The sequence below is a fragment of the Streptomyces sp. BK79 genome (assembly GCF_044142145.1).
GTDB lineage: Bacteria > Actinomycetota > Actinomycetes > Streptomycetales > Streptomycetaceae > Streptomyces.
The window spans coordinates 1-114450 of sequence record NZ_JBHVOC010000013.1 but is presented as its reverse complement, the minus strand read 5'-3'; the positions used below and the strand labels follow the sequence as shown (position 1 = coordinate 114450).

105 protein-coding genes and 2 riboswitches (1 of these 107 only partly in view) are annotated in these 114450 nt (G+C 72.7%); of the genes, 67 read left to right on the top strand and 38 right to left on the bottom strand.

The genetic code is table 11. From position 1 onward, the window contains the following. The 3 genes from ACFIF2_RS17985 to ACFIF2_RS17975 all read left to right on the top strand — a co-directional run. On the top strand, nt 1-600 hold the 3' end of the coding sequence (locus ACFIF2_RS17985) for a cytochrome bc complex cytochrome b subunit (protein ID WP_395573696.1). Its footprint begins 1038 nt before the window's first position; only the last 600 of its 1638 coding nucleotides appear in the window; the start codon falls outside the window, past its left edge; its stop codon occupies nt 598-600. A gap of 131 nt (nt 601-731) precedes the next feature. Beyond that, a complete protein-coding gene (gene trpD, locus ACFIF2_RS17980; protein WP_395573694.1) occupies nt 732-1796 on the top strand; it encodes an anthranilate phosphoribosyltransferase in 1065 nt (354 codons plus the stop codon). Between the two features lie 80 nt (nt 1797-1876). Continuing rightward, a riboswitch (SAM riboswitch) is annotated at nt 1877-1993 on the top strand. 146 nt (nt 1994-2139) lie between these two features. Beyond that, nucleotides 2140-3537 (top strand): aminotransferase class V-fold PLP-dependent enzyme, encoded by a 1398-nt coding sequence (locus ACFIF2_RS17975; RefSeq protein WP_395573692.1) that lies wholly within the window; start codon nt 2140-2142, stop codon nt 3535-3537. On the opposite strand, the gene ACFIF2_RS17970 is transcribed toward ACFIF2_RS17975, so the two are convergent. The 7 genes from ACFIF2_RS17970 to ACFIF2_RS17940 all read right to left on the bottom strand — a co-directional run bounded on the left by ACFIF2_RS17970 (nt 3447) and on the right by ACFIF2_RS17940 (nt 9823). Beyond that, nucleotides 3447-4727: a glycerate kinase gene (locus tag ACFIF2_RS17970; RefSeq protein ID WP_395573690.1), complete on the bottom strand. Its 1281-nt coding sequence runs from the start codon at nt 4725-4727 to the stop codon at nt 3447-3449. The genes ACFIF2_RS17975 and ACFIF2_RS17970 overlap by 91 nt on opposite strands. Beyond that, nucleotides 4724-6139, bottom strand: coding sequence for an SLC13 family permease (locus ACFIF2_RS17965; protein ID WP_395573688.1), 1416 nt, complete (start codon nt 6137-6139; stop codon nt 4724-4726). The genes ACFIF2_RS17970 and ACFIF2_RS17965 overlap by 4 nt, the downstream gene beginning before the upstream one ends. Nucleotides 6140-6227: 88 nt before the next feature. Further along, nucleotides 6228-6890 carry a response regulator transcription factor gene (locus ACFIF2_RS17960; protein WP_395573686.1) on the bottom strand — a complete coding sequence of 221 codons (663 nt, stop codon included), beginning with the start codon at nt 6888-6890 and terminating at the stop codon, nt 6228-6230. A gap of 20 nt (nt 6891-6910) precedes the next feature. After that, the gene (locus ACFIF2_RS17955) at nt 6911-8401 is read right to left on the bottom strand and encodes an ATP-binding protein (protein ID WP_395573684.1); all 1491 of its coding nucleotides are present in this window, start codon (nt 8399-8401) and stop codon (nt 6911-6913) included. After that, nucleotides 8322-8636 (bottom strand): small secreted hydrophilic protein, encoded by a 315-nt coding sequence (locus ACFIF2_RS17950; protein ID WP_395573682.1) that lies wholly within the window; start codon nt 8634-8636, stop codon nt 8322-8324. Before ACFIF2_RS17950 ends, ACFIF2_RS17955 begins: the two co-directional genes overlap by 80 nt. 147 nt (nt 8637-8783) lie before the next feature. Then, nucleotides 8784-9065: an Lrp/AsnC family transcriptional regulator gene (locus ACFIF2_RS17945; protein ID WP_395573680.1), complete on the bottom strand. Its 282-nt coding sequence runs from the start codon at nt 9063-9065 to the stop codon at nt 8784-8786. After that, nucleotides 9062-9823, bottom strand: coding sequence for a rhomboid family intramembrane serine protease (locus tag ACFIF2_RS17940; protein WP_395573678.1), 762 nt, complete (start codon nt 9821-9823; stop codon nt 9062-9064). The genes ACFIF2_RS17945 and ACFIF2_RS17940 overlap by 4 nt, the downstream gene beginning before the upstream one ends. Nucleotides 9824-9980: 157 nt before the next feature. On the opposite strand from ACFIF2_RS17940, the gene ACFIF2_RS17935 reads away from it, so the two are divergent. The 5 genes from ACFIF2_RS17935 (at nt 9981) to ACFIF2_RS17915 (ending at nt 15388) form a co-directional block, all read left to right on the top strand. Next, nucleotides 9981-10220: a hypothetical protein gene (locus ACFIF2_RS17935; RefSeq protein ID WP_395573676.1), complete on the top strand. Its 240-nt coding sequence runs from the start codon at nt 9981-9983 to the stop codon at nt 10218-10220. A 62-nt stretch (nt 10221-10282) separates the two neighbouring features. Then, entirely contained in the window at nt 10283-11626 is a 1344-nt protein-coding gene (locus ACFIF2_RS17930) for an NYN domain-containing protein (protein WP_395573674.1), read from the top strand. 232 nt (nt 11627-11858) lie between these two features. After that, the gene (locus ACFIF2_RS17925; RefSeq protein ID WP_395573922.1) at nt 11859-12911 is read left to right on the top strand and encodes an NlpC/P60 family protein; all 1053 of its coding nucleotides are present in this window, start codon (nt 11859-11861) and stop codon (nt 12909-12911) included. A 211-nt stretch (nt 12912-13122) separates the two neighbouring features. Next, nucleotides 13123-14136: an NlpC/P60 family protein gene (locus tag ACFIF2_RS17920; RefSeq protein WP_395573672.1), complete on the top strand. Its 1014-nt coding sequence runs from the start codon at nt 13123-13125 to the stop codon at nt 14134-14136. Between the two features lie 58 nt (nt 14137-14194). Then, complete coding sequence (locus ACFIF2_RS17915) at nt 14195-15388, top strand: hypothetical protein (protein ID WP_395573670.1); 1194 nt, start codon at nt 14195-14197, stop codon at nt 15386-15388. Here the strand turns inward: ACFIF2_RS17915 and ACFIF2_RS17910 are convergent. Beyond that, complete coding sequence (locus tag ACFIF2_RS17910; protein ID WP_395573668.1) at nt 15345-16586, bottom strand: glycosyltransferase 87 family protein; 1242 nt, start codon at nt 16584-16586, stop codon at nt 15345-15347. The genes ACFIF2_RS17915 and ACFIF2_RS17910 overlap by 44 nt on opposite strands. Nucleotides 16587-16743: 157 nt before the next feature. Here ACFIF2_RS17910 and ACFIF2_RS17905 point away from each other — a divergent pair, with 157 nt between their 5' ends. Beyond that, nucleotides 16744-17886 (top strand): glycosyltransferase family 4 protein, encoded by a 1143-nt coding sequence (locus ACFIF2_RS17905; RefSeq protein ID WP_395573666.1) that lies wholly within the window; start codon nt 16744-16746, stop codon nt 17884-17886. Between the two features lie 120 nt (nt 17887-18006). Here ACFIF2_RS17905 and ACFIF2_RS17900 read toward each other — a convergent pair whose 3' ends face one another. Beyond that, a complete protein-coding gene (locus tag ACFIF2_RS17900; protein WP_395573664.1) occupies nt 18007-19803 on the bottom strand; it encodes an AMP-dependent synthetase/ligase in 1797 nt (598 codons plus the stop codon). 322 nt (nt 19804-20125) lie between these two features. Here ACFIF2_RS17900 and ACFIF2_RS17895 point away from each other — a divergent pair, with 322 nt between their 5' ends. The 6 genes from ACFIF2_RS17895 (at nt 20126) to ACFIF2_RS17870 (ending at nt 25407) form a co-directional block, all read left to right on the top strand. After that, nucleotides 20126-20923 (top strand): metallophosphoesterase, encoded by a 798-nt coding sequence (locus ACFIF2_RS17895; RefSeq protein ID WP_395573662.1) that lies wholly within the window; start codon nt 20126-20128, stop codon nt 20921-20923. 152 nt (nt 20924-21075) lie between these two features. Beyond that, entirely contained in the window at nt 21076-21516 is a 441-nt protein-coding gene (locus ACFIF2_RS17890; RefSeq protein ID WP_395573660.1) for an SRPBCC family protein, read from the top strand. Nucleotides 21517-21655: 139 nt separating this feature from the next. After that, complete coding sequence (locus ACFIF2_RS17885) at nt 21656-22828, top strand: ArsA family ATPase (RefSeq protein WP_395573658.1); 1173 nt, start codon at nt 21656-21658, stop codon at nt 22826-22828. Between the two features lie 57 nt (nt 22829-22885). Beyond that, entirely contained in the window at nt 22886-23422 is a 537-nt protein-coding gene (locus ACFIF2_RS17880; RefSeq protein ID WP_395573656.1) for a DUF5304 domain-containing protein, read from the top strand. A 54-nt stretch (nt 23423-23476) separates the two neighbouring features. After that, nucleotides 23477-24430, top strand: coding sequence for an ROK family glucokinase (locus ACFIF2_RS17875; RefSeq protein WP_395573654.1), 954 nt, complete (start codon nt 23477-23479; stop codon nt 24428-24430). A 212-nt stretch (nt 24431-24642) separates the two neighbouring features. Then, on the top strand, nt 24643-25407 hold the full coding sequence (locus tag ACFIF2_RS17870; protein WP_395573652.1) for an endonuclease/exonuclease/phosphatase family protein: 765 nt from the start codon (nt 24643-24645) through the stop codon (nt 25405-25407). Between the two features lie 22 nt (nt 25408-25429). Here the strand turns inward: ACFIF2_RS17870 and ACFIF2_RS17865 are convergent, their stop codons facing one another. Then, a complete protein-coding gene (locus tag ACFIF2_RS17865) occupies nt 25430-26143 on the bottom strand; it encodes a hypothetical protein (protein ID WP_395573650.1) in 714 nt (237 codons plus the stop codon). Then, complete coding sequence (locus ACFIF2_RS17860; protein ID WP_395573648.1) at nt 26136-26939, bottom strand: alpha/beta hydrolase; 804 nt, start codon at nt 26937-26939, stop codon at nt 26136-26138. Before ACFIF2_RS17860 ends, ACFIF2_RS17865 begins: the two co-directional genes overlap by 8 nt. A 222-nt stretch (nt 26940-27161) precedes the next feature. Here ACFIF2_RS17860 and ACFIF2_RS17855 point away from each other — a divergent pair, with 222 nt between their 5' ends. From ACFIF2_RS17855 to ACFIF2_RS17835, 5 genes are all read left to right on the top strand, one after another. Next, nucleotides 27162-27965 (top strand): lysophospholipid acyltransferase family protein, encoded by an 804-nt coding sequence (locus ACFIF2_RS17855; protein WP_395573920.1) that lies wholly within the window; start codon nt 27162-27164, stop codon nt 27963-27965. A 52-nt stretch (nt 27966-28017) separates the two neighbouring features. After that, the gene (macS, locus tag ACFIF2_RS17850; RefSeq protein ID WP_395573646.1) at nt 28018-29262 is read left to right on the top strand and encodes a MacS family sensor histidine kinase; all 1245 of its coding nucleotides are present in this window, start codon (nt 28018-28020) and stop codon (nt 29260-29262) included. Between the two features lie 26 nt (nt 29263-29288). Further along, nucleotides 29289-29936: a response regulator gene (locus ACFIF2_RS17845; RefSeq protein ID WP_395573918.1), complete on the top strand. Its 648-nt coding sequence runs from the start codon at nt 29289-29291 to the stop codon at nt 29934-29936. A 58-nt stretch (nt 29937-29994) separates the two neighbouring features. Then, nucleotides 29995-31023 (top strand): 6-phosphofructokinase, encoded by a 1029-nt coding sequence (locus ACFIF2_RS17840; RefSeq protein WP_395573644.1) that lies wholly within the window; start codon nt 29995-29997, stop codon nt 31021-31023. A gap of 84 nt (nt 31024-31107) precedes the next feature. Then, entirely contained in the window at nt 31108-32103 is a 996-nt protein-coding gene (locus ACFIF2_RS17835) for a 2-hydroxyacid dehydrogenase (RefSeq protein WP_395573643.1), read from the top strand. On the opposite strand, the gene ACFIF2_RS17830 is transcribed toward ACFIF2_RS17835, so the two are convergent. Next, on the bottom strand, nt 32055-33950 hold the full coding sequence (locus ACFIF2_RS17830; RefSeq protein WP_395573642.1) for an anthranilate synthase family protein: 1896 nt from the start codon (nt 33948-33950) through the stop codon (nt 32055-32057). The genes ACFIF2_RS17835 and ACFIF2_RS17830 overlap by 49 nt on opposite strands. 103 nt (nt 33951-34053) lie before the next feature. Then, nucleotides 34054-34110: a trp operon leader peptide gene (locus ACFIF2_RS17825; RefSeq protein ID WP_076973970.1), complete on the bottom strand. Its 57-nt coding sequence runs from the start codon at nt 34108-34110 to the stop codon at nt 34054-34056. Between the two features lie 231 nt (nt 34111-34341). On the opposite strand from ACFIF2_RS17825, the gene ACFIF2_RS17820 reads away from it, so the two are divergent. After that, nucleotides 34342-35697, top strand: a complete 1356-nt coding sequence (locus ACFIF2_RS17820) for a class II 3-deoxy-7-phosphoheptulonate synthase (RefSeq protein WP_395573641.1) — start codon at nt 34342-34344, stop codon at nt 35695-35697. 166 nt (nt 35698-35863) lie between these two features. Then, on the top strand, nt 35864-36097 hold the full coding sequence (locus ACFIF2_RS17815) for a bacterioferritin-associated ferredoxin (RefSeq protein ID WP_395573640.1): 234 nt from the start codon (nt 35864-35866) through the stop codon (nt 36095-36097). Here the strand turns inward: ACFIF2_RS17815 and bfr are convergent, their stop codons facing one another. After that, nucleotides 36098-36601, bottom strand: coding sequence for a bacterioferritin (gene bfr, locus ACFIF2_RS17810; protein WP_395573638.1), 504 nt, complete (start codon nt 36599-36601; stop codon nt 36098-36100). It abuts the gene before it with no gap. Between the two features lie 190 nt (nt 36602-36791). Here bfr and ACFIF2_RS17805 point away from each other — a divergent pair, with 190 nt between their 5' ends. Continuing rightward, nucleotides 36792-37439, top strand: a complete 648-nt coding sequence (locus ACFIF2_RS17805) for a sulfite oxidase-like oxidoreductase (RefSeq protein ID WP_395573637.1) — start codon at nt 36792-36794, stop codon at nt 37437-37439. 19 nt (nt 37440-37458) lie between these two features. Here ACFIF2_RS17805 and ACFIF2_RS17800 read toward each other — a convergent pair whose 3' ends face one another. From ACFIF2_RS17800 to thiO, 5 genes are all read right to left on the bottom strand, one after another. Further along, on the bottom strand, nt 37459-38349 hold the full coding sequence (locus ACFIF2_RS17800) for a deoxyribonuclease IV (protein WP_395573636.1): 891 nt from the start codon (nt 38347-38349) through the stop codon (nt 37459-37461). A gap of 47 nt (nt 38350-38396) precedes the next feature. Further along, a complete protein-coding gene (gene pknB, locus ACFIF2_RS17795; protein ID WP_395573635.1) occupies nt 38397-40343 on the bottom strand; it encodes a Stk1 family PASTA domain-containing Ser/Thr kinase in 1947 nt (648 codons plus the stop codon). A gap of 244 nt (nt 40344-40587) precedes the next feature. Then, on the bottom strand, nt 40588-41385 hold the full coding sequence (locus tag ACFIF2_RS17790; RefSeq protein ID WP_395573634.1) for a thiazole synthase: 798 nt from the start codon (nt 41383-41385) through the stop codon (nt 40588-40590). Nucleotides 41386-41387: 2 nt separating this feature from the next. Continuing rightward, nucleotides 41388-41588, bottom strand: a complete 201-nt coding sequence (gene thiS, locus ACFIF2_RS17785; RefSeq protein ID WP_395573633.1) for a sulfur carrier protein ThiS — start codon at nt 41586-41588, stop codon at nt 41388-41390. Further along, nucleotides 41585-42799, bottom strand: coding sequence for a glycine oxidase ThiO (gene thiO / locus ACFIF2_RS17780; RefSeq protein WP_395573631.1), 1215 nt, complete (start codon nt 42797-42799; stop codon nt 41585-41587). Before thiO ends, thiS begins: the two co-directional genes overlap by 4 nt. Then, nucleotides 42797-42908: riboswitch (TPP riboswitch) on the bottom strand. It overlaps the preceding gene by 3 nt. Nucleotides 42909-42960: 52 nt before the next feature. Here thiO and ACFIF2_RS17775 point away from each other — a divergent pair. From ACFIF2_RS17775 to ACFIF2_RS17750, 6 genes are all read left to right on the top strand, one after another. Next, the gene (locus ACFIF2_RS17775) at nt 42961-43311 is read left to right on the top strand and encodes a hypothetical protein (protein WP_395573630.1); all 351 of its coding nucleotides are present in this window, start codon (nt 42961-42963) and stop codon (nt 43309-43311) included. Between the two features lie 89 nt (nt 43312-43400). Beyond that, nucleotides 43401-44618, top strand: a complete 1218-nt coding sequence (locus ACFIF2_RS17770; RefSeq protein ID WP_395573916.1) for an NAD(P)/FAD-dependent oxidoreductase — start codon at nt 43401-43403, stop codon at nt 44616-44618. Between the two features lie 77 nt (nt 44619-44695). Continuing rightward, the gene (locus ACFIF2_RS17765; protein WP_395573629.1) at nt 44696-45061 is read left to right on the top strand and encodes an Rv2175c family DNA-binding protein; all 366 of its coding nucleotides are present in this window, start codon (nt 44696-44698) and stop codon (nt 45059-45061) included. Between the two features lie 223 nt (nt 45062-45284). Continuing rightward, nucleotides 45285-45959, top strand: coding sequence for a thiamine phosphate synthase (gene thiE, locus ACFIF2_RS17760; RefSeq protein ID WP_395573628.1), 675 nt, complete (start codon nt 45285-45287; stop codon nt 45957-45959). Nucleotides 45960-46081: 122 nt separating this feature from the next. Continuing rightward, complete coding sequence (gene metF / locus ACFIF2_RS17755; protein ID WP_395573627.1) at nt 46082-47005, top strand: methylenetetrahydrofolate reductase [NAD(P)H]; 924 nt, start codon at nt 46082-46084, stop codon at nt 47003-47005. Between the two features lie 56 nt (nt 47006-47061). Continuing rightward, nucleotides 47062-48069 (top strand): hypothetical protein, encoded by a 1008-nt coding sequence (locus ACFIF2_RS17750; RefSeq protein ID WP_395573626.1) that lies wholly within the window; start codon nt 47062-47064, stop codon nt 48067-48069. Nucleotides 48070-48111: 42 nt separating this feature from the next. Here the strand turns inward: ACFIF2_RS17750 and ACFIF2_RS17745 are convergent, their stop codons facing one another. From ACFIF2_RS17745 to ACFIF2_RS17730, 4 genes are all read right to left on the bottom strand, one after another. Continuing rightward, nucleotides 48112-49632: a phytoene desaturase family protein gene (locus ACFIF2_RS17745; RefSeq protein WP_395573625.1), complete on the bottom strand. Its 1521-nt coding sequence runs from the start codon at nt 49630-49632 to the stop codon at nt 48112-48114. Nucleotides 49633-50136: 504 nt separating this feature from the next. Next, nucleotides 50137-50766 (bottom strand): TetR/AcrR family transcriptional regulator, encoded by a 630-nt coding sequence (locus ACFIF2_RS17740; RefSeq protein WP_395573624.1) that lies wholly within the window; start codon nt 50764-50766, stop codon nt 50137-50139. A gap of 46 nt (nt 50767-50812) precedes the next feature. Then, nucleotides 50813-52897 (bottom strand): YhgE/Pip family protein, encoded by a 2085-nt coding sequence (locus tag ACFIF2_RS17735; RefSeq protein WP_395573623.1) that lies wholly within the window; start codon nt 52895-52897, stop codon nt 50813-50815. Beyond that, the gene (locus ACFIF2_RS17730) at nt 52869-53702 is read right to left on the bottom strand and encodes an ATP-binding cassette domain-containing protein (protein ID WP_395573622.1); all 834 of its coding nucleotides are present in this window, start codon (nt 53700-53702) and stop codon (nt 52869-52871) included. Before ACFIF2_RS17730 ends, ACFIF2_RS17735 begins: the two co-directional genes overlap by 29 nt. 199 nt (nt 53703-53901) lie before the next feature. Between ACFIF2_RS17730 and ACFIF2_RS17725 the strand changes: the two genes are divergently transcribed. The 3 genes from ACFIF2_RS17725 (at nt 53902) to ACFIF2_RS17715 (ending at nt 56262) form a co-directional block, all read left to right on the top strand. Then, nucleotides 53902-54576, top strand: coding sequence for an SAV_6107 family HEPN domain-containing protein (locus ACFIF2_RS17725; protein WP_395573621.1), 675 nt, complete (start codon nt 53902-53904; stop codon nt 54574-54576). Nucleotides 54577-54752: 176 nt separating this feature from the next. Then, nucleotides 54753-55580, top strand: a complete 828-nt coding sequence (locus tag ACFIF2_RS17720; protein WP_395573620.1) for a methyltransferase — start codon at nt 54753-54755, stop codon at nt 55578-55580. Between the two features lie 280 nt (nt 55581-55860). Continuing rightward, nucleotides 55861-56262 (top strand): spore wall synthesis complex protein, encoded by a 402-nt coding sequence (locus ACFIF2_RS17715; protein WP_395573619.1) that lies wholly within the window; start codon nt 55861-55863, stop codon nt 56260-56262. Between the two features lie 222 nt (nt 56263-56484). Here ACFIF2_RS17715 and ACFIF2_RS17710 read toward each other — a convergent pair whose 3' ends face one another. The 4 genes from ACFIF2_RS17710 to ACFIF2_RS17695 form a co-directional block, all read right to left on the bottom strand. Further along, entirely contained in the window at nt 56485-58866 is a 2382-nt protein-coding gene (locus ACFIF2_RS17710) for a transglutaminaseTgpA domain-containing protein (RefSeq protein ID WP_395573618.1), read from the bottom strand. Continuing rightward, a complete protein-coding gene (locus ACFIF2_RS17705) occupies nt 58863-60233 on the bottom strand; it encodes a DUF58 domain-containing protein (RefSeq protein ID WP_395573616.1) in 1371 nt (456 codons plus the stop codon). The genes ACFIF2_RS17710 and ACFIF2_RS17705 overlap by 4 nt, the downstream gene beginning before the upstream one ends. Continuing rightward, entirely contained in the window at nt 60233-61270 is a 1038-nt protein-coding gene (locus tag ACFIF2_RS17700) for an AAA family ATPase (protein ID WP_395573615.1), read from the bottom strand. Before ACFIF2_RS17700 ends, ACFIF2_RS17705 begins: the two co-directional genes overlap by 1 nt. Before the next feature lie 261 nt (nt 61271-61531). Continuing rightward, complete coding sequence (locus ACFIF2_RS17695) at nt 61532-62077, bottom strand: beta-class carbonic anhydrase (protein WP_395573614.1); 546 nt, start codon at nt 62075-62077, stop codon at nt 61532-61534. Nucleotides 62078-62504: 427 nt separating this feature from the next. On the opposite strand from ACFIF2_RS17695, the gene rsmH reads away from it, so the two are divergent. The 16 genes from rsmH to divIVA all read left to right on the top strand — a co-directional run bounded on the left by rsmH (nt 62505) and on the right by divIVA (nt 80437). Beyond that, nucleotides 62505-63461: a 16S rRNA (cytosine(1402)-N(4))-methyltransferase RsmH gene (gene rsmH / locus ACFIF2_RS17690; protein ID WP_395573613.1), complete on the top strand. Its 957-nt coding sequence runs from the start codon at nt 62505-62507 to the stop codon at nt 63459-63461. 55 nt (nt 63462-63516) lie between these two features. Further along, the gene (locus ACFIF2_RS17685; protein ID WP_395573612.1) at nt 63517-64071 is read left to right on the top strand and encodes a septum formation initiator family protein; all 555 of its coding nucleotides are present in this window, start codon (nt 63517-63519) and stop codon (nt 64069-64071) included. Further along, nucleotides 64068-66032 carry a peptidoglycan D,D-transpeptidase FtsI family protein gene (locus ACFIF2_RS17680; RefSeq protein ID WP_395573611.1) on the top strand — a complete coding sequence of 655 codons (1965 nt, stop codon included), beginning with the start codon at nt 64068-64070 and terminating at the stop codon, nt 66030-66032. Before ACFIF2_RS17685 ends, ACFIF2_RS17680 begins: the two co-directional genes overlap by 4 nt. Before the next feature lie 224 nt (nt 66033-66256). Then, entirely contained in the window at nt 66257-67777 is a 1521-nt protein-coding gene (locus ACFIF2_RS17675; protein ID WP_395573914.1) for a UDP-N-acetylmuramoyl-L-alanyl-D-glutamate--2,6-diaminopimelate ligase, read from the top strand. A gap of 49 nt (nt 67778-67826) precedes the next feature. Beyond that, the gene (murF, locus tag ACFIF2_RS17670; protein WP_395573610.1) at nt 67827-69242 is read left to right on the top strand and encodes a UDP-N-acetylmuramoyl-tripeptide--D-alanyl-D-alanine ligase; all 1416 of its coding nucleotides are present in this window, start codon (nt 67827-67829) and stop codon (nt 69240-69242) included. Next, complete coding sequence (gene mraY, locus ACFIF2_RS17665) at nt 69242-70333, top strand: phospho-N-acetylmuramoyl-pentapeptide-transferase (protein WP_395573912.1); 1092 nt, start codon at nt 69242-69244, stop codon at nt 70331-70333. The genes murF and mraY overlap by 1 nt, the downstream gene beginning before the upstream one ends. Nucleotides 70334-70344: 11 nt before the next feature. Next, nucleotides 70345-71751 carry a UDP-N-acetylmuramoyl-L-alanine--D-glutamate ligase gene (murD, locus tag ACFIF2_RS17660; protein ID WP_395573609.1) on the top strand — a complete coding sequence of 469 codons (1407 nt, stop codon included), beginning with the start codon at nt 70345-70347 and terminating at the stop codon, nt 71749-71751. A gap of 76 nt (nt 71752-71827) precedes the next feature. Further along, nucleotides 71828-73201, top strand: coding sequence for a putative lipid II flippase FtsW (gene ftsW / locus ACFIF2_RS17655; protein ID WP_395573608.1), 1374 nt, complete (start codon nt 71828-71830; stop codon nt 73199-73201). 6 nt (nt 73202-73207) lie between these two features. Then, nucleotides 73208-74302: an undecaprenyldiphospho-muramoylpentapeptide beta-N-acetylglucosaminyltransferase gene (gene murG / locus ACFIF2_RS17650; protein WP_395573607.1), complete on the top strand. Its 1095-nt coding sequence runs from the start codon at nt 73208-73210 to the stop codon at nt 74300-74302. A 25-nt stretch (nt 74303-74327) separates the two neighbouring features. Then, nucleotides 74328-75122, top strand: a complete 795-nt coding sequence (ftsQ, locus tag ACFIF2_RS17645; RefSeq protein ID WP_395573606.1) for a cell division protein FtsQ — start codon at nt 74328-74330, stop codon at nt 75120-75122. A gap of 287 nt (nt 75123-75409) precedes the next feature. Continuing rightward, a complete protein-coding gene (ftsZ, locus tag ACFIF2_RS17640) occupies nt 75410-76618 on the top strand; it encodes a cell division protein FtsZ (RefSeq protein ID WP_395573605.1) in 1209 nt (402 codons plus the stop codon). Further along, entirely contained in the window at nt 76615-77343 is a 729-nt protein-coding gene (pgeF, locus tag ACFIF2_RS17635; RefSeq protein ID WP_395573604.1) for a peptidoglycan editing factor PgeF, read from the top strand. The genes ftsZ and pgeF overlap by 4 nt, the downstream gene beginning before the upstream one ends. A 6-nt stretch (nt 77344-77349) precedes the next feature. Then, nucleotides 77350-78069 carry a YggS family pyridoxal phosphate-dependent enzyme gene (locus ACFIF2_RS17630; protein ID WP_395573603.1) on the top strand — a complete coding sequence of 240 codons (720 nt, stop codon included), beginning with the start codon at nt 77350-77352 and terminating at the stop codon, nt 78067-78069. A gap of 129 nt (nt 78070-78198) precedes the next feature. Beyond that, nucleotides 78199-78840: a cell division protein SepF gene (gene sepF / locus ACFIF2_RS17625; protein WP_395573602.1), complete on the top strand. Its 642-nt coding sequence runs from the start codon at nt 78199-78201 to the stop codon at nt 78838-78840. An 81-nt stretch (nt 78841-78921) separates the two neighbouring features. Further along, entirely contained in the window at nt 78922-79206 is a 285-nt protein-coding gene (locus ACFIF2_RS17620) for a YggT family protein (protein ID WP_007448661.1), read from the top strand. A gap of 55 nt (nt 79207-79261) precedes the next feature. Next, on the top strand, nt 79262-80437 hold the full coding sequence (gene divIVA, locus ACFIF2_RS17615) for an apical growth/hyphal branching protein DivIVA (RefSeq protein ID WP_395573600.1): 1176 nt from the start codon (nt 79262-79264) through the stop codon (nt 80435-80437). Between the two features lie 206 nt (nt 80438-80643). Here the strand turns inward: divIVA and ileS are convergent, their stop codons facing one another. Then, nucleotides 80644-83799 carry an isoleucine--tRNA ligase gene (gene ileS, locus ACFIF2_RS17610; protein WP_395573599.1) on the bottom strand — a complete coding sequence of 1052 codons (3156 nt, stop codon included), beginning with the start codon at nt 83797-83799 and terminating at the stop codon, nt 80644-80646. 560 nt (nt 83800-84359) lie between these two features. Here ileS and ACFIF2_RS17605 point away from each other — a divergent pair. From ACFIF2_RS17605 to ACFIF2_RS17585, 5 genes are all read left to right on the top strand, one after another. Then, nucleotides 84360-85157 carry a TraR/DksA C4-type zinc finger protein gene (locus ACFIF2_RS17605; RefSeq protein ID WP_395573598.1) on the top strand — a complete coding sequence of 266 codons (798 nt, stop codon included), beginning with the start codon at nt 84360-84362 and terminating at the stop codon, nt 85155-85157. Between the two features lie 100 nt (nt 85158-85257). After that, complete coding sequence (gene lspA / locus ACFIF2_RS17600; RefSeq protein ID WP_395573597.1) at nt 85258-85851, top strand: signal peptidase II; 594 nt, start codon at nt 85258-85260, stop codon at nt 85849-85851. Nucleotides 85852-85895: 44 nt separating this feature from the next. Continuing rightward, entirely contained in the window at nt 85896-86840 is a 945-nt protein-coding gene (locus ACFIF2_RS17595; protein ID WP_395573596.1) for an RluA family pseudouridine synthase, read from the top strand. Next, a complete protein-coding gene (locus tag ACFIF2_RS17590; protein ID WP_395573595.1) occupies nt 86837-87322 on the top strand; it encodes a GNAT family N-acetyltransferase in 486 nt (161 codons plus the stop codon). Before ACFIF2_RS17595 ends, ACFIF2_RS17590 begins: the two co-directional genes overlap by 4 nt. A 90-nt stretch (nt 87323-87412) precedes the next feature. Then, on the top strand, nt 87413-88999 hold the full coding sequence (locus ACFIF2_RS17585; protein ID WP_395573594.1) for a Na+/H+ antiporter: 1587 nt from the start codon (nt 87413-87415) through the stop codon (nt 88997-88999). Nucleotides 89000-89050: 51 nt separating this feature from the next. On the opposite strand, the gene ACFIF2_RS17580 is transcribed toward ACFIF2_RS17585, so the two are convergent. Then, nucleotides 89051-90178: a mechanosensitive ion channel family protein gene (locus ACFIF2_RS17580; RefSeq protein ID WP_395573593.1), complete on the bottom strand. Its 1128-nt coding sequence runs from the start codon at nt 90176-90178 to the stop codon at nt 89051-89053. Nucleotides 90179-90283: 105 nt separating this feature from the next. On the opposite strand from ACFIF2_RS17580, the gene ACFIF2_RS17575 reads away from it, so the two are divergent. Continuing rightward, nucleotides 90284-90883 carry a dienelactone hydrolase family protein gene (locus ACFIF2_RS17575; RefSeq protein ID WP_395573592.1) on the top strand — a complete coding sequence of 200 codons (600 nt, stop codon included), beginning with the start codon at nt 90284-90286 and terminating at the stop codon, nt 90881-90883. On the opposite strand, the gene ACFIF2_RS17570 is transcribed toward ACFIF2_RS17575, so the two are convergent. The 4 genes from ACFIF2_RS17570 to ACFIF2_RS17555 all read right to left on the bottom strand — a co-directional run bounded on the left by ACFIF2_RS17570 (nt 90868) and on the right by ACFIF2_RS17555 (nt 95653). Then, nucleotides 90868-92556 (bottom strand): alkaline phosphatase D family protein, encoded by a 1689-nt coding sequence (locus tag ACFIF2_RS17570; protein ID WP_395573591.1) that lies wholly within the window; start codon nt 92554-92556, stop codon nt 90868-90870. The two genes, ACFIF2_RS17575 and ACFIF2_RS17570, sit on opposite strands and share 16 nt — an antisense overlap. A gap of 103 nt (nt 92557-92659) precedes the next feature. After that, a complete protein-coding gene (locus tag ACFIF2_RS17565; protein WP_395573590.1) occupies nt 92660-93460 on the bottom strand; it encodes a DsbA family protein in 801 nt (266 codons plus the stop codon). 78 nt (nt 93461-93538) lie between these two features. Then, nucleotides 93539-94246, bottom strand: coding sequence for a hypothetical protein (locus ACFIF2_RS17560; protein WP_395573589.1), 708 nt, complete (start codon nt 94244-94246; stop codon nt 93539-93541). 69 nt (nt 94247-94315) lie between these two features. Beyond that, nucleotides 94316-95653 (bottom strand): DUF2252 domain-containing protein, encoded by a 1338-nt coding sequence (locus ACFIF2_RS17555; RefSeq protein ID WP_395573588.1) that lies wholly within the window; start codon nt 95651-95653, stop codon nt 94316-94318. 245 nt (nt 95654-95898) lie between these two features. On the opposite strand from ACFIF2_RS17555, the gene dnaE reads away from it, so the two are divergent. Continuing rightward, nucleotides 95899-99438 carry a DNA polymerase III subunit alpha gene (gene dnaE / locus ACFIF2_RS17550; RefSeq protein WP_395573587.1) on the top strand — a complete coding sequence of 1180 codons (3540 nt, stop codon included), beginning with the start codon at nt 95899-95901 and terminating at the stop codon, nt 99436-99438. A 122-nt stretch (nt 99439-99560) separates the two neighbouring features. Here the strand turns inward: dnaE and ACFIF2_RS17545 are convergent, their stop codons facing one another. Beyond that, nucleotides 99561-99728 carry a hypothetical protein gene (locus ACFIF2_RS17545; RefSeq protein ID WP_395573586.1) on the bottom strand — a complete coding sequence of 56 codons (168 nt, stop codon included), beginning with the start codon at nt 99726-99728 and terminating at the stop codon, nt 99561-99563. A gap of 224 nt (nt 99729-99952) precedes the next feature. Between ACFIF2_RS17545 and ACFIF2_RS17540 the strand changes: the two genes are divergently transcribed. The 4 genes from ACFIF2_RS17540 (at nt 99953) to ACFIF2_RS17525 (ending at nt 104065) form a co-directional block, all read left to right on the top strand. Next, on the top strand, nt 99953-101170 hold the full coding sequence (locus ACFIF2_RS17540; RefSeq protein WP_395573585.1) for an NYN domain-containing protein: 1218 nt from the start codon (nt 99953-99955) through the stop codon (nt 101168-101170). Between the two features lie 243 nt (nt 101171-101413). Further along, the gene (locus ACFIF2_RS17535; RefSeq protein WP_395573910.1) at nt 101414-102388 is read left to right on the top strand and encodes an ABC transporter ATP-binding protein; all 975 of its coding nucleotides are present in this window, start codon (nt 101414-101416) and stop codon (nt 102386-102388) included. 110 nt (nt 102389-102498) lie between these two features. After that, nucleotides 102499-103323 carry an ABC transporter permease gene (locus ACFIF2_RS17530; RefSeq protein ID WP_395573584.1) on the top strand — a complete coding sequence of 275 codons (825 nt, stop codon included), beginning with the start codon at nt 102499-102501 and terminating at the stop codon, nt 103321-103323. Between the two features lie 34 nt (nt 103324-103357). Continuing rightward, the gene (locus tag ACFIF2_RS17525) at nt 103358-104065 is read left to right on the top strand and encodes an AAA family ATPase (RefSeq protein ID WP_395573583.1); all 708 of its coding nucleotides are present in this window, start codon (nt 103358-103360) and stop codon (nt 104063-104065) included. A 376-nt stretch (nt 104066-104441) separates the two neighbouring features. Here the strand turns inward: ACFIF2_RS17525 and ybaK are convergent, their stop codons facing one another. The 4 genes from ybaK to ACFIF2_RS17505 all read right to left on the bottom strand — a co-directional run bounded on the left by ybaK (nt 104442) and on the right by ACFIF2_RS17505 (nt 108504). Continuing rightward, nucleotides 104442-104945, bottom strand: coding sequence for a Cys-tRNA(Pro) deacylase (gene ybaK, locus ACFIF2_RS17520; RefSeq protein ID WP_395573582.1), 504 nt, complete (start codon nt 104943-104945; stop codon nt 104442-104444). Nucleotides 104946-104958: 13 nt separating this feature from the next. Beyond that, nucleotides 104959-105699, bottom strand: a complete 741-nt coding sequence (locus ACFIF2_RS17515) for an LON peptidase substrate-binding domain-containing protein (protein WP_395573581.1) — start codon at nt 105697-105699, stop codon at nt 104959-104961. Nucleotides 105700-105710: 11 nt separating this feature from the next. Beyond that, nucleotides 105711-106736: a hypothetical protein gene (locus tag ACFIF2_RS17510; RefSeq protein WP_395573580.1), complete on the bottom strand. Its 1026-nt coding sequence runs from the start codon at nt 106734-106736 to the stop codon at nt 105711-105713. Nucleotides 106737-106926: 190 nt separating this feature from the next. Further along, nucleotides 106927-108504 (bottom strand): oxidoreductase, encoded by a 1578-nt coding sequence (locus tag ACFIF2_RS17505; RefSeq protein ID WP_395573579.1) that lies wholly within the window; start codon nt 108502-108504, stop codon nt 106927-106929. 199 nt (nt 108505-108703) lie between these two features. Here ACFIF2_RS17505 and hisD point away from each other — a divergent pair, with 199 nt between their 5' ends. From hisD to hisF, 8 genes are all read left to right on the top strand, one after another. Beyond that, nucleotides 108704-110029 (top strand): histidinol dehydrogenase, encoded by a 1326-nt coding sequence (gene hisD, locus ACFIF2_RS17500; RefSeq protein ID WP_395573578.1) that lies wholly within the window; start codon nt 108704-108706, stop codon nt 110027-110029. Beyond that, nucleotides 110026-111135 (top strand): histidinol-phosphate transaminase, encoded by a 1110-nt coding sequence (locus tag ACFIF2_RS17495; RefSeq protein ID WP_395573577.1) that lies wholly within the window; start codon nt 110026-110028, stop codon nt 111133-111135. Before hisD ends, ACFIF2_RS17495 begins: the two co-directional genes overlap by 4 nt. Further along, nucleotides 111132-111725, top strand: a complete 594-nt coding sequence (gene hisB, locus ACFIF2_RS17490; protein ID WP_055416452.1) for an imidazoleglycerol-phosphate dehydratase HisB — start codon at nt 111132-111134, stop codon at nt 111723-111725. The genes ACFIF2_RS17495 and hisB overlap by 4 nt, the downstream gene beginning before the upstream one ends. Nucleotides 111726-111728: 3 nt before the next feature. Next, nucleotides 111729-111893, top strand: coding sequence for a hypothetical protein (locus tag ACFIF2_RS17485; RefSeq protein ID WP_179350155.1), 165 nt, complete (start codon nt 111729-111731; stop codon nt 111891-111893). Then, complete coding sequence (hisH, locus tag ACFIF2_RS17480) at nt 111884-112540, top strand: imidazole glycerol phosphate synthase subunit HisH (protein ID WP_395573576.1); 657 nt, start codon at nt 111884-111886, stop codon at nt 112538-112540. The genes ACFIF2_RS17485 and hisH overlap by 10 nt, the downstream gene beginning before the upstream one ends. A 2-nt stretch (nt 112541-112542) precedes the next feature. Continuing rightward, entirely contained in the window at nt 112543-113268 is a 726-nt protein-coding gene (gene priA, locus ACFIF2_RS17475) for a bifunctional 1-(5-phosphoribosyl)-5-((5-phosphoribosylamino)methylideneamino)imidazole-4-carboxamide isomerase/phosphoribosylanthranilate isomerase PriA (protein WP_395573575.1), read from the top strand. Then, complete coding sequence (locus ACFIF2_RS17470) at nt 113265-113660, top strand: RidA family protein (protein WP_395573574.1); 396 nt, start codon at nt 113265-113267, stop codon at nt 113658-113660. Before priA ends, ACFIF2_RS17470 begins: the two co-directional genes overlap by 4 nt. A gap of 37 nt (nt 113661-113697) precedes the next feature. Beyond that, nucleotides 113698-114450 (top strand): imidazole glycerol phosphate synthase subunit HisF (gene hisF, locus ACFIF2_RS17465; RefSeq protein ID WP_395573573.1); only part of this gene is annotated, 753 nt, incomplete at its 3' end.

Below are 114450 nucleotides of genomic sequence, written 5' to 3'. Positions count from 1 at the left end.
CCGCTGGTCCTGGCGGCGATCGCGGTCTACCCGTTCATCGAGTCCTGGGTCACCGGCGACAAGCGCGAGCACCACATCCTGGACCGCCCGCGCAACGCCCCGACGCGGACCGCGTTCGGTGTCGCCTGGATCACCGAGTACTTCATCCTGCTCATCGGTGGCGGCAACGACATCTGGGCCACGCACTTCCACCTGTCGATCAACGCGATCACCTGGTTCGTCCGCATCGCGTTCTTCGTCGGACCGGTCATCGCGTTCATCGTCACCAAGCGGATCTGCCTCGGCCTCCAGCGCCGGGACAAGGAGAAGGTGCTGCACGGCCGCGAGTCGGGCATCATCAAGCGCCTGCCGCACGGTGAGTTCATCGAGGTGCACGAGCCGCTCAGCCAGGAGGCGCTCTACACGCTCACGGCGCACGAGCAGTACAAGCCGGCCGAGATCGGCCCGACGGTCGACGAGAACGGCGTCGAGCGCAAGCCGAAGCGCACGGAGAAGCTCCGCGCCAAGCTGAGCAAGGGGTACTACGGCGAGGAGTCGCAGATTCCGAAGCCGACCGTCGAGGAGTACAAGGAGATCACGAGCGGCCACGGCCACCACTGACCCTCCAGCGTCGCCACACCACGGTCGAAGGGCCCCGTCCGTTCCGCGGACGGGGCCCTTCGCCGTGCCCGGGGCTGGATAGGGTGGGAGCACACTTCCCTTCCGCCACACACACGATTCTGGAGCGGCTCATGAGCGCTGCGACCCCCGCTGGAGGCGACAACGCGGCGGGCCGCTCCTGGCCCGCCCTGCTGAACGGACTGCTGGACGGCCGCGACCTGTCCGCCGACGACACGGCGTGGGCGCTGGACGTGATCATGCGCGGCGAGGCGACGGACGCGCAGATCGCCGGCTTCGCGGTGGCCCTGAGGTCCAAGGGAGAGACCGTCGAGGAGATCTCCGGTCTCGTCCGCACGATGTACGCCCACGCCAACGTGATCGAGGTGCCCGGCGAGACGGTCGACATCGTCGGTACCGGCGGCGACGGCGCCAAGACGGTCAACATCTCCACCATGTCGGCGATCGTCGTGGCCGGCACGGGCGCGAAGGTCGTCAAGCACGGCAACCGGGCCGCCTCCTCGGCGTCCGGGGCCTCCGACGTCCTGGAGAAGCTCGGGGTCAACCTGGAGCTGACGCCGAAGCGGGTGGCGGAGGTCGCCGAGGAGGCCGGCATCACCTTCTGCTTCGCCGTGAAGTTCCACCCGGCGCTGCGCCACGTGGCGGCGGCGCGCGGTCAGCTGGGCATCCGCACGGTGTTCAACTTCCTGGGCCCGTTGACCAACCCCGCCCATGTGAAGGCCCAGGCCATCGGGGTGGCCCACGCCCGGATGGCGCCGATCATCGCCGGTGTCTTCGCCGAGCGCGGCCACTCGTCCCTGGTCTTCCGCGGTGACGACGGCCTCGACGAGCTGACCACGACCTCCACGTCCAAGGTCTGGGTCGTCCGGGACGGCCGGGTGACCGAGGAGACCTTCGACCCCCGGGACGTCGGCATCGACCTCGTGCCGGTCGAGGCGCTGCGCGGTGCCGACGCCTCCTACAACGCCGACGTCGCCCGCCGCCTGCTGAACGGCGAGAGCGGCCCGGTCCGCGACGCGGTGCTGCTGAACTCGGCGGCGGCCCTGGTGGCCCTGGAGCCCGGCGCGGGGACGCTGACGGAGCAGGTCCGGGCCGGCATGGACCGGGCCGCCGAGTCGATCGACTCGGGCGCGGCCAGGCGGGCCCTGGAGCGCTGGGTGGCCGCGAGCAACGCGTAGCCGCCTTCCCGTGTGACGTGCGTCCCGCGATCCGGACCCGGGTTGCGGGGCGCCGATCATTTCCCTTAGGTTTTCCGACAGGTCATGAGTGACAGTCATGAGGCCCCGGCCGACTGTCCGGCAACCCTCCGTCCGTGGCGGGGTGCCCCGGGTGAAGACCAGGTCGTGGACAGCAAGGTCCACGGCAAGCGCGGACCCCTCGCGAAACCAGGGGTCCTGGGTCGTCCGAGGGAGTCTCCCGTGAACCAGCGAATGCGATAGGGCCGCAGAGCCCCGCCTCCGCACACCCCTTTCTTCTCTTTCACAGCGCGTTCCTCCGCGCTGGTCTTCACGGGAGTCCGCCATGTCCGTACCCACCGCTGTCGCCACCCCGCTGCCCGTTCTGGGCCGGGACGTCACCGTGCCGCTCGTCACCGGCGGAGAGGTCACCTACGCCGCGCTCGACTACGCCGCCAGCGCGCCCGCGCTCCAGCGGGTCTGGGACGACGTCGCCGCCTACGCCCCGTACTACGGCAGCGTGCACCGCGGGGCCGGGTACCTGTCGCAGCTGTCGACCGACCTGTTCGAGAACGCCCGCAGGACCGTCGCCGGATTCCTCGGCTGCCGGGACGGGGACCAGGTGGTCTTCACCCGCTCCACCACCGACTCCCTCAACCTGCTCGCCGCCGCGCTGCCCGCCGGCTGCCGGGTCTTCGTCTTCGAGACCGAGCACCACGCCTCGCTGCTGCCCTGGCGGAACGCGGACGTGACCTACCTCGACGCCCCGCGCACCCCCGCGCAGGCCGTCGAGACCCTGGAGCGCGCGCTGGCCGCCCGCGAGCCGTACGGGCCCGCCCTGGTGTGCGTCACCGGCGCCTCGAACGTCACCGGTGAGCTGTGGCCGGTGCGGGAACTGGCCGCCGCCGCCCACGCGCACGGCGCCCGCATCGTGCTGGACGCCGCCCAGCTCGCCCCGCACCACCCCGTGTCGGTGGCCGACCTGGACGTCGACTGGGTCGCCTTCTCCGGGCACAAGCTGTACGCCCCCTTCGGCGCCGGCGTGCTGGCCGGCCGCGCCGACTGGCTGCGCGAGGCCGAGCCGTACCTCGCGGGCGGCGGTGCCAGCCGCCGGGTCACCCGGCGCGCCGACGGCGGGGTGGACGTGGAGTGGCACGACAGCGCCGCGCGCCACGAGGCCGGGTCGCCCAACGTCATCGGCGCCTACGCGATCGCCTCCGCCTGCAAGGCGCTCACCGAGGCCGGGTTCGACACGCTGGTCGCCCGCGAGGAGTACCTGATCCGGAAGGTGCGGGAGGGCCTCGCCGAGGTGCCGCGGGTGCGGGTCCTCTCGCTCTTCGGTGACGAGGCCCCCCGCGTCGGTGTCCTCTCCTTCGTCGTCGACGGCTGGAACAGCTCCCACTTCGCCGCCGCGCTCTCCGCCGAGTACGGCATCGGTGTGCGCGACGGCCTGTTCTGCGCCCACCCGCTGGTGCGCACCCTGCTCGGCAGCGACCCGCAGACGCAGGGCGAGTGCGGCGCGCCCGAGGCGGCGCCCGGCGAGAAGTCCCTGAACGCCATCCGGGTGAGCTTCGGCGCGGGCACCCCGGACGAGCACGTCGAGCGGTTCGTGAACGCCGTGAAGGAGCTGGTGAGCGACGGCGCCCGGTGGAACTACCGCACCGAGGACGGACGCTGCGTGCCCGACACCTCCAGCGCCGCCGGCACCTCCACCGCCGCCGGCGCCCCCGCCTCCGCCGGCTGAGCCGCCCGGCCCGGCAGGCGTGAGCCCAGCAGGATCATCCGCAGCGCCCGTTCGGTGGCGTCCGTGAGGAGTTCCGAGGCCCGCAGCAGGGCGTCCGCCAGGGCCATCGGCGCCGGCATGATGCCGTGGAAGGCGTCCACCCCCGGCACCTCGTGCGCGCCCTCGCCGAGTGTGCCGGCCAGGGCGAGGACGGGACGCCCGGAGAGCTTGGCGCGGCGGGCCACCTCGGCGGGGACCTTGCCGCGCGGCGTCTGGTGGTCCAGGGCGCCCTCGGCGGTCAGCACCAGGTCGGCGCGGGCCAGCCGGGCGTCCAGGTCGAGGTGGTCCAGCAGCACGTCGAAGCGGGGCAGCAGCCGGGCCCCGACGGCGGCCAGTCCGGCGCCCAGTCCGCCCGAGGCGCCGGTGCCGGGGCCGCCGCGCAGGTCGACGCCGGTGACCCCGAGGTCGCGGGTGAGGACGCGCGCCCAGTTCTCCAGCCCGGCCGACAACTCCTCGACCTGTGCGGGCGTCGCCCCCTTCTGCGGGCCGAACACCCGGGCCACGCCCCGCTCTCCGCAGAGCACGTTGAAGGGGTTGCAGGCCACCAGCAGCTCGGTGTCCCCCAGACGGGCGTCGAGGCCGGACGGGTCGACGCGGGCCAGGCGGATCAGCTCCCGTCCGCCGGGCGGGAGTTCGAAGCCGTCGGCGTCCAGCAGCCGCGCCCCGAGCGCCTGGAGCGCGCCGGCGCCCCCGTCGGACGTACCCGAGTCGCCGCAGCCGACCAGGACGCGCCGTACCCCGGTGTCGAGCGCGGCGCGGATCAGCTCTCCGACGCCGTACGTGGTGGTGGCGCCGGGGTCGCGCAGGGCCCGGGGGACCAGGGAGAGACCGGCCACGGCCGCCATCTCCACCACCGCCGTGTCCCGGCCGCCGAGCAGGGCGAAGTGGGTGCCGACGGTCTCGCCGACCGGGCCGGTGGCGGCCAGCGCGACGAGCCGTCCGCCGGTCGCGGCGGCCAGCGCGGCGGCCGTGCCCTCGCCGCCGTCGACGAGCGGGACGCGGTCGATCTCGGCGGCCGGCAGGACCCGGCGGACGCCCGCCGCGATGGCGTCGGCGGCGGCCTCGGCGGACAGGGACTCCTTGAAGCCGCTGGGCGCGACGACGACGCGGTTCAGCAGGGTGGGCAGGGAAGACACGGAGGACTCCTTCATCGGGTCACGGGTACGCCGAGCAGCGGCCAGACGGCGGCGGCGAAGAACAGCACGAGCGCGGCCGTCAGCGGCGCCAGGACGGCGGACAGCCGCAGCAGGTCGCGCGGGGTGTAGGTGGGGGTGCCGGGGAGGTCGGAGAAGAGCGTGACCGGCTTGGCGGAGGCCGGGAGCGTGTGGCAGAAGCCGGCGGCGGCGGTGGACGCGAGCGCGGCGGCGACCGGATTGACCCCGGCGCCCACGGCCGCCGCGATCACCAGCGGGACCAGGACCGAGGAGCGGGCCGAGCGGGACTGGAGGACCAGGTGGGCGGCCGTGCTGATCGCGACCACCACACCGAGGAAGACGGCCGGCGTGACGTGCGCGGGTATCCCCGACACCAGCCACTTCGCCGCGCCGGAGTCGGCGAGCGCGACGCCCATCGCCATGGTCGCCGCCATGAACAGCAGCAGCGACCAGGGCACCGTCTTGAGCGCGTCCTTGAGCCGTACGGTGCCGAGCGCGGGGGTGGAGGCGACGACCGCGCCGATCAGCGCCACGACCGCGGGCGACACGTGGTGCAGCGGCTCGCTGCACCACAGGGCCACCACGGTGGCCAGCAGCAGGGCGCACCGCTTCTCCGCCTGCGTCCACGGCCCGGTCACCGGGCTCTCGCTGTGCCGCTGTATCTCCTCGGCGGTGATGTGGACGGGACCCTTGCGGTCCGCCCGCCGGGTCGTCGTCAGCAGCACCGTCTCGGCGGCCAGATGGGAGGAGGCCACCGCCAGGGGGAGGCCCAGCAGCAGCCACTGGGTGAAGCCGATCCGGTCGCCGGTCGTCTCCCACAGCACCGACACGGTGATCAGGTGCGCGCCCGCTCCGATCAGGGTCGCCACCGCCGACAGCAGGATCACGGTCGGGAACAGCAGCGCCAGCATCACCACCAGGCGTTTGCGGTCCGCGAGGGCCTTGGCGAGGGCGAGGAACACCGGCAGCGCGAGCGCCGCCCGCCCCGAGGTGGCCGGCACCGCGAAGGCGGTCACGACCAGCGCGGCCGTGGTCAGGTGGACCAACTGCCGTACGCTGCGCGCCCCGCCGACCAGGAACGCCGCCGCCCGGCCCGCGAGCCCGGTGCGGGCCACCGCGGCGGCCAGGACGAAGGCGCAGATCAGCAGCCACACCGTGTCGTCACCGAGGGTGCCGAAGAGGGTGTCGCTGCTGATCACGCCGGTCGCGGTCAGCGCGAGTCCGGCACCCAGCGCGATGTAGGTGTCGTCGATCGGCGTGGCGATCCAGGCGCAGGTGGCCAGCGCGAACACGGCGAGGGTCAGGCGCGCGTCGCCACCGAGGGCGGGGAAGTTGGCGGGGACCGCCAGCAGCGCGCACAGGGACAGCGCCGCACACAGGGCCGCCGCCAGGCGGAGGTTCAACGTCACGTCATCGAGTGTTCGCCCGGGCGGTGAGTCCTCAATGAGCCCGACATGAAGGAAACTTCACACGAAAGCCGGTCAGTCCGGCAGTCGGTCAGCCCGGCAGCCGGTACCCCATCCCCCGCACCGTCTCCACCCGTTGCGCGCCCAGCTTCTTGCGCAGCGCCCGCACGTACACGTCCACGATGTTGGAGCCCGGGTCGAAGTCGTAGCCCCACACGTGGGACAGGATCTGCTCCCGCGACAGGACCTGCCCCGGATGCCGCAGGAACAGCTCCAGCAGCACGAACTCACGGGCCGTCAGGTCGACCAGCCGCTCCCCGGCGCGCGCCCGGCGGGTGCGCAGGTCCAGGGAGAGGTCGCCGGACCTCAGCACCGTCACCTCCGGCGCCCGGGCCGCCGTACGCAGCCGCAGCCGCACCCGGGCGAGCAGTTCCTCGAAGCGGAACGGCTTGGTCATCCAGTCGTCGGCGCCGCCCTCCAGGCCGGCCACCGTGTCCCGTACGGAGTCCCGGGCGGTCAGGACGATCACCGGGGTCGTCACCCGGGACTCGCGCAGCTCGCGCAGGACCGTGAAACCGTCCCGGCCGGGCAGCCCGATGTCCAGGACGACCAGGTCGAAGCCGCCGGTCAGGGCGTACTCGAAGGCGGCGTCGCCGTCGGCGACGGCGGTGGTGGTGAAGCCGTTGGCGCGCAGGCCCTTCTCGACGAAGGAGGCGATGCGCTCCTCGTCCTCGACGATGAGGATGCGGTTCATGGGCGTGCCTCTTCCGGAAATCAGTCCAGTGTCAGTACGAAGGTGGCCCCGCCGCCCTCGGTGGTGCGCAGGGCGACCCGCCCGCCGTGGCCCTCCGCGATCGCCTGGACGATCGACAGGCCGAGCCCGGCGCCGGTCCCGCGCACCCCGCGCCGGGCGGTGCCGCGCCGGAAGCGCTCGAAGATGACCTCGGCGTCCTGGGGCTGCACGCCGGGGCCCGAGTCGGCGACGTACAGCTCGATCCGGGCGCCGTCGGCGCGGGAGCCGATGCGGATGGTCTGGCCGGTGGTGGTGTGCTGCACGGCGTTCTGGGCGAGCTGCACCATCGCCTGCGTGATCCGCTGGGGATCGAGCCGGGCCTCGCGGTCGGCGACCTGGTCCAGCACCCAGTCCCGGTCGCCGAGGGTGCGGGCCTTGACGTAGACGTCGGCGGTGAGTTCGGCGACCTGGACCGGCTCGGGGGTGACGAAGTCGGGGCGTTCGGCCTTGGCGAGCAGCAGCAGGTCCTCGACGATGCGGCTCATCCGGTCCAGTTCGTCGGTGACCAGGCGGACGGTCTCCTCGCGCTCGGCCGGGTCGTCGCCCATCAGCTCCAGGTGGCCGCGGACGATGGTGATCGGCGTGCGCAGCTCGTGTCCCGCGTCGTCGACGAACCGGCGCTGGGTGGCGAAGGCGCGTTCCAGCCGGTCGAGCATGGCGTTGAACGTCTCGGCGAGCGCCGCCACGTCGTCGTGGCCGTGGACCGGGATGCGCCGGGTCAGGTCCTGCTCGGTGAGCTGCGCGGCCGTGGTCCGCACCAGCCGCACCGGCTTGAGGATGCGGCCCGCGACCACCCAGGCGATGCCGGTCGTCATCAGCAGGGCGACGCCGGAGATGGCCAGCAGCACGCGGAACACCTCGTCGGCGCGGGCCTGTTCGCGCCCCGGGTGGAAGGCGACCACGAAGGCCGCCGCCGGTTCGCCGCCGTAGCGGGCCACGGTGACCTTGGCCCAGCGGATGTCGCCCTCGGGCCGCTGGAGGGTGCCGGTGGAGTCGGGCGAGGCGTAGATGCGGCGCCGGGCGCCGGCGTCCTCGTGCAGGGGCAGGGCGACCGGGATCTCGCGCTGCTGGATGATCTGCGTGGGCTTGCCGCCCACGTCGCCGACCAGGCCGATCAGCTCCTCGTCCAGGTCGGCGTACTGCCGCTCCAGGAAGACCCGCAGCAGCCGCCCCGGGTCGGTGAACGGGCGGCCGGTGGCCGGGTCGAAGCCCTGCTCCTCGAAGTTGGCGAACTCGCCGGCCTCCTGGGCGAGCAGCCCGTTGATCCGCTGGTCGGTGTCGCGCAGCAGGATCGAGCGGGTGGTCGCGGCGACCGAGGCCAGGGCGACCGCCATCACGAGCAGCAGCCACAGCAGGATGCGGACGCGGGCCGAGATCCGGCGGCGCTCGCGGTCAGCCGTCGTCGCCGGGCCCGTCGTCGGCGCCCCGGTCGACGGCTGAGTCGTCGGGCTCCTGGCCTCGGTCGTCGTCATCGTCGTCATCCGGGGGGCTGTCGGTCACCGGTGGCCGGGTCACCACCTGGTCGCTGGGCGTCGGCTCGGGCGAGGAGGAGGTGGGCGTCGGCGTCGGGGAGCCGCTCTCCAGCTCCACCTTGGACGGCACCTTGGGCTCCTTCGGGCTGTCGGTGAGGGCGAAACTGGTCGCGGCGATGCCGAGTGGGATCAGGACCACGGCCGCGAGGGCCGCCATCCGGCGTGAGAAGACCATGTCCTCGATCCTGCGCCCCGTACCCGTCGTCCCGGATGAGCCCGCGATGAAGAACTCTTCATCAGCCGCCCGGGGCACAGCCGCCCGGGGCACAGCCGCCCGGGGCACAGCCGCGCGGGGCACAGCCCCCGGGCCCCGGCCGCCGGCTCAGTTGTCGAGCCCGATGGCGAACGCCGCCTCCAGGTCGTGCTGCGAGTACGTCCGGAACGCCACGTGCGTGTCCGTGCCCTCCACGCCCGGGATCTTGCTGATCCGGCCGGGGATGACCTCGGCCAGGTCCTCGTGCCGGCTCACCCGCACCATGGCGATCAGGTCGTAGGTGCCGGTGACGGAGAAGACCTCCGTGACGTTCTCCAGCGCGGCGATCCGCTCCGCGATCTCGGGGATGCGGTCCACGCTGGTCTTGATGAGGACGATCGCGCTGATCACGGCTGGTTCTCTCCCTCGGGCGCCGCCACTGGAACGCTCTTCACTCTAGCCGCAGGCCCGAACCGCACCCAGGCGAAGACGAAGCCCAGCCCGAAGCCCACCAGGTGCGCGAGGTACGCCACTCCCGGGCCGTCGCCGGCCCGCCCCGCGGCCATCCACTGGAGCCCGGCCCAGAAGGGCAGCACCACCCAGGCCGGGAACCGCAGCGGCAGGAAGAAGAGGAAGGGCAGGAGGCTGGTCACCCGGGCGCTCGGGAAGAGGAAGAGGAACGCGCCGAGGATCGCGGAGATCGCCCCCGAGGCACCGACCAGGGACTGCTGGGAGTGGGCGTTGGCGCCCGCGTAGCCGAGCAGGGCCAGGTAGCCGCAGCCGAGGTAGAACAGGGCGAACTGGAGCCGGCCCATCCGTTCCTCGGTCATCGCGCCGAAGACGTACAGGAAGAGCATGTTGCCCAGCAGGTGCACCCAGCTGCCGTGGACGAAGAGGGCCGTCGCGGGGGTCAGCGCCGAGCCGGGGGAGTCCTCGAACAGTTCTGCGGGGATCACGCCCCAGCGCCGGAAGTAGGCGCGCTGCGCGGCCAGCAGCTCCTCCCCGGCGCCGTACGCGGGATTGAGGCCCGCCGCCGGGCTGATCAGGAACAGCAGACAGCACAGCGTGATCAGCGTGTACGTCACCGGTGCCGTGCGGCCCCGGGTCCCGCGGGCCGTGCCGAGCGTCCTGACCCTTCCGAGGGCTGCCGTGCTCCAGTTGCGGATCATGGCTACAGAGCATGACGTAACGGGACGCAACCGCCCGGACCGCCTCGCCGCCGTGGACACGCGGGCGTCGGGTACCCGCCAGGCCGTAGGGTTACGAGCCACACGCACCCGGGAAGCCCGGTGCGTCACCGACACTGGAAGAGAGCGAACAGCCACGATGACGGTTCCCCTGCCGACCGACACGACGCGGTGGCGCTGCACCCTCTGCGGCAACCTCACCCGCTTCGACGTGACCCGGGCCTCGAAGGTCGTGGAGTACGTCCACCTCGACCTGGCCGGCGAGCCGCAGGTCGAGGAGCGCGAGGTGCTCAGTGAGACCATCGAGTCGGTGCGGTGCCGCTGGTGCAACGCCGTGGACCAGGTGGAACTCGTGGACAGGCCGGGTGCCGCCTCCTGACGGGAGCGGCCCCGCACCAGGCGATCCCGGACCGGGGTCGCCCTGAGACATTGGGGTGACGGATGGTGGAGACACAGGGCGGGGGGCCGGGGGACGGCGCCGCCGAGGTGCTCGACCGCCCGCTGCCCGACGGCGTGCGGCGCAGGGTCGTCCAGATCGTGTCCGACGGCTTCGGCGGACTCACCCTCGGCGAACTGCCCGCACAGCTGAGACAGTACGCCCGTTTCGCTCCGAACCGCAGGACCAAGTTCGCCGGCAACGCCATGGCCGCCGCCGTGGAGACCGACACCCTGTTCCGCCAGCGCATCGGCGAGAAGTTCCGGGCGGCCCAGCCCGAACTGGCCGGGGCCCTGGACGCCGGCTCCCCGCCCCCGGCCGCGGACCCCCTCGACGTGGCGGCCGCGGCCTACGTGCTGCGGCCGCACGGCTGGGTGAAGCTCGTGACCGCGGCCGGCGAGGAGGCGCAGCGCGCGGACGCCGAGCGCGCCGACGAGGAGAACCGGGCGGAGCTGGAGCGGCTGCACCAGGAGCTGGCCCGCGCCCGGGAGCACACCAAGGCCGAGACCGAGCGGCTGCGGACCGAGCTGGACGCGGCGAAGCGGGAGGCCGAGTCGCTGCACCGCAAGCTGCGCTCCGCCCTCAGCGACGTCAAGCGCGGCGAGGCGGCGCTGCGCAAGGTCCAGGCCGAGATGGACGCCGTCCGGGCCGAGAGCCACGCCCAGGTGTCCGCCGCCGAGAGCGAGACCCGGCGGCTCAAGACCCGGCTCGGGGAGGCGGAGGCGGCCCTGGAGGCCACCCGCAAGGCGGCCCGCGAGGGGCGCAGCGTCGAGGACATGCGGGTGCGGCTGCTGCTGGACACCCTGCTGGACGCGACGCAGGGGCTGCGCCGGGAGCTGGCGCTGCCCCCGGTGTCCGTGAAGCCCGCCGAGACGGTGGACGCGGTCGAGCCGGGCCGGATGACGCCCAAGGACATCGCCGCCCGCGCCCTGTCCGAGAACGACCCCGCCATCCTCGACCAGTTGCTGGCGCTGCCCCAGGCGCACCTGGTCGTCGACGGCTACAACGTCACCAAGACCGGCTACCCGCAGATGCCGCTGGAGAAGCAGCGGCTGCGCCTGCTCGGCCAGCTCTCCCAGCTCGCCGCCCAGACCGGCGCCGAGATGACCTGCGTCTTCGACGGCGCCGAGCTGGCGGCGCCGGTGCTGCTGGCGCCGCCGCGCGGGGTGCGGGTGCTGTTCTCCAAGCCCGGGGTCACCGCCGACGAGCTGATCCGCCAGCTGGTGCGGGCCGAGCCGCCGGGGCGGCCGGTCATCGTCGTCTCCACCGACCGCGAGGTCGCCGACGGGGTCGCGCGCGCCGGCGCACGCCCGGTGGCGTCCGCGGTGCTCCTCAAGCGGCTTTCCTGACCTCCTGCTTCACTTTCGAGGCAACCGTAACGTAGGTGTTCTATGCCTGAATTGACGGAACCGTCACGCAACGTAGCGTCAAGTAGGGATTACCGCACGTGAGTTGTGGCAAAGAATGCGGTGCGTAACCGGGATTTTTCGGCGGAGGATTTGAACTGATCACGAGTGGGTCACTAGGGTCAGCCCTCGAACCCTCGAACGGGTGATCCCTCTCAAGAAGGAGCTCGTCTCCGTGGCGTCCCACCGTCGTCCCAAGCAGCCGAGCCGCACGCGCGTGACCGTGCTCACCACCGCTGCCGCAGCCGCTGTCGCTCTCAGCTCCCAGGCCGCCAACGCCGCCCCGAGCGAGAAGCCGAGCAAGGACGAGGTCAAGGCCAAGGTCGACAAGCTCTACACCGAGGCGGAGCAGGCCACCGAGAAGTACAACGGCGCCAAGGAGAAGCAGGAGAAGCTCCAGAAGGAGATCTCCACGATCCAGGACAACGTCGCCCGCGGCCAGGAGGAGCTCAACGAGCTGCGCGACGGCCTCGGTTCGATGGCCAGCGCCCAGTACCGCTCCGGCGGCATAGACCCCTCCCTCCAGCTCTTCCTGTCCGCCGACCCGGACAGCTACCTGGACAAGGCATCCACCCTCGACCAGCTGAGCGGTCAGCAGGTCGAGGCGCTGAAGAAGATCCAGGAGAAGCAGCGCGACCTCGCCCAGCAGCGTTCCGAGGCGTCCGAGAAGCTCAAGGACCTCGCCTCCACCCGCACCGAGCTGGGCAAGAAGAAGAAGGAAGTCCAGGGCAAGCTCTCCTCCGCCCAGAAGCTGCTCAACACCCTCACCGCGCAGGAGAAGGCCGCCCTCGCCGAGGAGGAGCAGCGCGCCACCCGCACCAGCGAGCGCGAGGTCCTCTCCAGCACCGACGGCCCCTCCGGCAAGCCCGCCTCCGGCCGGGCCGCCGCCGCCTTCGCCGCCGCCCAGAGCAAGATCGGCACGCCCTACGTCTACGGCGCCACCGGCCCGTCCTCCTTCGACTGCTCGGGCCTGACCTCCTGGGCCTACGCCCAGGCCGGCGTCGGCATCCCGCGCACCTCCGAGGCGCAGACCGGCGCGGGCACGCGGATCTACTCGCAGAGCCAGCTCCAGGTCGGCGACCTGGTCTTCTTCTTCAACGACCTGCACCACGTCGGCCTCTACGCCGGCAACGGCCAGGTGCTGCACGCGCCGCGCACCGGCACGGTCGTCCGCTACGAGTCGATGGGCACCATCGGCGGCCCGTTCATGTTCGGCGTGCGGGTCTGACCCAGCCCCCGCGCCACCCGAAGTCGCCCTCGTCGTGCCGCCCGTTCGGGCGAATCACGGCGAGGGCGTTCTGGCTCCCGCCCCGCCGGTGACCTGCGTCGGCGGCCCGGCGCCGGGCCGCGCGCCCCGCGAGGTCGTTGGCCGCCGGCCCGGCGCGGGGTTACTGTCTGCCGCGTTTCCCTGTCCGTCAGCGGAAGGAGTGCGGCTTCCCGTGGGGTCCCATCGCCGCCTTGCACCAACCGGGTTCGACCGCGGCGCCACCGCCGCCGTGGGCCTGCTTTCCGTCGCCGCCGCGGTCCTGGGCGCCGTACCGGCCACGGCCGCCCCGCACGACGACCGGCGGGCGGAGGTGGACCGGCTGTACACGGAGGCGGAGCGGGCGACCGAGGCGTACAACAAGGCCGACGCGCGCACCGACGCCCTGCGCGAGGAGGTCAGCGCCGCGCAGGACGCCATCGCGCGGCAGCAGGAGCGCATCAACTCCATGCGGGACGCGCTGGGTTCGCTGGCCGGCGCGCAGTACCGCTCCGGCGGCATCGACCCGTCGCTGGCGCTGCTGCTCTCCGCCGACCCGGACGACTACCTGGACAAGGCCTCGGTGCTCGACCGGGTCACCACCCGCCAGGCCGGCGAACTGAGGGAACTCCAGGAGGCGATGCGCGACCTCGCCGAGGACCGCGCCGAGGCGGGCCGCAAGCTCACCGAACTGGAGAAGGGCCGCAAGGCCGTCGCCGCCCACAAGAAGACCGTGGAGCGCAAGCTCGCCGAGGCCCGCGCACTGCTGAACTCCCTGCCGGACGAGGACCGCGCCGCCTACGACCGGGGCTCCCGCTCCGGCCGCGCCGACCTGCCCGGCCCCGGCGCCGCGGACCCCGTCTCCGGCCGCGCGGCCGCCGCCGTCGCCGCCGCCCGCTCGGCCCTGGGCAAGCCGTACGTCTGGGGTGCCAACGGACCCACCGGCTTCGACTGCTCGGGCCTGACCCAGTGGTCGTACGCCCAGGCCGGGGTCGGCCTGCCGCGCACCTCGCAGGCGCAGTCCGGCACCGGGCAGCGGGTGTCCCTGGCCGAGGCGCGCCCCGGCGACCTGGTCGCCTACCGGGACGACGCCAGCCACATCGGCATGTACGTCGGCGACGGCCAGGTCATCCACGCGCCCTACCCGGGCGCGCCCGTGCGCTACGACCCGGTCGGCATGATGCCGGTCTCCTCGGTGACCCGGGTGTGATCCTCCCGGGCCCGCCGGCCACTGCCCCCTCGGGCCCGGCGCCCGTACGATCGGGAAGGTGGCTGGTCGCGGGCGGGTGTCGGGTTCCTCGGTGGTGGCGCTGTGCCTGCTGCTGGCCGCCCTCGTGGGCTGCGGCGGCCGGAGCGCGGCCGACCCCGTCCTTTCCGAGGTGCAGCGGGTACTGGACCGGCGGGCGGCGGCCGTGCTCGACCACGACCGGGCCGCCTACGCCCGTACCGGTGACGGAGCCGGCTTCGACAACCTGAGCGCGGTGCCGCTGGCCGCCTGGTCGTACCGCGTGGCGGACGTGGACCGCGGCGGCGCCACGGCCACCGCCGACGTCGAACTGCGCTACCGCGTCGAGGGCCACGACCGGGGGCCCGTCACCGCCCGCCGTACCGTGCGGCTGAGCCGCGAGGGCGCGGACGGGCCGTGGTCCGTCGACTCCGACCGGCCGGCGAAGAAGTCCGGCCAGCAGCCGTGGGACCAGGGTGCCGTGCGGGTCGTGCGCGGGACGCACAGCCTCGTGCTCGGCGTCGGGCAGTCCACCGGGACGCTGCGGGGCTTCGCCGACCTGGCCGACCGCGCGGTGCCGGCCGTGTCGGACGCCTGGGACGGCGACTGGTCCCGGCGGGTCGTGGTGCTGGTCCCCGAGTCGCTGGAGGGCATGGCGGGCCTGCTGGGCTCGCCCGCCTCCTCCTACCGGGGCATCGCCGCGGTCACCACCGGCGAGACCGGCGGCCGGGAACACGCGCCGGCGGACCGGATCATCGTCAACCCCGACGCGTACGGGCTGCTCGGCACCCTCGGCAAGCAGGTCGTGCTCACCCACGAGACCACGCACGTCGCCACCCGTGCCGACACCACCTCGGCCACCCCGCTGTGGCTGTCCGAGGGCTACGCCGACTGGGTCGGCTACCGCGACAGCGGACGTTCCCCCGCCCAGTCCGCCCCCGAGCTGGACCGCGCGGTCGCCGAGGGCCGGGCGCCCGCGCACCTGCCGACGGACGAGGACTTCGGCTTCACCGCCGACGCGGACGAGCTGGCCCGCGCCTACGAGGGCGGCTGGCTCGCCTGCCGCATGATCGCCGCCCAGTGGGGCGAGGAGCGCCTGAACGCCTTCTACCGGGCCGTGGGCACGCACGACGACCGCGCCGGCGCGGTGGAGGACGCGATGCGCGAGGTGCTCGGGACCACGCCGGAGGACTTCACGACGCGGTGGCGGGAGTATCTGCGCACGGCGTTCGACTGAGCCGGTCCTCGGGCCCGGCCGGCCCGCGCCGCACCGTGTCCCGCCACAGGGCGCGGGCCGCGACGAGCGCCGCGGCCACCAGCAGGCCGTTGCGCAGGGCGAGGAGCCCGATGCCGAGCGGGTCGCCGGCGACCACGTGGTCGAACCACACCGGGAACTCCAGCACCGTCACCAGGCTCGCCGCCAGGACCAGGGCGGCCGGCACCCGCATGCGGCTGGCCCGGAAGCACCGGCAGACCGCCGCGAGGCCGATCAGCCACACCATGTACTGCGGGCTGATCACCCGGCTGGTCACCGTGAACAGCAGCACCGCCACGAAGGCCGCGTCCGCCGCCGTGTGCGCCGCGAAGCGGGAGGCCGCCAGCCGCCACACCAGCAGCCAGCCGAACGCCACGGCGGTCAGCCCGAGCGCCACCGCGCTCACCGTGCCCACGTACGGGCCGAGGAACTCGACCGAGCCGTAGTTGAGCAGCACCTCGCCCTCCCAGCCGAAGTGCCGGGCGACGTGGAAGACCAGCGCGCCCAGCGACTCCACCTCGGTGCCCCGGTCGCGCTGGAAGGTCAGGAACGCGAACGCCCCGGGCATCGTCGCGGCGAACAGCGCCGCGAGCCCCGCCCCGCTCAGGGCCGCCGCGGCCCACGGCACACGTCCGCGCATCCCCACGAGCACCAGCGCCGGCCACACCTTCAGCAGCGTCCCCAGCGCCGCCAGGGCACCTGCCACGCGCGGATGCCGGCCCGCGGCGAGCAGCGCCGCCACCGCGACGGCCGTGACCATCACGTCGTAGCGGGCGTACACGGTCGGACCGAGCAGCGGGACGCCCGCCACCCACACCCACGCCCCGCGCGGTGAGCGCCCGGCACCCCGGCCCGCCCGCCACAGCAGGGCGAGGACGGCCAGGTCCGTCAGACAGGCCAGGACGAAGAAGGCCGTCGCGTACTCCAGGAAGGGGAGCAGCGTGGGGGAGAGGACGGCGAGGGCCGCCGCGGGCGGGTACTGCCAGGTGACGTCCTTCAGCGGAAACGTTCCGGCGCGCAGGACGTCGTGCCAGTCCCGGTAGATGACGGACACGTCGACGGTGACGTCCGGGCCCGGGAAGACCAGCAGCTTCAGCACGAACAGCAGCAGGACCACCCGCGTGGCGCCCCAGGCCGTCAGCAGCCGCAGCGCGGGCCGCCTCGCGTCCGTCGTCTCCACGTGCTCCCTGCCCGTCCGCGTGCCGTTCCGGTCGTGCCCTGTCACGCCGTGCCGGGCCACGCCTGCCGTGCGGCCATGATGACCCGGACACCTGTGCGCGTGCCACAGGACGCGACCGGCCCCGGGCCCGTCCGGAGGGTTCGGTAGGGTCGGCGGCGTGCGCAAGACCTTGATCGTGACGAACGACTTCCCACCCCGTCCGGGCGGCATCCAGGCCTTCCTGCACAACATGGCGCTACGCCTGGACCCGGAGCGGGTCGTCGTCTACGCCTCCACCTGGAAGCGCGGCCGCGAGGGCGCCGAGGCCACCGCCGCCTTCGACGCCGAGCAGCCCTTCACCGTCGTACGGGACCGTACGACGATGCTGCTGCCGACGCCGGGCGCGACCCGGCGGGCCGTCGGGCTGCTGCGCGAGCACGGGTGCACGTCGGTGTGGTTCGGGGCGGCGGCACCGCTCGGGCTGATGGCGCCGGCGCTGCGCAGGGCGGGGGCCGAGCGGCTCGTCGCCACCACCCACGGCCACGAGGCGGGCTGGGCCCAGCTGCCCGCCGCCCGGCAGCTGCTGCGCCGGATCGGGGAGTCCACGGACACGATCACCTACCTCGGGGAGTACACGCGTTCGCGGATCGCGGGCGCGCTCACCCCCGAGGCCGCCGCACGGATGACGCAGCTGCCGCCCGGCGTCGACGAGAAGACCTTCCACCCGGGCAGCGGCGGCGACGAGGTCCGGGCCCGGCTGGGCCTGACCGACCGGCCGGTCGTGGTGTGCGTCTCGCGGCTCGTCCCCCGCAAGGGCCAGGACACCCTGATCCGGGCGATGCCGCGCGTGCTCGCCGCCGAACCGGACGCCGTCCTGCTGATCGTCGGCGGCGGCCCCTACGAGAAGGACCTGCGCCGCCTCGCCCACGAGACCGGCGTCGCCGCCTCCGTCCACTTCACCGGCGCCGTCCCCTGGTCCGAACTGCCCGCGCACTACGGCGCCGGGGACGTCTTCGCCATGCCGTGCCGGACCCGGCGGGGCGGCCTGGACGTGGAAGGGCTCGGGATCGTCTACCTGGAGGCCTCCGCGACCGGCCTGCCCGTCGTCGCCGGCGACTCGGGCGGCGCGCCCGACGCCGTACTGGACGGGGAGACGGGGTGGGTGGTGCGCGGCGAGTCCGCGGAACAGACCGCCGACCGCGTCGTCACGCTCCTCGGCGATGCGGAGCTGCGCCGCCGGATGGGCGAGCGGGGCCGGGCCTGGGTCGAGGAGAAGTGGCGCTGGGACCTGCTGGCGGAGCACTTGAAGGCCTTGCTGTGAGGCAGGGTGCCTTGTCGGCACGGTGAAGCGGACCGACCCAGGGGCGCGGGGAACTGCGCGACAAGCCACGAGGAACGCGAAGCCGCCGACGAACCGGACCCGGTACCCCGGAAGGCGCCCCTACTTCGCGTAGATCGCCTCGATCTCGTCGGCATAGTCCTTCGCGACAACATTCCGCTTCAGCTTCAGCGACGGCGTCAGGTGCCCCGAGTCCTCGGAGAACTGCGCGCCGAGCACCCGGAACTTCCGCACCGACTCCGCCTTCGACACCGCCGCGTTGCCGTCGTCGATCGCGTCCTGGATCGCCGCGATCAGGTCCGGGTCCTCCCGCAGCGACACCGCGGTCGAGCCGGCGGGCTTGCCGTGGTCCGCGCACCAGCGGCCGAGGAACTCCTCGTCGATGGTCACCAGCGCGCCCACGAACGGCCGCCCGTCGCCGACCACCATGCACTCCGCGACCAGCGCGTGGGCCCGGATGCGGTCCTCTATGACGGCCGGAGCGACGTTCTTGCCGCCGGCGGTGACGATGATCTCCTTCTTGCGGCCGGTGATCCGCAGGTAGCCGTCCTCGTCGAGGGTGCCGATGTCCCCGGTGTGGAACCAGCCGTCGGCCAGCGCCTCGGCGGTGGCGTCCGGGTTGTTCCAGTACTCCTTGAACAGGTGCTCGCCGTGCAGCAGCACCTCCCCGTCGTCCGCGATGCGCACCACGGAGCCGGGCAGCGGCTGGCCGACCGTGCCGATCTTCTGCCGGTCCCAGGGGTTGAACGCGGTGGCCGCGCAGGACTCGGTCAGGCCGTAGCCCTCCAGGACCGTGAAGCCGATGCCGCGGAAGAAGTGGCCGAGCCGCTCGCCGAGCGGGGCGCCGCCGGAGATGGCGTACTCGCCGCGCCCGCCGAGGACCGTGCGGAGCTTGCTGTAGACGAGCTTGTCGAAGACCTTGTGCTTGATCTTCAGACCGAGGGACGGACCCGACGGGGCGTCCAGCGCCTTGCTGTACGCGATCGCCGTGTCGGCGGCCTTGTCGAAGATCTTGCCCTTGCCGTCGGCCTGCGCCTTGGCGCGCGCCGAGTTGTAGACCTTCTCGAAGACGCGCGGCACCCCGAGGATCAGCGTCGGCCGGAACGCGGCCAGCTCGTCGGTGAGGTTCTTGATGTCGGGGACGCAGCCCAGCTTGATCGGCGCGATCATCGGCGCGACCTGGACGAGGCGGCCGAAGACGTGGGCGAGCGGGAGGAACAGGAGGACCGAACACTCGCCGGTGCGGAACAGCGGGCGCAGCCGCTCGACGACGTTGCCGCACTCGGCGAAGAAGCTGCGGTGGGTGAGCACGCAGCCCTTGGGGCGGCCGGTGGTGCCGGAGGTGTAGACGATGGTCGCCGGGTCGTCGGCCTTCGCGATCGAGCCGCGCTCCTCGACGGTCTGGTCCGTGACGTCCTGGCCCAGGCGCCCCAGCTCCTCCACGGCACCGGCGTCGATCTGCCAGACGTGCTTGAGGGCGGGCAGCCGCTCGCGCACCGACTCGACGGCGGCGGCGTGCGCGGCCGACTCCACGACGCAGGCGGTCGCGCCCGAGTCGCCGAGGATCCACTGCACCTGCTCGGGAGAGCTGGTCTCGTACACCGGCACGGTGACCGCGCCCGCGCTCCAGATCGCGAAGTCCAGCAGCGTCCACTCGTAGCGCGTCCGGGACATGAGGCCGACGCGGTCGCCCGGCTGGACGCCGGAGGCGATCAGGCCCTTGGCGGCGGACCGCACCTCGGCGAGGAAGGCGCGGGCGGTCACGTCCTGCCAGGCGCCGCCCACCTTGCGGGAGATGACGGCTACGTCCGGGTGCTGCGCGGCGTTTCTGCGGACGATGTCGGTCAGGTTTCCGTCCGACGGGACCTCGTACAAAGCCGGAAGGCTGAACTCGCGCAAGACTGCTGCTCCTCATAGGGCGCCGGCGCCACGACACTGTGTGATGCGACGGTGCGGTCCAAGGCTCGGGCAAGTGCTCCCGGACCTCACATGCCGAACCACACGCCGATTCACATGTTGAAATCCTGAGCACCACTGGACTGCCCGGACGTTACCCGCCGGTATGGCTTCTCCGACAGGGGGTCCCCGCGAGATGTTCGCTGCGTCACACGGTTGGGGTTTCCTTGGCGCAGAGTAGTCGACGGATCAACCGACCAGCCAGTAACCGCAGGTCCGACCGCCACTGTTCACAAGAGGCACCCGCTGCTTACGCTTGATCGCCATGGCACCCACACCGCCCGGTAACACGAGGACGCGCGTCCATGTGGTCAGCGACGTCCATGGCAACGCCCGCGACCTGGCCAGGGCCGGCGAGGGCGCCGACGCCCTGGTCTGCCTCGGGGACCTGGTCCTCTTCCTCGACTACGCCGACCACTCGCGCGGCATCTTCCCCGACCTGTTCGGCGTCGCGAGCGCCGACCGCATCGTCGAGCTGCGCACCGCCCGGCGCTTCACCGAGGCGCGGGAGTACGGGAGGCGACTGTGGGCGGGCGTCGGCGGGGACGCGGAGAAACTCGTCGAGGACGCGGTGCGCCGGCAGTACGCCGAGCTGTTCGCCGCGTTCCCCACTCCGACGTACGCCACCTACGGCAACGTCGACATGCCGCCCCTGTGGCGCGAGTACGCCCGTCCCGGCACGACCGTGCTCGACGGGGAGCGGGTGGAGATCGGCGGCCGGGTCTTCGGCTTCGTCGGCGGCGGGCTGCGGACGCCGATGCGCACGCCGTACGAGATCGACGACGAGGAGTACGCGGCGAAGATCGAGGCCGTCGGCGAGGTGGACGTGCTGTGCACGCACATCCCGCCGGAGGTGCCGGAGCTGGTCTACGACACGGTGGCGCGGCGCTTCGAGCGGGGCAGCAGGGCGCTGCTGGACGCGATCCGCCGCACCCGCCCCCGGTACGCGCTGTTCGGGCACGTCCACCAGCCGCTGGTGCGGCGGATGCGGATCGGCGCGACCGAGTGCGTGAACGTCGGGCACTTCGCGTCGACGGGGACGCCGTGGGCGCTCGAGTGGTGAACGTGCGCGGGCGGACCTGCCCGGGCGGGCGGTGACGTTCGCCCTGCCCGTGCGCGATAGCCTTCACGCGGCACACACGTGCGCACCACGCCGACGAGGGGCGGGGCGCGCGCCCACCTCAGTAGCGGCCCGTATCCGGAGGAGCCACGGCGATGGCGGAACACACGAGCTCGAGCATCACCATCGAGGCGGCACCGGCCGACGTCATGTCGGTGATCGCCGACTTCGCCCGCTACCCGGACTGGACCGGCGAGGTGAAGGAGGCCGAGGTGCTCGCGACGGACGCCGACGGCCGCGCGGAGCAGGTCCGGCTCGTCATGGACGCCGGGGCGATCAAGGACGACCAGACACTGGCCTACACCTGGACCGGCACGCACGAGGTGTCCTGGACGCTGGTGAAGTCCCAGATGCTCCGTTCCCTCGACGGCTCCTACCTCCTCAAGGAGGCGGGCACGGGCACGGAGGTCACCTACCGGCTGACGGTCGACGTCAAGATCCCGATGCTGGGCATGATCAAGCGCAAGGCCGAGAAGGTCATCACCGACCGGGCGCTGGCGGGCCTGAAGAAGCGCGTGGAGTCGGGCGCGAAGTAGCGCCCGCCACCTCTCCCGGCTGCGGGTGGGCGGTGGGGGAGGCACCCCGCCGCGCCGGGCCGCGCGACCCCCACCCGGCCCGCGCCCCGCGCCGGTCGACGAGCCCGACCGGCGGGGCCCCCGGGTACCGTTCACCCCCATGCGCACCATCCTGATCACCGGCCCCGGCGGCAGTGGCCGTACCACCGTCGCCGCCGCCACCGCGCTCGCCGCCGCCCGGCAGGGCACCCGCACCCTCCTCCTCGGCGCCGACCGCGACGACACCCTCGGCGCCGCGCTCGGGATGCGCACCGGACCCGCGCCGGCCTCCGTCGAACCCGGCCTCACCGTCCGGCGGCCCGACCCGGCCCAGGGGTTCCGGGACGGCCTCGCCGCCCTCCAGGACCGCGCCGCCTCCGCCCTCGGCCTGCTCGGCGCCACCCGCCTCGACCCCGAGGAACTCACCCCGCTGCCCGGCGCCGACGAACTCGCCCTGCTGCGCGCCCTGCGCGACGCCGCCCTCGCCGAGGCGCACGACCTCCTCGTCGTCGACCTCCCGCCCGCGCCCCGGGCCCTCGCCCTGCTCGCCCTGCCCGAGGAACTGCGCCGCTACCTGCGCCGCCTGCTCCCGCCCGAGCGGCAGGCCGCCCGCGCCCTGCGCCCCGTCCTCGGCCGCCTCGCCGGCGTCCCCATGCCCGCCGAGGCGCTGTACGAGGCCGCAGGCCGCTGGGACCTGGAACTCGCCGCCGCCGAGGCCGTCCTCGCCGACCGCGGCACCGTCGTACGGCTGGTCGCCGAGCCCGGCCCGGCCGGCGCCGACGCCGTCCGCTCGGCCGGCCTCGGCCTCGCCCTGCGCGGCCTGCGCACCGACCTGCTCGTCGCCAACCGCGTCCTGCCCGAGGACACCCCCGCCGACAGCTGGCTCACCGGCCCCCTCACCCAGCAGCGCAAGACACTGGAGGAGTGGCACGGCACGTACGACGTCCGCACCGTCGCCCACCTCGGACACGACCCGCGCGGCACGGACGACCTCACCGCGCTCGCCGCGCCCGGCGTCAACCCCGAGGCGTCCCCGGTCGAGTGGCCCGTGACCGACCGGCTGGCCGAGGACGGCGTGCTGGTCTGGAACATCCCGCTGCCCGGCGCCGTCCGCGACGAACTCGACCTGGTCCGGCGCGGTGACGACCTGGTCGTCGCCGCCGGACCGTACCGCCGGATCGTCCCGCTGCCCTCCGCGCTGCGCCGCTGCACCGTCGACGGGGCCGCGTTGCGTCAGGGCACGCTCGCCGTCCGGTTCACGCCGGACCCGCGGCTGTGGCCCCGAGAGCGCTGATCCGGCTACGCCCGTTCGGGTAACGTCGTAAGGACGAACCGTAGTCAGGAGTCCGTCATGAGCGAAGAGCTCCCCCCGTCCGAGGCCCCCCGCCCCGACGAGGCCGACGCGGTGGACGAAGCGCGACCGGCCGACGCCGACGCCTGGTCGACGGCGTGCGCCGAGGACCTGGAGGCGGAGCAGGCCCGCCGCCGCGCCGAGTACGGGCCGCCGCCCGGCTCGGCCGCCGAGGAGCTGCGCCGGCTCGTCGACACCGTCGCGGACAAGCTGTCCGGCCTCCGGTCCCCGCTGCTCGGCCAGGTCGCCGGACCGGCCGCCCAGCAGGTGGTCCGGCAGGTCGTGCAGCAGGCGAAGGCCGCCGTCGAACCGGTCATCGAGCGCAACCCGGACGTCTTCGACCACCTCGCCGCCGCCGGCGGTGAACTCCTCGCCGCCTACCGCTCCGCCGTCCAGAACCAGGAGCGCCGCTGGACCGCCCCGGACACCGCCGCCAAGGACGTGCGCGACCCCCGCGACCTGGACGAACGGGGCGAGGACGACCGGGACGAAGGCGATGAGGGCACCGGCCCGGGACAGCGCATCGACCTGGACTGAGCCCTGCCTCGGGTACGGTTGGCCATAGCGGGGCTCGACCGAACTGAGGGATTCATGGGACTCACCATCGGCGTCGACATCGGCGGCACGAAGATCGCGGCCGGCGTGGTCGACGAGGAAGGCAACATCCTCTCGACCCACAAGGTGCCGACCCCGGGCACGCCCGAGGGCATCGTGGACGCCATCGCCTCCGCGGTGGAGGGCGCCCGCGCGGGGCACGAGATCGTCGGCGTCGGCATCGGCGCCGCCGGATACGTCAACCGCCAGCGCTCCACGGTCTACTTCGCGCCCAACATCGACTGGCGCCAGGAGCCGCTGAAGGAGAAGGTCGAGGCCCGCGTCGGCCTCCCGGTCGTCGTGGAGAACGACGCCAACGCCGCGGCCTGGGGCGAGTACAAGTTCGGCGGCGGCAAGGGCCACCGCAACGTCATCTGCATCACCCTCGGCACCGGCCTCGGCGGCGGCATCATCATCGGCAACAAGCTGCGCCGCGGCCACTTCGGCGTGGCCGCCGAGTTCGGCCACATCCGCATGGTGCCGGACGGCCTGCTGTGCGGCTGCGGCTCGCAGGGCTGCTGGGAGCAGTACGCGTCGGGCCGGGCGCTGGTGCGGTACGCCAAGCAGCGCGCCAACGCGACCCCCGAGCGCGCCGAGGTGCTGCTCGCGCTCGGCGACGGCACCCCCGACGGCATCGAGGGCAAGCACATCTCGGTCGCCGCCCGCCAGGGCTGCCCCGTCGCCGTCGACTCCTACCGCGAGCTGGCCCGCTGGGCCGGTGCCGGTCTCGCCGACCTGGCCTCCCTCTTCGACCCGTCCGCCTTCATCGTCGGCGGCGGCCTCTCCGACGAGGGCGACCTGGTGCTCGACCCGATCCGCAAGTCCTACAAGCGGTGGCTGGTCGGCGGCAACTGGCGCCCGGTCGCCGACGTGATCGCCGCTCAGCTGGGCAACAAGGCCGGCCTGGTCGGCGCGGCCGACCTGGCCCGGGAGCCCGACCCGATCATGTGACGGTCGCTTTTCGGGCGACGGGCACTGTCCCGGCCCGAGGGGCGCGAGGGGCGCGGGGGACTGCGCGACAAGCCACGTACTACCGGCAGTCGCCCATGAACCCCGCGCCCCGGCCCCGAGGCGCCCGGCCCCGAGACACCCTGTTCACGCGCCTTGATCACGCGCGCCTGGATCACGCGCGCCTTGATCACGCGGTCCCGTAAATTGGCGGCATGGCAACGTCCCTCCCCGCGCTCCCCAACTCCCGCACGGAGCCCGACGGTTCCGCCGTCGTCCGGGTCCTCAGCTACAACATCCGCTCGATGCGCGACGACACCGACGCCCTCGCCCGGGTGATCGCCGGCTGCGCCCCCGATCTCGTCCTCCTCCAGGAGGCCCCCCGCCTCTTCCGCTGGCGCAAGAAGCTCACCCGGCTCGCCGCCGCTTCCGGACTGGTCCACCTCTCCGGCGGCGCCACCGCCGCCGGCCCCGCGCTGCTGTGCTCCCTGCGCGCCACCGTCGAGCGCACCGAGGACGTGCTGCTCCCGCTCACCCCCGGTCAGCACCGACGGGGCCTGGCGACCGCGGTGGTCCGGATCGGCGGGGCCCGCCTCGGCGTGCTGAGCTGCCACCTGTCGCTGCGGCAGGACGAGCGGTACGAGCAGGCGGGGCTGCTCCTCGACCACCTCGCCGGCCTGGGTGTGCCGCACGCGGTCGCGGGCGGCGACCTGAACGAGCGCCCCGGCGGCCGGACCTTCCGGCGGATCGGCGACGGGCTGCGCGACGGCTGGACCGCCGTGCCCTGGGGCGGCGAGTACACCTTCCCCGCCGCCGCCCCGGACCGCCGCATCGACGCGGTCTTCGTCACGGAGGGCGTCGAGGTGCTGGGCTGCGGCGTGCCGCTCGGCCTTCCCGGGGTCGCCGAGGACGACCTGAGGGCGGCCACGGACCACCTCCCGGTCCTGACCGCCCTCCGCGTGCCCGCGTCCGCGGCGTGATCCCCGCCGGACGCGCGGGTTCCTAGACCACCGCGCCCCGCCCCGGGTCGTCGTCGTCCTCGTCGCCCGTCCGCATCCGCATCACCAGGGTCGCGACGCCGCCGAGGAAGCCGCCGATGCTGACGGTCTGCAGCCACCAGGTCATGTCCCAGCCGAGCACCACCGCCAGCAGGAGCAGCACGGGCCCGCCGAGCACGCCCAGCCAGGCGAACTTCGCGGTGGGGTCGCTCTCCGGGAGCGGGGGCGGCTCGGGCGGTACGAAGTGGCCCTCGTCGTCCTCGCCGAGGTCGTCGTCGGAGGGCTCGGCCAGGGTGTGGTCGCGCGGGCCGACACCGGGGGCGAACGCCACGGAGCCGCCCAGCGGCGGGGCCGAGGCCGGCCGGTCCGCCGCGGACCGGTCCGCCGACGGCTTGTCGGCCGCCGACTTGTCCGCCGCCGACTTGTCGGCCGACGGCTTGTCGTCGTCGGCGCCGGGCCTGTCGTCGTTGGTCTCCGGCTCCAGGAGCGCCAGGTCCTCCACCGACTTGAACGGCTTGGCGCCCGGCGGGTCCGGCGGCTCGTCCCCGTACCCGGCGACGATCGCCGCCCACGCGGCGTCCTCGTCGAGGGACACGGCCTGCTCCTCGGGGCCGCGGTCCTCCGCGCGCTCCGGGCCCTCGCGGTGCTCCCGCTCCCGCTCCAGGTCCCGCTCCTCGCGCTCCTCGCGGTCCTCGCGGTCGGAGTCGTGCTCAGCCACCTGCGGTCGTCCCTTCTGTGCCGAGACCGGGCTCCGGCTCCCCGACGGAACCGGGCGCGAGCCGGCCGATGAACGCGACGCTCTCCGCGAAGATCCGGTCCGCGTCGTGGTCCAACGTCGCCACGTGGTAGCTCTGTTCCAGCAGGACCTCCGTCACGTCCGTCGACGACACCCGGCCGAGGATGCGGGCCGAGTCGGCGGGCGGCACCACGTGGTCGCGCGGGCTGCGCAGCAACAGCAGCGGCTGGGTCACCTGCGGCAGGTCGCCGTCGGCGAGGCGGAAGAACGTGCGCAGCGAGTGCGCCGCGTGCAGCGGCACCCTGTCGTACCCCAGCTCCGTACTGAGCGGCTTCGCGATGTCACTGGCGATGCCCTTCGTCGCCGGCACCAGATGACGCAGGACCGGCAGGGCGTGCTGGGCCACGCCGTGCATCCGGTTCGCCGGGTTGACGACCACGACGCCCGAGACCGCGTCGCCGTGCTTCGCGGCGAGCCGCAGCGCCAGCGCGCCGCCCATGGACAGGCCGGCCACGAAGACGCGCGCACAGCGCTCGCGCAGGGCCCGCAGCTCGCGGTCCACCTCCGCGTACCAGTCCTGCCAGCCGGTGACCTGCATGTCCTGCCAGCGGGTGCCGTGACCGGGCAGCAGCGGCAGCGCGACGGTCAGACCGCGCGCGGCGAGGTACCGGGCCCAGGGGCGCAGCGACTGCGGGGAACCGGTGAAGCCGTGGCAGAGCAGGACGCCGGCCTCACCGCCCTCGTGGCGGAACGGCTCGGCTCCGGGCAGGACCGGCACGTCACGGTCTCCTGTCGTCAGGGGGCCGGCACAGCCGGCACGTCGGGTGCGGTGCATGCGGACGCGGTACACACGGGTGCGTACTTGCGGGTGCGGTACTTGCGGGTACTTCACCGTACGCGACCGCACTGACACCGACCAGGGCCGTCGGGGCCATTGACGCCACCCCGGGATAAGGTCTGACCCACAGACACAGGAGGCACTCGCTTGTTGTACGGCGCGATGAAGGTCACCGTCGGGGGTTCGCTGAAGCTCGCCTTCCGGCCCTGGGTGGAGGGCCTGGAGCACATCCCGGCCGACGGCCCCGCCATTCTGGCGAGCAACCACCTGTCGTTCTCCGACTCGTTCTTCCTGCCGGCCGTCCTCGACCGCAAGGTGACCTTCATCGCCAAGGCCGAGTACTTCAACACACCCGGCGTGAAGGGCCGGCTGACCGCCGCGTTCTTCAAGGGCGTGGGGCAGCTCCCGGTGGACCGCTCCGGAGCGCGCGGCGCCGGTGAGGCCGCGATCAAGAGCGGCATAGAGGTCCTGGAGCGCGGTGAGCTGTTCGGCATCTACCCGGAGGGCACGCGCTCCCCGGACGGACGGCTGTACCGGGGCAAGCCCGGCGGCCTCGCGCGCGTGGCGCTGGCGACCGGCGCGCCCGTGATCCCGGTGGCCATGATCGACACCGAGAAGATCCAGCCGCCCGGGAAGGTGATGCCCAAGCTGATGCGGCCCGGCATCCGCATCGGCGCGCCCCTGGACTTCACCCGCTACCAGGGCATGGAGCACGACCGCTTCGTCCTGCGCGCGGTGACCGACGAGGTCATGTACGAGATCATGAAGCTCTCCGGCCAGGAGTACGTCGACATGTACGCGACCGCCATGAAGCGGCAGATCGCCGAGGCGGCGAAGGCGGAGAAGGAGGCGGGCAAGGCGGCGAAGGCCGCGCTCGCGCAGGCGGAGAAGGAACAGGCGGCCAAGGAGAAGGCCGCCGAGGAGCAGTCGGCGGCCGAGCAGGACCGGTCCGCCGGCGACCGGTAGCGGCCCGGCGGGCACGGGGACGTACGGCCGCGGGACGGGGGGACGGGGGGACATGGCCAGGCGCGAGCGAGTCATGAGGATGTCGGTGGAGCAGCCGCTGTGGCGCGCGCTCGCCGGCTACCGCGTGCTCACCATGCTGTACGCGATCGGCTTCTTCGCCACCGCGTACTCCGGCTTCACCCGGCCCTGGCTCGCCGTCGCCTACTACGCGGTCCTCTTCGTCTGGACCCTGGCGACCCTCCCCAAGGTCTCCGGCGCCGCGAGCTGCACCAAGCGGTTCCTCGCCGCCGACCTCACGATCGCCGTCACCGGCATCCTGCTCACCCCGCTCGCCGACGCGCCCGAACGGGTCATGGACGGCGGCCCGACCCTGCCCTCGATATGGACCGCCGGCTCCGTCCTGGCCTTCGCCGTCAAGGGCGGCTGGCGCTGGGCCGCCGTCGCCTCCACCCTCGTCGCCGTCGCCAACCTGGCCGAGCGCGGCCACCCCGCCCGCGACACCGTCCACAACGTGATGCTCGTCTGGGTCGCCTCCATCGCCATCGGCTACGTCGTCGAGGTCGCCCGCGCCTCCGAGCGCACCCTCGCCCGCGCCCTGGAGATCGAGGCGGCGACCAGGGAGCGGGAGCGGCTCGCCCGGGACATCCACGACAGCGTGCTCCAGGTGCTCGCGATGGTGCAGCGGCGCGGCGCCGTCATCGGCGGCGAGGCGGCCGAGCTGGGCCGGATGGCGGGCGAGCAGGAGGTGGCGCTGCGCACCCTGGTCTCCGGCGGCCTGGTGCCCGTCTCCCGCGTGTCGGAGAACGCCGCCGAGGGCGCGGTCGTCCGGGCGGTGGAGGAACCGGACGGGGACGATCCGGGCGGTCCCGTCGATCTGCGCGCCCTGCTCGCCCCGTACGCCGGCTCCCTGGTGAACCTCGCCGAGCCGGGCGCCCCGGTGCCGCTGGACCCGGTCGCGGCCCGGGAACTCGCGGCCGCCGTGGGGGCGGCCCTGGACAACGTCCGCACCCACGTCGGCGCCGACGCGCGCGCCTGGATCCTGGTCGAGGACGAACCGGACGAGGTGATCGTCACCGTCCGCGACGAGGGACCCGGCATCCCGGAGGGGCGGCTCGCCGAGGCCGAGGGCGAGGGACGCCTCGGCGTGGCCCTGTCGATCCGGGGCCGGCTGCGCGACCTCGGCGGCACGGCCGAGCTGATCTCGGTGCCCGGCCAGGGCACGGAGGTCGAACTGAGGGCACCCAAGACGTTCACGAGAACCAGTACCACCGCGCGGGGGAAGGCGGCAGAGCAGTGACCGAGCGACAGGGAACCATCAAGGTCATGGTGGTCGACGACCACCCGATGTGGCGCGACGCGGTCGCCCGGGACCTGGCCGAGTCCGGCTTCGACGTGGTCGCCACTGCCGGCGACGGCGACCAGGCCGTGCGCCGGGCCCGGGCCGCCGCGCCCGACGTCCTCGTGCTCGACCTCAACCTGCCCGGCAAGCCCGGCGTCCAGGTCTGCAAGGAGGTCGTCGGCGCCGACCCGAAGCTGCGCGTCCTGGTCCTCTCCGCGAGCGGCGAGCACGCCGACGTGCTGGAGGCGGTGAAGTCCGGCGCGACCGGATACCTGCTGAAGTCGGCCTCCACCGAGGAGTTGCAGGACGCGGTGCGCCGCACGGCCGCCGGCGACCCGGTCTTCACCCCCGGGCTGGCCGGACTGGTCCTCGGCGAGTACCGCCGCCTCGCCTCCGAACCCGCCCCGCCCGCGGGCACCGACGACCCCGGGGCGCCCCGGCTCACCGACCGCGAGACCGAGGTGCTGCGCCTGGTCGCCAAGGGCCTCAGCTACAAGCAGATCGCCGAGCGCCTCGTCATCTCCCACCGCACCGTGCAGAACCACGTCCAGAACACCCTGGGCAAGCTCCAGCTGCACAACCGCGTGGAACTCGTGCGGTACGCGATAGAACGGGGTCTGGACGACGCGTGACCCCGCGCGGGACAGTGGCAGTGGCCTGAACCACCCGCTGTGGCAAGGGAGTTGCACGATGAGGGTCGGAGTACTGACCGGCGGCGGCGACTGCCCCGGGCTCAACGCCGTCATCCGGGCCGTCGTCCGCAAGGGCGTCCAGGAGTACGGCTACGAATTCACCGGCTTCCGGGACGGCTGGCGCGGCCCCCTGGAGGGCGACACCGTCCGCCTCGACATCCCGGCCGTCCGCGGCATCCTGCCCCGCGGCGGCACCGTCCTCGGCTCCTCGCGCACCAACCCGCTCCGGCACGAGAACGGCATCCGGCGCATCAAGGACAACCTCGCCAAGCTCGGCGTGGAGGCGCTCATCACCATCGGCGGCGAGGACACCCTCGGCGTCGCCACCCGACTCGCCGACGAGTACGGCGTGCCCTGCGTCGGCGTCCCCAAGACCATCGACAACGACCTGTCCGCCACCGACTACACCTTCGGCTTCGACACCGCCGTCTCCATCGCCACCGAGGCCATCGACCGGCTGCACACCACCGCCGAGTCGCACATGCGCGTGCTGGTCGTCGAGGTCATGGGCCGGCACTCCGGCTGGATCGCCCTGCACTCGGGTCTGGCCGGCGGCGCCAACGTCATCCTCATCCCCGAGCAGCCCTTCGACATCGAGCAGGTGTGCGCCTGGGTGACCTCGCGGTTTAGGGCGTCGTACGCCCCGATCGTGGTCGTCGCCGAGGGGGCGGTGCCCAGGGACGGCGACATGGTGCTCAAGGACCAGACGCTGGACTCCTACGGGCACGTCCGGCTGTCCGGGGTCGGCGAATGGCTGGCCAAGGAGATCGAGAAGCGCACCGGCAAGGAGGCCCGGACCACCGTCCTCGGTCACGTCCAGCGCGGCGGCACGCCCAGCGCCTTCGACCGCTGGCTCGCCACCCGCTTCGGCCTGCACGCCATCGACTGCGTCCGCGACGGCGACTTCGGCACCATGGTCGCCCTGCGCGGCACGGACATCGCCCGGGTCCCGATCGCCGACGCCACCGCCCGGCTGAAGACCGTCGACCCGGCGCTGTACGAGGAGGTCGGGGTCTTCTTCGGCTGACCGGCGGCCCGGGGCACGGCACCGTATATTCGGCCGGGAGCCCAGCACCCCAGCACCCCGGCATCCGGCAGAACGGGAGCGGTCATGGAGATCCTGGCCTTCGGCGTCCAGGCCGACGAGAAGCCCCTGATCGAGCGGGCCTTCCAGGACCACGACGCGGTCCGCTGCCTCGACGTCTTCCTCAACGAGGACACCGCCCCCATCGCGGCCGGCCACGAGATCGTCTCCACGTCCGTCAACGCCGACCTGGGCGCGGGCGTCCTGGAGATCCTCGCGGCCGGCGGCACCCGGATGGTGGCCCAGCGCTCCACCGGCTTCAACAACATCGACCTCGACGCGGCCGAGCGCCTCGGCATGACCATCGCCCGGGTCTCGTACTACTCGCCGTACTCGGTCGCCGAGTTCGCGTGGGCCCTCGCGATGGCCGTCAACCGGCGGATCGTGCGCGCCTCCACCCGCACCCGCGACTTCGACTTCCGCCTGCACGGCCTGATGGGCCGGGACATGCACGGCCGCACCGCCGGCGTCCTCGGCACCGGCAAGATCGGCGAGGCGTTCGCCCGCATCGCCCACGGCTTCGGCATGCGCCTGCTGGGCTGGGACGTCGCCGAGAACCCCGCCTGCGTGGAGCTGGGCATGCGCTACGTCCCCAAGGACGAGCTGCTCGCCCGGTCCGACCTGGTCTCCCTGCACGTCCCGCTCATGCCCGCGACCCAGCACCTGATCGACGCCGTCGCCCTCAAATCGATGCGGGACGACGCGATCCTGGTCAACTCCAGCCGCGGCGGCCTGGTCGACACCGCCGCCCTGGTCACCGAGCTGCGGGCCGGCCGGTTCACCGGCGTGGGCCTGGACGTGTACGAGGCGGAGGCGGGCCTGTTCTTCCTCGACAAGTCCCTGGAGGCCATCGCCGACGACACCCTGGCCCGCCTCGTCACCTTCCCGAACGTCCTGGTCACCTCGCACCAGGCGTACTACACCGAGGACGCCGTCGGCCAGATCGTCGACGCCACGGTGACCAACGTCCTCGACTACCGGGCGGGCCGCCGCTCGGAGAACGTGCTGGTGCCGCGCAGCTGACCGGTCAGCTCCCGCACGATCGCCGCGCCGTTCAGCGTCAGCACCGACTCGGGATGGAACTGCACGCCCGCGAAGCCCCCGCCGCGCAGCGCGTGCACCTCGCCGCCCGCCGAGCGGCTCACCTCGATGCCGTGCGCGGCCAGCTCACCGGCGGTCTCGTCGTCGCAGCGCGCGGTGAAGCTGTTGTAGAAGCCGACGGTCTCGCGCCGCCCGAACAGGTCGATCTCCGTCTGCGCCCCCTGGTACGGCACCTCCTTGCGGACCACGTCCAGCCCCAGCTCCGCCGCGATCAGCTCGTGCCCGAGGCAGACCCCGAGGACACCGTGCCGGTGCTCCCGCAGCACGTCGGCGGCCAGGGCGCGCAGGAAGCGCATCTTGGGGTCGGCCGGGTCGGACGGGTCACCGGGGCCGGGCCCCAGCACCACCGGGCCCTCGTGCCCGAGCACCGCCTCGCGCAGCCCCGGCTCGTCGTACCGCCGCACGGTCACCGTGAGCCCCGAGGAGCGCAGCACGTGCGCGAGCATCGCCGTGAAGGTGTCCTCCCCGTCGACCACGAGGGCGTGCCCCTCCAGGGCGTGGGACGGCTCCCGCATCCGCAGCCAGAACGGGGCCAGCGAGGCCCGGCGCCCGTCCAGCGCGGCCCGCACCCGGGGGTCGTCGGCCAGCGCCGGCCGCCCGGCCTCCGCGCGCGGCCGGGACGGACGTACGCCCAGCGCCGCCAGCACCCCGGCCGCCTTGGCGTGGGTCTCCGCGACCTCGCCCGCCGGGTCCGAGCCCCGCACCAGCGTGGCGCCGACCGGCACCCGCAGCCGCCCGCCGGCGTCGATGTCGGCGGTACGGATGAGGATGGGGGAGTCGAGGGTCTGGGCACCGCCGCGGTCCCTGCCGAGCAGCGCCAGGGCGCCCGCGTAGTAGCCCCGGCCGCCGACCTCGTGCCGCTCGATGACCCGGCAGGCGTTCTGCACCGGCGACCCGGTGACCGTCGCCGCGAACATGGTCTCCCGCAGCACCTCGCGCACGTCCAGCGAGGAGCGGCCGCGCAGCTCGTACTCGGTGTGGGCGAGGTGCGCCATCTCCTTGAGCCGGGGGCCCACGACCACACCGCCCATGTCGCCGACGGTGCACATCATCTTCAGCTCCTCGTCGACCACCATCGACAGCTCCTCGATCTCCTTGCCGTCGGCGAGGAAACGCAGCAGGTGCTCGGGGGTCGGCCCCTCGGCGGGATAGCGGTACGTCCCGCTGATCGGGTTCATCACCACCGTCCCGCCGGACATCCGCACGTGCACCTCGGGGCTGGCCCCCACCAGCGTCCGGTCCCCGGTGTGCACGACGAACGTCCAGTACGCGCCCCGCTCGCCCTCCAGCAGCCGCCGGAACAGCGCCAGCGCGTCGGCCCGCCCGAACCCGGGGACCCGGCCCCCGTACGTCCGCCGGATGACGAAGTTGGCGCCTTCGCCGCTCCCGATCTCCTCGTCCAGCACCCGCCCGACGATCCGCGCGTACTCCTCGTCGTCCACGTCGAAGCCGCCGTCCTCGACGCGGACCTCGTGCGCGGGCAGGGCGGCGAGGACCTCGGCCAGCGGGAGGTCGTACCGCTCCTCGGGGGTCAGCACCAGCAGCGGCGTCCCGTCGTCGCGCACGTCGAAGCCGCGCTCGCGGATCTGCCGGAAGGGGACGAGCGCCAGGCCCTCGTCGGGCAGGCCGGCGAGTCTGTCGTGCTCCGTCACCGGGCCGCGCAGCAGCTCCACGGTGTCGTGGTCGTGGCCCGGGGTGCGGCGGCGGAGCAGGGCGAACGGGCGGGGGTCGGCCAGGAGGCCGTCGAGCGGGGTCGTGGAACGCGCCATGGGTCGTGTCCTTCTCGTTCAGTCGGAGAGGAACGGACCCCGGTCGCGAAAACACCGAAGGCCGCCCCTCGGGCGGCCTTCGCGAAGTCTTGCGTACGCGCAGTCAGTGGGCCGCCGGGTGAGCGGTCCACCACCAGTTCTGGATCGAGTGCGCGAACATGGCACGCAGGGTACACCAGACCGGCCGTGTCCCGGGGCCCATCGCGTCGTTGATCCTGTCGTGCTCCCCGCCCGTGCGGGGATGGCCCGAAGCTCAAAACGCTGCTGCATATGGGGGCTGATTGCTCCCCGCACCTGCGGGGATGTCGGGCGTACGCCGCCGAGGAGTACGCCCGTCTCACTCACTGGGCGTGGTGATGGACGCCGTGACCGACCGCGTACTGTTGAGTGCGTGACCGTGAACGCTGATTCCCGAAGCGTCGCCGCTCAGGCGACATGGCGAGACCTGCCCGCGGCGCAGCAGCCCGAGTACCCGGATGCCGAGGCTCTGCGCGATGTGATCGCTGAGCTCGAAACGTATCCGCCGCTCGTGTTCGCCGGAGAGTGCGACCAACTGCGTGCTCGTATGGCCGCGGTCGCCCGGGGAGAGGCGTTCGTCCTCCAGGGCGGCGACTGCGCCGAGTCGTTCGACGCGGTGTCCGCCGAGCACATCAGGGCGAAGCTCAAAACCCTCCTCCAGATGGGCGCCGTGCTCACGTACGCCGCCTCCGTGCCCGTGGTGAAGGTCGGCCGGATCGCCGGCCAGTACTCCAAGCCGCGTTCCAAGCCGACCGAGACCCGCGACGGCGTGACGCTGCCGACGTACCGCGGCGACTCCGTCAACGGCTTCGACTTCACCGAGGCGGCCCGGATCCCGGACCCCGAGCGGCTCAAGCGCATGTACCACGCCTCGGCCTCCACGCTGAACCTGGTGCGCGCCTTCACCACCGGCGGCTACGCCGACCTGCGCCAGGTGCACGCCTGGAACCAGGACTTCGTGAAGTCCTCGCCCTCCGGCCAGCGCTACGAGCAGCTCGCCCGGGAGATCGACCAGGCGCTGAACTTCATGCACGCCTGCGGCACGGACCCGGAGGAGTTCAAGACCGTCGAGTTCTTCTCCTCGCACGAGGCGCTGCTGCTCGACTACGAGTCGGCCCTCACCCGCGTCGACTCCCGCACCGGGCAGCTGTACGACGTCTCCGCGCACATGGTGTGGATCGGTGAGCGCACCCGGCAGCTGGACCACGCGCACATCGAGTTCGCCTCGCGCATCCGCAACCCGATCGGGATCAAGCTCGGCCCGACGACGACGGCCGAGGAGGCGCTCCAGTACATCGAGCGCCTTGACCCGGAGCGCGAGCCCGGCCGGCTGACCTTCATCGTCCGCATGGGCGCGGACAAGATCCGCGACAAGCTCCCCGAGCTGGTCGAGAAGGTCACCGCGTCCGGCGCCACCGTCGCCTGGATCACCGACCCGATGCACGGCAACACCTACGAGGCGGCCTCGGGCCACAAGACCCGGCGCTTCGACGACGTGCTCGACGAGGTCAAGGGCTTCTTCGAGGTCCACAAGGCGCTCGGCACCCACCCGGGTGGCATCCACGTGGAGCTGACCGGCGACGACGTCACCGAGTGTGTGGGCGGCGGCGACGAGATCTTCGTCGACGACCTGCACCAGCGCTACGAGACGGCCTGCGACCCGCGGCTCAACCGCAGCCAGTCGCTCGACCTGGCGTTCCTGGTGGCGGAGATGTACCGGGACCAGTGACGGTCCGCCCCCGGGCGGGGCCGAAGTGAATGGGGCGCGGGTCACACACGATCCGCGCCCCCTCCACTTTTGCCGGCCCTGCGCGATGGGTAAGGTTAGGTTTGCCTCACCGATCAGTCGGGTCTCCGGTCGTCGGTACGGCACGACCTTGTACCCCGCTCGGGAGGTGAACCGCGTGTTCGTCTGCAGCTGCTTCGGTGTCACCGAGGAACAGGTGAAGGGCCACGCGGAGGCCGGTGCCTGCACCCCTCGGCAGATCGCCTCCGCCTGCAAGGCCGGCACCGACTGCGGCGGCTGCGTGCGGCGCATCCAGGCGCTGCTCGGCCGCGGCGCCTGCCCCCGACGGGACCTTGCCGACCAGGGCGAACCGGTCCTCGCGGAGCTTCCCGAAGCGGCCTAGCTAGAGCGAGCCGGGGCCGGACGCGTCCGGCTGGGACTGCTCGATGACCGTCGACAGGTACAGCGACTCGCCCAGCTTCTCGATCAGCTCGAGCTGGGTGTCCAGGTAGTCGATGTGGTGCTCCTCGTCGGCGAGGATGGCCTCGAAGAGGTTGGCCGACGTGATGTCGTGCTTGGCCCGCATCACCTCGATGCCCCGGCGCAGCCGGTCGATCGCCTCCACCTCGATCTCTCGGTCGGCCTGGAACATCTCGGTCACGCTCTGGCCGACCCGGACGTGGAAGAGCCGCTGGTAGTTCGGCAGGCCGTCCAGGAGCAGGATGCGGTCGGTGAGCGCCTCGGCGTGGCGCATCTCGTCGAAGGACTCCGCGCGCGTGTACTTCGCGAGCTTGGTCCAGCCCTTGTGGTCCTGCAGCTTCGCGTGCAGGAAGTACTGGTTGATCGCCGTGAGCTCGGCGGTCAGCTGCTCATTGAGGAACTCGATGACCTCGGGGTCGCCCTGCATCGCTTGACGCTCCTTAGAACGGGAACTGGCGTGTTGCGCCGCATGATTGCACCGGCGTCGAAGATCGTCCAGTAAGTCTCGACTTAGTAAGTAAGTACATGCTTAGTCGATATTGTTCGCGTTATTCCTTTTGGTCCGAATGTAAGGGGGCGGGTCAGGGGCATCGGTCCGGGTCTGTCAGGATGGAGGCATGGGTCAGCCGGTGGGACACGAATCGGGAGAAGGCGGTCCGGAAGGAGCGTCGCGGTCCGAGCTTCCACCGGGACAGCGACTGCAGCGCGGCTGGCCGGTCACGCACTACGGACCGGTCCCCAAGTTCCGCCCCGAGCGCTGGGAGTTCCGGGTCTTCGGCGCCACCGCCGACGGTGAGAAGCGCGGCTGGACCCACGACGAGTTCACCGCCCTGCCGTACACCACGGTCGTCGCCGACCTGCACTGCGTCACGAAGTTCAGCATGCTCGGCTCGGAGTGGGGCGGGGTGCCGGCCCGCACGATCCTGGAGCTGGCCCCGCCCGCGCCCGCCGTCACCCACGTGATGGTGTGGGCGGAGTACGGCTTCAGCTCCAACCTCCGGCTCGGCGACTTCGCCGCCGAACGCACCCTCTTCGCCACCCACAAGGACGGCGAGCTGCTCACCGCCGAGCACGGCTTCCCGCTGAGGCTGGTCGTGCCGCACCTGTACGCCTGGAAGGGCCCGAAGTGGGTGCGCGGCGTCGAGTACATGACCGCCGACCGTCGCGGCTTCTGGGAGGAGCGCGGCTACCACAACATCGGCGACCCGTGGCGGGAGCAGCGCTACTCCTACCAGGAGGAGCCGGGGGACGGCCCCGAGCTCTGACCGGCCGGTCGCGCGGACGTCAGCCGTCGCGCAGCTTCTTCAGCCGCTCCACGTCCGCGGCGTGCCCCTCCTTGCCGCCCGGCGTCTCGATGACCAGCGGCACGCCCTCGGTCGCGGGGTGGGTCATCAGCGCGCGGAACGGGTCCTCGCCGATGTGACCGGCGCCGATGTTCTCGTGCCGGTCCTTGTGGGCGCCGGCCACGTCCTTGGAGTCGTTGGCGTGGATGAGCTTCAGCCGGCCCTCGCCGACGGTGTCCACCAGCAGGTCCAGGGTCTGGTGCATGCCCGACGGGCCGGTCAGGTCGTGGCCCGCCGCGAAGATGTGGCAGGTGTCCAGGCACACGCCCAGCTTCGGGTGGGCGTCGAGCGCCTCGAAGTACGGCCCGAAGTCCCAGGTCCGTGAGCACAGGGAGGCGCCCTGGCCGGCGGTCGACTCCAGCAGCAGGTACGGGTCGTCGTCGTGGGTCAGCTCCTCCAGCAGCGGCAGCAGGTGCTCGCGCACCTGCTTCAGCGCCACCGACCGGTCCCGGCCGCCGGTCGCGCTGCCCGTGTGCACGACCACGCCGAGCGCCCCGATCGCCCGCCCGCGCCGCAGCGAGTGCCGCAGCGACTGAACCGACCGCTCCACCGTCGCCTCGGTGTGCGAACCGAAGTTGATCAGGTACGGGGCGTGCACGTAGGCCGGGACCGACTCGGCCGCGCACGCCTCCCGGAACGCCTCGTCCTGCCGGGGGCTGCCGGCCGGCGTGGCCCAGCCGCGCGGGTTGGCGACGAAGACCTGCACGGCCTCCGCCTTCAGGTCGCGGGCGTAGGGCAGACCCACGGAGTGCAGGCCGCCGGCCACGGGGACGTGAGCGCCGACGGGGTTGCGGACGGGCGCGGGGGAGAGGGCGGACTGTTGACTGTTCACCCATTCAGGGTGTCACGCCTGGTCGCCGCTCCGGACCGTGAGAGCCGTCACCTGATGGTGATCTTGATGGTGGAGCCCTTGGGGGCCGTGTCGCCGCCGTCCACGGACTGGTCCTTCACGGTGTCGCCGAACAGTCCGAGCAGACCACGGTCCTCGTCCACCTCGAAGCCGGCGTCCGTCAGCTTCCGCTTGGCGTCGTCCACGCTGTCGCCGACCACGTCCGGGACCTCGATCATCTCGGGGCCCTTGGACACCGTGAGCGTCACCGTGTCGCCCTCGGCGGCCCGGCCGCCCGGGTCCGGCGTCTGACGGGCGACCTGGCCCTTGTCGTACTCGGAGTTCACCTGCTCGTCGGCGACCTTCACCTTCAGGCCGGCCTCGGTCAGCTCGGCCCGCGCGTCGGCCAGGTCGTCGCCGGTGACGTCCGGGACGTCGATCGGGCTGCCCTTGCTGACGACCAGGGCGACCGCCGAGCCCGCGCGCACCGTGGTGCCCGTCCTCGGCTTCGTGGAGATCACGAAGCCCTTGGGCACCTCCTCGCTGAACGCCCGGGTCACCATGCCCGGCTCCAGTCCCTCGTCCTTGATCAGGGTGCGGGCCCGGTCCAGCTTGTAGCCCTGGACGTCCGGCAGCTTCACGGTGTCCGGGCCGTCGGAGACCGTGAAGGACACCGAGTCGTTCTTGCGGATGCGGGCGCCCACGCCGGGGTCGGTGCTGATGATCCTGCCGCGCTCCACGGTGTCGCTGTAGGCGTGCTCGACGTCGCCGACGTCCAGTCCCGCGTCGTCCAGCCGGTCCCGGGCCTGTGCCTCGGTCTTGGACAGCAGCGCGGGCACCTTGGTGAACTGCCCGGAGTTGATGTACCAGACGCCCGCGCCGAGGCCGAGCACCAGCAGGACGGCCACGACGACCGCCATCGGGCCGCGCCGCAGCTCCGGCCGGCGGCGGCCGGGCGGGGCCGGCGGGGGAGCGGTCAGGCGGCTGGTGCGCTGGATCCCGTCGGAGGGGAACGCGGCGCCCGCGTCCTCGTCCTCGTTGACGGGCAGCGGGCGGGGCACGGTCAGCGCGCGGGGGATCACGCTGGTGCGGTCCTCGGCGTTGTCGTGCTCCGAGGCCAGCGCCTGCGGGGGCACCGCGTCGAGCTGTGCCTCGCTCAGCGTCCCGCGCGCCCGGCGGACCTGCCCGAGCAGCGCCACGGCGTCGTGCGGCCGGATCTCCGGGTTGCGGGCGGTCGCCGACGCCACCAGCTCGTCCAGCTCGTACGCCATCTCCGGCACGGCGGCCGACGGCGGCGGCACGTCCTCGTGGAGGTGCTTGTAGAGCACCTGGGCGGCGGAGTCCCCCTCGTGGGGCTTGCCGCCGGTCAGCATCTCGTAGAGCACGACGCCGGACGCGTACACGTCGACCCGGGGGTCGGCCGCCCCCTGCTCGATCTGCTCGGGCGCCAGGTAGGAGACGGTGCCCAGGACGGCGCCGGTGGTGCTGGTGACCGTGTCCACGGACCGGACCAGCCCGAAGTCGGCGACCTTGACCCGGCCGTCGTCCCCTATCAGGACGTTCTCCGGCTTCATGTCCCGGTGCACGAACCCGGCCCGGTGCGCGGCGCCGAGCGCGGCCAGGACCGGCTCCAGGATGTCCAGCGCGGCCCGCGGCTGGAGCGCCCCGCGCTCGCGCAGCACGTCGCGCAGGGTGCATCCGGCGATGTACTCCATCGCCAGGTAGACGTACGCCCCCTCGGCCCCCTGGTCGAAGACCTGCACGACGTTGGGGTGGTCGAGCCGGGCAACCGACTTCGCCTCGCGGATGAACCGCTCCACGAAGGCGGCGTCCGTCGCGAGCGCCGGGTGCATCACCTTCAGCGCGAGCACGCGGTCCAGGCGGGTGTCCACGGCCCGGTAGACCGTGGCCATCCCGCCGACCGCGATCCGCGCCTCGACGCGGTACCGGCCGTCGAGCACCTGCCCGACGAGAGGGTCCTGAAGGGTCGTGTCCACGCAGCGAGTCTACGAGCCACCACGGACACCCCTCACATCGTCGCCGGAAACCGGGACGGTACCGCAGCGCACCTGTGACGCTTCCCACGCCCGCCGCCCCCCGCCCGCCGACGCACGCGGCCCACCCGCGCACGAGCGGTCGGCCGCCGATGGTGATCGGCCCCCACGGGCGAGGTCCACCTCTTGGCCGACTGGAAACGGGTGGTGCGCGGGTGGGAGACCGAGACGGCAGGACAGCGCGGGGCTACCCAAAAGCGGGCCGCTCCGGGTCGAGTACCGCCAAGCCCTCCGCGGGAGACGACGCCTCGGCGAACCGCCGCCGCGGAATCCGCCCCGCCAGCCGGGCCAGCCGTCCCGCCTTCACCGCGGAGCGCATCGCGCCGGCCATCAGCACCGGCTCCTGCGCCCGCGTCACCGCCGACGCGAGCATCACCCCCGCACAGCCCAGCTCCATCGCCAGCGCCACGTCCGACGCCGTACCGGCCCCCGCGTCCAGGATCACCGGCACGCGCGCGTGCTCCACGATCAGCTCGAAGTTGTGCGGGTTGCGAATGCCCAGCCCCGACCCGATCGGCGACCCGAGCGGCATGATCGCGGCGCACCCGACGTCCTCCAGCTTCCGCGCGAGGACCGGGTCGTCGTTCGTGTACGGCAGCACCGTGAACCCGTCGTCGACCAGCGTCTCGGCCGCGTCCAGCAGCTCGATCGGGTCCGGCAGCAGGGTGCGCTCGTCGGCGATGACCTCCAGCTTCACCAGGTCCGTGCCGAGTGCCTCGCGCGCGAGGCGGGCGGTGAGGACCGCCTCCCCGGCGGTGAAGCAGCCGGCCGTGTTCGGCAGCACCCGGATGCCGAGCTTGTCCAGCACCGACAGCACGGACCCGTGCACCGAGGCGTTCACGCGCCGCATCGCGACCGTCGTCAGCTCGGTACCGGAGGCCACCAGCGCGCGCTCCAGCACGTCGAGGCTGGGCGCCCCGCCCGTACCCATGATCAGCCGGGACGCGTACGACGTACCGCCGAGGACGAAGGGATCGTCGGCCATGGTCAGCCTCCTTGGACGGCGGTGAGGACTTCGACGCGGTCGCCGTCGGCCAGCGCGGTGGCCGACCACCGCGCGCGCGGGACGACGGTCTCGTTCAGAGCGGCGGCCACTCCGGACGAGGCCGGGGTGAGCGTGCCCACCAGGGTGTCCAGGGCCGTACCGGGAGCCACCTCGCGCGGCTCGCCGTTGACGGAGATGTTCATGCGGGCTGCTCCGAGAGTCGCGGGAGTGCGGGGTCGGCGCCGAAGCGCCGGGGGGTGAAGGGGCGGGCCTCGGCCGGAAGCTCCCCGGTGGTCAGGACGTCCGCCATGACGTCGCCGGTGACCGGGGTGAGCAGGACGCCGTTGCGGTAGTGGCCGGTGGCCAGCAGCAGGCCGTCGAGACCGGTCGGGCCGAGCAGCGGGGCGTTGTCCGGGGAGCCGGGGCGCAGGCCCGCCCGGGTCTCCGTCAGGGGCAGCTCCGTGATGCCGGGCACCAGGTCGTGGGCGTCGCGCAGCAGCTCGTAGACGCCGCCCGCGGTGACCGTCGTGTCCCAGCCCAGCTCCTCGCTGGTGGCGCCGACGACCAGCTCGCCGCTCTCCCGGGGCACCAGGTAGAGCGGGTTGCCGCGCACCACGGCACGCACCGTCCGGTTCAGCAGCGGGCCGTGCGTCCGCGGCATCGCCAGCCGCAGCACCTGCCCCTTCACGGGCCGCACCGGCGGCAGCACGTCGTCCGGTACGCCCTTGAGCCGCCCGCTGAGACACCCGCCGGCCAGCACCACCTGCCCGGCCTCCAGGACCGTGCCGTCGGCGGTGACCACACCGGTGGCCCGCCCGCCGCGCCCGACGGTGAGCCGCTCGGCCCACTCCCGGTGGAAGACCACCCCCGCGCCTTCGCAGGCGGCCACGAGCGCCCCGGCCAGCCGCCGGGGGTCGATCTGGTGGTCGCCGTCCACCCGCAGCCCGCCGCGCACGCCCGGCGCGAGCATCGGCTCCAGGCGCCGGCACTCGCGCCCGCTCAGCCACTCGGACTCCAGGCCCGAACGCTGCTGGAGCGCGTGCAGTTCCCGCAGGTGGGCCCGGTCGTCGGCGTCCAGCGCCACGGCGAGGGTGCCGCACCGCCGGTACCCGAGGTCGTGGCCCGTGGCGTCGGCCAGCTCGGCCGCGAACCGCGGGTAGCGGCGCGCCGAGGCCAGGTTCAGCGCGAGCAGCGTCTGCTCGCCGTAGTGGAGCTCCGTGACGGCGGCCAGCATCCCGGCGGCCACCGAGGCGGCCCCGCCGCCCGGTTCGGGGTCCACGAGGGCCGTGCCGAGCCCGCGCTGCGCGGCCCGCCACGCCGTGACCAGGCCGATGATCCCGCCCCCGACCACGAGGACGTCAGGTGTCCGTGACGACGTGTGCGGCGGAGACGACAGGTGCGGTGGAGACGACATGGGCGTCCAGCCCCTCCCTTCGCCGGCATGACCCGGATCAGGTTCGTACGGTCGGAGGCCGCCAGCCTCCCTCTCAGCCCGGTGCGTCCGGGCTCCCGCGAGTGCTTTACGTTGGCCAGCCTAGCCCGACGCGGTAAGTCTCAGTAAGGGAGCCCTGGCCCATGGCGCGTTCACTCGACGGTCTCGTCCTCGCCCCCGTCGCCGACCAGGCGCCCGGCCAGGTGGGCACGCGGACCCGGTTCACCTACCACGAGCAGGACGGCGCGGTATGGGCCGAGTACGAGGGCGGCGACGTCGTCCGGGGCCGCCTGGTGGGCACCCGGGAGGGCGACCGGCTCGACTTCCGCTACGTGCAGCTCAAGACCGACGGCAGCACGTCCTCGGGGCACTGCGTGTCGACCGTCGCCGAACTGCCGGACGGGCGGGTGCGCCTGGACGAGACCTGGGAGTGGGAGTCCCAGCGGGGCAGCGGGACGAGCGTGGTGGAGCAGGTCACCGCGCAGGGGCGCTGAATGACGGTACGTCAGGTGTCTAAGGTGATCGGGTGAGTGATCAGACGCAGGAGCAGCCCCGGGAACGGGGAGCGGACGCGGAGCGCCGCGTGGTCGTCGTGGGCGCGGGCATGGCCGGGGTGCAGACCGCCGTCGCCCTGCGGGAGCAGGGTTTCACGGGCACCGTGACCCTGATCGGCGCCGAGCCGCACCAGCCGTACGACCGTCCCCCGTTGTCCAAGGCCGTCCTGCTCGGCACCGCCGAGGGATCCGCCTTCGACGTCGACTTCGAGGCCCTCGGCATCACCCTGCGGCTCGGCTGCGAGGCCCTGGGCGTCCGGCCCGGCGCGCACGTCCTCGACACGTCCGCGGGGCCCGTGCCGTACGACGTCCTCGTCCTCGCGACGGGTGCGGAACCGTTCCGGCTCCCCGGCACGGAGGGCGTGCCCGGCGTGCACCTGCTGCGCACCCTGGACGACGCCGAGCGGCTGCGCCCGGTGCTCGCCCGGCAGCACGACATCGTGGTCGTCGGCGCCGGCTGGATCGGCGCCGAGTTCGCCACCGCCGCGCGCGAGGCGGGCTGCGCGGTGACCGTCGTGGAGGCCGCGGGGCATCCGCTCGCGGGCGCGCTGCCCGCCGAGGTCGCCGCGCCGATGACCGCCTGGTACGCCGACGCCGGCGTCGGCCTGCGCACGCACGCGCGCGTGGAGCGCGTCGAATCCGGCGGTCCGGGGGAGGCCGGTCACGTCGTCGTCCTCGACGACGGCTCGCGGCTGCCCGCCGGCGCGGTCGTCGTCGGCATCGGCGCCCGGCCCGCCACCGCCTGGCTCGACGGCTCCGGCATCGCCCTGGGCCCGCACGGCGACATCCTGGCCGACGACCGCCTGCGCACCTCCGCGCCGGACGTCCACGCGGTCGGCGACTGCGCGTCCTTCCCCTCGGGGCGCTACGGGGAGCGGCTCCTGGTGCACCACTGGGACAACGCCCTCCAGGGCCCGCGCACGGTCGCCGCCGGCATCGTCGGCGCCGCCGTCGGCGAGGTCCCGGCCGCCTACGACCCGGTGCCGTACTTCTGGTCCGAGCAGTTCGGCCGCTTCGTCCAGTACGCCGGTCACCACACGGCCGCGGACACCCTCCTGTGGCGGGGCGAGCCCTCGGGGCCCGCCTGGACGGTCTGCTGGCTGCGGGAGGGCCGCCTGGCCGCCCTGCTGGCGGTGGGCCGCCCCCGGGACCTGGCGCAGGGCAAGCGGCTGATCCAGGCGGGCGCGACGATGGATCCCCGGCTGCTGGCCGACCCGGCGCGGCCGCTCAAGGCGTCGACCGCGTAGCCCGTCCGCCGGGTGCGGCGGCCCGGCTCGGACGGGTCCGGCTTCCGACTGTCAGTGGCAGATGGCAGGCTTGAGACGTGACCGAGATTGACGCAAAGATCGATGCTCTCGTGCCTGCCTGGCTCACCGTCCCCGACATCGCCGAGATGCTGGGTGTCGAAGTGACCCGCGTGCGCCAGCTGATCAAGGAAGGCCAGCTCATCGCCGTACGCCGCGGCGAGAACCGGGCGCTGCACATCCCGGCGGCCTTCATCGACGAGGACAAGGTCGTCAAGGGCCTGGTCGGGACCCTGACGCTGCTGCGGGACGACGGCTTCTCCCCCGAGGAGATGCTGGAGTGGCTCTTCACGCCCGACCCCTCCCTGCCCGGCACCCCCGCGCAGGCGCTGAGCGAGAACCGCGGCACGGAGGTGAAGCGCCGCGCCCAGGCGCTCGCCGTCTGACCTGAACCCCACCGCCGGGCGGGCGGGGCGGGCCTGAGATCCGCCCGCTCGGACGGGTCCGGGCTCGGATCCGCCCGCCCGGGCGGGCAGGTTCGGCCTGAGATCTCCTGCCGGGCGGGCGGGCGGGTGTGGCGTGAGCTTCACATGGCATCCTGCCTCCGCCCGTAAGCCAAGGCCGTGTGGTCCGTCGTGGGCCCGCGCCACCGATCAGGGGGTCACCCGCATGTCCGACACCGACACCGACACCGTCGCCGCCACCCACGCCCGCGCCCGGCTCTCCGACGCCCTGCTCTACCTGTGCACGGACGCCCGCCGCGCCCAGGGGGACCTGCCCGAGTTCCTGGACGCGGTGCTGGCCGGCGGCGTCGACATCGTGCAGCTGCGCGACAAGGGCATGGAGGCCGCCGAGGAACTGGAGCACCTCGAGGTCTTCGCCGACGCCTGCGCCCGCCACGGCAAGCTCCTCGCGGTCAACGACCGGGCCGACGTCGCCCACGCCGCCCGCGCCGACGTGCTGCACCTCGGGCAGGGCGACCTCCCGGTACCGGCCGCCCGCGCGATCCTCGGCGACGACGTCCTCGTCGGCCGATCCACGCACGCCGAGGCGGAGGCCGCCGCTGCCGCCGCCCAGGACGGCGTCGACTACTTCTGCACCGGCCCGTGCTGGCCCACCCCCACCAAGCCCGGCCGTCACGCCCCCGGCCTCGACCTGGTCCGTCACACGGCCTCCCTCGGCACCGACCGCCCCTGGTTCGCCATCGGCGGCATCGACCTCGGCAACCTCGACCAGGTGCTGGAGGCCGGCGCCCGGCGCGTCGTCGTCGTCCGGGCGATCACCGCGGCCGACGACCCCGGCGCGGCGGCGGCCGAGTTCGCGAAGCGCCTGCGCCAGGCGTAGGCGGCCACGCGGGGGCGCCGGTGCCGGAGGCATGTGTCCAAGGCGTGGACAACAAATCGACAATACGGACAAATAACCCGCATCCGGTTGGGTGGCCGCCGCCCCCTGGCTAACCTGCCCGTATGGCCCTCGGAACCGCATCCACCAGGTCTGATCGCGCACGCACCGTGCGCGACATCCTGGCCACCGGCAAGACGACGTACTCGTTCGAGTTCTCGGCGCCGAAGACGCCCAAGGGCGAGAAGAACCTGTGGAGCGCCCTGCGGCGGGTGGAGGCGGTCGCCCCGGACTTCGTCTCCGTGACCTACGGCGCCGGCGGTTCCACGCGCGCGGGCACGGTCCGCGAGACCCAGCAGATCGTCGCCGACACGACGCTGACCCCGGTCGCCCACCTCACCGCGGTCGACCACTCCATCGCCGAGCTGCGCAACATCATCGGCCAGTACGCCGACGCCGGGATCCGCAACATGCTGGCCGTGCGCGGCGACCCGCCCGGCGACCCCATGGCCGACTGGATCCCGCATCCGCAGGGTCTGACGTACGCGGCCGAGCTGGTCGAGCTGATCAAGGAGTCGGGCGACTTCTGCGTCGGCGTCGCGGCCTTCCCCGAGATGCACCCGCGCTCCGCCGACTGGGACGCGGACGTCCGGCGCTTCGTCGACAAGTGCCGCGCCGGCGCGGACTACGCGATCACGCAGATGTTCTTCCAGCCCGAGTCGTACCTGCGCCTGCGCGACCGGGTCACCGCGGCCGGCTGCGAGACCCCGGTGATTCCCGAGGTCATGCCGGTGACCAGTGTGAAGATGCTGGAGAGGTTGCCCCAGCTCAGCAACGCCTCGATCCCGGCCGAGCTGAAAGAGCGGATCCTCACAGCGAAGGACGATCCGGCGGCTGTACGCTCCATTGGCATCGACTTCGCCACGGAGTTCTGCGCGCGGCTGCTGGCCGAGGGTGTGCCCGGACTGCACTTCATCACGCTCAACAACTCCACGGCGACCCTGGAAATCTACGAGAACCTGGGCCTGCACCACCCACCGCGGGCCTAGACCGGCCGCACATACTTACGACACACTGCGTAGCGGCCACTGGGAGAGGGGCGTACATGGGCTGGACGGTCCTCTACATCGCGTTCGGCATCGTCGCGCTGTGGCTGCTCGGTGAGGTGCTGCTGCAGTACAAGGCACGGCTGCGCTGGCGGCTGCTCGCCTTCGGCGGCTTCGCCGGTGTCGTGGCCGGTGTGCTGATGTCCAACGTGCTCGTCATCGGGCTGGGCGCGGCCGCCTTCGCGGTCGGCCAGACCTACGTCACCCTGTCGTTCCGCCGCGGCTTCGAGGCGGGCTGGGCGGTCAACGCCCCGGCGGGCCTCGTCGGCAGGCGCGGCCGTCCCGAACGGGGCCGCCGGGAGCCGACGTTGGAGGTCTCGGGCCTGGAGGCCGCCGAGGGCGGTCCGGACGACCGCGACGCCTACGGCGACCCCGGTCCGGTCCACGGAGCAGGCCAGGGCGGTCTCCCGTACGGCCGCGACGACTACGGCCACGACGACTACGACCGCGACGACGTCTTCTCCCCGGCCCGCCCCGTCGACCCCCCGGCCGCGGAGACCACCGCCGTCTACGAGCCGCAGCCCATGCCGGACGACACCGGCTCCTACGGTGTGTACGCCGACTCCGGCTACGGCCGCGACCAGCAGGCGGCACCGGCCGGGTCGGCGCAGGCCGCCGACCAGTCCTACGCCTACGACTACTCGGGCTACGCCCAGCAGGGCTACGGCTACGACACGGGCGCCCAGCAGCAGTACGCCGCCTACTCCGACCCGTACATCGGCACCCCCACCTACGGCGGGACGCCGTACGACACCGGCGGTTACGACACGTCGGGCGGGCAGCAGTACGGCCGGCAGGGCTACGGGCAGGACCCGTACGCCACCGGCACGTCCGGCGGCTACGGCGGCGACACCCCGGCCGGCGGCGTCTGGGTGCCGCAGCAGCGCACCACCGACGACCCCTACGGCGGCGAACTCCCGCCGGAACAGCCGTACCCGTACCAGGGCGAGGGCCAGACGCACGGGCAGCCGCAGGGCCAGGGCTACGACGAGCAGTACCGCTTCTGACGCCGCCTCACGTCGGCCGGCCGCCGACCGGCCGCCGGCCGCTCACTGCGAGCCGCGGAACTCCGGCCCCTCCACGACGAGTCCGGCGACCAGCGCTCCCGACATGCCCGCGTGCGGGAGACCCCCGCCCGGGTGCGACCAGCCGCCGACCGTGAACAGCCCCGCGGTGCGCGTGCTGTTGGACGGGTGCAGCAGGCGCCCGCCGGCTCCCGCCAGCGACGGCACCGGCACCGCGCCGTCCGCCACCCCGGTCGCCGCCGCCACGTCGGCCGGGGTCCGTACCTCGTGCCACAGGAGACGCTCCCGCAGATCCGGTATCGCCCGCTCGGCGACGCCGATCAGGGACTCGGCGTGGCGAGCGAACACTTCCCTCGCCGCCCCGTCCGACTCGCTGCCCCGGGCGGGCACCACGGCGGTGAGCGTGACCGCCTCGTGGTCCGCGTCCGGCACCAGCCCCGGATCGTCGGGCCGCATGACGGTGACGGTCGGCCGCGCGGCCATACCGGGCGTGGTGCCGAACAGGCACTCCAACTCCGTGTCCCGGTCCTGCGCGTGCACCACCGTCCGGTGCGCCGCCCCCGCCGGACGGCCGCCCCGCAACGCCAGCAGCACCGTCAGCCGGCTCGCACCACCGCGCCGCGCCGGCACCTCGCCGTCGCCCCGCGGCGCCGGCCCGCCGCACAGGCGGTCCAGCACATCGGGAGCCACCCCGGCCACCACGAACTCCGCCTCCGGCACGGACCCGTCGGCCAGCTCCACGCCCGCCGCCCGGCCGTCCTTCTCGACGATCCCGGTGACCTCGGCGCCGAAGCGGAACTCGACCCGGCGGGCCAGACACCGCTCGTACACCGCCCGCGCCAGCTCCCGCAGGCCGCCGCCGCGCACATACCACATCCCGAAGGCGTACTCCATGTACGGCAGCACGGCCGTGTTCGCCGGGGCGGTGCGGGGATCCAGGCCGTACGCGAGGGCGTGGCTCTCCAGGAGGGCGGCGAGCCGGGCGTCCCGCAGCTCCCAGGCGCCGACCTCGGCGAGCGTGCCGGCCCGGCGGGTGCGCAGCAGCCGCTTGTGCGGAACGGCCGGGTAGGGCTCGCGCTCGGCCAGCACCTCCCAGTTGGGCCACAGCGGCTCCTCCAGGAGGGGGCGGCGCGTCCGGTCCCAGGTCTCCCGGGCGCGCACCAGGAAGTCGCCCCACCGCTCACCGGCGGCCGGCCCGAGCGCCGCGTCCAGGGCGGCGACGACACCGGCCCGGGAGGCGTTCGGCAGCGAGACCTCCGTGCCGTCGGCGAACACGTGCCGTGACGACGGGTCGACCTGGACCAGCTCGACACAGGACTCCAGCGGCTCCTTGCCGGTCTTCACGAACAGGTCCCGCCAGACCGCGGGCAGCGGCAGCAGACCGGGACCGGTGTCGAAGGAGAACCCGTCCCGCTCGAAGCGGCCCAGGGCTCCTCCGTACGTCGCCGTCCGCTCGTACACCGCCACCCGGTGGCCCGCGACGGCCAGCCGGGCGGCGGCCGCCATCGCGCCCATCCCGGCGCCGATCACCGCAATCCGTGCCATGCCAGGGACTTTATCCGCCGCCACTGACAATCCGGTCGCGGGGGCCGAGCGGGCCGAGAGGGCGTACACCTGCGGGAACAGCCTGTGGCGCGTGGCGGCTGAGTAGCCCGGCGGGCGCGCGGGTGACCGGTCGCCGACGCGCCGCCGTGAGCCGGGGTGCGCAGGAGTGAGTACGCGTACCTAGCCCGTCAGATGAGTACGCGCACGGATGGGGTCCGATGCGCGCGGACGAGAGAGTGGAGGCACGGAGAGGGGCGCGGCTCCGGAACCGGCGACACGGGGTGCCGGAACGGAGCCGGGCCCGCGATCCGCTCCTTCCGCCGGCCACGGCCGGCGGGAGCGAGGCACGGGGGAACCCGGGGGAACGTCCGGAAACGGGGTTCCGACGGGGGGACGTACGGGGGAGCAGGAGAAGGCGCCGGTCCGACGGCGGCCCGCGGGGGACGCGGCCACCACGGACCGGCGCCTTCGCGCGTTCCCGGCCGCCGACGCGCGGCGTCGTCCTCAGGGGCGCCCGCTCACGCGCCCCTGGAGCAGACGCGACAGGGCCGCGTGCACGTCGTCGAGCGAGCGTTCCGCCTGGAACGACTTCCAGTCCAGCGCGGCCACCAGGACCATGCCGACCAGCGCGGCGGCGGTCAGCGGTACGTCGATCTCGTCGCTGAACTCACCGTTCGCCACGCCCTCGCGCAGCACGTCCTCCACCACCGCGACGGCCTCCTGCCGGACCACCAGCAGCGTCGACTGCCAGGCCCGGTTGGTGCGCCACAGCTCGGCCACGTACAGCTGGGTGAAGGCCGGGTAGCGGTCGATGAAGACGAGCCCCGCGCGGATCATCGCGTCCAGGGCGTCGACCCGGCCGCGGCCCTCCCGCGCCGCCTGCTCGGCCGCCTCCCGCAGCGACGCGGTCAGCAGACCGACGCCGTGCCGCAGCAGCTCCTCGAAGAGGACGGACTTGCTGGCGAAGTTGTAGTAGACCGTGCCCTTCGCGACCCCGGCGCGTTCGGCGATCTCGTCCACGGTGGTGGCGGAGAAGCCCTGCTCGGCGATGAGGGTGACGGCCGCCTCGTAGAGCTTCTGCCGGGTGGCCTCGCGGCGGCTGCTGCCCTGCGAGGTGGCGCTGCTGCTTTCCATGGTCCCGATTGTCACAGCACCCCGCCCGGGAGCGTCACCGCAGGGTTCACAGGGTCAGCTCCGGGTGCAGCCGGTCGAGGGTCCACACCTGCCGGCGGCGGGCCGACAGGGCGGTCAGCGCCAGCGCCGCCGCGGTGAACACGGCGAGCACCACGCACGCGTGCCACACCGGTTCCAGGCCGCCGCCCGTGATGAGCCTCCTGAGGGCGTCGACGACGTGGCTCATCGGCAGGAAGGGGTGCAGCGCGTTGAAGAAGCCCGGACTGGTCTGCACGGGGTACGTGCCGCCCGCGGAGGTCAGCTGCAGCATCAGCAGCGCGAGCACCAGGATGCGGCCCGCCGCCCCGAAGCGGGCGTTCAGCCACTGCACGATCGCCGCGAAGCACGCCGCCACCAGGAACAGGAAGCCCACCGTCCCGGCCGCCCTCACCATCTCCAGGCCCACCGCCCAGTGGAGCACCGCCATCAGGGCCGACGTCTGCAGCACCCCGAGCGCGACCACCGGCAGCCAGCCCGCCAGCGCGATCCGCCAGGCCGACGCCCCCGCGGCGAGCGCGCGCCGGTTCATCGGCGCGATCACCATGTACGCCACCATGGCGCCCACCCACAGGGACAGCGGGATGAAGTACGGGGCGAAACCGGTGCCGTAATTGGGTGCCTGATGCAGCGACTCGGAGGCCAGCCGGACCGGGTCGGCCATCACCCCGGTGCGCCGGTCGCGTTCCCGCTCGTCGTAGTCGGGGATCCGCGCGGCGCCGTCGTGCAGCCCGCCGGCGAGCTTCTCGGAGCCGTCGACCAGCTTGAAGATGCCGCCGTTCAGGTCGTCGGCACCGGTGCGCAGCTTGCCGACGCCCTCGTCCAGCTCCTTCGCACCGGTCTTGGCCGTGCCGATGCCCTTGTGGATCTTCTTCGCGCCGTCGGCGACCTTCCCGGCGCCGGTGTTCAGCTCGTTGACCTTCTCGACGGCGTCGTCGAGGTCCTCGGAGAGGTTCGGCGCGCGGTCGGCGAGGGACTGGGCCTGCTTCTGGAGGTCGGCCAGGTTCGAGTCGAGCTTCTTCAGCTCCTCCTTGTGGTCGGTGACCAGCCCGCTGACGTCGTCGGCGACGGACGCCACGGCGAGGGCGGCGTCCCTGGCCTTCTCCAGGTCGGGGCAGGCGGCGTCCGGCAGCGCCGGGTCCTCGCAGCGTGCCCGGTGCACCCCGGCCAGCGCCTCGGACTGGGCGCGGGCGTCCTTCGCGGCGGCCGGGGCCTTCTCCACCAGGGCGCCCAGGTCCTTCCGGACCGCCCCGGAGGAGTCGGCGACGAACTGGGCCGTGTCGCCGATGGCCTTCTCGTTCTCCTCCAGGAAGGGGCCCACCCGGCCGGCGGCGCCGTTGACCTCGTCGGCGAGCTTCTTCGTCCCGTCCGCGACCCGCTTCGAGCCCTTCTCCAGCTCACCCGCCTTGGTGTGGAGCTTCTTCAGGCCCTTGGACAGGTCACCGCTGCCGTCCTCGGCGTCCTCGAGCCCGTCGGCGAGATCCTTGGAGCCCTTCTCGGCCTTCCCGATGCCGCCCTTGAGCCGGTCCGCTCCCTTCGCCGCCTCGACGGTCTCGCCGTGGATGCCGGAGAAGGAGATGAAGATCCGGTCCAGGAACGAGCGCGACGCCTTGCTGGACGCGGCCTCGCGCACCTCGCCGAACACCGTCCGCGAGATCTGGCCGACGATGTAGTTGTTCGCGTCGTTCGTCCGCACCTGGAGCGCCCCGGTCTCCGGCGTGTCGCCCGCGCTGGAGGCGATGCGGCGGCTGAGGTCCGCGGGCATGGTGAGGGAGAGGTAGTAGGTGCCGTCCTCGACTCCGGCGCGGGCCTCGGCGGCGTCGACCTCGTGCCAGTCGAAGACCTCGCTCTCGCGCAGTCCCTCGGTGATGTCGTCGCCCGCCGTGAGCCTCCTGCCGTCCGCCGTGGCGCCCCGGTCGTCGTTCACCAGCGCCACCGGAATGCGGTCCAGACGGCCGTACGGGTCCCAGAACGACCACAGGTACAGGGCGCCGTAGAGCAGGGGCAGCAACAGCAGCGCGACCAGGGCGGCCCGCGGCAGCCGTCCGCGCCCGAAGCGCCTGAGCTCAAGCGCGGCCAGTCTCGGCGAACGCATCGTCGGCCTCCTCCGTCTCGTCGTCGCCCGCCCCGCCGTCGGCCGTCGTGTCCTCGTCTGTCGTGTCCTCGTCCGTCTCGCCGTCGCCCGTCTCGCCGTCGTCCGTCGCGTCCGGCCGGGTGGAGACGGTCACCGCTCCCTCGGGGGCCTCGCTGCACACCGCCACGACCGTGGTGCCGGACGCGGCGATCGAGGCCAGCAGGGCCCAGACCTCGGCCCGCTCGGCGGCCGACAGCTTCAGGTCGGTGTCGTCGACACCGAGCAGGCGGGGGCGGCCGATCGACGCCAGCGCGATCGACAGCCGCAGCGCCTCCGTGCGCTCCAGGTCCCGTACGGCGGTACGGGGACCCTTGGGCAGCGTCGCGGGGTCGAGGCCGGCCGCGGCGAGCGCCGCGTCGATGCCGCGCCGCGCCCTGGCCGTCCGCTCCGCGCGCGGGAGCAGCAGCGCGCGCACCGAGTCGCCGAAACGGCGCTGGAGCAGCGCCCGCTCCCTCAGGTGCTCGGCGACGGTGAGCGCCGGATCGAGGTCCGTGACGCCCGGTACGTGCGCGAGCGCACTGACCCGGCGCAGGGCGGACATCTGCCGGGGCAGCCGCAGCCCGCCGACGGTCGCCGTCCCCTCCGTGGGCCTCATCCGTCCCGTGAGGGCGAGCAGCAGACAGGTGCGGCCGGACCCGGACGGCCCCTCCACCGCGATCAGCGCGCCGGGCTCCGCGTCCACCTCGACACCGCGGAAAGCCCAGCCCCGCGGCCCCCTGAGTCCGAAGCCGCGGGCCGTCACCCCGAGTCCGAGCGGACCGTCCACGCCGCCTCACCCCCCTGATCACCCCGGCCGAGCGGGACCGGAACCTTTGAACTGACTGGTCAGTGCAAAAAGCTAACCCGAACCTACGATCGAGGCAAAAGCCCAGGTCAGAACGGATTGTCAGTGGCATACCTCACGATGGGCACATACGGCACCTCGTGACAGAGCGTGCCGTCACGAAGACGACAGGAGGATCGTCATGGCCCACTCGTCCGCAGCCGCCGCCCGGCGGCGCCGCGCAGCCGGCCCTGCACCCTCACTGACCGGCCCGGCGAGCGACGTGCACCCCGTGCTCCGCCGGGCGACGGCCCCGCCCGCCGCCCTGGACCTGCTCGCCCAGGCCCGGTCCGGCCTGGAGGAGGCCACCGGCCTCGAAACGCCGAACGAGCGCTACGCGACGGCCCACCTCGCCGCCCTGCGCACCGCCGCCGCGGTGCTCGCCGCGCGGGGCCGCCCCGAGACCACCGCGCGGGCCCGCGCCCGCATCCGCAGCGCCTGGGAGGTGCTCCCCGAGATCGCGCCCGAGCTGTCCGACTGGAGTGCGTTGTTCGCCGCCGGCGCCCGGCGCCGGGCACGGGCGGAGGCGGGCATCCAGGGCGCGGCGAGCCGCCGGGACGCCGACGACCTGATACGCGACGTGGCGATGTTCCTGCGCCTCGTGGAGCGGATGCTGGTGCTCCAGCCGGTCCTGCCCCAGCCCCGCCCCGACGCGGACCAGGACCCCGGCCGCCAGGACACCCGCGCCCCGGATTCCGGTCACCCACATCCCGACCGCCCCGACCGCCCCGAACGGCCTGAGCGCTCCGATCGGCCTGACCGCTCCGACCGCCCGGGAGCCGGCCGTGCCGGCCGCCGCCTGCCGGACGCGGGGTGATTCCGGGCGCCGGAAGCCCTCCGGACGGCGCGGTGGTACGGGGTGATCGGCCCGCCCGCCGGAGGCAATAGGGTGGGAGGAGCCTGAAGCCTGTCCCGTCCCGCACCCGGGCCGGGGCGGCAGCCCGTTCGCTCCGCCCGTGCCCGAGGCGGTGCCGCGCCGAGGAGTCAACTGCCGTGTCGGACCCGATGCGCCCGCCCGTCTCCCACCCCAGCCCGCACCCGGCGGCGCCGCGCTCCGAGCCCTCGCGTTCCCGAGCCGCCCTGCGTACCGCCGTGGTCTGGGACGTCCTCCAGGACGCCCTGGACCGCCGGGTCAAGGCCACGGGACGCCAGGCGCTGGACGTCCTCGACACCGGCGGCGGCAGCGGCAACTTCGCGGTGCCCGTGGCCCGCCTCGGTCACCGCGTCACCGTCGTCGACCCGAGCCCCAACGCCCTGTTCGCCCTGGAGCGCCGGGCCGCCGAGGCCGACGTCGCCGACCGCGTGCGCGGCGTCCAGGGAGACGCCCACGGCCTCTTCGACGTGGTCGAGCGCGGCGCCTACGACGCGGTGCTGTGCCACGGCGTCCTGGAGTACGTGGACGACCCCGCGGAGGGTGTCCGCAACGCGGTGGCCGCCCTGCGTGCCGAGGGCGTCCTCAGCCTGCTCGCCGCCGGTCTCGGCGGTGCCGTGCTCGCCCGCGCCCTCGCCGGGCACTTCACGGAGGCCCGGCAGGCCCTCGACGACCCGAACGGCCGCTGGGGCACGGGTGACCCCGTGCCGCGCCGGTTCACGGCCGAACAGCTCACCGGCCTGGTCGAGGGAGCCGGGCTCCGGATCAGCTCAGTGCACGGCGTGCGGGTCTTCGCCGACCTCGTCCCCGGGGTGCTGGTGGACACCGAGCCCGGCGCCATGAACGCGCTGCTGAAGCTGGAGGCCGCGGCGGCCGAACTCGCGGCGTTCCACTCCGTGGCGACCCAGCTCCATGTGCTCGGTGAGACGCGAGAGGCCCAGGAGGCCTGAGAGCCACCCGGTGGGGTAACGCGCTGATCAGGGCCGCGACTGCAGATGGAGTACGCCACAGGCCCCCCGAACGGGGGCCGGTCGCCGTATGATCGAGGGAGACCGCCCGGCATGACGGGTCGGCCGCTGGGGAATGGGACTTTCAGCGAGCCGGCGCGGCCATGACGGAGTCCGGTTGGCCAATTGGCGTAGAGGGGCGGGTTTCACGGGGGCGATTCCCTGCCTATCCTGAAGGGACCCCCCCGGGTCGCCCCGGCGACTGCACGATGAGGAGGACTCCGTGCCGCTCTCGGAGCACGAGCAGCGCATGCTCGAGCAGATGGAGCGAGCGCTGTACGCCGAAGATCCCAAGTTCGCGACAGCGCTCGAGGGAAGCGGGCTGCGTACGTACACCCGGCGACGGGTCTACCAGGCGGTCGCGGGCTTCCTCGTAGGTATTGCGCTCCTCATGGCCGGTATGGTCGCCCAGCAGGTCTGGCTCAGCGTGGTGGGCTTCCTCGTCATGCTGGGCTGCGCGGTCCTCGCGGTGACCGGCTGGCGCAAGGCCCCCAAGCCGGGCGAGCAGCCCGTCGCCGGTGCCGAGCCCCAGGCGCGCCGTCAGGGACGGCAGAAACGCTCCATGATGGATCGCATCGACGAGCGCTGGCAGCGGCGCCGCGACGAGCAGCAGGGCGGCCAGTAGCAGGCAGGCGGCCCTCACCAGGACATCCGCGTGAGGGGGTGACCACCGAAAGGGTGGTCACCCCCTCACGCATGCCCAGAGCGCTCAGCCGCCCCTCGGGAAGCGGCGACCACCCCTTCCCGAGAGGTTTCCGCCGCCTCCCGCATTTCCCCGAAGGGTGCCCCGCCGCCTCCCGATTTCCCGAAGGGTGTCCCGCCGCCTCCCGAAGGGCGTTCAGCCCTGTTACCCCGACGCCTTGCGCAGCGTCGGCCGGGCCGCCGCCACCCGCCGTTTCAGGGCCGTCCACCGGTCCGAGACGGCCCAGGCCACCCGTACGGTCGAACGCGGGGCGAGCGATGCGCGCAGCCTCGTGCCGCGGCCGGCCGTGGCCCGCAGACCGGCGGTGACCCGGTGGACGTCCTCCGTGAGGCCGGCCGTCAGCCGTGGGCGGGGCGCGTAGAGGACCTGCTCCACGGCGTCCGCCACCCGGTGCACCGCCGCCGCGGCCGCCGGATCCAGCCGTCCGAGGCGGACGATCCGGGCCGCCGCCCTGCGCGGCGTCTGCGACTCCTCCGGCAGGATCCCGAAGTCCCACGCCGTGTCCGTCAGCTCCTGCCAGACAGCGAGGGTGTGAGGGCCCGCGTCCGCCTCCGTACGGCCGTGCGCCCCCAGCCGTACCGACCGGGTGCGCAGCCGCCACAGCATCGGCGCGAGCGGAAGCAGCAGCACCGCGAGCCCGCCCAGGGCCCACGCGGCCACCACGTACCACTTCCGTCCACCGCCGTCCGTGACCGGCGCGGCCGCCGCGGACTCGCTGGCACAGGCGTCCAGCTTCTTGTCCTCGGCGGTGCAGCTCTCGTCGGCGGAGGGCACCGCCGACGGCTCCGCCTGCGTGTTCCGCGACGGCAGCGCCGGGTCCGGCACCGCGCTGCCCGGCGTCTGGGTCAGCGTGTACGACGGGGTCGAACCACGGGTCGGCGTCGGCTCGAAGCGGGTCCAGCCCACGCCCTCGAAGTACACCTCGGGCCAGGCGTGGGCGTCCCGCAGCCCCACCGACACCGAACCGTCGGCCTGCGGGGAACCCGGCGCGAAGCCGACCGCGACCCGGGCCGGGATGTCCAGGGAGCGGGCCATCGCCGCCATGGCGAAGGAGAAGTGGACGCAGAAGCCCTGCTTGTCTTGGAGGAAGCGGGCGATCGCCTGCGAGCCGCTGCCGACCTTGACCTGGGTGTCGTACTCGAAGCCGCCGTTGATCGCGAAGTACTCCTGGAGCTTGACCGCCTGCTCGTAGGGGTTCGCCGCGCCGGCGGTGACCTGCCGGGCGGTCTGGGAGACCACGTCGGGCAGTGAGTCCGGCAGCTCGGTGTACTCCCGGCGCACCGCCACCGACGGCTGCGGAGCCGCGGCGAGCTGGTCGGCCGTCGGCTGCACGTTCAGGCTCCGCACCTCGTACGTCAGGCCGCGCGTGTTCTGGCCGTGGTCGCCGACGAGTGTCATGCCCACGGGCTCGTAGCGCCAGTTGCCCGGGACCCGCACGCCGCTGGGCGGGTACGGCATCGGCAGCCAGTCCTGGGCGTACCAGTCCGCGGCCGAGATGGTGGCCCGGGTCTCCGCGCGGTCGACGTCCGGGCCGAGACCGGCCGGTGTGGGGAAGGTGCCGTCCGGCACGGCGGTGATCTGCCGCTTGGACGGCTTCCAGGTGGTGCCGTCGAAGTCGTCCAGGGAGACGATGCGCAGGTACAGGTTCGACAGGTCGTTCGAGTCGGTGTCGACGGAGAGGACCTGCCGGTTCTCGTCGACGTTGAGGCTGTCGCGCAGGGACACCAGCGGGTTCACGGCGGAGATCGTGCCGCCGCCCCCGGTGCCCGAGCCGGCTCCCGTCCTGGCGCTGTCCAGCAGCCCGCCGTCCAGCGCGGGCAGGGCGAGCGGCACGACCAGGGCGACGCCCAGGGCGAAGGCGCCGATACGCCGCCCGGTGCGGACCGGGGCGATCGCGCCGCCCGGCTCCCCGCCCGGGGTGCGGGGCGCCCCGCCGAAGACCCGGCCCCACTGCGAGAGCCGGTCGCGTCCCTCGGCCAGCAGCAGCGTCAGATAGCCGACCGCCGCGACCAGGAACCACAGCCAGTCGGTGCCGCCCTCGGACAGTCCCGCGGCCACCGAGTACAGCGCGAGCAGCGGCAGCCCGGCGGGCGCGGCACTGCGGAAGGTCACCGCGAGGGTGTCCACCAGCAGACCGATCACCAGGACGCCGCCGACCAGCATCAGCCGGATGCCGTCCGACTCCAGCGGCGCCGGGATCGCGTACCGGGCGATGTCGTCGCCGCCCTGGCGCAGCAGGTCGGCGAAGCGCTGGAAGGCCTGCGGGCCGGGGAGCAGCCCGCCGAGCGCCTGCTGCCGGGCGAAGACCAGGGTGAGGAGCAGCAGGGTGACCAGGGCCTGCGCGGCGATGGTCAGGGGCCGCGCCAGCGGCACCCGGCGCGCCGCCGCGCCCACCCCGGACTGGACCGCCAGCAGGAACGCGGCCTGCAGGATCCAGGTGGCCGGGTCGACCAGGGGCAGCAGCGCGCACGCCGCCGCCAACGTGGCCGCCCAGGCACACAGCGCCAGCCGCGCCCGCCCGCTCATCGCACGCCCTCCCCGCCGCCGGCCGTCGTGAGGCCCGTACGCTCGCGGTCCGCCAGGCGCCACAGGTCCTCCAGGGCGGAGCCCCGGGGGACGCCCACGGCGGTCCAGCCCGCCTCGCGGAGCATCCGCAGCCGTTCCTCGTTCCCCTCCAACGGACCGGGCACGGCCGCCGGTTCCCGTTCCCGCGACCAGGCCCCGCTGTCCAGGACGAAGGCGAGGGCGCCGCCGCTGCGCTGCCGCATCTTGGCGGCCACCGTGGCCTGCTCCTCGTCCAGGTCGCCGAAGAACGCCACCAGCAGCCCCTCGTTCCCGCCGCGCAGCACGTCGTAGGCCCGGGACAGGCCCGTGCCGTCGGAGTGGTCGATCACCGCGAGGGTGTCCATCATGAGCCCGGCCGCGTCGGCCGTGCCCTGGCTCGCGCCGGCGAAGCCGTCGGCGCCCTCGCCCGGCACCGAGGCCCCGGTGTCGGTGAGGAGCCGGACCGAGAAACCCCGCTCCAGCATGTGCACCAGCACGGACGCCGCGCCCGACACCGCCCACTCGAACGCCGAGTCGGGTCCCGCGCCCTCGAAGGCCAGGCCCCGGGTGTCCAGGAGCACCGTGCAGCGGGCGCGCTGCGGCTGCTCCTCGCGCCGCACCATCAGCTCGCCGTACCGCGCCGTGGAGCGCCAGTGCACGCGGCGCAGGTCGTCGCCGTAGCGGTATCCGCGCGGGATGACGTCGTCGTCGCCCGCCAGCGCCAGCGACCGCTGCCGTCCCTCGCCGTACCCCTTCGCCTCCCCGCTCAGCCGCACCGGCGGCAGCGCCTCTACGCGCGGGATCACGGTCAGCGTGTCGTACGCCGAGAAGGACCGGGTCAGCTCGCACAGCCCGAACGGGTCGGTCAGGCGCAGCTGGAGCGGGCCCAGCGGAAAGCGGCCGCGCAGGTCGGAGCGGACCCGGTAGGACACCTCGCGGCGACCCCCCGGCTCCACCCGGTCGAGGACGAAGCGGGGGCGCGGCCCGAGCACGTAGGGCACCCGGTCCTGGAGCATCAGCAGACCGGTGGGCAGCCGCGAGACGTTGTCGACGCGCAGGTGGACCCGGGCCTCGCTGCCCGCGGGCACGCGCCCGGGGGAGAGCCGCCGGCTGCCCGCCACTCGGTAGCGCGTGCGGTAGAGCACGGCCGCGCAGACCAGCGGCAGCACGCTCAGCAGCAGCCCGACCCGGAGCAGGTCGCTCTGCCCGAGGACGTACGCGCAGACCGCGGCGGCGATGCCGGCGGCCAGGAAGGAGCGCCCGCGGGTGGTCAGACCGGTCAGGGCGGTGCGGATGCCGCCGACCTCGCCCCGGTCGTCCTGTGACCGGTCCGTCCCCCCGGTGTCCATCACAGCCTCCGCGGCGGCTGCTGACCGTACGCCGGCGCGCCGCGGCCCATGCCGAAGCCCGCCTGCTGCTGGGGCGCCGCGGGCACCGGCGTGCGCTGCAGGATCTCCTGGACGACCTGCTCGGCGGTGCGGCGGTTGAGCTGAGCCTGGGCGGTGGGCAGCAGGCGGTGGGCCAGGACGGCGACCGCGAGGGCCTGCACGTCGTCCGGCAGCGCGTACTCCCGGCCGCTCAGGGCGGCGGACGCCTTCGCCGCACGCAGCAGATGCAGCGTGGCGCGCGGCGAGGCGCCGAGTCTCAGGTCCGGGTGGACGCGGGTGGCGGCGACCAGGTCCACCGCGTACCGCCGGACCGGTTCGGCGACGTGGACGCCGCGCACCGCCTCGATCAGCTTGAGGATCTCGTGCGCGTGCGCCACCGGCTGGAGGTCGTCCAGCGGGTTCACCCCGCCGTGCACGTCGAGCATCTGCAGCTCGGCCTCCGGGCTCGGGTAGCCGATGGAGACCCGGGCCATGAAGCGGTCGCGCTGCGCCTCCGGCAGCGGGTAGGTGCCCTCCATCTCGACTGGGTTCTGCGTCGCCACCACCATGAAGGGGCTGGGCAGCTCGTAGGTCTGCCCGTCGATGGTGACCTGGCGCTCCTCCATCGACTCCAGCAGCGCGGACTGCGTCTTCGGTGAGGCGCGGTTGATCTCGTCGCCGATCACCACCTGCGCGAAGATCGCGCCCGGCTTGAACTCGAAGTCCCGGCGCTGCTGGTCCCAGATGGACACCCCGGTGATGTCCGAGGGCAGCAGGTCCGGCGTGAACTGGATCCGGCGCACGGAACAGTCGATGGACCGCGCCAGCGCCTTGGCCAGCATGGTCTTGCCGACTCCCGGGACGTCCTCGATCAGCAGGTGTCCCTCGGCGAGCAGCACGGTCAGCGAGAGCCGTACGACCTCGGGCTTGCCCTCGATCACGTCCTCCACCGAACCGCGCACGCGCTCGACCACAGCGGTCAGATCAGTGAGGCTCGCTCGATCGTCATAGGTCGTCACCGGCCCTCCTCGGCCTTTCCCCGCGCTCCCTGGGAAGCGGGGGTACCCCAACTTGCCGGGCCGGTCCCCGGCACCGCGGACCGGCCCACCCCGAATCACGGATGCCGCGTGGAAATAGTTCCGCGCGCCACCACTTCCCCCGCATTCTTGCCGCCGTTACCGATTCGTGTCACTCGCCTGTGGACAACTGGCCGCGATATGTCAGGCCTTACGGCGTTTGCGGTGTCTGTACGGCAGGAATCAGCGGGGCGGCCGACCGGGTCAGGCGGGGGTGACCTCGCGGAGTCGGCCGGTCTTCACGTCGTAGACGAAACCGCGTACGTCGTCCGTGTGCGGCAGGAAGGGGGAGGTCCGGACCCGCTCGATCGACTGCCGCACGTCCTGGTCGACGTCCTGGAAGGACTCCACCGCCCAGACGGGGCGCTGGCCGACCTCCAGCTCCAGCTCGTGCCGGAAGTCCTCGGTCAGGGTCTCCATGCCGCACGCCGTGTGGTGGACGAGGACCACGCTGCGGGTGCCCAGCGCCCGCTGGCTGATGGTGAGGGAGCGGATCACGTCGTCGGTGACGGCACCGCCCGCGTTGCGGATCACGTGGCAGTCACCGTTGCGCAGGCCCAGTGCGGCTGTCACGTCCAGCCGCGCGTCCATGCAGGCCACTACGGCCGTCCGGAGGGCGGGGCGGCCCGCCAGCTCGGCGTCGGCGAAATCGGCGGCGTACCGCTCGTTCGCCTCGACGAGCCGGTCGACGGTGCCGCCGTCGGCGGGGGTGGACTCGGAGCCTGCGGGAACTGATGCAGAAGTCGTCATAACCATGACGTTACTGGTCACCGCCGCTGCGGTCCCCTTGGGAAGAGGGACAAAGAACGCCATCGCGGCTTGTTGTGAGCCACTCCACAACCCCGCACGGCCGCCTCCGAACGGGTGAAGTACCGCCCCGTGGCGATTCGTCCGCGCCCGCCCCCGCGACGCGCAGGCCGGTTGATTGACCGGGCGACAGGGTGGACTAAAGTGACGCGAAGCGGGAGGCGAGGCTCTCCCTGCTGGACTGAAACCCCCGGAGACCTGGGCGAGTCCCGCCAGATCTCCCCACGTGCGCGGCGCGTACGTACGGCTCGGCCTCCTCCCGCTCCCGGCCGGCCGACGCTTCCGGCGCCGGCAGGACTCCCCTTCACGAGCGAGCGGGAGGGGACCCGGCGGTGCGTCACGCCGTGCCGGACCTGAGAGGCCGCCCCAGTTGAGCCAGAGTCGACACGTCCCGGTGATGCTCCAGCGGTGTCTGGACCTGCTGGCGCCCGCCCTCGAGGAGCCGGGCGCCGTGGTCGTCGACTGCACCCTGGGACTCGGCGGGCACAGCGAGGCGCTCCTCCAGCGCTTCCCCGAGGCCCGGCTCGTCGCCCTCGACCGGGACAAGGAGGCCCTGCGCCTGTCCGGCGAGCGGCTCGCGCCGTACGGCGAGCGCGCCACCCTGGTGCACGCCGTCTACGACGAGTTGCCCGACGTCCTCGACCGGCTCGGCCTGCCGCGCGTCCAGGGCGTCCTCTTCGACCTCGGCGTCTCCTCCATGCAGCTCGACGAGGCCGACCGCGGCTTCGCCTACGCCCAGGACGCCCCGCTCGACATGCGCATGGACCAGACGACCGGCATGAGCGCCGCCGAGGTCCTCAACACCTACCCGCCGGGCGAACTCGTCCGCATCCTGCGGGCGTACGGCGAGGAGAAGCAGGCCAAGCGGATCGTCTCCGCGATCGTCCGGGAGCGCGAGAAGGAGCCGTTCAGCAACAGCGCCCGCCTCGTGGAGCTGATCCGCGCGGCGCTGCCGCAGGCCGCCAAGCGCACCGGCGGCAACCCGGCCAAGCGCACCTTCCAGGCCCTGCGCATCGAGGTCAACGGCGAGCTGTCCGTCCTGGAACGGGCCGTTCCGGCCGCCGTCGAGGCGCTCGCCGTGGGCGGACGGATCGCCGTGCTGTCGTACCACTCCCTGGAGGACCGGCTGGTCAAGCAGGTGTTCGCGGCCGGCGCCGCCAACACCGCGCCCCCCGGGCTGCCGGTCGTCCCCGAACGCTACGCGCCCAGGCTCAAGCTGCTCACGCGCGGTGCCGAACTTCCCACCGAGGAGGAGATCGCCGAGAACCGGCGGGCGGCACCCGCGCGACTGCGCGGAGCCCAGCGCATCAGGGAGTCCGTCGGGTGAACCGAGTGAGGCAGGCCAGGCACGGGCGGCCCGTTCCGGGCCGAGGGGAGGGCGAGTGAGCAGGAAACCCGAACTGAAGGGGAGGGCGGCCCGACTCGCCCGGCTCATCCCGCCCGGCAGCGCCCGCGGCCAGGCCGCGCGAGCCCCCTTCGTGCTCCTCGTCGTCGTCCTCCTGGGCGGCGGTCTGATCGTGCTGCTGGTGCTGAACTCCGCCCTGAGCGAGGGCTCCTTCCAGCTCGACGACCTCAAGCAGCGGACGAAGGAACTCACGGACGAGGAGCAGGCGCTCCAGCGGGACATCGACGCCTACTCCGCCCCCCACGCCCTCCAGCGCCGCGCCCGCGAGCTGGGCATGGTGCCCGGCGGCGACCCCGCCTTCCTCGCCCCCGACGGCACCGTCAAGGGCTCGCCCGGCCCCGCGCCCGCCGCGGCCACGCCGCTGGTCCTCGCCCCCGAGGCGCTGACCGCGCCCCCCGCCGACACCGCCGCGGCCGTGCCGTCCTCCGGCACCGGACCGGCCTCCTCTCCCGCCGCGGTCGCACCCCCCGCCACGGCCGCCACCCCCACCACGGCGGCGACGCCCATCCCGACCCCGACCCCCGGCAGGTGACGGAAGTGTCCGACAGGGAACCGCCACGCCGTCGCGTGCCCGGACCCGCCAGGCCCGTCCGCCCCGGCGCCCGGCGGCAGCCCGGCCCCGGCGCCCGGCCCGCCCGCCGACCAGGCCCGCCCCGGCCGGCGCCCCGCGCCATCCGGCTGGGCAGCCCCCGCCCGCGCCTGCGCCTGATCGGCCTCGCGCTGACCCTGGTGCTGTCCGCCTTCGTCGTACGGCTGCTCCAGGTGCAGGCCGTCGACGCCGGGACGTACACCGCCAAGGCGGAGCAGAACCGCTACGTCGTCCACACCCTGCCCGCCGAGCGCGGCGGGATCACCGACCGCAACGGCGTGGCCCTCGCGAGCACCGTGGACGCCTACGACATCACCGCCGACCCCACGATGTTCACCCGTGAGCAGTTGAAGGTCGGTGACGGTCCCGAGCAGGCGGCCGCGCTCCTCGCGCCGATCCTCGGCGAGGACCAGGAGGACCTGGTCGACCGGCTCCGCCCCGACAACGAGGAACTGCGCTACGTACGCCTCGCCCGCCGGCAGACCCCGCAGGTCTGGAACCAGATCAAGGACCTGAAGACGGCGCTCACCAAGAAGGCGGAGACCGACAGGACCGTGGTCAACGTCCTCGCGGGCGTCTTCGCCGACCCCAGCAGCAAGCGCGTGTACCCGGGCGGCGACCTCGCCGCGGGCATCCTCGGCTGGGTCGGCGCGGACGGCAAGGGCGGCGGCGGCCTGGAGCGGAAGCTGGACAAGACCCTGGCGGGCGAGGACGGCAAGATCCGGTACGCCCAGTCCGGGGGCCGTCAGGTGCCCACCGCGGGCTCCACCGAGACGCCCGCCGTGCCCGGCAGCGACGTCGAGCTGACCATCGACCGCGACATCCAGTGGGCCGCGCAGGACGCGATCACCGAGCAGGTGGAGAAGTCCAAGGCGGACGGCGGCTACGTCATCGTCCAGGACACGGCCACCGGCGAGATCCTCGCCATGGCCAACTCGCCCGGCTTCGACCCGGGCGACCTCGCCCACGCCGACCCGAAGGCGCTGGGCAACGCGGCCCTCCAGGACGCCTTCGAGCCCGGTTCGACCGCCAAGGTGATGTCGATGGCGGCCGTACTGGAGGAGAACGCCGCCACGCCGATGACCCACATCACCGTCCCCAACCGCCTCAAGCGCGGCGACCGGCTCTTCAAGGACGACGTCGACCACCCGACCTGGTACCTCACGCTCAACGGCGTGCTCGCCAAGTCCAGCAACATCGGCACCATCATGGCCACCGGCGAGCTGGGCAGGACGCAGGCCCAGGCCAACAAGGTGCTCTACGACTACCTGCGCAAGTTCGGCCTCGGCGGCTACAGCGGCCTCGGCTTCCCCGGCGAGACCAAGGGCATCCTCGCGCCGCCCGGCCAGTGGTCGACCTCGCAGCAGTACACGATCCCTTTCGGCCAGGGTGTCTCCGTGAACGCGCTCCAGGCGGCCTCGGTGTACTCGACCATCGCCAACGGCGGTGTCCGCGTCGAACCGACGCTTGTACGCGGCACCAAGTCGGACGACGGACGCTTCACCCCCGCTCCCGAACCCAAGAAGACCCGCGTGATCAGCGAGAAGACCGCCACGACTCTCGCGCGGATGCTGGAGTCCGTCGTCGACGACGAGGAGGGCACCGGTACCAAGGCCCGCATCCCCGGCTACCGCGTGGCGGGCAAGACGGGCACGGCCAACCGGGTGGATCCGGCCACCGGCCAGTACAAGGGATACACCTCGTCGTTCGCCGGGTTCGCCCCCGCCGACAAGCCCCGCGTCACCGTCTACTGCGCCATCCAGAACGCCACCCAGGGAAGTTACTTCGGCGGCCAGATCTGCGGCCCCATCCACAAGCAGGTCATGGAGTTCGCCCTCAAGACCCTCCAGGTCCCGCCGACCGGAGCCGACCCCGCGAGGCTCCCGGTCACCTTCAAACCCTGACGGACACCGTCGAACCCCGCCCAGTACCCACAGAACCAGCCCAGTACCGAGCCAGCGCCGTTTCCGTACCGAGCCACCAGGAACCACCCGTGACAACGATCACCCCCGGCCCCGGCGACCAGAGCGCCCCCCGGGCCTCACTTCGCCCGGAGGCGGGTACGCCCGGTACGCTCACCGCCGTGCCACACGCTGATCAGTCCCAAACCACCCAGAAGGGCCACCCCGTGACCTACCCGGGACCGCCCCGTCCGGTGCGGAACTCCGCCACACCCCTCGCGGAACTCGCCGGTCAGCTGGGTGTCACCGCACCGGACAGCACCGCCGAGGTCACGGGCGTCACCCATGACTCGCGGGCCGTCCGCCCCGGTGACCTGTACGCCGCCCTGCCCGGAGCCCGCGCCCACGGCGCCGACTTCGTCACCCAGGCCGCCGGCCTCGGCGCCGCCGCCGTGCTGACCGACCCGGCCGGCGCCGAGCGCGCCGCCGCCGCCGGTCTGCCCGCGCTCGTCGTCGACGACCCGCGCGCGCGGATGGGCGAGCTGGCCGCCACGATCTACGGCCACCCCGGCCGCGACCTCCTCCAGATCGGCATCACCGGCACCTCCGGCAAGACCACCACCGCCTACCTCGTCGAGGGCGGCCTGCGTACGGTGAAGTCCACCGGGCTGATCGGCACGGTCGAAATGCGCATCGGCGACGAGCGCATCAAGTCCGAGCGCACCACGCCCGAGGCCACCGACCTCCAGGCCCTGTTCGCGGTGATGCGCGAGCGCGGCACCGAGGCGGTCGCCATGGAGGTCTCCAGCCACGCCCTGGTGCTCGGCCGGGTCGACGCCTGCGTGTTCGACATCGCGGTCTTCACCAACCTCAGCCCGGAGCACATGGAGTTCCACTCCGGCATGGAGGACTACTTCCAGGCGAAGGCGCAGCTCTTCACGCCGAAGCGCAGCAGACTCGGCGTGGTCAACGTGGACGACGAGTACGGTCGCCGCCTCGCGAACGAGGCCACCGTCCCGGTCGTCACCTACTCCGCCGAGGGCCACCCCGACGCCGACTGGCGCGCCGACGAGGTCGAGGTCGGTCCGCTGGACTCGACGTTCACCGTGATCGGCCCCAAGGGCGAGCGGATCGCCGCCAAGTCGCCGCTGGCCGGCCCGTTCAACGTGGCGAACTCCCTCGCCGCGATCGTCGCCCTCGCCGCCGCCGGCCTCGACCCGCAGACCGCCGCCGACGGCGTCGCCGCGGTGCCGGGTGTGCCGGGCCGCCTGGAGCGGGTGGACGCGGGCCAGCCGTACCTCGCGGTCGTCGACTACGCCCACAAGACCGACGCGGTCGAGTCGGTCCTGCGCGCCCTGCGCAAGGTGACCGAGGGCAGGCTGCACGCCGTGCTGGGCTGCGGCGGCGACCGGGACACCACCAAGCGGCAGCCGATGGGCGCCGCCGTGGCCCGGTTCGCCGACACCGCCGTACTGACCTCCGACAACCCCCGCTCCGAGGACCCGCTCGCGATCCTCGCCACCATGCTCCAGGGCGCGGCGTCCGTGCCCGCGCACGAGCGCGGCGAGGTGCAGGTCTTCGAGGACCGGGCCGCCGCCATCGCCGCCGCCGTCGCCCGGGCCGAGCCCGGCGACACCGTGCTGGTGGCGGGCAAGGGCCACGAGCAGGGCCAGGACATCGCCGGGGTGGTCCGTCCGTTCGACGACCGCCAGGTGCTGCGCGAAGCCATCCAGAAGACCCAGGGATGAGATCCCGAATGATCCAGCCGATCCTGATCCTGATCCAGGGGACGAACTTGTGATCACCCTCTCTCTCGCCGAGATCGCAGAAGTCGTCGGCGGGCGGATGCACGACATACCGGACGCGTCCGCGCAGGTCACCGGGCCGGTCGTCCGGGACTCCCGGGAAGCGGGGCCCGGCAGCCTCTTCGTCGCCTTCGTCGGCGAGCGGGTGGACGGCCACGACTTCGCGCGGGCGGTCGTCGAGGCCGGCGCGGTGGCCGTGCTCGGCTCCCGCCCCGTCGGCGTGCCCGCGATCGTCGTGGACGACGTCCAGTCCGCCCTCGGCGCCCTCGCCCGGCACGTCGTACGACGCCTCGGCACCACCCTCGTGGCCCTCACCGGGTCCGCCGGCAAGACCAGCACCAAGGACCTCATCGCCCAGGTGCTGCGCCGCAAGGCGCCGACGGTCTTCACGCCCGGTTCCATGAACAACGAGGTCGGACTGCCGCTCACCGCGCTCACCGCCACCGAGGAGACGAAGTTCCTCGTGCTGGAGATGGGCGCCCGCGGCATCGGCCACATCCGCTACCTCTGCGAGCTGACCCCGCCGAAGGTCGGCCTGGTCCTCAACGTCGGCTCCGCGCACATCGGCGAGTTCGGCGGCCGGGAGCAGATCGCCCAGGCCAAGGGCGAACTGGTGGAATCCCTTCCGCCGGCCGAGGAGGGCGGCACCGCGATCCTCAACGCGGACGACGCCTTGGTACGGGCCATGGCCTCCCGAACGAAGGCGAAGGTGATCTTCTTCGGTGAGTCCGACGAAGCGGACGTTCGCGCCGAGAACGTGCGACTCACGGACACCGGACAGCCTTCCTTCAGGCTTCACACACCCTCCGGTGCAAGCGATGTGACCATGCGCCTGTACGGTGAGCACCACGTGTCGAACGCGCTCGCCGCGGCCGCCGTCGCCCACGAGTTGGGCATGTCCGCAGACGAGATCGCCACCGCGCTCTCCGAGGCGGGCTCCCTCTCCCGCTGGCGGATGGAGGTCACCGAGCGCCCGGACGGCGTGACGGTCGTCAACGACGCCTACAACGCGAACCCCGAGTCCATGAAGGCCGCGCTGCGTGCGCTGGTCGCCATGGGCAAGGGACGCCGCACGTGGGCGGTGCTCGGCAAGATGGCCGAGCTCGGGGACGAGGCGCTCGCCGAGCACGACGCGGTCGGACGGCTCGCCGTCCGGCTCAACGTCAGCAAGCTCGTCGCGGTCGGGGGCAGGGAAGCCCGCTGGCTGCAACTGGGCGCATATAACGAGGGTTCGTGGGGTGAGGAGTCGGTGCACGTGTCCGACGCACAGGCGGCGGTCGACCTGTTGCGCAGCGAGTTGCGCCCAGGGGACGTCGTACTCGTGAAGGCGTCCCGTTCGGTGGGTCTGGAGAGCGTCGCCGCGGCGCTGCTGGAGACCGGCGCCGAGGGTGAGGTCGCCGCCCGATGATGAAGCAGATCCTGTTCGCGGGAGTCATCGGCCTGTTCCTGACGCTGGTCGGCACGCCGCTGCTGATCAAGCTGCTGGCCCGCAAGGGCTACGGCCAGTACATCCGCGACGACGGACCGCGCGAGCACGCCAGCAAGCGCGGTACGCCGACCATGGGCGGCATCGCCTTCATCTTCGCCACGGTCGCGGCGTACTTCCTGGCCAAGGTGATCACCAGCTACCTGGACCCGGAGGCGGACGCGGCGCCGACCTTCTCGGGGCTGCTGGTGCTCGGCCTGATGGTGGGCATGGGCCTGGTCGGCTTCCTCGACGACTACATCAAGATCGTCAAGAGGCGTTCGCTGGGTCTGCGGGCCAAGGCGAAGATGGCCGGCCAGCTGATCGTCGGCATCGCCTTCGCCGTGCTCTCGCTCCAGTTCGCGGACAACCGCGGCAACACCCCGGCCTCCGACAAGCTGTCGTTCATCACCGACTTCGGCTGGTCGATCGGCCCGGTGCTGTTCGTCATCTGGGCGCTGTTCATGATCCTGGCGATGTCGAACGGCGTGAACCTGACCGACGGTCTGGACGGTCTGGCCACCGGCGCCTCCGTCCTGGTCTTCGGCGCCTACACCTTCATCGGCGTCTGGCAGTTCCAGGAGTCCTGCGCCAACGCGCTGACCCTGACCAACCCGGGCGCCTGCTACGAGGTGAGAGACCCGCTCGACCTCGCGGTGGTGTCGTCCGCGCTGATGGGTGCCTGCCTGGGCTTCCTGTGGTGGAACACCTCGCCGGCCAAGATCTTCATGGGCGACACCGGTTCGCTCGCGCTCGGCGGTGTGCTCGCGGGTCTGGCGATCTGCTCGCGCACCGAGCTGCTGATGGCCATCCTCGGCGGCCTGTTCGTCCTGATCACCATGTCGGTGGTCATCCAGGTCGGCTCCTTCCGCCTCACCGGCAAACGCGTCTTCCGGATGGCGCCACTCCAGCACCACTTCGAACTCAAAGGCTGGTCCGAAGTCCTTGTCGTGGTCCGCTTCTGGATCATCCAGGGCATCTGTGTGATCGTCGGACTGGGCATCTTCTACGCGGGATGGGCAGCGGACAAGTGACCGACTCCTCGGTGCCTTTCGAATTCCAGGGCAAGCACGTCACCGTCGCCGGGCTCGGCGTCTCCGGCGTCCCGGCGGCCAAGGTGCTGCACGGGCTCGGCGCGCGCGTGACCGTCGTCAACGACGGCGACGACGAGCGCGCGCGGGCGCAGGCGGCGGACCTGGAGGCGCTCGGCGTCACCGTGCGCCTCGGCGACGGGGACACGCTGCCCGACGGCACCGAGCTGATCGTCACCGCACCCGGCTGGAAGCCCACCAAGCCGCTGTTCACGGCGGCCGGGGAGGCCGGCGTCCCGGTCTGGGGCGACGTCGAACTGGCCTGGCGCCTGCGCGGCCCGGACGCCGCGCCCTGGCTCGCGGTCACCGGCACCAACGGCAAGACCACCACCGTCCAGATGCTCGCGTCGATCCTGAGGGCTGCGGGCCTGCGCACCGCCGCCGTCGGCAACATCGGCGTCTCGCTGCTGGACGCGGTCACCGGCGAGGAGGAGTACGACGTCCTGGCGGTGGAGCTGTCCAGCTACCAGCTCCACTGGGCGCCGTCCCTGCGCGCCCACTCGGCCGCCGTCCTCAACCTCGCCCCCGACCACCTCGACTGGCACGGCTCGATGGAGGCCTACGCGGCCGACAAGGGCCGTATCTACGAGGGCAATCGCGTCGCCTGCGTCTACAACGTCGCCGACAAGGCCACCGAGGACCTGGTCCGCGCGGCGGACGTCGAGGAGGGCTGCCGGGCGATCGGCTTCACCCTCGGCTCCCCGGCGCCCTCCCAACTCGGCGTCGTGGACGGCATCCTGGTCGACCGCGCCTTCGTGGCGGACCGGCACAAGAACGCCCAGGAGCTCGCCGAGGTCTCCGACGTCAACCCGCCGGCCCCGCACAACATCGCCAACGCCCTCGCCGCCGCCGCGCTCGCCCGCGCCTTCGGCGTCCCGGCCGCCGCCGTACGGGACGGACTGCGGGCCTTCACGCCCGACGCCCACCGCATCGCCCACGTCGCCGACGTGGACGGCGTGGCGTACGTGGACGACTCCAAGGCCACCAACACCCACGCCACCGAGGCATCCTTGGCGGCGTACGAGTCGATCGTCTGGATCGCCGGCGGACTGGCGAAGGGCGCGACCTTCGACGAACTGGTCGCGGGCGCCGCGAAGCGGCTGCGCGGCGCCGTCCTCATCGGCGCCGACCGCGCCCTGATCCGCGAAGCCCTGGCGCGACACGCCCCCCAGGTACCCGTGGTCGACCTCGACCGGACCGACACTGGGGCGATGCTCCAGGCCGTCCAGGAGGCCCAGCGACTCGCCCGGCCCGGTGACACGGTGCTGCTGGCCCCGGCCTGCGCCTCGATGGACATGTTCACCAACTACAACCAGCGCGGTGACGCGTTCGCGCAGGCCGTTCGCGAACTCGGCGCCTGACCCGGCCGCCTCCTGCGCCGGGTGACCTCGGGAGGACACGTGGGACGGTCCGTGCCGACGTACAGCGGAGGCAGCGATGCCCGGTAGTCCCCAGAGCCGTACCGGACGTCCGCCCGTGCAGCGGGCCGTCAAGCGGCCCGCCGCGCCGGGGCCGCGGCACGACAATCCCGTGCTGCGCCTGTACCACCGCCTGCGCCGGGCCTGGGACCGGCCGCTGACCGCGTACTACCTGATCTCCGGCGGCAGCGCGCTGATCACCGTGCTCGGCCTGGTGATGGTCTACTCGGCCTCCCAGATCACCGCGCTCCAGCTGTCGCTGCCCGGGTCGTACTTCTTCCGCAAGCAGTTCCTGGCCGCCCTGATCGGCGCCGGGCTCCTGCTGGCCGCCATGCGGATGCCGGTGAAGCTGCACCGCGCGCTGGCCTACCCGATCCTCGCCGGTGCCGTCTGCCTGATGATCCTGGTCCAGGTGCCCGGGATAGGAGTCGCGGTCAACGGGAACCAGAACTGGATCGCCCTGGGCGGCTCCTTCCAGATCCAGCCCAGCGAGTTCGGCAAGCTGGCCCTGGTGCTGTGGGGCGCGGACCTGCTGGCCCGCAAGCAGGACAGGCGGCTGCTGACGCAGTGGAAGCACATGCTGGTGCCGCTGGTGCCGGCGGCGTTCATGCTGCTCGGGCTGATCATGATCGGCGGCGACATGGGTACGGCGATCATCCTGACCGCCATCCTGTTCGGCCTGTTGTGGCTGGCGGGCGCGCCCACGCGGCTGTTCGCCGGTGTGCTGTCGATCGCCGTGCTGCTGGGCTTCATCCTCATCAAGACCAGCCCCAACCGCATGGCCCGGCTCAACTGCCTCGGTGCCACCGACCCCGGCCCGGGCGACGCCTGCTGGCAGGCCGTGCACGGCATCTACGCCCTCGCCTCGGGCGGGCTGTTCGGTTCCGGGCTCGGTGCCGGCGTGGAGAAATGGGGTCAACTCCCCGAAGCCCACACCGACTTCATCTTCGCCGTCACCGGTGAGGAACTGGGCCTGGCGGGGACGCTGTCGGTGCTCGCCCTCTTCGCGGCTCTAGGCTATGCGGGTATCCGCGTGGCCGGACGCACGGAGGACCCCTTCGTGAGGTATGCCGCGGGAGGCGTGACCACCTGGATCACGGCCCAGGCCGTGATCAACATCGGTGCGGTCCTCGGACTGCTGCCGATCGCCGGTGTCCCGCTCCCGCTGTTCTCCTACGGGGGTTCCGCCCTGTTGCCGACCATGTTCGCCATCGGACTGCTGATCGCCTTCGCGCGTGACGAGCCCGGTGCGCGGGCGGCGCTCGCGCTGCGGCAACCTCGCTTTGGTAGAAAGCGGGGGACCGGGGGCACCGGGTCCAAGAAGCGGAGCCCACGGAGTTGGAACACGATGCGACGGCGTGCCTCGGCGGCGCGTTCGTCCGGAGAGCGGTGAATTTCGGTGCATGTCGTACTCGCCGGCGGAGGAACCGCGGGCCACATCGAGCCCGCGCTCGCCCTCGCGGACGCCCTGCGCAGGCAGGATCCGACCGTGGGGATCACGGCCCTGGGCACGGAACGCGGCCTCGAGACCCGCCTCGTACCCGAGCGCGGGTACGAACTGGCGCTGATCCCGGCCGTACCGCTGCCGCGCAAGCCCACCCCCGAGCTGATCACCGTCCCGGGCCGGCTGCGCGGCACCATCAAGGCGGCCGAGCAGATCCTGGAGCGCACCAAGGCGGACGCCGTGGTCGGCTTCGGCGGCTACGTGGCGCTGCCCGGCTACCTCGCGGCCAAGCGGCTCGGCGTGCCGATCGTCATCCACGAGGCCAACGCCCGGCCCGGACTGGCCAACAAGATCGGCTCCCGGTACGCCGCCCAGGTCGCGGTCTCCACGCCCGACAGCAAGCTGCGCAACTCGCGCTACATCGGCATCCCGCTGCGCCGCTCCATCTCCACCCTGGACCGGGCCGCCGTACGCCCCGAGGCCCGCGCCGCGTTCGGCCTCGACCCCAACCTGCCCACGCTGCTGGTCTCCGGCGGTTCGCAGGGCGCCCGACGGCTCAACGAGGTCGTCCAGCAGGTCGCCCCCTGGCTCCAGCAGGCCGGCATCCAGATCCTGCACGCGGTCGGCCCCAAGAACGAACTGCCGCGGGTCCACCAGATGCCGGGGATGCCCCCGTACATCCCGGTAAGTTATCTGGACCGGATGGACCTCGCGTACGCCGCGGCCGACATGATGCTCTGCCGCGCGGGCGCGATGACCGTCGCCGAACTCTCCGCCGTCGGACTCCCGGCTGCCTACGTCCCGCTGCCCATCGGCAACGGCGAACAGCGGCTCAACGCGCAGCCGGTGGTCAAGGCCGGCGGCGGACTGCTGGTCGACGACGCGGAACTGACGCCCGAGTGGGTGCAGCACAACGTCCTGCCCGTGCTCGCCGACCCGCACCGGCTGTACGAGATGTCCCGCGCCGCCGCCGAGTTCGGCCGCCGGGACGCCGACGACCTCCTCGTCGGCATGGTGTACGAGGCGATCGCCGCCCGTGCGCACCGCTAGGAACGTGTGACGGAAGGCAGGGAACGTGGCCGGACCGACCACCGCGGAGCGCGGTGAACGCCAGCAGGAGTCGTCCGGCCCGCCCCGGACACGGCGGTTCGGCCCGCCCCGCCTTCGTACGATCATCATTCTCGCCGTCACCCTCGTGCTCGTCGCGGGCCTCACGGTCTGGCTGCTCTACGGCTCGAACTGGACCCGCGTGGAACGCGTGTCGGTCTCCGGCACGCGCGTTCTGACGCCCGCGCAGGTGCGCGAGGCGGCCGACGTGCCCGTCGGCGACCCGCTGATCTCCGTCGACACCGAGGCCATCGAGGCGCGGCTGCGCGCGAGGCTGCCCCGCATCGACGAAGTCGGCGTGGAGCGTTCCTGGCCGCACGGGATCGGGCTGAAAGTGACGGAACGCACTCCGGTTCTGATTGTCCAAAAGGGCCGGAACTTCGTGGAGGTGGACGAGGAAGGCGTCCGTTTCGCGACGGTTTCCCGGGCCCCGAAAGGCGTGCCCGAGCTGGAATTGAAGCCCGCCCGTTCCGGTTCCGCCGGGGCGAGCCTGCGCCGCTTCGGCGAGGACCGGCTGGTGCGGGAGGCGGTACGGGTGGCCGGCCGCCTGCCGGGCGCGGTCGCCCGCGACGCACGGGTCGTCAAGGTCCGTTCCTACGACGACATCTCACTGGAGCTGAGCGGCGGCCGGACCGTGGCCTGGGGGAGCGGAGAGTACGGCGAACGCAAGGCCCGCGCACTCACCGCGCTGATGAAAGCGACGCCCGACGCGCGGCACTTCGACGTGAGTGTCCCCACCGCGCCTGCGTCATCAGGGAGTTGACGGGCATACGTGCAGGCCAGCACCCTGGTTGGGCAGCGCTACGGCTGATCACATAGGGTGAAAAGAAAAACGGGAGGTTCGGCGTGTTCGTTGAACGTGCGCCACTTGTCGACTTAGTGTCCTGTTCAGAAGACTCCAAGGAACGGACACACTGGTAACCCTAAACTTCAGCGTTAGGGTTCGGGTCGGCGCTACGGACCGTCCCATTCGGCATCAGTCGGCGGAACACGGAGCAGCAGTGCTTCGGTGATCCGGCGACACGTAACTCGAGGCGAGAGGCCTTCGACGTGGCAGCACCGCAGAACTACCTCGCAGTCATCAAAGTCATCGGTGTCGGCGGCGGTGGTGTCAATGCCATCAACCGGATGATCGAGGTCGGTCTCAAGGGCGTCGAGTTCATCGCCATCAACACCGACGCGCAAGCTCTGTTGATGAGCGACGCCGACGTCAAGCTGGACGTCGGCCGCGAACTCACCCGCGGACTCGGCGCCGGAGCCAACCCGGCCGTCGGCCGCAAGGCGGCCGAGGACCACCGCGAGGAGATCGAGGAGGTCCTCAAGGGGGCCGACATGGTCTTCGTGACGGCCGGTGAAGGCGGCGGCACCGGCACCGGCGGCGCGCCCGTCGTGGCCAACATCGCCCGCTCGCTGGGCGCCCTCACCATCGGCGTGGTCACCCGCCCGTTCACCTTCGAGGGACGGCGCCGGGCCAACCAGGCCGAGGACGGCATCGCCGAGCTCCGCGAAGAGGTCGACACCCTCATCGTCATCCCCAACGACCGGCTGCTGTCCATCTCGGACCGCCAGGTCAGCGTGCTCGACGCGTTCAAGTCCGCCGACCAGGTGCTGCTGTCCGGTGTGCAGGGCATCACCGACCTCATCACCACGCCCGGCCTGATCAACCTGGACTTCGCCGACGTGAAGTCGGTCATGTCCGAGGCCGGTTCGGCCCTCATGGGCATCGGCTCGGCCCGCGGCGACGACCGCGCGGTGGCCGCGGCCGAGATGGCGATCTCCTCGCCGCTGCTCGAGGCGTCCATCGACGGCGCCCGCGGTGTGCTGCTCTCCATCTCCGGCGGCTCCGACCTCGGTCTGTTCGAGATCAACGAGGCCGCCCAGCTGGTCAGTGAGGCCGCCCACCCCGAGGCCAACATCATCTTCGGCGCGGTCATCGACGACGCCCTCGGCGACGAGGTCCGGGTCACCGTGATCGCGGCCGGCTTCGACGGGGGCCAGCCGCCGTCCAAGCAGCGGGACAACGTCCTCGGCGCCTCCTCCTCGGCCAAGCGCGAGGAGCCCACCCCGGCGCGGCAGAGCGAGAGCCGTCCGTCCTTCGGTTCGCTCGGCAGCGTCAAGCCGAAGGAGGAGCCGGAGCAGGCCCCCGCCCCGGAGCCGGTGAGCGACCTGCCGCCGGTCGCCCCGCCGCCGGTCCCGCCGTCCCGCACCTACTCGGACAGCGCGGCCGAGGAACTGGACGTGCCGGACTTCCTGAAGTGATAGGACAGCGCGACACCGTGAACGGCGCGCACTTCGGCTTCACCGACCGGTGGGGCGGAGTGAGCGCCGTTCCGTACGAGGAGCTCAACCTCGGCGGCGCGGTCGGCGACGACCCCGGCGCCGTGACGGCCAACCGGGAGCTGGCTGCCAAGTCGCTGGGCGTCGACCCGGCGCGGGTGGTCTGGATGAACCAGGTGCACGGCGCCGACGTCGCCGTCGTCGACGCGCCCTGGGGGGAGCGGCCGGTCCCGCGGGTCGACGCGGTCGTCACCGCCGAACGCGGTCTCGCGCTCGCCGTCCTGACCGCCGACTGCGTGCCGGTCCTGCTCGCCGACCCCGTCGCCGGTGTCGCCGCGGCGGCCCACGCGGGCCGGCCCGGCCTGGTCGCCGGGGTCGTCCCCGCCGCCGTACGCGCCATGACCGGACTGGGCGCCGACCCGGCCCGGATCGTCGCCCGCACCGGACCCGCCGTGTGCGGCCGGTGCTATGAGGTGCCCGAGGAGATGCGCGCCGAGGTGGCCGCCGCCGAACCGGGGGCGTACGCCGAGACGAGCTGGGGCACACCGGCGGTCGACGTGAGCGCCGGGGTGCACGCGCAGCTCGAACGGCTCGGGGTGCGCGACCGGGCGCAGTCGCCGGTGTGCACCCGGGAGTCGAAGGACCACTTCTCGTACCGACGCGACCGCACCACCGGGCGGCTCGCGGGCTATGTCTGGCTGGACTGATGGGGCATGACGGACCGTAAGCAGGAACTCGCCGAGAACCTGGCGAAAGTGGAGGAGCGACTCGCCGCGGCCTGCGCGGCGGCGGGTCGCCGCCGCGACGAGGTGACCCTCATCGTGGTCACCAAGACCTACCCGGCGGACGACGTCCGCGTCCTCGCCGGACTCGGCGTGCGCCACGTCGCCGAGAACCGCGACCAGGACGCGGCCCCCAAGGCCGCCGCATGCTCGGATCTGCCGCTTTCGTGGCATTTCGTCGGTCAGCTGCAGACCAACAAGGTGCGGTCCGTGGTCGGTTACGCCGACGTCGTGCAGTCCGTCGACCGTCCCAAGCTCGTCACGGCTCTGTCGAAGGAGGCGGTGCGGGCCGGGCGCGAGGTGGGGTGCCTGCTCCAGGTCGCACTCGACGCGGGAGAGGGCGGACGCGGTGAGCGGGGTGGCGTCGCGCCCGCCGGAATCGAAGAGTTGGCCGACCTCGTCGCCGGTGCGGAGGGTCTGCGGCTCGACGGTCTGATGACCGTGGCCCCGCTCACCGGCGAGTACGCGGGGCGCCCGCAGGCGGCGTTCGAGCGGCTCATGGATTTGTCGACCTGCGTGCGCCGAGCGCATCCGGCTGCGAACATGGTCTCCGCAGGGATGAGTGCGGACCTCGAACAGGCCGTGGCCGCCGGAGCGACACATGTGCGCGTCGGCACTGCGGTACTCGGAGTCCGACCCAGGCTCGGGTAACGTCGCCAAGAAGTCGGACCACAGCAGAAAATATGGTCATTACCGCCGAAAGGCGGACGCAACGACCTCGTGGATCGCGGGCATTTGGCAGTCGTCAGCCGATCCACCACAGAGCGGAGGACTCAGAGCATGGCCGGCGCGATGCGCAAGATGGCGGTCTACCTCGGCCTCGTGGAGGACGATGGGTACGACGGCCGGGGGTTCGACCCCGACGACGACTTCGAACCGGAACTGGACCCGGAGCCCGAGCGGGACCACCGGCGGCACGAGCCGGCACACCAGTCGCACGGCTCACATCAGCCCCAAAGGGACGAAGAGGTACGAGTCGTCCAACCGCCCCCGCAGCGCGAGCCGGTGCCACGTTCCGCTTCGCTCGCGGCGGAATCCGGCCGCCCGGCGCGTATCGCGCCCGTGGCATCCATCACACAAGAACGCGCAAGCCTGGAAAAGAGCGCACCGGTCATCATGCCCAAGGTCGTGTCCGAACGAGAGCCCTACCGGATCACCACACTTCACCCCCGGACCTACAACGAGGCCCGTACCATCGGGGAACACTTCCGTGAGGGCACTCCAGTGATCATGAATCTCACTGAGATGGATGACACAGATGCGAAGCGACTTGTCGACTTTGCGGCGGGTTTGGTGTTTGGTCTTCACGGCAGTATCGAGCGGGTGACGCAGAAGGTGTTCCTGCTGTCTCCTGCTAACGTCGATGTCACGGCGGAGGACAAGGCCCGCATCGCAGAGGGCGGGTTCTTCAACCAGAGCTGAGACGCACAACCGGTACAGAGCAAGAACACGGACCCGACAACGGGTCCGAGAGATGGTTCAGGGGAGAGGGAAGCACAGGTCATGAGCGTGGTCCTGGATGTCGTCTACATCGCGCTGATGTGCTTCCTCATCGTGCTCATCTTCCGGTTGGTCATGGACTACGTCTTCCAGTTCGCCCGCTCGTGGCAACCCGGCAAGGCGATGGTGGTCGTTCTGGAGGCCACCTACACTGTCACCGATCCACCGTTGAAGCTTCTGCGGCGATTCATCCCGCCGCTGCGTCTCGGGGGCGTGGCGCTCGACCTGTCCTTCTTCGTACTGATGATCATCGTCTACATCCTGATCTCGATCGTGAGCCGGCTGTGAGCGATGAGAGAGATACGGGCTTGCCGAATGCCGACGACAACGTTGAGGTGAAGAGATGCCGTTGACCCCCGAGGACGTGCGGAACAAGCAGTTCACGACCGTCCGCCTCCGAGAAGGCTATGACGAGGACGAGGTCGATGCCTTCCTCGACGAGGTCGAAGCCGAACTGACCCGGCTGCTCCGCGAGAACGAGGACCTGCGCGCCAAGCTGGCCGCGGCGACGCGCGCGGCCGCGCAGAACCAGCAGAACATGCGCAAGCCTCCCGAGCCGCCCCAGGATCAGCAGCCTCCGCAGCACCAGCAGCACCCGCAGCAGCAGGGGATGCCGCAGCAGGGCATGCGAGGTCCCGGCGCTCCGGTGCCCGCCGGCATATCGGGCCCGCCGCAGCAGCAGATGGGTGGCCCCATGGGTGGCCCGCCCCAGCTGCCGAGCGGTGCCCCGCAGCTGCCCGCCGGCCCCGGCGGTCAGGGTGGTCCGCAGGGACCCGGCCCGATGGGCCAGGGTCCGGGACCGATGGGCCAGGGCGGCCCCGGTCCGATGCAGGGCCAGATGGGCCCCGGCCCGATGGGCGGCCCCATGGGCGGTCCGCAGGGTCACGGTGGCCCCGGCATGCCCGGTCAGGGCGGCCCCGGCGGCGACAGTGCCGCCCGTGTCCTCTCGCTGGCCCAGCAGACCGCCGACCAGGCGATCGCCGAGGCCCGTTCCGAGGCCAACAAGATCGTCGGCGAGGCGCGTTCGCGTGCCGAGGGTCTGGAGCGGGACGCCCGTGCCAAGGCCGACGCCCTGGAGCGGGACGCGCAGGAGAAGCACCGCGTGGCGATGGGCTCCCTGGAGTCCGCGCGCGCCACGCTGGAGCGCAAGGTCGAGGACCTGCGCGGCTTCGAGCGCGAGTACCGGACGCGACTGAAGTCGTACCTGGAGTCCCAGCTGCGTCAGCTGGAGACCCAGGCCGACGACTCGCTCGCCCCGCCGCGTACGCCCGCGACGGCCTCTCTGCCGCCGTCCCCGGCGCCCTCGATGGCTCCGGCCGGCGCGAGTGCCCCGTCCTACGGCGGCAACCAGTCGATGGGCGGCGGTCCGAGCCAGTCCGGTCCGTCCTACGGCGGCCAGCAGCAGATGTCGCCGGCGATGACCCAGCCGATGGCGCCGGTGCGGCCGCAGGGGCCGTCGCCGATGGGGCAGGCGCCCTCGCCGATGCGCGGGTTCCTGATCGACGAGGACGACAACTGACGCACGGTAGTACGGCGTAGTCGTCGGCAGCGTTCAGGGCGGGCCCCGGGTTTCTGACCCGGGGCCCGCCCTTTTGCCGTGCGCGCTGTCGGGTGCGGGGCGTTGGTGTGGACCGCGGGTGGGTGGAGGCACGGCTGCCCGCAGCTATGCGAAAGGGGCCCGCATCCCCGTCCAGGGATGCGGGCCCCTCGGCCGTCTTCCGTCGGTTACCGCTTGCGCAGGCGGAACGTCAGGGTCAGGCCCTCGTCCGTGAACGGCTCCCCGTACGTGTCGTCGGCCTCGCCCTGGGCGAAGTCCGTGGCGAGGACCTCGTCGGAGATCAGGCCCGCGTGGTCGGTCAGGGCGGCGATCGTCGCCGGGTCCGTGGCCGTCCAGCACAGGGCGATGCGGTCGGCGACGTCGAGGCCGCTGTTCTTGCGGGCCTCCTGGATCAGGCGGATCGCGTCCCGGGCGAGGCCCGCGCGGCGCAGCTCCTCCGTGATCTCCAGGTCCAGCGCCACCGTCGCGCCCGAGTCGGAGGCGACCGACCAGCCCTCGCGCGGCGTCTCCGTGATGATCACCTCGTCGGGAGCGAGGGTGACCGTCTCACCGTCGACCTCCACCGAGGCGGTGCCTTCGCGCAGGGCGAGGGAGAGCGCCGCGGCGTCCGCGTTCGCGACGGACTTCGCGACGTCCTGGACGCGCTTGCCGAACCGCTTGCCCAGGGCCCGGAAGTTGGCCTTGGCGGTCGTGTCGACCAGGGAACCGCCGACCTCGCTCAGCGACGCGAGGGACTCGACGTTCAGCTCCTCCGTGATCTGCGTGCGCAGCTCGGGGGAGAGGGCGTCGAAACCGCTCACGCCGATCAGCGCGCGGCTGAGCGGCTGGCGGGTCTTGACGCCGGACTCCGCGCGCGTGGCGCGGCCCAGCTCGACCAGGCGGCGGACCAGGACCATCTGCCTCGACAGCTCGGGGTCGATCGCCGAAAGGTCGGCCTCCGGCCACGAGGACAGGTGCACCGACTCCGGCGCGCCCGGGGTGACCGGCACGACCAGGTCCTGCCAGACCCGCTCGGTGATGAACGGGGTCAGCGGGGCCATCAGCTTGGTGACCGTCTCGACGACCTCGTGCAGCGTGCGCAGCGCGGCCTTGTCGCCCTGCCAGAAGCGGCGGCGGGAACGGCGGACGTACCAGTTGGACAGGTCGTCGACGAACGCGGACAGCAGCTTGCCGGCGCGCTGGGTGTCGTAGGCGTCCAGCGCCTGGGTGACCTGGTCGGTGAGCGCGTGCAGCTCGGACAGCAGCCAGCGGTCGAGCACCGGGCGGTCGGCCGGCGCCGGGTCGGCCTCGCTCGGCGCCCAGCCCGTGGTGCGGGCGTACAGGGCCTGGAAGGCGACCGTGTTCCAGTAGGTGAGGAGCGTCTTGCGGACGACCTCCTGGATGGTGCCGTGGCCGACCCGGCGGGCCGCCCAGGGGGAGCCGCCGGCCGCCATGAACCAGCGGACCGCGTCCGCGCCGTGCCGGTCCATCAGCGGGATGGGGTCGAGGGTGTTGCCCAGGTGCTTGGACATCTTGCGGCCGTCCTCGGCGAGGATGTGGCCGAGGCAGACGACGTTCTCGTAGGACGACTTGTCGAAGACCAGGGTGCCGACCGCCATCAGCGTGTAGAACCAGCCGCGGGTCTGGTCGATGGCCTCGCAGATGAACTGCGCCGGGTACCGGCTCTCGAACAGTTCCTTGTTCTTGTGCGGGTAGCCCCACTGCGCGAACGGCATCGAACCCGAGTCGTACCAGGCGTCGATGACCTCGGGCACGCGCACCGCTTCGAGGGAGCAGCCCTCGTGGGTGCAGGTGAAGGTGACGTCGTCGATGTAGGGGCGGTGCGGGTCGAGGGCCGACTGGTCGGTGCCGGACAGCTCGGTCAGCTCCGCGCGGGAGCCGACGCAGGTGAGGTGGTCGTCCTCGCAGCGCCAGATGGGCAGCGGCGTGCCCCAGTAGCGGTTGCGGGAGAGCGCCCAGTCGATGTTGTTGTTCAGCCAGTCGCCGTACCGGCCGTGCTTGACCGAGTCGGGGAACCAGTTGGTGCCCTCGTTCTCCTGGAGGAGACGGTCCTTGATCGCCGTGGTGCGGATGTACCAGGACGGCTGCGCGTAGTACAGCAGCGCGGTGTGGCAGCGCCAGCAGTGCGGGTAGCTGTGCTCGTACGGGATGTGCTTGAAGAGCAGGCCCCGGGTGTCCAGGTCCTCGGTCAGCTGCTCGTCGGCCTTCTTGAAGAAGACGCCGCCGACCAGCGGGAGGCCCTCCTCGAAGGTGCCGTCCGGGCGGACCGGGTTGACCACGGGCAGGCCGTAGGCGCGGCAGACCTTGAGGTCGTCCTCACCGAAGGCGGGGGACTGGTGGACCAGACCGGTGCCGTCCTCGGTGGTGACGTAGTCGGCGTTCACCACGTAGTGGGCGGGCTCCGGGAACTCCACCAGCTCGAACGGGCGCTGGTACGTCCAGCGCTCCATCTCGGCGCCGGTGAAGGACTGGCCGGTGGTCTCCCAGCCCTCGCCGAGGGCCTTCTCCACCAGCGGCTCGGCGACGACCAGCTTCTCCGTGCCTTCCGGGCCCTTCGTCGCGACGACGTAGGTGACCTCGGGGTGGGCCGCCACCGCCGTGTTGGAGACCAGCGTCCAGGGGGTGGTCGTCCAGATCAGGAGCGCGGCCTCGCCGGCCAGCGGGCCGGAGGTCAGCGGGAAGCGGACGTAGACGGACGGGTCGACGACCGTCTCGTAGCCCTGGGCCAGCTCGTGGTCGGACAGGCCGGTGCCGCAGCGGGGGCACCAGGGGGCGACGCGGTGGTCCTGGACCAGCAGGCCCTTGTCGAAGATCTCCTTCAGCGACCACCAGACGGACTCGATGTACTCGGGGTCCATCGTGCGGTACGGGTCCTGGAGGTCGGCCCAGTAGCCCATGCGCGTGGTGAGCGCCTCGAAGGCGTCGGTGTGGCGGGTCACCGACTCGCGGCACTTGTCGTTGAACTCGGCGATGCCGTACGCCTCGATGTCCTGCTTGCCGGAGAAGCCCAGCTCCTTCTCCACGGCCAGCTCCACCGGGAGGCCGTGGCAGTCCCAGCCGGCCTTGCGGCCCACGTGGTAGCCGCGCATGGTGCGGAAGCGGGGGAAGACGTCCTTGAAGACGCGCGCTTCGATGTGGTGGGCGCCCGGCATGCCGTTGGCGGTGGGCGGGCCCTCGTAGAACACCCACTCGGGGCGGCCCTCGGACTGCTCCAGGCTCTTGGCGAAGATCTTCTGCTCGCGCCAGAAGTCGAGCACCGCGTGTTCGAGCGCGGGCAGGTCGACCTGGGCGGGCACCTGGCGGTACTGCGGCTGCGTATTCAACGAGCTTCCTCCGGCGGACGTGCTGCCTTCCGTCGGAGGGACGAGAGCCGTGCTCCCGCGGTACCACCCTCCTTGGCTCCCCGGCGCGTCGTGTGCGCCGGTCAGCCCCCTCATTGGGGTCGCGAACCGGTTCTACTCGCCCGGGCGGACCTGCCAGGGCTTTCTTCCGGCGGCTCCGGGGTGATCTTCACGTCGCGCTCACCCCCGGGCTCACACCGTCCCCGGGTCGCTCTGGGCTGCGTACGCCGCTACTCGTCCCCATCCACGCTTTCCGCTGCGCCCAGTGTACGGCGCCCCGCGGACAGCGGCCGACCGGTTTTCGCGCGGAGGGGGAGTGACCCGAATGCCGCCGCCGGGCGACCGGCTCACCGTGGCCCGGCCGGGCCCCGGGCCCTGCGGATTACCGGGCGGGGAGCTGGGCACAACGCAGGCATGCTCGGCGTGTGGCGCGCGGTGGGCGGGCGAGTCGGGCGGCGTGCCCCGTTGCCGCGGGACCCGAGTCGATTTATCGTCCCAGCACGATTCACGAGCAAGATCACAATATGTGAAGGGGTCGCGGCATGGTGGCGAAGAAGACCGCCGTACAGCAGTCCGAGGCGGCTGCGAGGAAGACCGCGGCCAAGAGGACGACGGCCGCGAAGAAGGGCACCGAGGACGAGGGCACCGCGCGGCAGGCCCCGGCGGAGAAGAGCGCCGCGAAGAAGAGCGCCGCGGAGAAGAGCGCCGCGAAGAGGAGTCCGGCGAAGAAGGCGGCGGCCGAGAAGGCGGCGGCCGAGAAGAGCACGGCGAAGAAGAGCACGGCGAAGAAGAGCACGGCGAAGAAGAGCACGTCCAAGAAGGTGGGCGCGGCGCAGGCCGCGGAGCAGACGGGAGCCACGACGGTGGTTGCGAAGAAGACTCCTGGCACGGCCACGGCGGCCAAGACCGCCGTTCCCAAGGCGCGCGGCGCCGCCGCCGACCCCGGCGACCTCGCGGTACGTCCCGGCGAAGAGCCCTGGACCCCGGAAGAGGTCGAGGCGGCGCGCGGGGAGCTGCAGTCCGAGGCCGACCGGTTGCGCACCGAGATCGACTCCTCCGAGCGCTCGCTCCAGGGCATGATGCGGGACTCCGGCGACGGTGCGGGCGACGACGAGGCGGACACCGGCAGCAAGAACATCACGCGTGAGCACGAACTGGCGCTGGCGGCCACCGCGCGCGAGGTGCTCACCCAGACCGAGCGCGCCCTGGAACGCCTGGACGCGGGCACCTACGGCCTGTGCGAGAACTGCGGCAACCCCATCGGCAAGGCGCGCATGCAGGCCTTCCCGAGGGCCACCCTGTGCGTCGAGTGCAAGCAGAAGCAGGAGAGGCGGTCCTGATCCGGCGTCGTTCCGCCCCCGTACGCGTCCTGAGCACGTACGGGGCGGAAGGCGTGCCGTACCCTCGTCCTCAGTCAGGTACCTAGGCTGAGGGACTCACGTGGCAGAGGCGGAGCGCATCATCGGTACGCCGGACACCCCGGACGCGGCGGGGGACGGGCAGGAGCGGCCCGACGCCGAGCAGGAGCGGCCCCCGGAGCGCCCGCGGGGCAGGCGGCGCGTCGCCGTGCTGTTCGCGGTGGCCGCGTTCGCGTACGCCCTCGACCTGGTCAGCAAGATGATCGTGGTCGCCAAGCTGGAGCACCAGGAGCCCATCGAGATCGTCGGTGACTGGCTGCGGTTCGTGGCGATCCGCAACGCGGGCGCGGCCTTCGGCTTCGGCGAGGCCTTCACCGTGATCTTCACGGTGATCGCGGCGGTCGTGATCGTCGTGATCGCCCGTCTCGCGCGCAAGCTCTACAGCCTGCCGTGGGCGATCGCGCTCGGCATGCTGCTCGGCGGCGCGCTCGGCAACCTCACCGACCGGATCTTCCGCGCGCCCGGCGTGTTCGAGGGCGCGGTCGTGGACTTCATCGCTCCCAAGCACTTCGCCGTCTTCAACCTCGCCGACTCGGCGATCGTCTGCGGCGGCATCCTGATCGTGATCCTCTCCTTCCGGGGCCTGGACCCGGACGGGACCGTCCACAAGGATTGAGCGCGCGGTCGGGAGTGTCCGACCCGTCCGGCATACTCGACGGGGTGAGCACGCTTCCCGAGATCCGTACCCTGCCCGTGCCCGACGGCCTGGAGGGCGAGCGCGTCGACGCCGCCATCTCCCGCATGTTCGGCTTCTCCCGTACCAAGGCCGCGGAGCTCGCCGCGGCGGGCAAGGTGCAGGTCGACGGATCGGTGGTCGGCAAGTCCGAGCGGGTCCAGGGCGGCGCCTGGCTGGAGGTCGAGATGCCGCAGGCGCCCGCACCGGTGCAGGTGGTCGCCGAGCCCGTCGAGGGCATGGAGATCGTGCACGACGACGAGGACATCGTCGTGATCGTCAAGCCCGTCGGTGTCGCCGCCCACCCCTCGCCCGGCTGGAGCGGACCGACGGTCATCGGCGGACTGGCCGCCGCCGGGTACCGCATCTCCACCTCCGGTGCCGCCGAGCGCCAGGGCATCGTGCACCGCCTGGACGTGGGCACCTCCGGCCTGATGGTGGTGGCGAAGTCGGAGCGGGCGTACACCTCGCTCAAGCGCCAGTTCAAGGAGCGCACGGTCGACAAGCGCTACCACACGCTCGTGCAGGGCCACCCCGACCCCACCAGCGGCACCATCGACGCCCCCATCGGCCGCCACCCCCAGCACGACTACAAGTGGGCCGTGACCGCCGAGGGCAAGCCCTCCGTCACGCACTACGACCTCATCGAGGCCTTCCGCGCCGCCTCCCTGCTCGACGTGAAGCTGGAGACCGGCCGCACCCACCAGATCCGCGTCCACATGGCCGCCCACCGCCACCCCTGCGTCGGCGACCTGACCTACGGCGCCGACCCGACGCTCGCCAAGCGGCTGGGGCTGACCCGTCAGTGGCTGCACGCCGTCCGGCTCGGCTTCGAGCACCCCGGCGACGGACAGTGGGTGGAGTACGCCAGCGAGTACCCCGAGGACCTCCAGCAGGCCCTCGACCGGGTCCGTGAGGAGACCTACGCGTGAGCGCCGCACCCGCGCGTGAGCTGTCGTACGCGGTGCGGGTCGCCGCCGGCCCCGCCGACCGGGAGATGTGCTTCGCGGTGCGCAAGGACGTCTTCGTGGCCGAGCAGCAGGTCCCCGAGGACATCGAGTACGACGCGTACGACGCCGCCGCCGTGCACGTCCTGGCGGTGCGCGAGGACGGCGTACCGCTGGGCACCGGCCGGCTGCTGCACGGCGAGGCCGCCGCGGCGAAGACCGGCGGTGACCCGGCCGTCGGCTCCCTGGGGCGGCTCGCGGTGACCGCGACGGCCCGCGGACTGGGCGTCGGGGCGGCGCTGGTGCGGGCCGTGGAGGAGGCCGCACGCGCGCGCGGGCTGACCGCGGTGGACCTGCACGCGCAGACCCACGCCCTGGGTTTCTACGAGCGGCTGGGGTACGAGGCCTACGGGCCCGAGTTCCCCGACGCCGGGATACCCCACCGCGCGATGCGGCGCGCCCTGTAGCCAGAGCGGGCCGACCGGCTGGTGGGACCGGTGACGTGGCAGGCTTGAGGTCCGCCGTGTGAACGCCGAGACCCCACCGGAGCGGTGACCGTGGATCAGTTGGGCCTGCTGTTCGTGCTGCTGCTCGGGGCCCTGCTCAGCGTCCCGCTCGGCGACCGGCTCCGGCTCCCGGCGCCGGTTTTGATGACGGTGTTCGGGATCGTCCTGGCGCTGCTCGACTTCGTGCCCGACGTCGACATCCCGCCCGAGCTGATCCTGCCCGCGCTGCTGCCGCCGCTGCTGTACGCGGCCGTGCGGCGCACGTCCTGGCGGCAGTTCGCGGCCAACCGGCGCCCGATCTTCCTGCTCGCGGTCGCGCTGGTCTTCGTCACCATGACCTGTGTGGCCGCCGTGGCGCACGCGATCGTGCCGGGGCTGCCGATCGCCGCCGCCTTCGCGCTGGGCGCGCTGGTGGCGCCGCCCGACCCGGTCGCGGCGACCGCCGTCGCCGGTCAGCTGGGACTGCCGCGCCGCCTGGTGTCCATCCTGGAGGGCGAGGGGCTGTTCAACGACGTCACGGCCATCGTGCTGTACCACGTGGCCATCGCCGCGGCCGTCAGCGGCACCTTCTCGCCCTGGGCGGCGGGGCGCGACCTGGTGCTCTCCGCGGTCGTCGCCGTGGCCGTGGGGCTCGCGCTGGGCTGGGGCGCCAACAAGCTCATGGCCGTGCTGGGGGACCCGACCCTGCAGATCGGCCTGACCCTGCTGGTGCCGTTCGTGAGCTACGTCGCGGCGGACGAACTGCACGGCTCGGGGGTGCTCGCCGTGCTCACCACCGCGATGTTCCTCGCCGAGTACGCCTCCGACGCCGACGACGTGATGACCCGGCTCGCCGGGCACACGGTCTGGGACGTCGTCGACACCCTGGTCACCGGCGTCGCCTTCGGCCTGATCGGGCTGGAGCTGCACAACGCGATCCGCACGGCCTCCGGCCGCTGGGCGGAGCTGCTCGGCTGGGCGGCGGCCATCAGCGCCGTGGTGATCCTGGTCCGGCTGCTGTGGCTGCTGCCGGCCACCTGGCTGACCCGGCGGCTGCACGCCAGGCGGGACCACGACGAGGACATCCCGACGAGCTGGCGGGAGACGGTCGTCATGTGGTGGGCGGGGATGCGCGGCGTCGCCTCGGTCGCGCTGGCCCTGGCGATCCCGCTGGAGACGGACGACGGGGCCGCCTTCCCGCACCGGGACGAGATCGTCTTCGTCTCCTTCGGGGTGATCCTGGTGACCCTCCTGCTGCAGGGGCTGACACTGCCCTGGCTGGTGGGCCGGCTCGGCGTCCGGGCGGACACCGAGCGGGAGAAGGACTACGAGAAGGGACTGGCCGTGCGTGCCGCCAAGGCGGCCAAGCGGCGGCTGAAGGAGATCGAGTCGGTCGAGGAACTCCCGGACGAACTCCTGGAACAGATGCTGCGCCGCGCGTACGACATCGGGATACGGATCAGCCCCGACCTCGTCGACGAGGAGCGGCGCGAGGCACAGGAGCAGCGGACGCGACGGATCAAGCGCGTCCGGCGCATCCAGGGCGAGATGCTGAGCGCCGCCCGCCACGAGGTGCTGGCGGCCCGCAGCGAACCCGGCGCCGATCCGGAGATCGTCGACCGGGTCCTGCGCCACTTGGACGTGCGCAGCCTGCGCTGAGGCCGCCTACCGCCTTCCCGCCTTCCGCCTCCGTTCAGGCCGCCCGCGCGCTCACAGGCTCTTCGTCGGATGTTCCGGGAAGCGGCGGGGACGCCCGTCGGAGGAGGAACGGCGGGAGGGGACGAAGCCGTCGCGGGACGGACGCAGGGCCGCGTCCGTCGTGTTGACCCGGGGCAGGGCGTAGGGGTGCTCGTCGGCGAGCCAGCGGATCATCCCCTCGCGGACCGTGACCCGCACCGTCCAGATGTCGTCCGCGTCCTTCGCCGTCACCAGGGCGCGTACCTGCATGGTGTTCTGGGTGGTGTCCGTGACGGTCAGGTTGTAGTCGCGGCCGTCCCAGGCCGGGCACTCGCGCAGGATGTCGCGCAGCCGCTCGCGCATCAGATCCAGCGGTGCCGTGTGGTCGAGGTGCCAGTAGACGATGCCGGTCATCTGCGGGGTGCCGCGCGACCAGTTCTCGAACGGCTTGGAGGTGAAATACGACACGGGCATGGTGATCCGGCGCTCGTCCCAGGTGCGCACGGCCAGGAACGTGAGCGTGATCTCCTCGACCGTCCCCCACTCCCCGTCGACCACGACCGTGTCCCCCATGCGCACCATGTCGCCGAAGGCGATCTGGAACCCGGCGAACATGTTGCTGAGCGTGGACTGCGCCGCTATGCCGGCCACGATGCCGAGCACACCGGCCGAGGCCAGCAGCGAGGCACCCGCCGCGCGCATCGCCGGGAACGTCAGCAGCATCGACGCCACGGCGACCACGCCGACGACCGCCGAGACCACGCGCATGATCAGCGACACCTGGGTGCGCACCCGCCGCACCCGGGCCGGGTCGCGCTGGGCGTGGGCGTGGGCGTAGCGGGAGTAGGACGTCTCGACGACCGCGGCGGCGATGCGGATCACCAGCCAGGCCACCGAGCCGATCAGCAGCAGCGTCAGCACCCGGCCGACCGCCGGCCGGTGGTCGGGGAACACCTGGGCCTCGACGTACGACCCTCTGAGCAGGGCCGCGCACAGCATCACCTGGTACGGGATGCGGGCGCGGCGCAGCAGCCCCCACATGGGCGTCTCGGGGTGCCGTCCGTCGGCCTTGCGCAGCAGCAGGTCGGTGGCCCACCCGATGACCAGGGTCAACAGGATGGAACCACCGACCACGATCAGTGGGCGGAGTATGGTCTCCATCCCTCGAACGTAACCGGACCCGGCGCGCTGTGAACCTGTGACTTCCGTCCCGCCCCGGGTATCGCCGCGCATCGCCCTGTCACACCCGGCTGGCACCATGGCCTCATGAACATCGTGCTCTTTCACTCGACCCTCGGCCCGAGGCCCGCGGTGCGACAGGCCGCCGACCGGCTGCGCGACGCCGGGCACCAGGTGTGGACCCCGGACCTCTTCGAGGGCCGTACCTTCGAGACGGTCGAGGAGGGCATGGCCCATCAGGACGGGATCGGCCGGGAGGAGCTGCTGAAGCGGGCGGTGCTGGCCGCCGCGCCCTATTCCGAACGCGGGCTGGTCTACGCCGGGTTCTCGCTCGGTGCCTCCATCGCGCAGACCCTCGCCCTCGGCGACCACCGGGCCCGCGGACTGCTCCTGCTGCACGGGACCTCGGACATCGCGCCCAACGCCTCGGTCGACGACCTGCCGGTCCAGCTGCACGTGGCCGAGCCGGACGCCTTCGAGACGGACGACTGGCTCAGCGCCTGGTACCTCCAGATGGGCCGGATCGGCGCCGACGTCGAGGTGCACAGATACGCCGGGGCCGGCCACCTCTACACCGACCCCGAGCTGCCGGACTACGACGCGGAGGCGGCCGAGGCCACCTGGCGGGTGGCGCTCGGCTTCCTCGGCTCGCTCCAGGAGGCCGACGGGACTCAGACGGGGGAGTAGACCCGCTCCACCCGCTGCGTGCCGCTGCGCGTGCGGTACGAACGGGCCCACGTCGACGTGGCGTCCGCGTCCGTGCGGTCGGAGACGACGTAGTAGTCCATCTGCGTCCGGTCGGCGGTGACGTCCAGGACGCCGTAGCCGTGCCGGTCGGTGTCGACCCAGTGGACGTGCCGGTTCGCGGCCCGGATGACCGGTGCCGCGACCGCCGAGACCGTGCCCTCGGGGACCTTCAGGATGTCGTCGAGGTTGTCGGAGGTCACCGAGGTGACGACGAACTCCGTGGCGGCCGGGGCGGACAGCGGGTACGTGGCGGCGTTGTGCGGCACGTCGTTGGCCCACGCCATGTGGATGTCGCCGGTGAGGAACACCGTGTTGCGGACGGCGTGCGCGCGCAGGTGGGCCAGCAGTTCGCGGCGGTCGTCGGTGTAGCCGTCCCACTGGTCGGTGTTGAGGGCGAGGCCCTCCTTGGGCAGCCCGAGCAGTTCGGCGAGGGGCTTCAGCAGCTCGGCGGGGATCGACCCGATGGCGAACGGCGAGATCATCACCGAGTTGCCGACCAGCCGCCAGGTGGTGTCGGAGGAGGCGAGCCCGGTCTTCAGCCAGTCCAGCTGGGCCCGGCCGGTGAGGGTGCGCTCCGGGTCGTCGACCTCGCCGTCGCCGAGCGTCACCTGCTGGGAGCGGAAGGAGCGCAGGTCCAGGAGGGACAGGTCGGCCAGCTTGCCGAAGCGCAGCCGGCGGTAGGTGGTGCCGGCGATCGCGGGACGGACCGGCATCCACTCGAAGTAGGCCCGCTTGGCGGCCGTCTGACGCGCCGCCCAGGCTCCCTCGGCGCCCTCGGTGTGGTTCTCGGCGCCGCCCGACCAGGTGTCGTTGGCGATCTCGTGGTCGTCCCAGATCGCCACGACCGGCGCGGCGGCGTGCAGCGCCTGGAGGTCGGGGTCGGTCTTGTACATGCCGTGCCGGACGCGGTAGTCGGCGAGGGTGACGATCTCGTGGGCGGGCGCGTGCGGCCGTACGACGGTGTCGCGGGTGCCGTACTCGCCGGTGCCGTACTCGTAGATGTAGTCGCCCAGGTGCAGCCAGGCGTCCAGGTCGCCGCGGGCCGCGAGGTGGCGGTACGAGGAGAAGTGGCCGGCCTCCCAGTTGGAGCAGGAGACCACGCCGAAGCGCAGGCCCGCCACGGCGGCGTCGGCCGCGGGGGCGGTGCGGGTGCGGGCGGCGGGGGAGTCGGTGGGGCCGGCGGAGAAGCGGAACCAGTAGTCGGTGGCGGGCGCGAGGCCCCGGACGTCCGCCTTGACGGTGTGGTCGGAGGCGGCGGTCGCCGTGGTGGACCCCTTCGAGACGATGTTCGTGAACGCCCGGTCCGTGGCGACGACCCAGCTCACCTCGGTGTCCGGGCCGATCCCGGAGCCCGGTATCGCATCGGGGGCCGGGGTCACCCTGGTCCACAGCAGGACGCCGTCGGGCAGCGGATCGCCGGAGGCCACGCCGTGCAGGAAGGCGGGGGCGGCGTCGGCGGCCCGGGCGGGCAGCGCGGCGGTGAGCGGGGCGGCCAGGACGGTGCCGGCCGCCGCGGCCTTGACGACCGTACGGCGGCTCGGCGTCCGCGGGTCCACGCGCGCGGCGGAGGGCGGCGGGAAGGTGCTCTCGGATGATCTGTGTCGACTGGTCACGGACGATCAGGTTACTGATCGGTATGCGCGCGAGCGGGCGAACTCGCAAAAGTTCGCCCGCTCGTTCGCCGTGCTTCCCTACGGCGTCATCCCCGGCCGGGGATCACTTGGTGACGCCGGCGTCCTTGAGCGCCTTCTGCCAGTCGGCGTCCGTGCTCGGGGTCTCGATCACCTTGTCGTCGATCTTGACGGTCGGGGTCGACTGGACGTCCTCGGCCTTCTGGAAGGCGTCGCCCATCTTCATCGCCCAGGCGTCGTAGGTGCCCTTCTTCACGGCGTCCTGGAACTTCTTGTTGTTCTTCAGGGCGTCGACCGAGTTCGCCACCTTGATCAGGTAGTCGTCCTTGGCGAACTCGTCGGTGGACTCCTCCGGGTGGTACTCGGCGGAGTACAGCGCCGTCTTGTAGTCGATGAACGCCTCGGGGCTGACGTTCAGCGCGGCGCCGAGCGCGCTGAGCGCGTTCTTCGAGCCCTCGCCGCCGAGGTTGCCGTCGAGGAAGGTGCCGATGGTGAAGGAGAGCTTGTAGGTGCCGTCCTCCATGCCCTTGTTGACGGCCTCGCCGATGGTCTGCTCGAAGTTGGCGCAGCCCGGGCAGCGCGGGTCCTCGTAGAGGTGGACGACGTGGTCGCTCTTGGACTCGCCGAGGGTGACCGTGGTGCCGTTCTTGCCGGAGGTGTTGGCCGGGGCCACCACCTTGGCGTCGGCGGCCTTCTCCCAGCCCGAGGGCTCGTTCATCTGCATGACGGCGTAGCCGATGCCGCCGGCTATCGCCAGCACGCCGACGATCGAGCCGGCCACGATGACCTGCCGCTTGGCCTTGTCGCGCTTGGCCTGACGCTCGCGCTCCTGGCGCAGCCGCTCACGGGCCGCCGACTTGGCCGCCTGACTGTTCCGCTTGCTCATGGTGGTGATCTCTCCGGGGACGCGCACACGGTCCGTGTGCGGAGTACGTACGGGGGATGGCTGGTGCTCGGTCGCGTGTCACACGAGGGCGACCGGGCTCGGCGGTCCGCGCCGTCCCAGGGAGTGCGTGAGGATGCGCTCGCGGGCGCCGGTGGTGCGGCGGGCCGGGGACGCCGGGCGGCGCACCGCCGGGGCCCGGCGCACGCGCACGGCCGCGACGGCGAGCAGCAGCGGCCGGAACGTGGTGGCGGCGACCGCGCCGAGCAGCTGGGCCAGCGCGCGCTCGCCGCGCCGCAGCCAGGCCGCCGCCAGCAGGCCGACGCCGACGTGCGCGCCGAGCAGCAGCCAGGCGGTCCTGGGGTCGGCGTCGGCGAGCACGGTCGCCAGCCGGTCGGTCTCGGCGCCGGTCACCCGGGTCAGCGGGGCGGCCACACCGGCGTGGACGCCGGTGCCGTCGCCGCACAGCACGTCGAAGCCGACGGAGCGCAGCGGACCGGCGACCGGGCCGCCCGCCCGGCCGTAGCAGACGTGCTGGCCGGTGGTGAAGAGCGTGTCGGCGGCCAGTTCCAGCGGGATGAGCAGGGCGGCGATCCGTCCGAAGCCGCGCTCGCGCCGCCCGGCGAGGGCGTACGCGATCAGGAACACGGCGGCGGCGACCGCGGCCACCGCGGGCAGCGGCAGCGGAACCCCGGACAGCAGCACGTGCGACGCGGTGCTGAGGGTCACGACGAATGCCGTGAACAGCGCCGCGCGGACGGCTCTGAGCGGGGTTCCGGATATGTCCATAGCGATTGACGAGTGTGTCACGGGTCCCGGTAAGGGAGCCCTAAAGGGTGCCTGTGAGAGAGCCGACGGTTACAGACCCGGAATCCGGCCGTTGCGGAACAGGTCGACGAAGGTCTGGTGGTCACCGCGCGCGCGTGCGCCGTACCGGTGCGCGAAGTCGACCAGGAGGGGCGCGAAGCCCTCCTCGTCGGCCGCGATCGCCGCGTCGATGGCCCGCTCGGTGGAGAACGGCACCAGGGACTCCCCGGACTGGTCGTCCGCCGCCGCGTGCATGGCGGCCGTGGCCCGGCCCAGGTCGGCGACGACCTCGGCGATCTCCTCCGGGTCGTCGATGTCGCCCCAGTCCAGGTCGACGGCGTACGGCGAGACCTCCGCGACCAGCTGACCGGCGCCGTCCAGCTCGGTCCACCCGAGCCAGGGGTCGGCGTGCGCCTGGAGGGCGCGCTGGGAGATCACCGTGCGGTGGCCCTCGTGCTGGAAGTAGTCCCGGATCGCCTGGTCGGTGACGTGACGGGAGACCGCCGGGGTCTGGGCCTGCTTGACGTAGATCACGACGTCGTTCTCCAGAGCGTCGCTGTTGCCCTCCAGCAGGATGTTGTACGAGGGCAGTCCGGCCGATCCGATGCCGATGCCGCGGCGGCCGACGACGTCCTTCACGCGGTAGGAGTCGGGGCGGGTCAGGGACGACTCGGGGAGCGTCTCCAGGTAGCCGTCGAAGGCGGCGAGCACCTTGTAGCGGGTGGCCGCGTCCAGCTCGATGGAGCCGCCGCCGGGGGCGAAGCGGCGCTCGAAGTCACGGATCTCGGTCATCGACTCCAGCAGCCCGAAGCGGGTCAGGGAGCGGGCGACGCGCAGCGCCCCGAGGAGCGGCCCCTCCGCGGTGTCCAGCGTGAACGGCGGCACCTCGTCGCTCTTGGCGCCGGTGGCCAGGGCGTGGATCCGCTCGCGGTACGCGTCCGCGTACACCCGCACCAGCGTGGAGATCTGCTCGTCGCTGAGCGCCTTCGCGTACCCGATCAGCGCGACGGAGGCGGCGAAGCGCTTGAGGTCCCAGGTGAAGGGGCCGACGTACGCCTCGTCGAAGTCGTTGACGTTGAAGATCAGCCGGCCGGTGGAGTCCATGTACGTGCCGAAGTTCTCCGCGTGCAGGTCGCCGTGGATCCACACCCGGGAGGTCCGGTCGTCCAGGTACGGGCCGTCGTGCTGGGAACCGAACTCCTGGTCGACGGTCAAATCGTGGTAAAAGAGGCTTGCGGTGCCGCGGTAGAACGCGAAGGCCGAGGCCGCCATCTTCCGGAACTTCACGCGGAACGCCGCCGGGTCCGCGGCCAGCAGCTGGCCGAAGGCGGTGTCGAAGACGGCGAGGATCTCCTCGCCGCGCTCCTCGTTGAGCTGCGGGACCGACATGCCTGGTGCCTCCTGGTGCGGATGGTGCGTGACGAGTGGAGCTGATCTTCGGGTGGACTTCACTCGGACCAACGTTCGAGGGGGTGCGGGAGTGCCCGCGCCCGGGGCTCGCCCCGACACGCCGGCCCGCCTGTCGAAGGTACGCGGGGAAGCCCTCGGAGTGTCAGTGGCGAGGCATAGACTTCGACGCTGACCCCCCGGACTGACCGCAGCCCGTAGCCCACAGTTTTCTCAGGAGGCCGCACGTGTCCAAGCCGCCGTTCACGCACCTGCACGTCCACACCCAGTACTCGCTGCTGGACGGTGCCGCGCGGCTGAAGGACATGTTCGACGCCTGCAACGAGATGGGCATGTCGCACATCGCCATGTCCGACCACGGCAACCTGCACGGGGCGTACGACTTCTTCCACTCCGCGAAGAAGGCCGGGGTCACCCCGATCATCGGCATCGAGGCGTACGTCGCCCCCGAGTCCCGCCGCAACAAGCGCAAGATCCAGTGGGGCCAGCCGCACCAGAAGCGGGACGACGTCTCGGGTTCGGGTGGTTACACCCACAAGACCATGTGGGCGACGAACAGCACCGGCCTGCACAACCTCTTCCGGCTCTCGTCCGACGCGTACGCCGAGGGCTGGCTGCAGAAGTGGCCGCGGATGGACAAAGAGACCATCTCCCAGTGGTCCGAGGGGATCGTCGCCTCCACCGGCTGCCCCTCCGGCGAGGTCCAGACCCGCCTGCGCCTCGGCCACTTCGACGAGGCCCTCCAGGCGGCCTCCGACTACCAGGACATCTTCGGCAAGGACCGCTACTTCCTGGAGCTGATGGACCACGGCATCGAGATCGAGCACCGGGTCCGCGACGGGCTGCTGGAGATCGGCAGGAAGCTCGGCATCCCGCCCCTGGTGACGAACGACTCGCACTACACCTACGCGCACGAGGCCACCGCCCACGACGCCCTGCTGTGCATCCAGACCGGCAAGAACCTCTCCGACCCGGACCGCTTCCGGTTCGACGGCACCGGCTACTACCTGAAGTCGACGGACGAGATGTACGCCATCGACTCCTCCGACGCCTGGCAGGAGGGCTGCGCCAACACGCGCCTGATCGCCGAGATGATCGACACCACCGGCATGTTCGAGAAGCGCGACCTCATGCCGAAGTTCGACATCCCCGAGGGCTACACCGAGGTCACCTGGTTCCAGGAGGAGGTCCGCCGCGGCATGGCGCGCCGCTTCCCCGGCGGCGTCCCCGAGGACCGCCAGAAGCAGGCCGAGTACGAGATGGACGTCATCATCCAGATGGGGTTCCCGGGGTACTTCCTGGTGGTCGCCGACTTCATCATGTGGGCCAAGAACCAGGGCATCGCGGTGGGCCCGGGCCGAGGCTCCGCGGCCGGCTCGATCGTGGCGTACGCCATGGGCATCACCGACCTCGACCCGATCCCGCACGGCCTGATCTTCGAGCGGTTCCTCAACCCCGAGCGCGTCTCCATGCCCGACGTCGACATCGACTTCGACGAGCGCAGGCGCGTCGAGGTGATCAGGTACGTGACGGAGAAGTACGGCGCCGACAAGGTCGCCATGATCGGCACGTACGGCAAGATCAAGGCGAAGAACGCCATCAAGGACTCCGCGCGCGTGCTGGGCTACCCGTACGCGATGGGCGACCGCCTCACCAAGGCCATGCCCGCCGACGTCCTCGGCAAGGGCATCGACCTCAACGGCATCACGGACCCGACCCACCCCCGCTACAGCGAGGCCGGCGAGATCCGCGCGATGTACGAGAACGAGCCGGACGTGAAGAAGGTCATCGACACCGCCAAGGGCGTCGAGGGCCTGGTGCGGCAGATGGGCGTGCACGCGGCCGGCGTGATCATGTCCAGCGAGCCCATCGTCGACCACGCCCCGATCTGGGTGCGGCACACCGACGGCGTGACCATCACGCAGTGGGACTACCCGCAGTGCGAGTCGCTCGGCCTGCTGAAGATGGACTTCCTCGGCCTGCGCAACCTCACGATCATGGACGACGCCGTCAAGATGGTGAAGTCCAACAAGGGCATCGACCTCGACCTGCTGTCGCTGCCGCTGGACGACCCCACGACCTTCGACCTGCTCCAGCGCGGCGACACCCTCGGCGTCTTCCAGTTCGACGGCGGCCCCATGCGCTCGCTGCTGCGCCTGATGAAGCCCGACAACTTCGAGGACATCTCCGCCGTCTCCGCGCTCTACCGTCCCGGCCCGATGGGCATGGACTCGCACACCAACTACGCGCTGCGCAAGAACGGCCTCCAGGAGATCACGCCGATCCACAAGGAGCTGGAGGAGCCGCTCCAGGAGGTCCTGTCCGTCACCTACGGCCTGATCGTCTACCAGGAGCAGGTGCAGAAGGCGGCGCAGATCATCGCCGGCTACTCGCTCGGCGAGGCCGACATCCTGCGCCGCGTGATGGGCAAGAAGAAGCCCGACGAACTGGCGAAGAACTTCGTCCTCTTCCAGGAGGGCGCCCGTAAGAAGGGCTACAGCGACGAGGCCATCCAGGCCCTGTGGGACGTGCTGGTCCCCTTCGCCGGCTACGCCTTCAACAAGGCGCACTCGGCGGCGTACGGACTGGTCTCGTACTGGACGGCCTACCTCAAGGCCAACCACCCCGCCGAGTACATGGCGGCCCTGCTCACCTCGGTCAAGGACGACAAGGACAAGTCGGCGGTCTACCTCAACGAGTGCCGGCGCATGGGCATCAAGGTCCTGCCGCCCAACGTCAACGAGTCCATGTCGAACTTCGCCGCCCAGGGCGACGACGTGATCCTCTTCGGCCTCTCCGCCGTGCGCAACGTCGGCACCAACGTCGTCGAGTCGATCATCAGGTGCCGCAAGGCGAAGGGGAAGTACGCCTCCTTCCCCGACTACCTGGACAAGGTGGAGGCGGTCGTCTGCAACAAGCGGACGACCGAGTCGCTGATCAAGGCGGGCGCCTTCGACGAGATGGGCCACACCCGCAAGGGCCTCACCGCGCAGTACGAGCCGATGATCGACAACGTGGTCGCGGTCAAGCGCAAGGAGGCCGAGGGGCAGTTCGACCTCTTCGGCGGCATGGGCGACGAGCAGAGCGACGAACCCGGCTTCGGACTCGACGTCGTCTTCGGCGAGGACGAGTGGGACAAGACCTACCTGCTCGCCCAGGAGCGGGAGATGCTCGGTCTCTACGTCTCCGACCACCCGCTGTTCGGCCTGGAGCACGTGCTGTCCGACAAGGCCGACGCGGGCATCTCGCAGCTCACCGGCGGTGACTTCGGCGACGGCGCGGTCGTCACCATCGGCGGGATCATCTCCGGCCTCCAGCGCAAGATGACCAAGCAGGGCAACGCCTGGGCGATCGCCACCGTCGAGGACCTGGCCGGCTCCATCGAGTGCATGTTCTTCCCGGCGACCTACCAGCTGGTGTCCACCCAACTCGTCGAGGACGCCGTGGTGTTCGTCAAGGGGCGCCTGGACAAGCGGGAGGACGTGCCGCGCCTGGTCGCGATGGAGCTGATGGTCCCCGACCTGTCCAACGCGGGCACCAACGCGCCCGTGGTCCTCACCATCCCGGCGACCAGGGTCACGCCGCCGATGGTCAGCCGCCTCGGCGAGATCCTCACGCACCACCGGGGCGACAGCGAGGTCCGGATCAAGCTCCAGGGGCCGACGAAGACGACGGTGCTGCGCCTGGACCGGCACCGGGTGAAGCCGGACCCGGCCCTGTTCGGCGACCTGAAGGTGCTGCTCGGACCGTCCTGCCTGGCGGGCTGAGCGCCGGGGAGCCGCCCGACGGGCCGGGTGGGGAGGTGTGTCGGTGACGCGCGAAGGGGCGCCCCCGGTCTCCGGGTGCGCCCCTCGTCCGTGCCGGGCCGCTACGGCCCGTCGCACCGCCGTCAGTTGTGGCCGAAGCGCTTCTGCCGCTTGCGGGAGGCCGCGTCGCCGGGCGTGGTCAGCTGCGGGGAGTGGTGCTCCTCGCGGTCCAGCACCGTCGACTCGGCGGTGTGCGGGGCACGCTCGGCCTGGGGCTGCTTACGATCACGGCTGTTCTTGTTCTTGGCCATGGTGATCTACCTCCTGAGGGGGATCTAGGGGCCAGGGCCGTTCTCAGATTCACATAGGCCAACAAAGAACGCATATCGGGCAATTACCGTGTGTGACGCGGCTCGTCGGGGCGCGGGGTGCCGAAACGCCACGCCGAAGATCGAGTTCGGGCCGTTAACCTCCGCGTGGTCGGGCAGACTCGAAGGAAGCCCGAAGCAAACCTCCCGGAAAGAGGGTGGATCGCGTGGACCGCTGCATCGTCCTGGTGGATGCCGGGTATCTGCTGGGGGCCGCCGCGAGTCTCCTCGCCGGAGAGCCCTCACGCTCGCGCATCACCGTCGACCACGCCGCCCTCGTCCAAGGGCTGCGCGAACGCGCCGAGTCGGACACCGGCCGGCCGCTGCTGCGCATCTACTGGTTCGACGGCGCCCCCGACCGCGTCCCGCAGCCCGAACACCGCAGGCTGCGCGTGATGTCCCGGGTCACGGTCCGGCTCGGCGCGCTCACCCGCAGTGACGGCCGCTGGGCGCAGAAGGGCGTCGACGCCGCCATGCACGCCGAGCTGACCGAGCTGGCCCGCAACCGCGCCTGCTCCGACGTCGTCCTGGTGACCGGCGACGGCGACCTGCTGCCGGGCATGATGGCCGCCAAGGAGCACGGCGTCGCCGTACACCTGTGGGCCGTGCAGGCCGCCGACGGCGACTACAACCAGTCCGAGGACCTGGTCGCCGAGGCCGACGAGCGACGCGTCCTGGACCGTACGTGGATCACCAAGGCCGTACGCGCCAAGGAACTCGGCGGGATCTGCGCGCCGCCGCCCGTGCCCCGCCCCGAGATCGCCGCGATCCTCTCCGCGCCGCTGCCCGAGTCCGCGCTGACCGCCGCCGCCGAACGCCGCGCCGAGGAGCCGGAGCACCCCACCACGACCAGCGCCGCGCGCAACGGCAGCGAGGAGCGCGTCCCGCCCGCCAAGGGCGTCCCCACCCCCAAGGACCTCGCCGCCCTGCGCGCCCCCGGCGCCCCCGCCACCCCGCCCCACCCCCCGAGCGCCACCCTGCGCTGGTCCTCCGACAAGGGCTGGGTCGACCGGCCCGTCGCCGAGCCGGCCGAGGCCGCCTCCATGCCGACCCTGGCGCAGCTCACCACGGCCGAGCAGCGCTGGGCCGACCGCGAGGAGGACATCACCACGGTCGGCGGCGATCCGTACGAGGTCGGGCAGGTCTTCGCCCGCCGCTGGCTGGAACGCCTCGGCGACCACGGCCACCTCCAGAAGCTCTCCGGCATGTACCCCCGCATCCCGCACCGCGTCGACGGCGAGCTGCTGCGCTATGCCGCCCGCTTCGGGCTGCTCGCCCACAAGGACGACCAGATCGACGAGCACGACCGGTACGCGATCCGGGCCGGGTTCTGGCGGGAGATCGACGTGCGCACGGCGACCGAGCGCACTCCCGTGGCGGACTGACGCACCCTCGCGGCGGGCTGAGTACGCCCCCGCGGCGGGCTGAGCCCGCCCCCCGCAGCGGACTGAGTCCGCACTCCTGCCCTGTCCGGCGGGCCCTCGGCAGCGTCCGGTGAGCCCTCGGGGCTTCCCGGCTGAATCGACACTTATGGGCGGACCCGAGGGCGGGGCGCGGGGACGGACCCCGTAGTCTCGTCCCTTGTGAGTACGCGCGCGGCACAGGCACTTCGACCCGGTGGCGATGCCGTGTGCGCGGTGCGCGGACTGACCAAGACCTACCCGGCGGTACGCGGCCGGCGCGGCGTACCCGCCACGCCCGAGGTCCGGGCCACCGACGACGTGACCCTGGAGATCCGCCGCGGCGAGATCTTCGGACTGCTCGGGCCCAACGGCGCCGGCAAGTCCACCCTCGTCCGCCAGCTCACCGGCCTGATGCGGCCCGACAGCGGCGGAGTGGAGATCCTCGGCCACGACATCGTGCGCCACCCGGAGCGGGCCGCGCGCATCCTCGCCTACCTCGGGCAGGAGTCCAGCGCCCTGGACGAGCTGACCGTGTCCCTCGCCGCCGAGACCACCGGGCGGCTGCGCGGCCTGGAGGTGCGGAAGGCGCGAGCCGAGCGGGACGCCGTCCTCGACGAGCTGGGCCTGACCCCGCTCGCCGCCCGCCCGATCAAGAAGCTCTCCGGCGGCCAGCGCCGCCTGGCCTGCTTCGCCGCCGCGCTGGTGGGCGAGCGCCCGCTGCTCGTCCTGGACGAGCCGACCACGGGCATGGACCCGGTGGCCCGGCGCGCGGTGTGGGCGGCCGTGGACCGGCGGCGCGCCGAGCGCGGCACCACCGTGCTGCTCGTCACCCACAACGTCATCGAGGCAGAGACCGTCCTCGACCGCGTCGCCGTCCTCGACCGGGGCCGCGTGATCGCCTGCGACACGCCCTCCGGGCTCAAGGAGAAGGTCGCCGGGGAGGTCCGCGTCGACCTGGTGTGGCGCGAGAGCGCTCCGCTGCACGTCCCCGAGGTCGCCGCCCTGCGCGACCGCGCCGCCGAGTCGGGACGCCGCTGGACGCTGCGGCTCGCCCCCGAGGAGGCCCGCGCGGTCGTCGCCACGGTCACCGGCGGCGCCGCCTTCGCGGCCCTGGACGACTTCACCCTCGCCACGCCCAGCCTGGAGGACGTGTACCTGGCGCTGGGCGGCGCCGCGCGGCAGGGGCTGGTGAGGGCTTGAGCACCGAAACGGTGAGCACATCGGCCGCCGCGTCCGTATCCACGGGGGCGACCGCTTCGAAGGACCCCGGCCGAAGCATCGAAGGACCCGACGAAGGGGAGCAGCGCGACGTGAGTGTCGTACCCGCCGAAGTCCTGCCGGGCGGTGCCCTGGCCGTCGAGGAGCGGGGCACCGCCCGCGCCGCCGAGCTCGGGCCCAAGGCGCGGCTGTGGCCCTCCCTGGTGGCCGTGTACCGGGCCCAGCTGTCCCGGGCCCGGGTCGCGCGGATCCCGCTGCTGTTCGTGGCCACCTTCCAGTCCGTCGGCATCATGATCCTCATGCGCGGGGTCGTGGACGGCGGCGGCGAGGCGCAGGCCGTGGTCGCCGGGGCGGCGGTGCTCGTCGTGGCCTTCGTCGCGCTGAACCTCCTCGCCCAGTACTTCGGCCAGCTGCGCGCCAGCGGCGGGCTCGACCACTACGCGACGCTGCCGGTGCCGCCGGCCGCGGTCGTGCTGGGCGCGGCGGGCGCGTACGCGTCGTTCACCGTGCCGGGGACCGTGGTGACGGCGGTGTTCGGGTGCCTGCTGTTCGGTCTGCCGATGACGCACCTGTGGGTGCTGGTGGCCGTGATCCCGCTGGCGGGCGCCGCGCTCGCCGGGCTGGGCGCGGCCCTGGGCCTGCTCGCGCCGCGGCCCGAGTTCGCCACCCTGCTGGGCCAGCTGGGCATGTCGGCGGCGCTGCTGCTGGGCGTGCTGCCGGCCGAGCGGATGCCGGAGGCGGTCCGGCTGGCGCGGGACCTGCTGCCCTCGACGTACGGCGTCGAGGCCTTCGCGCGCACGTTCGGCGACCGGCCCGACTGGGCCTTCGTCCTCGGGGACCTCGCGGTGTGCGCGGTGGTCGGCGTGATCTCGCTGGCCGTGGCCACCTGGGCGTACCGCCGGGCCGCCGTCCGGTGACGCGCCGCACAGGCGGGTTTGGCACGATGGCGGGGTGACCGCACCTCTGACTCCGCCACCACCGCCGAACGAACACTCGTCGTACCAGGGCGGGCCGGTGCCGCCGCCCGTGGGCGCGCACGCGGTGGGCGGCGCGCCCGGCGCCCCGCACGACCACCACGGCGAACAGGACGGCCCCGGGATGATGACCGAAGTGCGGCAGGCCGCCGTGGCCGCGGTGGTCATGGCGCTCTCCGGCGCGCTGCTCGGCGTGCTGTGGTGGAAGCTGGCGCCGACCGTGCCGCTGGTCGGCGACCTGGTCGATGACAGCTGGGTCGTCTACCTCAAGGACTCCGAGGGCGAGCAGGCGGTCGGCGTCGACGGCACGTTCACGCTGCTCGCGCTGGCCTTCGGAGCGGTCAGCGCGGTGGCCGTCTTTCTGCTGCGCCGGCGCGGAGGCGTGCCGCTGGTGGCGGCGCTGGGCGTCGGCGGGCTGCTCGGCTCGCTGCTCGCGTGGCGGGTCGGGGTGTGGCTGGGCCCCGCGACGGACGTGATCGCCCACGCGAAGGACGTCGGCAAGGGGGTGACCTTCTCCGCGCCCCTGAAGCTGGGGGCGAAGGGGGCGCTGCTGGCGTGGTCCGTGGCGGCCCTGGTGGTCCACCTGACGCTGACGGGCCTGTTCGGCCCCCGGGACCCGGAGCCCGACCCCTGGCCGGCCCCGCAGCAGCATTCCCCGGGGCCGTTCGGGGAGCGGTCGGCGTAGTCCGGGGCGGGGGGGGGGCGGGTCCGGCGGGCGGCGTGCGGGTCTGGCGGGTGGCGTGCGGGCTTCCGGCGGGCGGCGTGCGGGCCCGATGGGCGGCGTGCGGGCTTCCGGCGGGTGGCGTGCGGGCCCGATGGGCGGCGTGCGGGTCTGGCGTGGGGCTTGCGGGCCCGCTGGGCGGCGTGCGGGTCCGGCGGGCGGCGTGCGGCTCCTCCGACCTGCGGAGCCACACGGCCGGTGGACGGCACGCGGGCCCGGTCGGCGGCGTGAGGGCCCGACCGGTGGGGCCGCGGGGCCGGTCGGCGGAGCGGGCCGTGTTCTTCGGTGTGGGCCGTCCGGTCAGCCGGGACGGGCCACGGAGGGCGGCTCTTGGCGGGGGCTACCCGCGGCCGATCGGCGCCAGGACCGCGTCCGTGAGCTTGGCCAGGTCGGCGGGGGACAGCTCGACCTCCAGGCCCCGTCGGCCCGCGGAGACGCAGACCGTGTCGTGGCCCGAGGCCGACGCGTCCAGGACCGTCGGGAGCCGCTTGCGCTGGCCCAGCGGGGAGATGCCGCCCCGCACATAGCCCGTGGTGCGCTCGGCCAGGGCCGGATCCGCCATCGCCGCGCGCTTGCCGCCCACCGCCGCGGCCAGCGCCTTCAGGTCCAGCTGGCCCGCCACCGGCACCACGGCGACCGTCAGCGCGCCGTCGACGTCCGCCACCAGCGTCTTGAAGACCCGCTCCGGCGAGACGCCCATCGCCTCGGCCGCCTCCTCGCCGTAGGACGGGTGGGCGGGATCGTGCTCGTACGCGTGGACGGTGTACGTCACCCCGGCCGCCGCGAGCGCCACCGTCGCGGGGGTGCCGCCGGACTGCTGCTGCTTCTTCGGCTTCTTCGCCATGCGGGCCAGTACCTCAGTTGGGGCTCGTCGGGCCGTGCGTCAGCTCCGACGCCGGCAGGGAGGGCAGCGTACGGATGATGGCGGTCTCGGAGCGAAGGAGTTTCAGCTCGTCGCGCAGGCGGGACGCGGTGTCCGGGGCCTGGAGCAGACGCTGCTTGGTCGGCGTGTCGAGCATCATCGCGGCGGCGACCAGGTAGGAGACCACGCCCGGTTCGTCCGGCAGGTCGGTGCCGGTCGCCAGCGACCGCTCGCGCGCCCCCGCGAGCCGCTTCTGGTACTGCCGGAAGGAGCGCAGCACGCCCTCGGCCAGCGCCCCCGCCTCGTCGCCGGGTTCCTCGGCGAGCGGCTCCAGCTCGGCCGTCAGGAACGGGCCGGAGGCGTCCACGGAGAGCAGCCGCACCCGTGTCGTACCGGTCGCCAGCACCTCGAAGGTGCCGTCGGCGCGTTCACGGATCGTCGCCGCGTCCGCGACGCAGCCCACCTTGTGGAACGCCTTGAGCGGGTCGGACCCGAACCCGGCCGTCGGCCCCCGCTCCAGCGTGGTCGTCGGGTCGGGCATGCCGGGCGCGCTCCCGGCCACCTCGTAGCCGTCGCGGATCGCCACGACGGCGAACCGGCGCGGTTCGTCCTCGGACGTCTTGAGCAACTCGCGCATCATGGCGCGATAGCGCTCCTCGAAGATGTTGAGCGGGAGCACCAGCCCCGGGAACAGCACGGAGTTCAGCGGGAAGAGGGGGAGCCGGACGGTGGTCACGACGCAGAAGCCTAATGGTCGCCGGGGCACACGCGATCGCCGCGCCCACTTCGTGGATACCCCGGGCCTCTCCACCCGGGCGTGGCGGCCGTCGCCGTGAGCACCTGGGCGCGCACCTGGAGGAAGCGGCCGAGCGGGTCGTCCGTGTCCCGGTCCCAGGGGAAGGACGTGACGTACGGGCCGGTCAGGCGCAGCTGCTCCGCCGCGTCACCGAGGCGCTCCAGACGCACCAGGACGTACGCCAGCAGGTTCCGCAGCTCCGCGGGCCACGGATCGGCTGCCGGGTGGGCGGCCGACAGGGTGATGGCGCGGTCGGCCGCCGCGTGCAGGCGGGCCCGGTGCGGGCCGGCCGCGTCGCCGCCCTCGCCGGCGGTCAGGCAGGTGAAGGCCGCCCGCAGCGGCAGCGCCCGCACGAGCGCGTCCTCGGGCGCGTCCTGCGCCGCGGTCTCCGCGAAGTCCAGGCACTCCCGGTGGGCGCCGGGCGAGGCGGCGGCCAGGTACTCCAGGGCGGCGACGTGACAGCCGTAGTGGTGCGGGGAGCGGCGGACCGCCTGCGCCCACAGCCGCTCGAACTCGGCGTGTCCGGCGCCCGCGCCCCGCGCGGCGTCCAGCGCGGTGCGCCACGGCACCGGGTCGCGCCCGGCGGCCTCGGCGGCGGCCGCGAGCGCCGGGGCGGCCTGGCGCAGTAGTTCGGCGCGGGCCGGGGAGTCCCAGCACCGGTCCACCGTCAGGCGGGCCTCGACCAGCAGGGCGTCGGGGTCGTCCGGGGCGGTGGCGCGCCAGTTCACCAGCCATTCGGCGCGTGAGCGGGCGAAGGCGGCGAGCCGGGTCGCGTACCGGTCGCGGTGCTCCCACTCGGCGTGCTCCCGGGTGCCGGCGAGGAGGCCGGCCGCGGGGGCGTGGTCACCGCGGGCCGCGGCGACCAGGGCGGGGCCGAGGCGGTGGTCGGGGGCGTCGAGGAGCACGTCGTCGTCTTGGACGAGCCGTGACGCCCGGGAGCGGGCCCGGGCCGCCGTCCGGAGGAACGCGCGCAGCATGGCCTGTACGACGGCCGACGGTTCGGGATGGTTGTGCGGCCCCGGCTCCCCTTTCGGCCGTTCGGGTACGAGCCGTACGGCCCCGGCCCCAGTCCGGGTTCCGGCCCCGGCCCCGGTCCCGGGCCGGGTCCCGACCCCGGGCCGGGTCCCGACCCCGGGCCGGGTCCCGGCCCAGCCCCACGGCGCGGGGTCAGCTGCGGCGGAGCAGCCGGGTCGCCCCCGCCGCCACCGTCGTCGCCAGGACCCAGCCCAGCAGGATCAGCACCGTGGCCAGCCACTGCCAGCCGCCCCTCAGCTGCCAGAAGCCGACCTGGCCGAGGTCGATGACCGGCAGGAGCAGGTCGAGGGCGAAGAGGGCCGGGTTCCAGTCCGGGTGCTCGCCGCTCTTCAGCGGGGGCGGCGCGGCGCGGGCGAAGGCGAGCGAACCCGCCGCCCACAGCACCGCCATCCACACCGCGGCCCGGCCCGGCCGGTAACCGTAGGCGACCGTCCAGTCCTGCGCGTATCCCACGAGCTTCGCGGCGACGGGCAGGCTCTCCCGGCGTCTGCGGTGCTTGGCGAGCAGCACCTCGCGGGCGTCCTCGTCCTCGCCGCCGGCCCGCAGCACCGCGGCGAGGCGCTCGTACGGCTCCGGGTGGTACTCGGCGGTCGCGGCGCCCACCCACCGCAGCCGCTTCTCCAGCGGGAACGGCCCCCGCGGCACCAGGTTCTCGTAGGCGAAGCCGCCCATGTGCAGCCGGCCGGGGCCGGGCCAGCTGTCCGCCCGGTCCATCAGGTTGACCACCCGCGCCCCGGACAGCACCACCCGCCCGCGCGCCGGCCGCTCACCGAGGAACCGCAGCTCGGGCGTCTGCACCCGGCGCAACGACAACTCCTGGTCGTCGGTGAACGTGAACCGGGCGTGCTCGAGGTCGACCGCGTCGCCGAACCGCCCGTCGTCCAGCCGAACCCCGCCCTCGCACTCGAAGCGCTGGATCCACGTGCCCTGCGCCGGGGTGGTGCCCCGCAGCAGCGGGCTGCCCAGCCCGGCCGGGGTCATGTAGAGCGTGCGCTGCACGGTCAGCCGCGGCGCGTTCAGCGCGTGCCGCGTGTACGGGTTGAGGAGCCGGGCCCCGCGCAGGTTCAGGGAGACGCCGACCTGGGCGCTGCGCAGGCTCACCTCGCCGTGCGACTCCAGCAGCTCGGCCTGGAGGTCCTGGCCGACGGTCATGCCGTCCGCGGCGATGGAACGGCCGCTGCGGTCCCGGTGCACGACCGCCTGGTTGAGCAGCAGGTCGGTGCCTATCTGCGCGTCGGTGAGCCGGACGCCGGACCGGAACCGGCAGCGCGGCAGGTGCAGGTCGCCCTCGGTCTGGAGCCGGGCCGCCTCCAGCCGCGGCACCGCGCAGTCCACCAACCGCACCGTCGTGAAACGGGTCTCCGGCAGCAGGACCTCCCGCTCGAAGCGGCAGCCCCGCAACTCGACGTAGGGCTCCACCGTGCCGCCCGCGAGATCCATCGTGCCGCTGATCCGCACGCCCACGAGCTGCAGCGAGGACACGCGGCCCGCGAGCGCGGGCGGCCCGTCGAGGAGCAGCCAGCACACGATGCGGGCCCGCACGGTCCGCTCCGGCCCCCACGGGTGCCCGCCGTGCGGGTCGTCGGCGAGCGCGTCGCCGCTGGACAGGTCGTACACGCTGCCGTTCCGGAATGCCTGCCACATGCCCGCCTCGGCGGCGGTCAGGTCGTCCGGCAGCTCTCCGTCACGATGGCCGGCCCCCTCGGTCACGGCGCTTCACTCCCTCCCCACCTACTCGCCGGTCGCTCACTCTTCGTACAACTGTTCATGCCCACTGGGTGACCGTCTGAACACTCAAAGTGAGCACGAACTGCCGGGCGGTGGCGGGCCCGTCGGGAGGCGTCGCGTTCTGTATCACTCATTGATACGCGCGGACGGTCCCCGACGCGGGTCTGAGAGAATTGGTTCCGTGATCTCCCGAATCGATCTGCGCGGCGACGCCCTCCCCGAGGGCCCCGCCCTGCGCGACCTGCTGCCCCGAGCCGACTTCGACGTCTCGGCCGCCCTGGAGAAGGTGCGTCCGATCTGCGAGGCCGTGCATCATCGTGGCGACGCGGCGCTGATCGACTTCGCCGAGCAGTTCGACGGCGTCCGGCTCGACCAGGTGCGGGTCCCGGCCGCCGCGCTCACCCGCGCGCTTCAGGAGCTGGATCCGGCCGTGCGCGCCGCGCTGGAGGAGTCCGTCCGCCGCGCCCGCCTCGTCCACCGCGCCCAGCGCCGCACCACCCACACCACGCAGGTCGTCCCCGGCGGCTCGGTCACCGAGAAGTGGGTGCCGGTCGAGCGGGTCGGGCTGTACGCGCCCGGCGGCCGGTCGGTCTACCCGTCGTCCGTGATCATGAACGTCGTGCCCGCGCAGGAGGCCGGCGTCGAGTCGATCGCGCTCGCCTCCCCGGCGCAGGCCGAGTTCGGCGGGCTCCCGCATCCCACGATCCTCGCCGCCTGCGCCCTGCTCGGCGTCGACGAGGTGTACGCGGCCGGCGGCGCCACCGCCGTCGCGATGTTCGCGTACGGCACCGAGTCCTGCCCGCCCGCCAACATGGTCACCGGCCCCGGCAACATCTGGGTGGCCGCCGCCAAGCGCTACTTCACGGGGAAGATCGGCATCGACGCCGAGGCCGGCCCCACCGAGATCGCCGTCCTCGCCGACTCCACGGCCGACCCGGTGCACGTCGCCTCCGACCTGATCAGCCAGGCCGAGCACGACCCGCTGGCCGCCGCCGTCCTGGTCACCGACTCCGCGGAGCTCGCGGACGCGGTCGAGAAGGAACTCCGGCCGCAGGTCGAGGCCACCAAGCACATCGACGACCGGATCGTGCCCGCGCTGAAGGGCCGCCAGTCCGCGATCGTCCTGGTCGACGGCCTGGAGGAGGGGCTGCGGGTCGTCGACGCCTACGGCGCCGAGCACCTGGAGATCCAGACCGCCGACGCCGCCGCCCTCGCCGACCGCGTCAAGAACGCCGGCGCGGTCTTCGTCGGCCCCTGGGCGCCCGTCTCGCTCGGTGACTACGCGGCGGGGTCCAACCACGTCCTGCCCACCGGCGGCTGCGCCTGCCACTCCTCGGGCCTGTCCGTGCAGTCCTTCCTGCGCGGCATCCACATCGTCGACTACACGCGCGACGCGCTCGCCGAGGTCGCGCACCACGTGGTGACGCTGGCGGAGGCGGAGGACCTGCCCGCGCACGGCGCGGCGATCAAGGCGCGGTTCGACTGGAAGGTGCCGGGAAGCAAGTGAACGTCCGGATCGACGATCTCCCCGTACGGGACGAGCTGCGCGGCAAGTCCCCCTACGGCGCGCCCCAGTTGGACGTGCCGGTACGGCTGAACACCAACGAGAACCCCTACCCGCTGCCCGACGCGCTGGTCGAGCGGATCACCGAGCGGGTCCGCGAGGCCGCCCGGAACCTCAACCGCTACCCCGACCGGGACGCGGTCGAGCTGCGCACCAAGCTCGCCGAGTACCTCACGGACACCGCCGGGTACGCCGTGGACATGAGCAACGTCTGGGCGGCCAACGGCTCCAACGAGGTCATCCAGCAGCTGCTGCAGACCTTCGGCGGGCCGGGCCGCACCGCGATCGGTTTCGAGCCGTCGTACTCGATGCACGGGCTCATCGCGCGCGGCACCGGCACGGGCTGGATCTCCGGCCCGCGCCACGACGACTTCACCGTCGACGTGCCCGCCGCGCGGCAGGCCATCGCCGAGCACCGCCCGGACGTCGTCTTCATCACGACCCCCAACAACCCCACCGGCAACGCGGTCCCCGCCGAGACGGTCCTCGCCCTCTACGACGCCGCGCAGGCCGCGAAGCCCTCGATGGTCGTCGTGGACGAGGCGTACGTCGAGTTCAGCCACGGCGCCTCGCTGCTGCCGCTGCTGGACGGCCGGCCGAACCTGGTGATCTCCCGCACGATGTCCAAGGCGTTCGGCGCCGCGGGACTGCGCCTGGGCTACCTCGCCGCGCACCCCGCCGTCGTCGACGCCGTCCAGCTCGTACGGCTTCCGTATCACCTCTCGGCCGTCACCCAGGCGACCGCGCTGGCCGCCCTGGAGCACACGGACACGCTGCTGAAGTACGTCGAGCAGCTGAAGACCGAGCGGGACCGGCTGGTAGCCGAACTGCGGGCCCTCGGCTACGAGGTGACCGAGTCCGACGCCAACTTCGTCCAGTTCGGGCGGTTCGCCGACGCGCACGAGGTCTGGCGGAAGATCCTCGACCGGGGCGTCCTGGTCCGGGACAACGGCGTACCGGGCTGGCTGCGGGTGACCGCCGGCACCCCCCAGGAGAACGACGCGTTCCTCGACGCGGTCCGTGAACTGAAGAAGGAGCAGAGCGCATGAGCCGCGTAGGGCGCGTGGAGCGCACCACCAAGGAGACCTCGGTCCTCGTCGAGATCGACCTCGACGGCACCGGCAAGACCGACATCGCCACCGGCGTCGGCTTCTACGACCACATGCTCGACCAGCTCGGCCGGCACGGTCTGTTCGACCTCACCGTGAAGACCGACGGCGACCTGCACATCGACTCCCACCACACCATCGAGGACACCGCCCTCGCGCTGGGCGCCGCCTTCAAGCAGGCCCTCGGCGACAAGGTGGGCATCTACCGCTTCGGCAACTGCACGGTCCCGCTGGACGAGTCCCTCGCCCAGGTCACCGTCGACCTCTCCGGCCGCCCCTACCTCGTGCACACCGAGCCCGAGAAGATGGCGCCGATGATCGGCGAGTACGACACCACGATGACCCGGCACATCCTGGAGTCCTTCGTCGCCCAGGCCCAGGTCGCCCTGCACGTGCACGTGCCGTACGGGCGCAACGCGCACCACATCGTGGAGTGCCAGTTCAAGGCGCTGGCCCGCGCCCTGCGCTACGCCTCGGAGCGCGACCCGCGCGCGGCCGGCATCCTGCCCTCCACGAAGGGCGCGCTCTAAGCCATGAACGGTACGTCCACCGCACTGATCGTCGTCGGCCTGTTCTTCATCGGCGGCATCATCTCCTTCGCCAAGCAGCAGATGCCCAAGGGGCTGATCGTGCTGCTGTCCATCGGCGCCGCGATGTGCCTCTTCGCGGGCGTCCTGAGGCTGGAGGTGTGGAGTTGACCTCCGCGAGCCCCGCCAAGAAGGTCGTCGTCTTCGACTACGGCTTCGGCAACGTCCGCTCCGCCGAGCGTGCCCTCGCGCGCGCGGGGGCCGACGTCGAGATCACCCGTGACTACGACACGGCCATGAACGCCGACGGGCTGCTGGTCCCCGGCGTCGGCGCCTTCGCCGCCTGTATGGACGGACTCAGGGCGGCGCGCGGCGACTGGGTCGTCGAGCGCCGGCTGGCCGGCGGACGCCCGGTGATGGGCATCTGCGTCGGCATGCAGATCCTGTTCGCTCGCGGCATCGAGCACGGCGTGGAGGCCGAGGGCCTGGACGAGTGGCCCGGCACGGTCGGACCGCTCCAGGCCGACATCGTGCCGCACATGGGCTGGAACACGGTCGAGGCGGCGGCCGGCTCCCAGCTCTTCGCGGGCCTGGACGCGGACGCCCGCTTCTACTTCGTGCACTCCTACGCGGTCCACGACTGGACCCTGGAGGCGCACAACCCGCTGATCGCCGCCCCCAAGGTCACCTGGTCCACGCACGGCAAGCCCTTCGTGGCCGCCGTGGAGAACGGTGCCCTGTGGGCCACGCAGTTCCACCCCGAGAAGTCCGGCGACGCCGGAGCCCAGCTCCTCACCAACTGGATCGAGACCCTGTAGAGATGAGCAAGCTCGAACTCCTCCCCGCCGTCGACATCCGCGACGGCCAGGCCGTCCGCCTCGTGCACGGCGAGTCCGGCACCGAGACGTCCTACGGCTCCCCGCTGGAGGCCGCGCTGGCGTGGCAGCGCTCCGGCGCCGAGTGGCTGCACCTGGTCGACCTGGACGCCGCGTTCGGCACCGGGGACAACCGCGAGCTGATCGCCGAGGTCGCCAAGGCGATGGACATCAAGGTGGAGCTGTCCGGCGGCATCCGCGACGACGACACGCTCGCCGCCGCCCTCGCCACCGGCTGCACCCGTGTCAACCTCGGCACGGCCGCGCTGGAGACCCCCGAGTGGGTCGCCAAGGTCATCGCCGAGCACGGCGACAAGATCGCGGTGGGTCTCGACGTGCGCGGCACGACCCTGCGCGGACGCGGCTGGACCCGCGACGGCGGCGACCTCTACGAGACGCTGGACCGCCTGAACAAGGAGGGCTGCGCCCGCTACGTCGTCACCGACATCGCCAAGGACGGCACCCTCCAGGGCCCCAACCTGGAGCTCCTGAAGAACGTCTGCGCGGCCACCGACCGTCCGGTCGTGGCGTCGGGCGGCGTGTCGTCCCTGGACGACCTCCGCGCGATCGCCGGTCTGGTCCCGGCCGGTGTCGAGGGGGCCATCGTCGGGAAGGCCCTGTACGCGAAGGCGTTCACCCTGGAAGAAGCCTTGGAGGCTGTTGCGTCATGACATCCGAAGCCGTACGGCGCGTGCAGAGCGGAAGTCCCTGGGAAGAGTCCTTCGGTTTCGCACGGGCCGTGGCGGCGGGTGATCGTGTCATCGTGGCGGCCACGACCGCGTTCAAGGGCGATGTGCTGTACGGCGAGGGCGACCCCTACGAGCAGACCAAGGTCGCCTTCGCCACCGCGCTCGAGGCGATCGGCGAGTTCGGGCTGGGCATCGGGTCCGTCATCCGGACCCGCGTGCACCTGGCCCACTCCCGTGACGTCGACGAGGTGGGCCGCGCCCACAAGGAGCTGTTCGACTCCGTGCGCCCGGTCACGACCCTGCTGGTCGTGGAGGGCTTCATGGACTCGCGGGTCCTGGTGTCGGTGGAGCTGGAAGCATTCAGAGAGCTGTAAGAGGCAGCACAAGAGGCATCGAAGGAGCCGTGGATTCATGACCCTGGCGGTCCGAGTCATCCCCTGCCTGGACGTGGACAACGGCCGGGTCGTCAAGGGCGTCAACTTCCAGAACCTGCGCGACGCGGGCGACCCCGTCGAGATGGCCAAGGTGTACGACGCCGAGGGCGCCGACGAGCTGACGTTCCTGGACATCACCGCCTCGTCGGGCAACCGCGAGACGACGTACGACGTGGTGCGCCGCACCGCCGAGCAGGTGTTCATCCCGCTCACCGTGGGCGGCGGCGTGCGCACCGCCGACGACGTCGACAAGCTGCTGCGGGCCGGTGCGGACAAGGTGGGCGTGAACACCGCCGCCATCGCCCGCCCCGACCTGATCCGCGAGATCGCCGAGCGCTTCGGCCGCCAGGTGCTGGTCCTGTCGGTCGACGCCCGCCGCACCGAGGCCGGCACCTTCGAGGTGACCACCCACGGCGGCCGGCGCGGCACCGGCATCGACGCGGTGGAGTGGGCCCACCGCGCGGCCGAGCTGGGCGCGGGGGAGATCCTGCTGAACTCGATGGACGCGGACGGCACGAAGGACGGCTACGACCTGGAGATGATCGCGGCGGTGCGGAAGCACGTGACCGTCCCGGTGATCGCCTCCGGCGGCGCGGGCCGCCTCGCCGACTTCCCCCCGGCCGTCGACGCGGGCGCCGACGCGGTACTGGCGGCGTCCGTGTTCCACTTCGGCGACCTGCGCATCGGGCAGGTGAAGGAGACGCTGCGGGGGGCGGGGCATCCGGTGCGC

What these genes read in the sequence shown, in the direction of transcription:
- ACFIF2_RS17510 (WP_395573580.1), bottom strand. Translation starts at nt 106,736, where the DNA reads ATGCTGCGCGCGTTCCTCCGGACGGCGGCCCGGGCCCGCTCCCGGGCG.
- ACFIF2_RS17960 (WP_395573686.1), bottom strand. Translation starts at nt 6,890, where the DNA reads ATGAACCGCATCCTCATCGTCGAGGACGAGGAGCGCATCGCCTCCTTC.
- bfr (WP_395573638.1), bottom strand. Translation starts at nt 36,601, where the DNA reads ATGCAGGGCGACCCCGAGGTCATCGAGTTCCTCAATGAGCAGCTGACC.
- ACFIF2_RS17895 (WP_395573662.1), top strand. Translation starts at nt 20,126, where the DNA reads ATGGCACCCACACCGCCCGGTAACACGAGGACGCGCGTCCATGTGGTC.
- ACFIF2_RS17745 (WP_395573625.1), bottom strand. Translation starts at nt 49,632, where the DNA reads ATGGCACGGATTGCGGTGATCGGCGCCGGGATGGGCGCGATGGCGGCC.
- ACFIF2_RS17935 (WP_395573676.1), top strand. Translation starts at nt 9,981, where the DNA reads ATGACGGTTCCCCTGCCGACCGACACGACGCGGTGGCGCTGCACCCTC.
- ACFIF2_RS17875 (WP_395573654.1), top strand. Translation starts at nt 23,477, where the DNA reads ATGGGACTCACCATCGGCGTCGACATCGGCGGCACGAAGATCGCGGCC.
- ACFIF2_RS17845 (WP_395573918.1), top strand. Translation starts at nt 29,289, where the DNA reads ATGGTGGTCGACGACCACCCGATGTGGCGCGACGCGGTCGCCCGGGAC.
- ACFIF2_RS17805 (WP_395573637.1), top strand. Translation starts at nt 36,792, where the DNA reads ATGGGTCAGCCGGTGGGACACGAATCGGGAGAAGGCGGTCCGGAAGGA.
- ACFIF2_RS17885 (WP_395573658.1), top strand. Translation starts at nt 21,656, where the DNA reads ATGCGCACCATCCTGATCACCGGCCCCGGCGGCAGTGGCCGTACCACC.
- ACFIF2_RS17955 (WP_395573684.1), bottom strand. Translation starts at nt 8,401, where the DNA reads ATGACGACGACCGAGGCCAGGAGCCCGACGACTCAGCCGTCGACCGGG.
- ACFIF2_RS17940 (WP_395573678.1), bottom strand. Translation starts at nt 9,823, where the DNA reads ATGATCCGCAACTGGAGCACGGCAGCCCTCGGAAGGGTCAGGACGCTC.
- ACFIF2_RS17560 (WP_395573589.1), bottom strand. Translation starts at nt 94,246, where the DNA reads ATGGACATATCCGGAACCCCGCTCAGAGCCGTCCGCGCGGCGCTGTTC.
- ACFIF2_RS17840 (WP_395573644.1), top strand. Translation starts at nt 29,995, where the DNA reads ATGAGGGTCGGAGTACTGACCGGCGGCGGCGACTGCCCCGGGCTCAAC.
- ACFIF2_RS17470 (WP_395573574.1), top strand. Translation starts at nt 113,265, where the DNA reads ATGACATCCGAAGCCGTACGGCGCGTGCAGAGCGGAAGTCCCTGGGAA.
- hisB (WP_055416452.1), top strand. Translation starts at nt 111,132, where the DNA reads ATGAGCCGCGTAGGGCGCGTGGAGCGCACCACCAAGGAGACCTCGGTC.
- ftsW (WP_395573608.1), top strand. Translation starts at nt 71,828, where the DNA reads ATGCCCGGTAGTCCCCAGAGCCGTACCGGACGTCCGCCCGTGCAGCGG.
- trpD (WP_395573694.1), top strand. Translation starts at nt 732, where the DNA reads ATGAGCGCTGCGACCCCCGCTGGAGGCGACAACGCGGCGGGCCGCTCC.
- ACFIF2_RS17970 (WP_395573690.1), bottom strand. Translation starts at nt 4,727, where the DNA reads ATGAAGGAGTCCTCCGTGTCTTCCCTGCCCACCCTGCTGAACCGCGTC.
- sepF (WP_395573602.1), top strand. Translation starts at nt 78,199, where the DNA reads ATGGCCGGCGCGATGCGCAAGATGGCGGTCTACCTCGGCCTCGTGGAG.
- priA (WP_395573575.1), top strand. Translation starts at nt 112,543, where the DNA reads ATGAGCAAGCTCGAACTCCTCCCCGCCGTCGACATCCGCGACGGCCAG.
- ACFIF2_RS17725 (WP_395573621.1), top strand. Translation starts at nt 53,902, where the DNA reads ATGGCCCACTCGTCCGCAGCCGCCGCCCGGCGGCGCCGCGCAGCCGGC.
- ACFIF2_RS17975 (WP_395573692.1), top strand. Translation starts at nt 2,140, where the DNA reads ATGTCCGTACCCACCGCTGTCGCCACCCCGCTGCCCGTTCTGGGCCGG.
- ACFIF2_RS17870 (WP_395573652.1), top strand. Translation starts at nt 24,643, where the DNA reads ATGGCAACGTCCCTCCCCGCGCTCCCCAACTCCCGCACGGAGCCCGAC.
- ACFIF2_RS17930 (WP_395573674.1), top strand. Translation starts at nt 10,283, where the DNA reads ATGGTGGAGACACAGGGCGGGGGGCCGGGGGACGGCGCCGCCGAGGTG.
- ACFIF2_RS17695 (WP_395573614.1), bottom strand. Translation starts at nt 62,077, where the DNA reads ATGACGACTTCTGCATCAGTTCCCGCAGGCTCCGAGTCCACCCCCGCC.
- divIVA (WP_395573600.1), top strand. Translation starts at nt 79,262, where the DNA reads ATGCCGTTGACCCCCGAGGACGTGCGGAACAAGCAGTTCACGACCGTC.
- ACFIF2_RS17605 (WP_395573598.1), top strand. Translation starts at nt 84,360, where the DNA reads ATGGTGGCGAAGAAGACCGCCGTACAGCAGTCCGAGGCGGCTGCGAGG.
- ACFIF2_RS17705 (WP_395573616.1), bottom strand. Translation starts at nt 60,233, where the DNA reads ATGGACACCGGGGGGACGGACCGGTCACAGGACGACCGGGGCGAGGTC.
- ACFIF2_RS17740 (WP_395573624.1), bottom strand. Translation starts at nt 50,766, where the DNA reads ATGGAAAGCAGCAGCGCCACCTCGCAGGGCAGCAGCCGCCGCGAGGCC.
- thiO (WP_395573631.1), bottom strand. Translation starts at nt 42,799, where the DNA reads ATGTCGTCTCCACCGCACCTGTCGTCTCCGCCGCACACGTCGTCACGG.
- ACFIF2_RS17710 (WP_395573618.1), bottom strand. Translation starts at nt 58,866, where the DNA reads ATGAGCGGGCGGGCGCGGCTGGCGCTGTGTGCCTGGGCGGCCACGTTG.
- ACFIF2_RS17545 (WP_395573586.1), bottom strand. Translation starts at nt 99,728, where the DNA reads ATGGCCAAGAACAAGAACAGCCGTGATCGTAAGCAGCCCCAGGCCGAG.
- ACFIF2_RS17790 (WP_395573634.1), bottom strand. Translation starts at nt 41,385, where the DNA reads ATGGCCGACGATCCCTTCGTCCTCGGCGGTACGTCGTACGCGTCCCGG.
- ACFIF2_RS17620 (WP_007448661.1), top strand. Translation starts at nt 78,922, where the DNA reads ATGAGCGTGGTCCTGGATGTCGTCTACATCGCGCTGATGTGCTTCCTC.
- thiS (WP_395573633.1), bottom strand. Translation starts at nt 41,588, where the DNA reads ATGAACATCTCCGTCAACGGCGAGCCGCGCGAGGTGGCTCCCGGTACG.
- ACFIF2_RS17880 (WP_395573656.1), top strand. Translation starts at nt 22,886, where the DNA reads ATGAGCGAAGAGCTCCCCCCGTCCGAGGCCCCCCGCCCCGACGAGGCC.
- ACFIF2_RS17555 (WP_395573588.1), bottom strand. Translation starts at nt 95,653, where the DNA reads ATGTCGGTCCCGCAGCTCAACGAGGAGCGCGGCGAGGAGATCCTCGCC.
- ACFIF2_RS17580 (WP_395573593.1), bottom strand. Translation starts at nt 90,178, where the DNA reads ATGGAGACCATACTCCGCCCACTGATCGTGGTCGGTGGTTCCATCCTG.
- ACFIF2_RS17835 (WP_395573643.1), top strand. Translation starts at nt 31,108, where the DNA reads ATGGAGATCCTGGCCTTCGGCGTCCAGGCCGACGAGAAGCCCCTGATC.
- ACFIF2_RS17575 (WP_395573592.1), top strand. Translation starts at nt 90,284, where the DNA reads ATGAACATCGTGCTCTTTCACTCGACCCTCGGCCCGAGGCCCGCGGTG.
- metF (WP_395573627.1), top strand. Translation starts at nt 46,082, where the DNA reads ATGGCCCTCGGAACCGCATCCACCAGGTCTGATCGCGCACGCACCGTG.
- ACFIF2_RS17565 (WP_395573590.1), bottom strand. Translation starts at nt 93,460, where the DNA reads ATGAGCAAGCGGAACAGTCAGGCGGCCAAGTCGGCGGCCCGTGAGCGG.
- ACFIF2_RS17855 (WP_395573920.1), top strand. Translation starts at nt 27,162, where the DNA reads ATGAAGGTCACCGTCGGGGGTTCGCTGAAGCTCGCCTTCCGGCCCTGG.
- ACFIF2_RS17890 (WP_395573660.1), top strand. Translation starts at nt 21,076, where the DNA reads ATGGCGGAACACACGAGCTCGAGCATCACCATCGAGGCGGCACCGGCC.
- mraY (WP_395573912.1), top strand. Translation starts at nt 69,242, where the DNA reads ATGAAGCAGATCCTGTTCGCGGGAGTCATCGGCCTGTTCCTGACGCTG.
- ACFIF2_RS17750 (WP_395573626.1), top strand. Translation starts at nt 47,062, where the DNA reads ATGGGCTGGACGGTCCTCTACATCGCGTTCGGCATCGTCGCGCTGTGG.
- ACFIF2_RS17830 (WP_395573642.1), bottom strand. Translation starts at nt 33,950, where the DNA reads ATGGCGCGTTCCACGACCCCGCTCGACGGCCTCCTGGCCGACCCCCGC.
- macS (WP_395573646.1), top strand. Translation starts at nt 28,018, where the DNA reads ATGGCCAGGCGCGAGCGAGTCATGAGGATGTCGGTGGAGCAGCCGCTG.
- ACFIF2_RS17630 (WP_395573603.1), top strand. Translation starts at nt 77,350, where the DNA reads ATGACGGACCGTAAGCAGGAACTCGCCGAGAACCTGGCGAAAGTGGAG.
- ybaK (WP_395573582.1), bottom strand. Translation starts at nt 104,945, where the DNA reads ATGGCGAAGAAGCCGAAGAAGCAGCAGCAGTCCGGCGGCACCCCCGCG.
- ACFIF2_RS17735 (WP_395573623.1), bottom strand. Translation starts at nt 52,897, where the DNA reads ATGCGTTCGCCGAGACTGGCCGCGCTTGAGCTCAGGCGCTTCGGGCGC.
- thiE (WP_395573628.1), top strand. Translation starts at nt 45,285, where the DNA reads ATGTCCGACACCGACACCGACACCGTCGCCGCCACCCACGCCCGCGCC.
- ACFIF2_RS17950 (WP_395573682.1), bottom strand. Translation starts at nt 8,636, where the DNA reads ATGGTCTTCTCACGCCGGATGGCGGCCCTCGCGGCCGTGGTCCTGATC.
- ACFIF2_RS17485 (WP_179350155.1), top strand. Translation starts at nt 111,729, where the DNA reads ATGAACGGTACGTCCACCGCACTGATCGTCGTCGGCCTGTTCTTCATC.
- ACFIF2_RS17775 (WP_395573630.1), top strand. Translation starts at nt 42,961, where the DNA reads ATGGCGCGTTCACTCGACGGTCTCGTCCTCGCCCCCGTCGCCGACCAG.